Source organism: Allobosea sp. CCNWLY174 (assembly GCF_037120455.1).
Lineage (GTDB): Bacteria > Pseudomonadota > Alphaproteobacteria > Rhizobiales > Beijerinckiaceae > Allobosea > Allobosea lupini.
Window position 1 is genome coordinate 222,126 of record NZ_JBBBBQ010000006.1, and the last position, 107,846, is coordinate 329,971.

The 107,846-nt window shown below is 68.7% G+C and carries 101 protein-coding genes, 1 other RNA gene and 1 riboswitch (1 of these 103 only partly in view); of the genes, 41 read left to right on the forward strand and 61 right to left on the reverse strand.

All coding sequences use genetic code 11. From position 1 onward, the window contains the following. Together V7S63_RS18910 and ffs are read right to left on the reverse strand one after the other, a co-directional pair. Positions 1-1,656: the 5' portion of a DNA polymerase III subunit gamma/tau gene (locus V7S63_RS18910; RefSeq protein WP_336531323.1), read on the reverse strand. The gene continues 201 nt to the left of window position 1, outside the view; 1,656 of the gene's 1,857 nt are visible here — the first part of the coding sequence; it begins with the start codon at positions 1,654-1,656; its stop codon lies beyond the left edge, outside the window. Between the two features lie 139 nt (positions 1,657-1,795). Beyond that, an RNA gene (gene ffs / locus V7S63_RS18915) (signal recognition particle sRNA small type) lies at positions 1,796-1,892 on the reverse strand. 247 nt (positions 1,893-2,139) lie between these two features. On the opposite strand from ffs, the gene rpmH reads away from it, so the two are divergent. The 7 genes from rpmH to V7S63_RS18950 all read left to right on the forward strand — a co-directional run bounded on the left by rpmH (position 2,140) and on the right by V7S63_RS18950 (position 7,507). After that, a complete protein-coding gene (gene rpmH, locus V7S63_RS18920; protein WP_057189143.1) occupies positions 2,140-2,274 on the forward strand; it encodes a 50S ribosomal protein L34 in 135 nt (44 codons plus the stop codon). A gap of 56 nt (positions 2,275-2,330) precedes the next feature. Then, entirely contained in the window at positions 2,331-2,705 is a 375-nt protein-coding gene (gene rnpA, locus V7S63_RS18925) for a ribonuclease P protein component (RefSeq protein ID WP_091834741.1), read from the forward strand. A gap of 40 nt (positions 2,706-2,745) precedes the next feature. Next, positions 2,746-4,647 (forward strand): membrane protein insertase YidC, encoded by a 1,902-nt coding sequence (yidC, locus tag V7S63_RS18930; protein WP_336531324.1) that lies wholly within the window; start codon positions 2,746-2,748, stop codon positions 4,645-4,647. A gap of 129 nt (positions 4,648-4,776) precedes the next feature. Continuing rightward, positions 4,777-5,409, forward strand: a complete 633-nt coding sequence (locus tag V7S63_RS18935; protein WP_336531325.1) for a CatB-related O-acetyltransferase — start codon at positions 4,777-4,779, stop codon at positions 5,407-5,409. Between the two features lie 9 nt (positions 5,410-5,418). After that, the gene (locus V7S63_RS18940; RefSeq protein WP_336531326.1) at positions 5,419-6,198 is read left to right on the forward strand and encodes a GTP-binding protein; all 780 of its coding nucleotides are present in this window, start codon (positions 5,419-5,421) and stop codon (positions 6,196-6,198) included. A gap of 24 nt (positions 6,199-6,222) precedes the next feature. Next, complete coding sequence (locus V7S63_RS18945) at positions 6,223-6,498, forward strand: hypothetical protein (protein WP_336531327.1); 276 nt, start codon at positions 6,223-6,225, stop codon at positions 6,496-6,498. Positions 6,499-6,655: 157 nt separating this feature from the next. Beyond that, the gene (locus tag V7S63_RS18950; protein WP_336531328.1) at positions 6,656-7,507 is read left to right on the forward strand and encodes a VOC family protein; all 852 of its coding nucleotides are present in this window, start codon (positions 6,656-6,658) and stop codon (positions 7,505-7,507) included. A gap of 5 nt (positions 7,508-7,512) precedes the next feature. Here V7S63_RS18950 and V7S63_RS18955 read toward each other — a convergent pair whose 3' ends face one another. The 5 genes from V7S63_RS18955 to V7S63_RS18975 all read right to left on the reverse strand — a co-directional run bounded on the left by V7S63_RS18955 (position 7,513) and on the right by V7S63_RS18975 (position 11,248). Beyond that, positions 7,513-7,965, reverse strand: a complete 453-nt coding sequence (locus V7S63_RS18955; protein WP_336531329.1) for a GNAT family N-acetyltransferase — start codon at positions 7,963-7,965, stop codon at positions 7,513-7,515. Beyond that, a complete protein-coding gene (gene cysK / locus V7S63_RS18960) occupies positions 7,962-8,936 on the reverse strand; it encodes a cysteine synthase A (RefSeq protein ID WP_336531330.1) in 975 nt (324 codons plus the stop codon). The genes V7S63_RS18955 and cysK overlap by 4 nt, the downstream gene beginning before the upstream one ends. A 103-nt stretch (positions 8,937-9,039) precedes the next feature. Further along, on the reverse strand, positions 9,040-9,492 hold the full coding sequence (locus V7S63_RS18965) for an RrF2 family transcriptional regulator (RefSeq protein ID WP_091834704.1): 453 nt from the start codon (positions 9,490-9,492) through the stop codon (positions 9,040-9,042). Then, on the reverse strand, positions 9,489-9,974 hold the full coding sequence (gene dut, locus V7S63_RS18970) for a dUTP diphosphatase (RefSeq protein WP_336531331.1): 486 nt from the start codon (positions 9,972-9,974) through the stop codon (positions 9,489-9,491). Before dut ends, V7S63_RS18965 begins: the two co-directional genes overlap by 4 nt. 5 nt (positions 9,975-9,979) lie before the next feature. After that, on the reverse strand, positions 9,980-11,248 hold the full coding sequence (locus tag V7S63_RS18975; RefSeq protein WP_336531332.1) for a phosphopantothenoylcysteine decarboxylase domain-containing protein: 1,269 nt from the start codon (positions 11,246-11,248) through the stop codon (positions 9,980-9,982). Between the two features lie 198 nt (positions 11,249-11,446). Between V7S63_RS18975 and V7S63_RS18980 the strand changes: the two genes are divergently transcribed. Next, complete coding sequence (locus tag V7S63_RS18980; protein ID WP_091834690.1) at positions 11,447-12,154, forward strand: CoA transferase subunit A; 708 nt, start codon at positions 11,447-11,449, stop codon at positions 12,152-12,154. 15 nt (positions 12,155-12,169) lie between these two features. After that, on the forward strand, positions 12,170-12,823 hold the full coding sequence (locus V7S63_RS18985; RefSeq protein ID WP_091834679.1) for a CoA transferase subunit B: 654 nt from the start codon (positions 12,170-12,172) through the stop codon (positions 12,821-12,823). On the opposite strand, the gene V7S63_RS18990 is transcribed toward V7S63_RS18985, so the two are convergent. Beyond that, positions 12,807-13,727, reverse strand: coding sequence for a LysR family transcriptional regulator (locus V7S63_RS18990; RefSeq protein WP_336531333.1), 921 nt, complete (start codon positions 13,725-13,727; stop codon positions 12,807-12,809). The two genes, V7S63_RS18985 and V7S63_RS18990, sit on opposite strands and share 17 nt — an antisense overlap. Positions 13,728-13,874: 147 nt before the next feature. Between V7S63_RS18990 and V7S63_RS18995 the strand changes: the two genes are divergently transcribed. After that, positions 13,875-15,071, forward strand: coding sequence for an MFS transporter (locus V7S63_RS18995; RefSeq protein WP_336531334.1), 1,197 nt, complete (start codon positions 13,875-13,877; stop codon positions 15,069-15,071). Here V7S63_RS18995 and bluB read toward each other — a convergent pair. Genes bluB through cbiE form a run of 5 tightly spaced genes read right to left on the reverse strand, consistent with a single transcriptional unit; the run spans position 15,068 to position 19,416 of the window. After that, positions 15,068-15,700 (reverse strand): 5,6-dimethylbenzimidazole synthase, encoded by a 633-nt coding sequence (gene bluB, locus V7S63_RS19000; protein WP_336531335.1) that lies wholly within the window; start codon positions 15,698-15,700, stop codon positions 15,068-15,070. The genes V7S63_RS18995 and bluB overlap by 4 nt on opposite strands. Beyond that, positions 15,697-17,022, reverse strand: a complete 1,326-nt coding sequence (locus tag V7S63_RS19005) for a cobyrinate a,c-diamide synthase (RefSeq protein ID WP_336531336.1) — start codon at positions 17,020-17,022, stop codon at positions 15,697-15,699. The genes bluB and V7S63_RS19005 overlap by 4 nt, the downstream gene beginning before the upstream one ends. Further along, the gene (gene cobM / locus V7S63_RS19010; RefSeq protein WP_336531337.1) at positions 17,019-17,786 is read right to left on the reverse strand and encodes a precorrin-4 C(11)-methyltransferase; all 768 of its coding nucleotides are present in this window, start codon (positions 17,784-17,786) and stop codon (positions 17,019-17,021) included. Before cobM ends, V7S63_RS19005 begins: the two co-directional genes overlap by 4 nt. Further along, the gene (locus V7S63_RS19015; protein WP_336531338.1) at positions 17,783-18,169 is read right to left on the reverse strand and encodes a cobalamin biosynthesis protein; all 387 of its coding nucleotides are present in this window, start codon (positions 18,167-18,169) and stop codon (positions 17,783-17,785) included. Before V7S63_RS19015 ends, cobM begins: the two co-directional genes overlap by 4 nt. Next, the gene (gene cbiE / locus V7S63_RS19020; RefSeq protein ID WP_336531339.1) at positions 18,166-19,416 is read right to left on the reverse strand and encodes a precorrin-6y C5,15-methyltransferase (decarboxylating) subunit CbiE; all 1,251 of its coding nucleotides are present in this window, start codon (positions 19,414-19,416) and stop codon (positions 18,166-18,168) included. Before cbiE ends, V7S63_RS19015 begins: the two co-directional genes overlap by 4 nt. On the opposite strand from cbiE, the gene V7S63_RS19025 reads away from it, so the two are divergent. After that, the gene (locus tag V7S63_RS19025) at positions 19,415-20,176 is read left to right on the forward strand and encodes a cobalt-precorrin-6A reductase (protein WP_100964566.1); all 762 of its coding nucleotides are present in this window, start codon (positions 19,415-19,417) and stop codon (positions 20,174-20,176) included. The genes cbiE and V7S63_RS19025 overlap by 2 nt on opposite strands. Here the strand turns inward: V7S63_RS19025 and cobJ are convergent. The 9 genes from cobJ to V7S63_RS19070 are packed head-to-tail and all read right to left on the reverse strand — an operon-like array spanning position 20,119 to position 29,415. After that, positions 20,119-20,910, reverse strand: a complete 792-nt coding sequence (cobJ, locus tag V7S63_RS19030; RefSeq protein ID WP_336531340.1) for a precorrin-3B C(17)-methyltransferase — start codon at positions 20,908-20,910, stop codon at positions 20,119-20,121. The genes V7S63_RS19025 and cobJ overlap by 58 nt on opposite strands. Further along, on the reverse strand, positions 20,907-21,659 hold the full coding sequence (locus V7S63_RS19035; RefSeq protein ID WP_336531341.1) for a precorrin-2 C(20)-methyltransferase: 753 nt from the start codon (positions 21,657-21,659) through the stop codon (positions 20,907-20,909). Before V7S63_RS19035 ends, cobJ begins: the two co-directional genes overlap by 4 nt. After that, positions 21,656-22,288, reverse strand: coding sequence for a precorrin-8X methylmutase (locus V7S63_RS19040; RefSeq protein ID WP_336531342.1), 633 nt, complete (start codon positions 22,286-22,288; stop codon positions 21,656-21,658). Before V7S63_RS19040 ends, V7S63_RS19035 begins: the two co-directional genes overlap by 4 nt. Then, on the reverse strand, positions 22,285-23,589 hold the full coding sequence (cobG, locus tag V7S63_RS19045; RefSeq protein WP_336531343.1) for a precorrin-3B synthase: 1,305 nt from the start codon (positions 23,587-23,589) through the stop codon (positions 22,285-22,287). The genes V7S63_RS19040 and cobG overlap by 4 nt, the downstream gene beginning before the upstream one ends. Beyond that, positions 23,586-26,951: a cobaltochelatase subunit CobN gene (gene cobN, locus V7S63_RS19050; RefSeq protein ID WP_336531344.1), complete on the reverse strand. Its 3,366-nt coding sequence runs from the start codon at positions 26,949-26,951 to the stop codon at positions 23,586-23,588. The genes cobG and cobN overlap by 4 nt, the downstream gene beginning before the upstream one ends. Positions 26,952-26,955: 4 nt before the next feature. Beyond that, the gene (gene cobW, locus V7S63_RS19055) at positions 26,956-28,005 is read right to left on the reverse strand and encodes a cobalamin biosynthesis protein CobW (RefSeq protein WP_336531345.1); all 1,050 of its coding nucleotides are present in this window, start codon (positions 28,003-28,005) and stop codon (positions 26,956-26,958) included. Further along, the gene (locus V7S63_RS19060) at positions 28,002-28,427 is read right to left on the reverse strand and encodes a DUF1636 domain-containing protein (RefSeq protein WP_336531346.1); all 426 of its coding nucleotides are present in this window, start codon (positions 28,425-28,427) and stop codon (positions 28,002-28,004) included. Before V7S63_RS19060 ends, cobW begins: the two co-directional genes overlap by 4 nt. Positions 28,428-28,475: 48 nt before the next feature. Beyond that, entirely contained in the window at positions 28,476-29,231 is a 756-nt protein-coding gene (locus V7S63_RS19065) for a CbtA family protein (RefSeq protein WP_336531347.1), read from the reverse strand. Between the two features lie 10 nt (positions 29,232-29,241). Next, positions 29,242-29,415 (reverse strand): CbtB domain-containing protein, encoded by a 174-nt coding sequence (locus tag V7S63_RS19070; protein ID WP_336531348.1) that lies wholly within the window; start codon positions 29,413-29,415, stop codon positions 29,242-29,244. Between the two features lie 35 nt (positions 29,416-29,450). After that, a riboswitch (cobalamin riboswitch) is annotated at positions 29,451-29,630 on the reverse strand. A 47-nt stretch (positions 29,631-29,677) separates the two neighbouring features. Between V7S63_RS19070 and cobU the strand changes: the two genes are divergently transcribed. Both cobU and cobO read left to right on the forward strand, forming a co-directional pair. Continuing rightward, positions 29,678-30,199 (forward strand): bifunctional adenosylcobinamide kinase/adenosylcobinamide-phosphate guanylyltransferase, encoded by a 522-nt coding sequence (gene cobU / locus V7S63_RS19075; protein WP_100964549.1) that lies wholly within the window; start codon positions 29,678-29,680, stop codon positions 30,197-30,199. 15 nt (positions 30,200-30,214) lie between these two features. Next, positions 30,215-30,826 carry a cob(I)yrinic acid a,c-diamide adenosyltransferase gene (gene cobO / locus V7S63_RS19080; RefSeq protein ID WP_336531349.1) on the forward strand — a complete coding sequence of 204 codons (612 nt, stop codon included), beginning with the start codon at positions 30,215-30,217 and terminating at the stop codon, positions 30,824-30,826. Here the strand turns inward: cobO and cbiB are convergent. Continuing rightward, a complete protein-coding gene (gene cbiB / locus V7S63_RS19085; RefSeq protein ID WP_336531350.1) occupies positions 30,823-31,803 on the reverse strand; it encodes an adenosylcobinamide-phosphate synthase CbiB in 981 nt (326 codons plus the stop codon). The two genes, cobO and cbiB, sit on opposite strands and share 4 nt — an antisense overlap. Between cbiB and cobD the strand changes: the two genes are divergently transcribed. Further along, positions 31,802-32,806: a threonine-phosphate decarboxylase CobD gene (gene cobD / locus V7S63_RS19090; RefSeq protein ID WP_336531351.1), complete on the forward strand. Its 1,005-nt coding sequence runs from the start codon at positions 31,802-31,804 to the stop codon at positions 32,804-32,806. The two genes, cbiB and cobD, sit on opposite strands and share 2 nt — an antisense overlap. 105 nt (positions 32,807-32,911) lie before the next feature. After that, complete coding sequence (locus tag V7S63_RS19095) at positions 32,912-33,883, forward strand: D-2-hydroxyacid dehydrogenase (RefSeq protein WP_336531352.1); 972 nt, start codon at positions 32,912-32,914, stop codon at positions 33,881-33,883. A gap of 114 nt (positions 33,884-33,997) precedes the next feature. On the opposite strand, the gene V7S63_RS19100 is transcribed toward V7S63_RS19095, so the two are convergent. Next, a complete protein-coding gene (locus tag V7S63_RS19100; protein ID WP_336531353.1) occupies positions 33,998-34,951 on the reverse strand; it encodes a hypothetical protein in 954 nt (317 codons plus the stop codon). Positions 34,952-35,244: 293 nt separating this feature from the next. On the opposite strand from V7S63_RS19100, the gene V7S63_RS19105 reads away from it, so the two are divergent. From V7S63_RS19105 to V7S63_RS19125, 5 genes are all read left to right on the forward strand, one after another. Continuing rightward, a complete protein-coding gene (locus tag V7S63_RS19105; protein WP_100963825.1) occupies positions 35,245-35,880 on the forward strand; it encodes an OmpA family protein in 636 nt (211 codons plus the stop codon). 49 nt (positions 35,881-35,929) lie between these two features. Further along, positions 35,930-36,883 carry a hypothetical protein gene (locus V7S63_RS19110; RefSeq protein ID WP_091834606.1) on the forward strand — a complete coding sequence of 318 codons (954 nt, stop codon included), beginning with the start codon at positions 35,930-35,932 and terminating at the stop codon, positions 36,881-36,883. Positions 36,884-37,066: 183 nt separating this feature from the next. After that, positions 37,067-38,623, forward strand: coding sequence for a hypothetical protein (locus V7S63_RS19115; RefSeq protein ID WP_091834603.1), 1,557 nt, complete (start codon positions 37,067-37,069; stop codon positions 38,621-38,623). Beyond that, on the forward strand, positions 38,620-39,177 hold the full coding sequence (locus tag V7S63_RS19120) for a hypothetical protein (protein ID WP_336531354.1): 558 nt from the start codon (positions 38,620-38,622) through the stop codon (positions 39,175-39,177). Before V7S63_RS19115 ends, V7S63_RS19120 begins: the two co-directional genes overlap by 4 nt. A gap of 70 nt (positions 39,178-39,247) precedes the next feature. Next, positions 39,248-40,783 carry a flagellar basal body-associated FliL family protein gene (locus V7S63_RS19125; protein ID WP_336531355.1) on the forward strand — a complete coding sequence of 512 codons (1,536 nt, stop codon included), beginning with the start codon at positions 39,248-39,250 and terminating at the stop codon, positions 40,781-40,783. 167 nt (positions 40,784-40,950) lie between these two features. On the opposite strand, the gene V7S63_RS19130 is transcribed toward V7S63_RS19125, so the two are convergent. The 5 genes from V7S63_RS19130 to V7S63_RS19150 form a co-directional block, all read right to left on the reverse strand. Next, positions 40,951-43,983, reverse strand: a complete 3,033-nt coding sequence (locus V7S63_RS19130; protein WP_336531356.1) for a hypothetical protein — start codon at positions 43,981-43,983, stop codon at positions 40,951-40,953. Then, positions 43,980-46,637 (reverse strand): penicillin-binding transpeptidase domain-containing protein, encoded by a 2,658-nt coding sequence (locus V7S63_RS19135; protein WP_336531357.1) that lies wholly within the window; start codon positions 46,635-46,637, stop codon positions 43,980-43,982. The genes V7S63_RS19130 and V7S63_RS19135 overlap by 4 nt, the downstream gene beginning before the upstream one ends. Further along, entirely contained in the window at positions 46,634-48,121 is a 1,488-nt protein-coding gene (locus V7S63_RS19140; RefSeq protein ID WP_336531358.1) for a hypothetical protein, read from the reverse strand. Before V7S63_RS19140 ends, V7S63_RS19135 begins: the two co-directional genes overlap by 4 nt. A 240-nt stretch (positions 48,122-48,361) precedes the next feature. Continuing rightward, positions 48,362-51,901 carry a hypothetical protein gene (locus tag V7S63_RS19145; RefSeq protein WP_336531359.1) on the reverse strand — a complete coding sequence of 1,180 codons (3,540 nt, stop codon included), beginning with the start codon at positions 51,899-51,901 and terminating at the stop codon, positions 48,362-48,364. Further along, on the reverse strand, positions 51,898-54,267 hold the full coding sequence (locus tag V7S63_RS19150) for a hypothetical protein (protein ID WP_336531360.1): 2,370 nt from the start codon (positions 54,265-54,267) through the stop codon (positions 51,898-51,900). The genes V7S63_RS19145 and V7S63_RS19150 overlap by 4 nt, the downstream gene beginning before the upstream one ends. A gap of 233 nt (positions 54,268-54,500) precedes the next feature. On the opposite strand from V7S63_RS19150, the gene V7S63_RS19155 reads away from it, so the two are divergent. Further along, on the forward strand, positions 54,501-55,043 hold the full coding sequence (locus tag V7S63_RS19155; RefSeq protein ID WP_336531361.1) for a hypothetical protein: 543 nt from the start codon (positions 54,501-54,503) through the stop codon (positions 55,041-55,043). A gap of 16 nt (positions 55,044-55,059) precedes the next feature. On the opposite strand, the gene V7S63_RS19160 is transcribed toward V7S63_RS19155, so the two are convergent. The 4 genes from V7S63_RS19160 to V7S63_RS19175 form a co-directional block, all read right to left on the reverse strand. After that, positions 55,060-56,802 carry a hypothetical protein gene (locus tag V7S63_RS19160; protein ID WP_091834575.1) on the reverse strand — a complete coding sequence of 581 codons (1,743 nt, stop codon included), beginning with the start codon at positions 56,800-56,802 and terminating at the stop codon, positions 55,060-55,062. Between the two features lie 160 nt (positions 56,803-56,962). Beyond that, positions 56,963-57,418, reverse strand: coding sequence for a glycine zipper domain-containing protein (locus V7S63_RS19165; RefSeq protein WP_091834572.1), 456 nt, complete (start codon positions 57,416-57,418; stop codon positions 56,963-56,965). 4 nt (positions 57,419-57,422) lie between these two features. Beyond that, positions 57,423-57,698, reverse strand: a complete 276-nt coding sequence (locus tag V7S63_RS19170; RefSeq protein WP_336531362.1) for a hypothetical protein — start codon at positions 57,696-57,698, stop codon at positions 57,423-57,425. Between the two features lie 88 nt (positions 57,699-57,786). After that, entirely contained in the window at positions 57,787-59,205 is a 1,419-nt protein-coding gene (locus V7S63_RS19175) for a cytochrome P450 (protein WP_336531363.1), read from the reverse strand. 202 nt (positions 59,206-59,407) lie between these two features. Between V7S63_RS19175 and V7S63_RS19180 the strand changes: the two genes are divergently transcribed. Next, on the forward strand, positions 59,408-59,689 hold the full coding sequence (locus V7S63_RS19180) for a hypothetical protein (protein WP_091834565.1): 282 nt from the start codon (positions 59,408-59,410) through the stop codon (positions 59,687-59,689). Between the two features lie 84 nt (positions 59,690-59,773). Here the strand turns inward: V7S63_RS19180 and cueR are convergent, their stop codons facing one another. Beyond that, positions 59,774-60,166 (reverse strand): Cu(I)-responsive transcriptional regulator, encoded by a 393-nt coding sequence (gene cueR, locus V7S63_RS19185; RefSeq protein ID WP_091834562.1) that lies wholly within the window; start codon positions 60,164-60,166, stop codon positions 59,774-59,776. Beyond that, the gene (locus V7S63_RS19190; RefSeq protein WP_336531364.1) at positions 60,163-62,703 is read right to left on the reverse strand and encodes a heavy metal translocating P-type ATPase; all 2,541 of its coding nucleotides are present in this window, start codon (positions 62,701-62,703) and stop codon (positions 60,163-60,165) included. The genes cueR and V7S63_RS19190 overlap by 4 nt, the downstream gene beginning before the upstream one ends. A 184-nt stretch (positions 62,704-62,887) precedes the next feature. Between V7S63_RS19190 and V7S63_RS19195 the strand changes: the two genes are divergently transcribed. Then, the gene (locus tag V7S63_RS19195) at positions 62,888-63,628 is read left to right on the forward strand and encodes a 2OG-Fe(II) oxygenase (protein WP_336531365.1); all 741 of its coding nucleotides are present in this window, start codon (positions 62,888-62,890) and stop codon (positions 63,626-63,628) included. A 9-nt stretch (positions 63,629-63,637) separates the two neighbouring features. Here V7S63_RS19195 and V7S63_RS19200 read toward each other — a convergent pair whose 3' ends face one another. From V7S63_RS19200 to V7S63_RS19215, 4 genes are all read right to left on the reverse strand, one after another. Beyond that, the gene (locus V7S63_RS19200) at positions 63,638-64,102 is read right to left on the reverse strand and encodes an NUDIX hydrolase (RefSeq protein WP_336531366.1); all 465 of its coding nucleotides are present in this window, start codon (positions 64,100-64,102) and stop codon (positions 63,638-63,640) included. Positions 64,103-64,334: 232 nt separating this feature from the next. Next, positions 64,335-64,724, reverse strand: coding sequence for a c-type cytochrome (locus V7S63_RS19205; RefSeq protein ID WP_091834556.1), 390 nt, complete (start codon positions 64,722-64,724; stop codon positions 64,335-64,337). A gap of 83 nt (positions 64,725-64,807) precedes the next feature. After that, a complete protein-coding gene (locus V7S63_RS19210; protein ID WP_336531367.1) occupies positions 64,808-65,680 on the reverse strand; it encodes an alpha/beta fold hydrolase in 873 nt (290 codons plus the stop codon). A gap of 318 nt (positions 65,681-65,998) precedes the next feature. Next, positions 65,999-66,586, reverse strand: coding sequence for a helix-turn-helix domain-containing protein (locus V7S63_RS19215; RefSeq protein ID WP_091834554.1), 588 nt, complete (start codon positions 66,584-66,586; stop codon positions 65,999-66,001). A 136-nt stretch (positions 66,587-66,722) separates the two neighbouring features. Here V7S63_RS19215 and V7S63_RS19220 point away from each other — a divergent pair, with 136 nt between their 5' ends. The 12 genes from V7S63_RS19220 (at position 66,723) to V7S63_RS19275 (ending at position 77,940) form a co-directional block, all read left to right on the forward strand. Further along, a complete protein-coding gene (locus V7S63_RS19220) occupies positions 66,723-67,478 on the forward strand; it encodes a substrate-binding periplasmic protein (protein WP_336531368.1) in 756 nt (251 codons plus the stop codon). 93 nt (positions 67,479-67,571) lie between these two features. Further along, on the forward strand, positions 67,572-68,234 hold the full coding sequence (locus V7S63_RS19225) for an amino acid ABC transporter permease (protein WP_336531369.1): 663 nt from the start codon (positions 67,572-67,574) through the stop codon (positions 68,232-68,234). After that, positions 68,231-68,962, forward strand: coding sequence for an amino acid ABC transporter ATP-binding protein (locus V7S63_RS19230; RefSeq protein ID WP_091834544.1), 732 nt, complete (start codon positions 68,231-68,233; stop codon positions 68,960-68,962). Before V7S63_RS19225 ends, V7S63_RS19230 begins: the two co-directional genes overlap by 4 nt. A gap of 11 nt (positions 68,963-68,973) precedes the next feature. Further along, positions 68,974-70,275, forward strand: a complete 1,302-nt coding sequence (locus V7S63_RS19235) for an NAD(P)/FAD-dependent oxidoreductase (protein ID WP_336531370.1) — start codon at positions 68,974-68,976, stop codon at positions 70,273-70,275. Positions 70,276-70,306: 31 nt separating this feature from the next. Beyond that, on the forward strand, positions 70,307-71,851 hold the full coding sequence (locus tag V7S63_RS19240; protein WP_336531371.1) for a xylulokinase: 1,545 nt from the start codon (positions 70,307-70,309) through the stop codon (positions 71,849-71,851). Positions 71,852-71,972: 121 nt separating this feature from the next. Beyond that, the gene (locus V7S63_RS19245; protein WP_336531372.1) at positions 71,973-72,752 is read left to right on the forward strand and encodes an SDR family NAD(P)-dependent oxidoreductase; all 780 of its coding nucleotides are present in this window, start codon (positions 71,973-71,975) and stop codon (positions 72,750-72,752) included. Between the two features lie 2 nt (positions 72,753-72,754). Beyond that, on the forward strand, positions 72,755-73,696 hold the full coding sequence (locus tag V7S63_RS19250; protein WP_100963139.1) for an ABC transporter permease: 942 nt from the start codon (positions 72,755-72,757) through the stop codon (positions 73,694-73,696). A 33-nt stretch (positions 73,697-73,729) separates the two neighbouring features. Then, complete coding sequence (locus tag V7S63_RS19255; protein ID WP_336531373.1) at positions 73,730-74,671, forward strand: sugar ABC transporter substrate-binding protein; 942 nt, start codon at positions 73,730-73,732, stop codon at positions 74,669-74,671. A 183-nt stretch (positions 74,672-74,854) separates the two neighbouring features. Then, positions 74,855-75,616 carry an ATP-binding cassette domain-containing protein gene (locus tag V7S63_RS19260; protein WP_336531374.1) on the forward strand — a complete coding sequence of 254 codons (762 nt, stop codon included), beginning with the start codon at positions 74,855-74,857 and terminating at the stop codon, positions 75,614-75,616. 1 nt (position 75,617) lies between these two features. Further along, entirely contained in the window at positions 75,618-76,547 is a 930-nt protein-coding gene (locus V7S63_RS19265; RefSeq protein WP_336531375.1) for a nucleoside hydrolase, read from the forward strand. 12 nt (positions 76,548-76,559) lie between these two features. After that, positions 76,560-77,081, forward strand: a complete 522-nt coding sequence (locus V7S63_RS19270; protein WP_336531376.1) for a hypothetical protein — start codon at positions 76,560-76,562, stop codon at positions 77,079-77,081. Between the two features lie 10 nt (positions 77,082-77,091). Beyond that, positions 77,092-77,940 (forward strand): GNAT family N-acetyltransferase, encoded by an 849-nt coding sequence (locus tag V7S63_RS19275; protein ID WP_336531377.1) that lies wholly within the window; start codon positions 77,092-77,094, stop codon positions 77,938-77,940. Here the strand turns inward: V7S63_RS19275 and V7S63_RS19280 are convergent. Then, entirely contained in the window at positions 77,921-78,202 is a 282-nt protein-coding gene (locus tag V7S63_RS19280) for a sulfite exporter TauE/SafE family protein (RefSeq protein WP_336531378.1), read from the reverse strand. The genes V7S63_RS19275 and V7S63_RS19280 overlap by 20 nt on opposite strands. A 202-nt stretch (positions 78,203-78,404) precedes the next feature. Here V7S63_RS19280 and V7S63_RS19285 point away from each other — a divergent pair, with 202 nt between their 5' ends. Both V7S63_RS19285 and V7S63_RS19290 read left to right on the forward strand, forming a co-directional pair. After that, complete coding sequence (locus V7S63_RS19285) at positions 78,405-79,172, forward strand: SDR family NAD(P)-dependent oxidoreductase (RefSeq protein ID WP_336531379.1); 768 nt, start codon at positions 78,405-78,407, stop codon at positions 79,170-79,172. Positions 79,173-79,257: 85 nt separating this feature from the next. Then, positions 79,258-80,556: an alpha/beta hydrolase gene (locus tag V7S63_RS19290; RefSeq protein WP_100962374.1), complete on the forward strand. Its 1,299-nt coding sequence runs from the start codon at positions 79,258-79,260 to the stop codon at positions 80,554-80,556. Between the two features lie 9 nt (positions 80,557-80,565). On the opposite strand, the gene V7S63_RS19295 is transcribed toward V7S63_RS19290, so the two are convergent. The 18 genes from V7S63_RS19295 to V7S63_RS19380 form a co-directional block, all read right to left on the reverse strand. Continuing rightward, positions 80,566-81,426: an energy transducer TonB gene (locus tag V7S63_RS19295; protein WP_336531380.1), complete on the reverse strand. Its 861-nt coding sequence runs from the start codon at positions 81,424-81,426 to the stop codon at positions 80,566-80,568. Continuing rightward, on the reverse strand, positions 81,423-81,875 hold the full coding sequence (gene exbD, locus V7S63_RS19300) for a TonB system transport protein ExbD (RefSeq protein ID WP_100962376.1): 453 nt from the start codon (positions 81,873-81,875) through the stop codon (positions 81,423-81,425). Before exbD ends, V7S63_RS19295 begins: the two co-directional genes overlap by 4 nt. A gap of 3 nt (positions 81,876-81,878) precedes the next feature. Further along, positions 81,879-82,928: a tonB-system energizer ExbB gene (gene exbB, locus V7S63_RS19305; RefSeq protein ID WP_336531381.1), complete on the reverse strand. Its 1,050-nt coding sequence runs from the start codon at positions 82,926-82,928 to the stop codon at positions 81,879-81,881. A gap of 260 nt (positions 82,929-83,188) precedes the next feature. Next, entirely contained in the window at positions 83,189-84,601 is a 1,413-nt protein-coding gene (locus V7S63_RS19310; RefSeq protein WP_336531382.1) for an FAD-binding oxidoreductase, read from the reverse strand. Between the two features lie 4 nt (positions 84,602-84,605). Then, complete coding sequence (locus tag V7S63_RS19315; protein ID WP_336531383.1) at positions 84,606-85,370, reverse strand: SDR family NAD(P)-dependent oxidoreductase; 765 nt, start codon at positions 85,368-85,370, stop codon at positions 84,606-84,608. After that, positions 85,367-87,106 (reverse strand): SMP-30/gluconolactonase/LRE family protein, encoded by a 1,740-nt coding sequence (locus tag V7S63_RS19320; protein WP_336531384.1) that lies wholly within the window; start codon positions 87,104-87,106, stop codon positions 85,367-85,369. The genes V7S63_RS19315 and V7S63_RS19320 overlap by 4 nt, the downstream gene beginning before the upstream one ends. Beyond that, on the reverse strand, positions 87,046-88,029 hold the full coding sequence (locus V7S63_RS19325; RefSeq protein ID WP_336531385.1) for an NAD-dependent epimerase/dehydratase family protein: 984 nt from the start codon (positions 88,027-88,029) through the stop codon (positions 87,046-87,048). The genes V7S63_RS19320 and V7S63_RS19325 overlap by 61 nt, the downstream gene beginning before the upstream one ends. Beyond that, positions 88,026-89,147 (reverse strand): ABC transporter ATP-binding protein, encoded by a 1,122-nt coding sequence (locus V7S63_RS19330; RefSeq protein WP_336531386.1) that lies wholly within the window; start codon positions 89,145-89,147, stop codon positions 88,026-88,028. Before V7S63_RS19330 ends, V7S63_RS19325 begins: the two co-directional genes overlap by 4 nt. A 10-nt stretch (positions 89,148-89,157) precedes the next feature. Further along, complete coding sequence (locus V7S63_RS19335; RefSeq protein ID WP_336531387.1) at positions 89,158-89,988, reverse strand: carbohydrate ABC transporter permease; 831 nt, start codon at positions 89,986-89,988, stop codon at positions 89,158-89,160. Between the two features lie 10 nt (positions 89,989-89,998). Next, positions 89,999-90,901, reverse strand: a complete 903-nt coding sequence (locus V7S63_RS19340) for a carbohydrate ABC transporter permease (RefSeq protein WP_336531388.1) — start codon at positions 90,899-90,901, stop codon at positions 89,999-90,001. Positions 90,902-91,063: 162 nt separating this feature from the next. Beyond that, positions 91,064-92,335 carry an ABC transporter substrate-binding protein gene (locus tag V7S63_RS19345; RefSeq protein WP_336531389.1) on the reverse strand — a complete coding sequence of 424 codons (1,272 nt, stop codon included), beginning with the start codon at positions 92,333-92,335 and terminating at the stop codon, positions 91,064-91,066. Between the two features lie 30 nt (positions 92,336-92,365). After that, positions 92,366-93,535 (reverse strand): mandelate racemase/muconate lactonizing enzyme family protein, encoded by a 1,170-nt coding sequence (locus V7S63_RS19350; RefSeq protein WP_336531390.1) that lies wholly within the window; start codon positions 93,533-93,535, stop codon positions 92,366-92,368. Further along, positions 93,535-94,449, reverse strand: a complete 915-nt coding sequence (locus tag V7S63_RS19355; protein WP_336531403.1) for a dihydrodipicolinate synthase family protein — start codon at positions 94,447-94,449, stop codon at positions 93,535-93,537. The genes V7S63_RS19350 and V7S63_RS19355 overlap by 1 nt, the downstream gene beginning before the upstream one ends. Positions 94,450-94,610: 161 nt before the next feature. Beyond that, positions 94,611-95,087, reverse strand: coding sequence for a copper chaperone PCu(A)C (locus V7S63_RS19360; protein WP_091834476.1), 477 nt, complete (start codon positions 95,085-95,087; stop codon positions 94,611-94,613). A 35-nt stretch (positions 95,088-95,122) separates the two neighbouring features. Further along, the gene (locus V7S63_RS19365; RefSeq protein ID WP_336531391.1) at positions 95,123-96,712 is read right to left on the reverse strand and encodes a copper resistance CopC/CopD family protein; all 1,590 of its coding nucleotides are present in this window, start codon (positions 96,710-96,712) and stop codon (positions 95,123-95,125) included. A 41-nt stretch (positions 96,713-96,753) separates the two neighbouring features. Beyond that, positions 96,754-97,272, reverse strand: a complete 519-nt coding sequence (locus V7S63_RS19370; RefSeq protein WP_336531392.1) for a YcnI family copper-binding membrane protein — start codon at positions 97,270-97,272, stop codon at positions 96,754-96,756. Between the two features lie 182 nt (positions 97,273-97,454). Next, positions 97,455-97,820 carry a hypothetical protein gene (locus V7S63_RS19375; RefSeq protein ID WP_336531393.1) on the reverse strand — a complete coding sequence of 122 codons (366 nt, stop codon included), beginning with the start codon at positions 97,818-97,820 and terminating at the stop codon, positions 97,455-97,457. An 88-nt stretch (positions 97,821-97,908) separates the two neighbouring features. Beyond that, positions 97,909-98,355 carry a MerR family transcriptional regulator gene (locus V7S63_RS19380; protein ID WP_442896483.1) on the reverse strand — a complete coding sequence of 149 codons (447 nt, stop codon included), beginning with the start codon at positions 98,353-98,355 and terminating at the stop codon, positions 97,909-97,911. Positions 98,356-98,432: 77 nt separating this feature from the next. Here V7S63_RS19380 and V7S63_RS19385 point away from each other — a divergent pair, with 77 nt between their 5' ends. From V7S63_RS19385 to V7S63_RS19400, 4 genes are all read left to right on the forward strand, one after another. Next, a complete protein-coding gene (locus V7S63_RS19385) occupies positions 98,433-100,742 on the forward strand; it encodes a heavy metal translocating P-type ATPase (protein ID WP_336531394.1) in 2,310 nt (769 codons plus the stop codon). A gap of 64 nt (positions 100,743-100,806) precedes the next feature. Further along, positions 100,807-101,340: a signal peptidase II gene (gene lspA / locus V7S63_RS19390; protein ID WP_336531395.1), complete on the forward strand. Its 534-nt coding sequence runs from the start codon at positions 100,807-100,809 to the stop codon at positions 101,338-101,340. Between the two features lie 8 nt (positions 101,341-101,348). Next, a complete protein-coding gene (locus V7S63_RS19395; protein WP_336531396.1) occupies positions 101,349-102,410 on the forward strand; it encodes a murein L,D-transpeptidase family protein in 1,062 nt (353 codons plus the stop codon). 32 nt (positions 102,411-102,442) lie between these two features. Further along, positions 102,443-103,066, forward strand: coding sequence for an SCO family protein (locus V7S63_RS19400; RefSeq protein WP_336531397.1), 624 nt, complete (start codon positions 102,443-102,445; stop codon positions 103,064-103,066). A gap of 168 nt (positions 103,067-103,234) precedes the next feature. On the opposite strand, the gene V7S63_RS19405 is transcribed toward V7S63_RS19400, so the two are convergent. The 3 genes from V7S63_RS19405 to V7S63_RS19415 all read right to left on the reverse strand — a co-directional run bounded on the left by V7S63_RS19405 (position 103,235) and on the right by V7S63_RS19415 (position 107,530). Next, on the reverse strand, positions 103,235-104,617 hold the full coding sequence (locus V7S63_RS19405; protein ID WP_336531398.1) for an aldehyde dehydrogenase family protein: 1,383 nt from the start codon (positions 104,615-104,617) through the stop codon (positions 103,235-103,237). Between the two features lie 205 nt (positions 104,618-104,822). Further along, a complete protein-coding gene (locus tag V7S63_RS19410; protein WP_336531399.1) occupies positions 104,823-106,478 on the reverse strand; it encodes an acetolactate synthase large subunit in 1,656 nt (551 codons plus the stop codon). Positions 106,479-106,561: 83 nt separating this feature from the next. After that, positions 106,562-107,530, reverse strand: coding sequence for an ornithine cyclodeaminase family protein (locus tag V7S63_RS19415; protein WP_336531400.1), 969 nt, complete (start codon positions 107,528-107,530; stop codon positions 106,562-106,564). Positions 107,531-107,846 lie beyond the last annotated feature (316 nt).

Consider the following 107,846-nt stretch of genomic DNA (forward strand, 5'->3'; position numbering starts at 1 on the left):
ATCGTTCTCGCGCTTGTCGCGGGCCGCCACCGCCTGCTCGCGCAGGGTCGCCGAACCCTCGGCATTGACGATGGCCACCAGCCAGGTCTGGCCGGTCCATTCCTTCAGCCGCTTCGACAGATCGTTGGCGAGCAGGCGGTTGCCGTGGTCCGCCAGTGCGAACTCGATCCGGCCCTGCTCGAAGCGCACCAGGCGGACATCGCGCTCCAGCGCCAGCTTCATGGTGATGTCGCGATGGCGGGAGGCGAGCGCGACGACCTCCTCGAAGCTCTGCGGTTGCGGCAGGGCGCTGGCCCGAACCTGGGCCGCCGGCGCCGCGGCGGGCATCGGGTTGGCGCTGGCCAGCACCGGCCGGGCCGCGAGCGCGGTCGCGCCGCCGCCCGAAGGGGGGCGCGGGGCAGGAGAACCGTTTCCGCCTATGGCTCCGCTGCCGTCGCGCAGCATTCTGAGCGCTTCGTCCGGCGTCGGTAGATCGGCGGCATGGGCGAGGCGCACCAGCGCCATCTCGGCCGCCATCACCGGCCGGTCGGCCTGGCGGACCTCGCCGACGGCCTTCAGCAGCATCTGCCAGGCCCGCGCCAGCACGCGGATCGACAAGCGCTGGGCGAAATCGGCGCCGCGCACCCGCTCGGCCTGGGACAGGCTGTTATCCTTGGCCGCCTCCGGCACCAGCTTGAGGCGGGTGACGAGATGGCTGAACTCGGCGAGGTCGGAGAGCACCACCGCCGGATCGGCGCCGGCGTCGTATTGTGCCCTGAGCTCGGTCAGGGCGCCGGCGATGTCGCCCTTCATCGTGAGCTCGAACAGGTCGATCACGCGTGCCCGGTCGGAGAGGCCGAGCATGCTGCGGACCTCGTCCAGCGTGATCTTGCCGCCGGCATGGGCGATCGCCTGGTCGAGGATCGAGAGCGAATCGCGCACCGAGCCCTCGGCGGCGCGCGCCACGGCGGCGAGAGCCTCCTCCTCGGCTTCGATCCCTTCCGCCCGGCAGATCTTGTCGAGATGGCCGACCAGCAGCGCCGCATCGACGCGGCGCAGGTCGAAGCGCTGGCAGCGCGACAGCACCGTGACCGGCACCTTGCGGATCTCGGTGGTGGCGAAGATGAACTTGGCGTGCGGCGGCGGCTCCTCCAGCGTCTTCAGGAAGGCGTTGAAGGCGCCTCCCGAGAGCATGTGGACCTCGTCGATGATGTAGACCTTATAGCGCGCCGAGACCGGGGCATAGCGCACCGCGTCGTTGATCTGGCGGACATTGTCGACACCGTTGTTCGAGGCGGCGTCGATCTCCATCACGTCGATATGCCGGCCCTCGACGATCGCCTGGCAATGCACGCCGAATTGCGAGAGGTCGGTGGTCGGGGCGCCGCTGCCGTCGGCGTTCTGGTAGTTCAGGGCGCGCGCCAGGATGCGCGCCGTCGTGGTCTTGCCGACACCGCGCACGCCGGTCAGCATCCAGGCCTGCGGGATGCGGCCCGCGGCAAAGGCGTTGGTCAGCGTCCGGACCATGGCGTCCTGGCCGATCAGGTCGCCGAAATGCGCCGGCCGGTACTTGCGCGCCAGGACGCGATAACCCGCCGGCGCTGCGGCGGCCGGAGCTGGCACCGGGGCCATGCCGGGGAAACCCGGCTCGTCGGCGGGGACGGTCTCGTCGGTCATGCCCCTGCTTTCGCCAATCGCAACGTCCCGGTCAACGCCGCTCTGCCATAGCAGCGCGCGAACGCGTCAGGAATGTGAGGGAAGCCAAGGCTCGCGCATTCGCACGCAGCCAGATTCGCGTCGAAGGATTCGCGCGCAAAGTAGGAGGTTGGACGAAGACCCGTTCGGTCTCGTTACGGCTGCTTCCTTCCGGACCTGACCGGGTTGGCGAGTGAGACGTCCCTCGCCAACCTCCCGGGCGCTATATCGGCGCTTCGGCGCGCGAGCGCAAGTCCGAGGCAAACGAACCGAGGCAAAAAGCGCCGCTGCGACGGCACGGCGCAGCCGTTTCGGCATTGACTCAGGTCTCCCCATCCGCCATAAGCCCGCGACCTGCGCTGCCTACCGGGCGGCGCGGCCCTTTTTGCATGACAGGCCTGGCTGGCATTGGCTTTCCCCCGAAAGCTGCGCCCGCCCTGCCGAACAAGGCCCCGGAGACGGACCGTGAAGAGAACCTATCAACCCAGCAAGCTGGTGCGTAAGCGCCGTCACGGCTACCGCGCCCGCATGGCGACCACGGGTGGCCGCAAGGTCATTGCCGCTCGTCGCGCCCACGGCCGCAAGCGCCTGTCGGCCTGATGAGCCCAAAGGCGCGCGTTGCAGGCGCGCCTGTTCCGGAAGACTGGCCAACCGCCATGCGCCTCGCCCGTCTGACGCAACGCAAGGACTTTCTCGCGGCGGCCGAGCACGGCCGCCGTTTTCGTTCGTCCGCCTTCACCGTGCAGGTGCTCGACAAGCCGGGCCAGGATGATCTGCGTCTCGGCTTGACCGCTTCACGCAAGACCGGCAACGCCGTGGTGCGTAACCGCATCCGCCGCCGCCTGCGCGCTGCTGCTGCACTTGCGCTCGCAGAGCAGATCGGCAAGCCCTGCGATCTCGTGATCGTCGCCCGGCCCGAGACCGTCCAGGCCGATTTTACCGCGATGGTCGCCGACCTTTCGGTCGCGTTCGACCGCGCCCGCCCAGCCAGTGGCGGCAAGCGCCGCTCCGCCCCCCGCAAAGCCTCTTAGGGCCCCTTCCGGGCCCGCGAGACTGCCTCCGAGACGGATGATGAAAGAAGACAACCGCAATCTGTTGCTGGCGATCACGCTCTCGGTCGTCGTGCTGCTCGGCTGGCAGTATTTCTACGGCCTGCCGCAGGCGGAAAAGCAGAAGCAGATCGCCCTGCAGAATCAGCAGACGCAGAGCCAGCAGGCGACGCAGCCCGCCGGCGCGCCGACCGCCTCCGGCACCGTTCCGGCTCCGGCCCAGGGCAGCGCCCCGGCGCAGCCCGGCCAGGCTCCGGTCACCGCTGCCCCAGCAGCGACCCGCGAGGCAGCGCTCGCCGCCGGGCCACGCATCAGGATCGACACGCCCAAGATCGCCGGCTCGCTCTCGCTGACCGGTGCGCGCATCGATGACGTCTCGCTCAAGGCCTATCACGAGACGGTCGATCCGAAGAGCCCGATCATCGTGCTGCTCTCGCCGGCGGGCGGGCCGAATGCCTATTACTCCGATTTCGGCTGGGTCGCCGGGCCGAGCGCCAATGTCGCGCTGCCGAACGCCAATACCGTGTGGACCGCCGACAGCCAGGTCCTGACCTCGGCCAAGCCGGTGGTGCTGACCTGGGACAACGGCCAGGGCCTGACCTTCAAGCGCACCATTGCGGTCGACGACAACGCCATGTTCTCGATCCGCGACGAGGTCGAGAACAAGGGCACGAGCGCCGTTTCGCTCTACCCCTATGGTCAGGTCGTGCGCGTCGGCAAGCCGGCGACGCTCGGCTACTACGTGCTGCACGAGGGCATGATCGGCTCGCTCGGCGAGCAGGGCCTGCAGGAATACACCTACGACGCCATCGACAAGGAACCGGCGCTCGGCTCGGCGGCGCATGGCAAGGTCTGGAAGGACGTGCTCGGCGGCTTCGTCGGCATCACCGACAAGTACTGGGCTGCGGCCGCGATCCCTGACCAGGGCAAGAAATACGAGGGCCGCTACTCCTCGGTCCAGACCGGTTCGGTCCGCACCTACCAGGCCGACTTCCTCGGCGAAGCCGTCAATGTCGCGCCCGGCGCCTCCGCCAGCGCCTCCTCGCGCCTGTTCGCCGGCGCCAAGGAAGTGGCGGCGATCGACGGCTACGAGAAGAACCAGGGGATCAAGCGCTTCGAGCTGATGATCGACTGGGGCTGGTTCTATTTTATCACGAAGCCGATGTTCTACGTGATGGACTGGGTCTACAAGCATGTCGGCAATTTCGGCATCGCCATCCTGGTCGTGACCGTCCTGCTGAAAGCCCTGTTCTTCCCGCTCGCCAGCAAGTCCTACGCCTCGATGGCGAAGATGAAGGCGGTTCAGCCCGAGATGATGGCGATCCGCGAGCGCTATGCTGACGACAAGATGAAGCAGCAGCAGGCGCTGATGGAGCTGTACAAGACGCAGAAGATCAATCCGCTCGCCGGCTGCTGGCCGGTGCTGGTGCAGATCCCGGTCTTCTTCGCGCTCTACAAGATCCTGTTCATCACCATCGAGATGCGGCACGCGCCGTTCTACGGCTGGATCAAGGACCTCGCCGCGCCCGATCCGACAAACCTCTTCAACCTGTTCGGCCTGCTGCCGTTCACGCCGCCGGCCATGCTCCATCTCGGCATCTGGCCGATCCTGATGGGGATCACGATGTTCGTGCAGATGAAGATGAACCCGGAGCCGCCGGATCCGGTCCAGAAGATGATGTTCACCTGGATGCCGGTGTTCTTCACCTTCCTGCTCGGCTCGTTCCCGGCCGGCCTGGTGATCTACTGGACCTGGAACAACCTGCTCTCGGTGACGCAGCAAGGCTTCATCATGAAGAAGCACGGCGTTAAGATCGAGCTCTGGGACAACATCAAGGCCATGTTCGGCAAGAAGCCGGCTGCCGCGGCTGCGACCCCGGCCGTGCCCGCGCCCGGCAAGCCGGCAAACAGCAACAAGAAGTGAAGTAGCCGGGCGAGAGCCTTGCATGTGAGAAAAATCGAACGCCGGACGCCTCTTGGGGCTCCGGCGTTTTGCTTTTTGCACCGCTTCGCGGCTTGTCCCCGATCATGGCGATGTGCTTAGTGCCGCGCCATGCCTCTTCCCGATCCGAAAACCCGCCATCCGATCGCCGGCTGGAAGGGCACCGCCTTCCTCAAGGCCATCGTCGATCATCCGCTCGTCGAGGTCGGCGACTACAGCTACTATGACGACTCGCGCGGGCCCGAGCATTTCCTCGCCCGCTGCGTGCGCTATCATTTCGACTTCATCGGCGACCGGCTGATCATCGGCAAATTCGTCGCGATCGCCCAGGCGGCCCAGTTCATCATGAATGGCGCCAACCATCCGATGGGCGGCTTCTCGACCTATCCGTTCGGCATGTTCGGCTTCGAGACCGTGCCGGACTTCACCCGCGACGGCCTCGGACTGCGCGGCGACACCGTGATCGGCAACGATGTCTGGATCGGCCGCGAGGCGGTGATCATGCCGGGCGTCACGGTCGGCGACGGCGCCATCATCGGCACGCGGGCCCAGGTCTCCCGCGACGTGCCGCCTTACGCCGTCGTGGTCGGCAATCCCGGCCGTGTCGTGAAGACGCGCTTCCCGCCCGAGGTGGTCGCGGCGCTGCTCGAGATCCGCTGGTGGGATTGGGGGCCGGACAAGATCGCGCGCAACCTGCCCCTGATCGCCGGCGCGGACATCGACGCGCTGCGCTCGGCCGTGTAGGCAAGGACCATGACCGCCAGCACAACAACGCCCTTTACCGCCGACGAGCTCGAATCCGCCCGGAAACTGTTCGAGGGTCCTTGGGATTTCGTCTGGGCCTCGACCAAGATCGACGACCTTCCGCCCATGGTCGGGCAGGAGATCGCCTTCGCCGGCCGCTCCAATGTCGGCAAGTCGAGTCTGATCAACGCGCTGACCCGCCGGAACGCCCTGGCGCGGACCTCGCATACGCCGGGCCGCACCCAGCAGCTCAACTTCTTCCGCCAGGTCGGCCATGATGAGCGCATCGATCACGTCGCAGTCGGGCGAGATCGCCCGACTGCGAAGAACGTGATCGACACTCAAAGTTCGGAGCATGGCTTCGGCGAAAAACCGGTTCCCACTTTTTCGCGCCATGCTCTGACCATCGTCGACATGCCCGGCTATGGCTATGCCGCCGTCGGCAAGGAGAAGGTCGCGGCCTGGACGAAGCTGATCCACGATTATCTGCGAGGGCGCGCCAATCTGATGCGCGTCTATGTGCTGATCGACGCCCGCCACGGTATCAAGGATGTTGACGGCGCCGTGCTGGAGACGCTCGACAAGGCCGCCGTCAGCTATCAGGTCGTGCTGACCAAGGGCGATGCGCTGAAGCAGGCCGACCAGACCTTCATGGCCGAGGCGACCTATGACGAGATCAAGCGCCGCCCGGCCGCCTTCCCCGAGGTGCTGCTGACCTCCAGCGAGAAGGGCCTTGGCATTCCCGAGTTCCGGGCAGCGATCGCGCGGGCCCTGGCGGAGCGGGCGTAGCACGCAGCGATTCCCGGAGGGCGAATGTTCAAGGCTGTGACGGACAGCGCCGCGGCGGCCGATGGCGGCTCGCTCGCCCTCTTCGTCGAGCGCCTGGACGGGACGATCGAGACCTTCGTGGTCGATCGCTCGCTCGCAAGCCGCGGAACGTCGTCCTACAACAAGGTTTCGTCCAGCTTGCGTGCGCTGACGCCGGCGGGCTGTGCTGATATCGCCGAGGCGCTCGATGCCTTGGCGGCCGAGACCCCGGGCATCCACCCAGTCGCCGAATTCGTCTGGGCGCTGAGGCAGCAGCGCTGACATCACCGCTCGCCGAAGCCATGTCGCATCGCTCCCGGGCGCCCCTTCATTGCGTCAATGCAATATCCGGCTTGTCCTGCCCTGGGGCGACAAGCGCCGCTGAAAACCCCATCTTGTGGCCAGGCGGCGATGCCGCCCGCAAGTTTGGAGCAGCCCCATGTCCGCAGCCACAGAGACCTTGGCCCATCGCAACGAGGCACTCGACGCGCCCGTCCATATCGGCGCGGTAAGCTTGCGTGTGCGCGATCTTGCCGGGCTGACGGCGTTCTACCGCGATGCGATCGGGCTGTCGGTCCTCGAGCAGGATGCCGACCACGCCGTGCTCGGCGCCGGCGGCGAGCCGCTGGTCAAGCTGGAAGCCGGCGCGCAGCACCCGTCCTCGGCCGCCGGCCTGTTCCATATGGCGATCCTGCTGCCCTCGCGCCGCGACCTCGGCAACTGGCTGCGGCACGCCGCCGAGACGCGCACCGGGCTGGAAGGTGCCTCGAACCACCTCGTCAGCGAGGCGCTCTATCTGTCTGATCCCGAGGGCAATGGCATCGAGGTCTATCGCGACCGCAGCCGTCCGGAATGGCCGCGGCTCGATGGCGGCCGGATCAAGATGGCGACCGAGCGGCTCGATCTCGACGCGCTCCTGCGCGATGCCGAGCCGCAAGCCTATGCCGGCATGCCGGACGGTACCGTGATGGGCCATGTCCATCTGCGCGTCGGTGACGTCCAGCAGGCCGAGGGCTTCTATCGCGATGCACTCGGCTTCGAGGTGATGGTGCACTATCCCGGCGCGAGCTTCATGGCGACCGGCGGCTATCACCACCACATCGCCGCCAATACCTGGCATAGCCGCGGCGCCGGCCCTCGCCGGGACAATGAGGCGGGCTTGTCGAGTTTCGAGCTGGTCGCGCGCGATGCGGAAGCTCATGCCGCGCTGAGCCGGCGCATGGCGGCCGCTGGTGGCGATGATGGGTCGGTCGTCGATCCCTGGGGCAGCCGGATCACGCTCCGGCGCTGAGAGGCTCAGCGCATCAGCAGATGGGTCCGGCGCGTCCCGCCGGCATCCGGCTGGAAGCCCATCGCTTCCCAGAAGGCAGAAGCGCCGGCATCGGCGGCGTTGAGCGAAAGCCGCGGCGCCGGCGCGAGCCCTTGCTGGATCAAGGCGCTCGCGAGGAGACGGCCGACGCCTTCACGTCGATTCGCCGGCCGGACATAGACATGGCGGATGCGCAGCAGATCGGGCGCCGGGTCATAAGGATCTGGCGTCACCGCTCCGATCGCCGCCAGCACGCCTTCGCGATACACCGCGAGCAGTGTGTTGCGCTCGTCGCCGGTCTGGTAGAGGCCGGCACCCCATTCCTCCAGGATGCCCTCGACGAAGCGGTAGCCTTCGGCCGCCGCCTCGTCCTGCAAGGCAGGCAGGTCGTCCGGCAGGGCTTCGCCGACCCGGACAATCTGCAGGTTCGTTGGGATCAAAGGCCTTCGAACAGGGCGCTGGAGATGTAGCGCTCGGCGAAGGACGGGATGATCACCACGATCGTCTTGCCGGCGTTCTCCGGCCGGGCGCCGACCTCCAGCGCCGCGGCAATCGCCGCGCCCGAGGAGATGCCGGCCGGTATGCCCTCGGCCTTGGCGAGCGCCCGCGACGTCTCGAACGCCGTCTGGTTGCCGACGGTGACGACCTCGTCGATGACGCTCCGGTCGAGGATGCCCGGCACGAAGCCGGCGCCGATGCCCTGGATCTTGTGCGGGCCGGCCTGGCCGCCCGACAGGACCGGTGAATCTTCCGGCTCGACCGCGACCATCTTCACCGAAGGCTTCTTGGCCTTCAGCACCTGGCCGACGCCGGTGATGGTGCCGCCGGTGCCGACGCCGGAGATGACGATGTCGACCGCGCCATTGGTGTCGTTCCAGATTTCCTCGGCGGTGGTCTTGCGGTGGATCGCCGGATTGGCCGGATTCTCGAACTGCTGCGGGATGATCGCGCCGGGAATCTCGTTCTTGAGCTCCTCGGCCTTGGTGATGGCGCCGCGCATGCCGCCAGGGCCGGGAGTCAGCACCAGCTCGGCGCCGAGGAAGGACAGCATCTTGCGGCGCTCGAGCGACATCGTCTCGGGCATCACCAGGATCAGGCGGTAGCCGCGGGCGGCGGCGGCGAAGGCGAGCGCGATGCCGGTATTGCCCGAGGTCGGCTCGATCAGCGTGCCGCCGGGCTTGAGCGCGCCGGAAGCTTCGAGCGCGTCGATCATGGCGACGCCGATGCGGTCCTTCACGCTGGAGATCGGGTTGAAGAATTCGAGCTTGGCCAGGATCGTCGCCTTGACGCCGCGCTCGGCCGGCAGGCGGTTCAGGCGCACCAGCGGGGTATCGCCGATCGTGTCGGTGATCGAATCGTAGACGCGGCCGCGGCCGGGGACATGGGCGGGCTTCTGGGCTGCATCGGCCATGGCGGCCTCCTTGCTGGTGACGAGCGGGTGATCTGAAACGAGAACCTTTGGTGAGCGTAGCATCAAATCACAGAATCTGTCGAGAAATGGCAGATTAAACAGATCAGATTGTGAAATCCGTATCGATCGCCGGCTTCCCCGTCGCTGCGCGCCCTTCCGCCTCGCGGCAGAGATCGGCGACGGTGACGGCGTCGAGCTTGGCGAGCCAGGCTTCCATGGCCTGCTGCATCATCGGGTCGATGACCACGTCGACCAGCGCGGATTGCGGCAGCGGCGGCAGGGCTTCGTCGGCATTGGCCTGCATGGCGGCGCGCACGATCTCGCCGGCGGTGATGCGGCGGCGCTCCTTGGCGAGCTCATAGCCGCCGCGTGGGCCGCGCACGCCCTTGAGGATGCCGACCCTGACCAGCGCCTGCAGGACGGTCTCCAGATGGCGCGGCGGCAGTTCGTGCCGGGCCGCCAGCGCCTTGGCCGCGACCGGGGTCGGGCGGGCGTGCAGGGCGATGTCGACGACCGCGGTGACGGCGAGCAGGCTGCGGCGCGAGAGCTGGATCATGCCTTGTCTCCGGCCGCTTGCCGCAGCGCGGCATCGCTTATCCCGGTCGAGCCGAAGCCGCCGGCGCCGCGTTCGGTCTCGCTGAGTTCCCCGACCTCGGCGATGTCCGCCTGCAGCACGGCAGCGATGACGAGCTGTGCGATACGGTCGCCGTGCTGGATGGTGAAGGCCTCCCGGCCATGATTGATCAGGATGATCCCGACCTCGCCGCGATAGTCCGCGTCGATCGTGCCCGGTGTATTGAGCAGGGTGACGCCATGGCGCAGCGCTAGACCGGAGCGCGGCCTGACTTGCCCTTCCGTTCCGTCAGGCAGTTCGAGCACGAGGCCGGTCGGCACGAGCAGCCGCGCCCCCGGCTCCAGCCGCAGCGGCCCGTCCGGCAGGGCGGCACGCAGGTCGAGCCCGGCGGCTCCCGGCGTCTCATACGCCGGCAGCGGCAGGCCCTGGGCGTGCGGCAGGCGCCTGATGCGGAGCGTCGCCATCGATCTCAGCCCTTATGCGCCAGCAGGTCGGCGAAATGCGCGACGAGACGCGTCGCCACATCCGCCTTGGGCAAGGTCGGCCAGGTCTCGACGCTGTCCGTTGTGACGAGGTGAACGGTATTGGCGTCGCCGCCCATCACCCCGGTGCCGCCGACATCGTTGGCGACGATCAGGTCGCAGCCCTTCTTCGCCAGCTTGGCGCGGGCGTAGTCGACGACGTTCTGCGTCTCCGCCGCGAAGCCGACGACGAGCGCCGGCCGGTCGATCTCGCGCGCGGCGATGGTGGCGAGGATGTCGGGATTCTCGACCAGCGCGAGGCTGGGCGGGCTCTTGCCGTCCTTCTTCATCTTCTGGCCGGCGGCATCGGCGGTCCGCCAGTCGGCGACGGCCGCGGCGAAGATCGCGATATCGGCTGGCAGCGCGCTTTCAGTCGCCGCCAGCATGTCGCGCGCGCTCTCGACATGGACGGTGTTGACACCGACGGGGTCGGGAATCGTCACCGGCCCGGAGATCAGCGTCACCTGCGCGCCCGCGGCCGCCGCGGCTGCCGCGATGGCGTGGCCCTGCTTGCCGGAGGAGCGGTTGGCGATATAGCGCACCGGGTCGATCGGCTCGTGCGTCGGGCCGGAGGTGACGAGCACGCGCCTGCCCGCAAGCGGCTTCGGCCCGGATGGCGCCCCGCCGGGCAGGCGGCCTAGGAAGCCGATCGACGGCGTCTGCCTGCTGTCGCCGGCGAGCGCCATCTCGATTGCGGCCAGAAGTTCGTGCGGCTCGGCCATGCGGCCGGGGCCGCTCTCGCCGCGCTCGGCCATGGCGCCGGAGTTGGGGCCGACGACGAGGACGCCGTCCTTCTGCAGCGTCGCCATGTTGCGCCGCGTCGCCGGATGCTGCCACATCCGCGGGTTCATCGCCGGTGCGATCAGGACGCGCTTGTCCGTTGCCAATAACGCGGTGGAGGCGAGATCGTCGGCATGGCCGTTCGCCATCTTGGCGATCAGGTCGGCGGTGGCGGGCGCGACGACCAGGAGATCGGTCGAGCGCGACAGGGCGATATGGCCGATATCGGCCTCGTCGGTCAGCGAGAACAGGTCGGTGAAGCATTTCTCGCCCGCGAGCGAGGACACCGCCAGTGGCGTGACGAACCGCTCGCCCGCCTTGGTCAGGATGCAGCGGCAGGCGATGCCGTGATCCTTCAGGCGCCGGATCAGCTCCAGGCACTTATAGGCGGCGATGCCGCCGCCGATGATCAGCAGGATGGAGCGGGAAGCGGACAAGGGCGTGGCTCCGGAAGGCAGGGCGCGCCGTTTGGTAGCATCGGCCGGGCCGGGCTGTCATGTCTCGCCGTTCGAGGCCCCTGGCTGCGCATGGCCGCGGGACGGGCGCGTCGGCGACTGATGTTGCAACCGCACCATGCGCTCGGCTAGTTGTTTTTCGAGGCTCCCTTACGATCATCCAGCGACGAAGGCATCCCGATGAAGAAGGTTTTTCCTGACGCCAAGGCGGCGCTCGCCGGCGTCGTCAAGGACGGCATGACCATCATGGCCGGCGGTTTCGGCCTCTGCGGCATTCCCGATACGCTGATCGAGGCGATCCGCGACTCCGGCGCCAAGGACCTGACCTTCATCTCCAACAATGCCGGCGTCGATGGCGCCGGCCTCGGCATCCTGCTCGAGACCAAGCAGATCAGGAAGATGATCAGCTCTTACGTCGGCGAGAACAAGCTCTTTGCCGAGCAGTATCTTTCCGGCCAGCTCGAGCTCGAATTCAACCCGCAGGGCACGCTGGCCGAACGCATCCGGGCCGGCGGCGCCGGCATCCCGGCCTTCTTCACCAAGACCGGCGTCGGCACGCTGATCGCCGAGGGCAAGGAGGAGCGCGAGTTCGACGGCGAGCGCTACATCATGGAGCGCGGCCTCTTCGCCGACATCTCGATCGTCCACGCCTGGAAGGGCGATACCGAGGGCAACCTCGTCTACCGGAAGACGGCGCGCAACTTCAATCCGATGATGGCCAGCGCCTCGCGCATGACGATCGCCCAGGTCGAGCATCTTGTCCCGGCCGGCGAGATCGATCCCGACCAGATCCATACCCCCGGCATCTTCGTGAAGCGCATCGTGCACGTCGCCAATCCGGTGAAGCGCATCGAGCAGCGCACCGTGCGCAAGCGCGAAACGGCTTGAGAAGGAGATCAGCACATGGCCTGGACCCGTGAACAGATCGCCGCTCGCGCCGCCAAGGAGCTGAAGGACGGCTTCTACGTCAATCTCGGCATCGGCATTCCGACGCTCGTCTCGAACTACATACCCGATGGCATGAGCGTGCAGCTTCAGTCGGAGAACGGCATGCTCGGCATGGGCCCCTTTCCGTATGAGGGCGAGGAGGACCCGGACCTGATCAATGCCGGCAAGCAGACCATCACCGAGCTGCCGACGACGAGCTATTTCTCGTCGTCGGATTCCTTCGGAATGATCCGCGGCGGCCATATCGACCTCTCCATTCTCGGCGCCATGCAGGTCGCCGAGAACGGCGACCTCGCCAACTGGATGATTCCCGGCAAGATGGTGAAGGGCATGGGCGGCGCCATGGACCTCGTCGCCGGCGTCAAGAAGGTCGTCGTGGTGATGGAGCACGTCGCCAAGAACAAGGACGGCTCGGAATCGCCGAAGCTGCTCAAGGCCTGCGACCTGCCGCTGACCGGCGCCGGCGTCGTCGACATGGTGATTACCGATCTCGGCGTCTTCACGATCGACGAGAATGGCGGCGGCATGACCCTGATCGAGCTCGCCGAGGGCGTTTCGCTCGACGAGATCAAGGCCAAGACGGAAGCGCCGTTCAAGGTCGCGCTCTGACCTCGCAAAGCCGCGCCAGCGCCTGCGCGAAGGCGCGGGCGGCCGGGCCCATCGCCTCGTCGAGGCGGTGGGCGAGATAGGCTTCGGCCGGGAGCTGCGCGTTTCGGCCGAGCGCCCTTGTCGCGACCCTGACCAGCCTGCCTTCGGCAAGGTCTCGCTCGATCAGCCAGCTCGGCAGCCGGCCCCAGCCGAGCCCGGCCAGGATCATCGCATGCTTGGTATCCTGCCCGGTGACGCGGCAGGTCTGCGGCGAGAGCACGCCGAAATCCTGCGCGCCCGAGATCGGCGTCGGGTCGATCTGCACGATCTGGAGATGTCCGGCGAGTTCGGAGCGCGACAGGATGCGCCCGTCGCCCGCCCGGGCGAGCGGATGTGTCGCCGCGACGACCGCAATCGCCTCGATGCTGGTCAGGGCCTCGATCGCGATGCGCGGGTCGCGGAAATTCTCGCCGACCGTGATGGCGAGAGCGCTGCGGCGCTCCAGAAGCGCCGCGATCGGCCCGCCGAGCGGTTCGATGGCGAGCCTGATGGAGACGGAGGGGTACTGCTCGCGCAGGCCGGCGAGGGCGGCGCCGATGAGGGGAATAGGGAACAGCACGTCGATCGTCAGCGACAGCTCGATCTCGACGCCCCGGCTCAGCCCATGGGCGCGGGCCTTCAAGGCGCCGACGCGCAGCAGGACCTCCCTGATGTCGGCGAGCAGGGCTTTGCCTTCCGCCGTCAGGGCCGGGCGATGGCCCGAGCGGTCGAACAGTTGCAGGCCGAGCTGCCCCTCCAGATTGGCGATGGCATGGCTGATGGCGGACTGGGCCCGCGACAGCCGCGTCGCGGCCGAACGGAAGCTGCCGGCTTCGGCTACGGTCACGAAGGTGCGCATCTGGTCGAGGGTGAGTGCATCCAGCATGATCGATTTCCTTGATCGACTCGATGCCAATTATCTCACTTTTCGAGATCGACTGAAAACGACATCTCCGGGCGACGCCGTAATGCCATCCAAGGAACCGAGCATGGCCGACCATCCCGCAGAGATCATCGTCGCGAGATCGCGCTCATGACGGCTGCCGTCGCAACAGAGGACGCCAGGACCGACTGGCTCGCTGTTTCCGTGGTCGTCGCCAGCGGTATCGTCGCGGCGCTGCAGGTCGGCAAGGCGGCGATCGCGATGCCGCTGGTCCAGGCCGAGTTCGGGCTCGATCTCGGCACGCTCGGCTGGCTTGCCTCGATCTTCGCCGTGCTTGGCATGGTCGGCGGCATCCCGGTCGGCACGCTCGCCATCGCGCTCGGCGCTCGGCGCGTTCTGCTGCTCGGCCTGCTGGCGATCGCGCTCGGCGCCTTCCTGGGAGCGGCGGCGCCACGCTTTCCGATGCTGCTCGCCTCACGCGTCGTCGAAGGGCTCGGCTTCCTGCTGATCACCATTGCCGCCCCCGCAATCCTCCAGCGCGTTGCCAGCCCTGCCCAGCGCGACATCGCCATGGCGCTGTGGAGCTGCTTCATGCCGACCGGCATCGCGCTCGCCATGCTCGCGGGGCTCTGGCTCACCGACTGGCGGATGATATGGCAGGTTACCGGTGCGCTCGCGGTCGCCGCGATGGTCCTGACCGTGCTGACGGTGCCGAACACCAGCGGCGGCAGGCGGCCATCCTGGACGGCTCTTGCCGGCGATGCCGGCGCGGTGCTGAGCGCGCGCGGGCCAGTGCTCCTTGGCTTCATCTTCGCGCTCTACGCGCTGATGTTCTTCGCCCTGTTCAATTTCCTGCCGGTGCTGCTGATGCAGCGCATGCAGGTCTCGCTAGCGACGGCGGGCCTGCTCGGCGCCCTCGCCAGCGCCGTCAACATCATCGGCAACCTCGCTGCCGGCCTGTTGCTCGCGCGCGGCGTCTCGCGCGTCAGCCTGATCGTGGCCGCAAGCCTCGTCATGGGTCTGTCTGCCATTGGCATCTTTCTCGCCCTGCTGCCGGATTCCGCGACCTTCCTCCTTTGCGTCCTGTTCTCGATGGTCGGCGGGATCATCCCTGCGACCCTGCTGTCGTCTGCGCCGGTGCTGGCGCCGGCGGCCGGATTGACACCTGTCGTCATCGGCCTGCTGATGCAGGGCAGCAACCTTGGCCAGGTCGTCGGGCCCGTCGCCATCGGCAGTGTCATCGAAGCGTTCGGTTGGCCTTCGGCGGCCGGGCTCGTCGGCGGTGCGGCGGTGATGGCCGTCCTGACCGCGCTCGGCCTGCGCGGCGCGCCCGGGCGGAAGGTCTAATCGCGTCCGGTGAGTCGCTGGTCGCGTTCCCAGCCGGCGCGGACGAGTTCGGGCACCTCGTGTTCCTCCTCGGGATAGCCGAGACAGAGATAGCCGATCAGCTTCCAGTCAGGCGGCGCGCCGACGATTGCTGCGATCTCGGCGGGGTCGAGGATCGAGACCCAGCCGAGGCCGAGCCCATGGGCGCGGGCGGCGAGCCAGAACTGCGTGATCGCCGCCACGACCGAATAGTCCAGCATCTCCGGCATGGTCCGGCGGCCGAGGCCATGACCCTGCGCCGTGGCGTGGTCGCAGAACACCGCGAACTGCACCGGCGCCTCGCGCAGGCCTTCGAGCTTCAGGCGGGCATAGAGCGCGGCGCGCTCGCCCTCATAGTCGGCCAGCGCATCGGCATTGCAGCGGGAGAAGCTGGCCCGCACCGCGGCACGCTGCTCGGCATCTGCGACCGTCAGCCAGCGCCAGGGCTGCGAATGGCCGACCGAGGGCGAAAGCTGCATCAGCTCGAACAGCCTGGTCAGAAGCTCCTCCGACACCGGCTCGCGGCGGAAACGCCTGACATCGCGGCGCCAGGCGAAGAGCTCGCCGAGCTTGTCGCGGAAGCCGTCGTCGAAAACGGGCGGCGCGCTCACGCGCCCTCCCGCACCGCGATGGCGTGGAAGAACGAGCCCGAGACGAGGCCACGACGGCTGCCGGCGGGCGCTGGCGGCGAGCCGTGTGGGTCGGTGACCTCCGCAAAGGGCGGGTCCTCGCCCTGCGAGATCACGGTCGCGTAATGGAATTCGTGGCCGCTGAGGCGATCGCCGGCGCGGCCGAGCTGTCCGTCAGTGGCGAGCACCGCATTGCGATAGCCGAGGTTCATCTTCCGTTTGGCGAAGCTGGTCTCGACCGAAAGCAGCCCGGCCATGGCGTGGCTGACCCCATCGGCGTCGATCAGGCTCTTGCCCAGCACCATGTAGCCGCCGCACTCGCCATGGACCGGACGGGCGCGGGCGAAATCGCGCAGGCCATCGAGAAAGCGCGAGGCGCCGGCGAGCCGGCCGGCATGCAGTTCGGGATAGCCGCCCGGCAGCCAGCACGCGTCGCAGCCCTCCGGTGGCGGTTCGTCCGCGAGCGGCGAGAACGGCACGAGCTCGGCGCCCTGCGCCCGCCAGCCGGCCTCGACATGCGGGTAGACAAAGCTGAAGGCGGCGTCGCGGGCGATGGCGAGGCGCTTGCCCGGGACCGGCAGCGGCGACACCTGCCGCCCGGAAGTCGGCAAAACGGTCGCACCCGCAGCCGCGGCCACCTCATCGAGATCGACCGCCGCCGCGACAGCTTCGGCCAGCGCATCGAGCCGCTGGCGCAGGTCCTCGGTCTCGCCGGCCTGGACCAGGCCGAGATGACGCTCGGGCAGGATCAGGCTCGCCTCGCGCGGCAAGGCGCCGAGAACCGGCAAGCCGATACGCGCCATGCCGGCCGCAGCCAGCCTTCGGTGGCGATCGCTGGCAACCTTGTTGAGGATCACCCCGGCGACGCGAATGCGCTTGTCGTAGAGCATGCAGCCGAGCGCAACCGCTCCGGCCGATTGCGCCTGTCCGGAGACGTCGATGACCAGCACGACCGGCCAGCCGAGGAGCGCCGCGATGTCGGCGCCGGTGCCGGTATGCCCGTCAGGGCCGGGCACGCCGTCGAACAGTCCCATCGAGCCTTCGGCGACGATAATGTCGGCCGCCCCGGCTGCCTCGTTGGCGATCTGGCCGAGCAGGGCATCCGGCATCGCATAGCTGTCGAGATTGGCGCTGGGGGCGCCCGTCGCGGCGGCGTGGAAGGCTGGATCGATGTAATCCGGCCCGCATTTCAGCCCACGGACCTTGAGGCCGCGCTGGGACAGTGCTCGCTGCAGGCCGAGCGTGATCGTGGTCTTGCCGGAGCCGGAACGCGGCGCGGCGATGAGCAGGCCCCGCGCGGTCATTCCTGGCCTCCACGCGGCCTGAAGCGGCGGTCATAGCCGGTCGAGTACAGTGCGCTCTCGGAAAAATCCTCGGCAGCCAGCGCCGGGCCAACCAGGATCAGCGCGGTCCGCTCCAGCTCGGCTGCCCGCACCTTGTCGGCGATTTCCGCGAGCCGCCCGCGCAGGATGCGCTCCTCCGGCCAGGAGGCGCGGAAGACGATCGCGACCGGGCAGTCCGCGCCGTAGAAGGGTATGAGTTCCGCGACGACCTGCTCGATCACATGGATCGAGAGGTGGATTGCCAGCGTCGTGCCGGAGGCTGCAAAAGTCGCCAGCTTCTCCTTCTCCGGCATCGCCGAGGCGCGGCCGGAGGTGCGGGTCAGCACCAGCGATTGCGCGACGCCCGGCAGCGTCAATTCGCGCTTGAGTGCCGCCGCCGCGGCGGCGAAGGCCGGTACGCCCGGCGTGATCTCGTAGGGGATGCCGAGCTGATCGAGCCGGCGCATCTGCTCGCCCGTCGCGCTCCAGATCGAGATGTCGCCGGAATGCAGACGGGCGACGTCCTTGCCTTCGTGATGGGCGGCCTCGATCTCGGCGATGATCGCGTCGAGGTCGAGCGAGGCGGTGTCCACGATCCGCGCGCCCGGCGGGCACCAGCCAAGCATCGCCTTGGGGATCAGCGAGCCCGCATAGAGGCAGACCGGGCAGGCGCCGATCAGCTCGCGTCCGCGGAGGGTGATGAGGTCGACCGCGCCGGGGCCGGCGCCGATGAAATGGACGGTCACGCAGCGCCCCTAGCCAGAGCGCAGGTGACGCGGGCGGTGGCGATGCGCGGCTGGATCAGGGTCGCGCCTGGTCCTGCCGCGGCCAGCGCAGCCGCCTCCGCCACCGAGCCGACGCCGTAGAGCCCGGAAATCCGGGTCGAGCGCGTCGCGCAGGCGGCCTCGAAGCCGGCGAGCGCTTCGTCGGGGATGGCGACGAGGGAGAGGTCATGCGCCTGTGCCACTGCCGCCAGCCCCGGCTCGTCCCGGCGCGAGGCAAGGGTAGCGAGGCGCTTGAGCGCATCCGCCGGCAGGTTGGCGGCGGCCAGCGTCTGCGTCAGGCAGGCCTCGATATCGGCCTCCGATGTGCCCGGGCGCAGGCCGATGCCGGCGGTGACGTCGCTCACGGCTTCACCACCCGCCATTGCGTCACCGCCATCGCGGCGCGCCAGCCATGCATCGTCCCGATCGGATCGAGATGCGAGACGCCGATGCGGCGCAGATTCCCGCCATGAACCGCGAACAGCCCGGCGAGCCTGGCTTCGCCCTCGATTGTCACGGCATTGGCGACCAGTCGCCCGCGCGGCTTCAGCGCCGCGAAGGCGGCCTCGAACACGCCGGGATCGGTCAGCCCGCCGCCGATGAAGACGGCGTCAGGCGAGGCTTTTCCGGCAAAGCTCTCCGGTGCCTTGCCCTCGACGACCTCGAGCGGCGGCGCGCCGAGCGCGAGCCGGTTGCGGGCGATGCGGGCGGCGCGCTCCGGCCGCTCCTCGAAGGCGATGGCACGGTTGTGTCGATGGCGCAGGCTCCATTCGATGCCGATCGAGCCTGAGCCGGCGCCGATGTCCCAGAGCAGTTCGCCGGCGCGCGGGGCCAGCGCCGAGAGCGTGATCGCCCGGATATCGGCCTTGGTCAGCTGGCCGTCATGCTCGAACCAGTCGTCGGAGAGACCGGTTGCCAGCGGCAGGATGCGGGCGTCCCGGCTGGCGACCACCTCGATCGCCAGCAGGTTGAGCGGCACGATGCCATCCAGAGCGAAGGCGTCGGCGCGAGTCTGCCGGATGCGTTCGTTCGGTCCGCCGATCGTTTCCAGCACGGTGATCGTGCTTTCGCCGAAGCCGCGAGCGCTCATGAGCTGCGCGACGGCGAGCGGCGTCGAATCGTCCCAGGACAGGGCCAGGACCCGCGCGCCCGGCTGGAGAAAAGGGATGATCCTCTGAAGGGCACGGCCATGCAGCGAGACCAGCCCGCATTCCTCCTGCGGCCAGCGCATCCGCGTGCAGGCCAGCGAGAAGGAGGAGAGCTGCGGGATGACGCGCATCTCCGCCGCCGGCACCGCCTTGGTCAGCCCGGCGCCGATGCCGTAATGGAACGGATCGCTGGTCGCGAGCACGCAGACATTCCGGCCCTTTTCGGCCAGAATCGCCGGCAGCGCATTGCGGAAAGGCTGTGGCCAGGGCCTGGCTTCACCGGGCACGTCGCCGATCAGCTTGAGGTGGCGCTCGCCGCCGAAGACGATCTCGGCGCTCTCCAGCGCCGCCAGCGCCTCGGCGCAGAGGCCGGCACGGCCATCCTCGCCGAGCCCGACCAGCGAAAGCCAGGGGCCGGGCGGTACGCTCGACAGTCTGGTCGTTTCAGGCGAAAACTGTTCCATGACGGTCCTCATCCTCGGCGGCACCAGCGAAGCGGCTGCGCTCGATCAGCTCCTGGCTGAACAGGCACCCGAGATTCGCGCCGTGATCTCGCTCGCGGGCCATACCGCCGACCCGCGCCCTCTGTCCTTGCCGACCCGCACCGGCGGCTTTGGCGGCATTGCCGGTCTCCGGCAGTATCTTCTCGACGAGGGCGTCGTCGCCGTCATCGACGCGACCCACCCCTTCGCCGCGATCATGCCTTATCATGCCGAGGCAGCCTGCAAGGCGGAAGGCGTGCCGCTGCTGGCGATCAGGCGGGAATCCTGGAAGCCGCAGAACGGCGATCGTTGGAAATGCGTGCCCGACATCGACGCTGCGGTCGAAGCGCTGGGCGATGAGCCGCGCCGCGTCTTCCTGACCATTGGCCGGCTCGAACTGCCTCACTTTTTCGCCGCTCCGCAGCATGAATATCTGATCCGCGTAATCGAGCCGGTGGGCGATCTGCCTTTGCCGCATGCCAAGGTGCTGCAGCAGCGCGGGCCGTTCGAGGCCGATGCCGAAGAAAAGCTGATGCGGGAGGAGGGCATCGAGATCCTCGTCAGCAAGAATGCTGGCGGGCCGATGACGCTGGGCAAGCTCGTCGCGGCGCGGCGGCTCGGACTTCCCGTGGTGATGGTCGAGCGGCCGCCCAAGCCCGATGTCGAGACCGTCGAGCATATCGATCAGGTCCTGCCCTGGCTGGTGACGCAGGGACTCTTCGTCACCGAGCGCGGCGTATAGACGATCGGGTTCTCGCCCTCGCGGGCGATCAGCCGCGTCGCGCTGGCGCCGATCATCACCAGGGTCGCCATGTCGGCTGTCCCGGCTGCGGCAATCGCCTCCGCCAGCGTCAGGATGCGCAGGCTTTCGTCGGGCCGTCCGACGGCGCGGGCGAAGATCACCGGCGTCTCCGCCGCGCGGATCGTCGCCGCCAGCTCCAGCGCCTTGCCGAGCTGCCAGGGCCGCGCTTTCGAGATCGGATTGTAGAGGGCGATCACGAAATCGGCCGACAGCGCCGCCGTGAGCCGCGCCGTGACGACCTCCCAGGGCTTGAGATTGTCGGAGAGCGAGATCGCACAGAAATCGCCGCCGAGTGGCGCGCCGGCCTTGGCCGCGGCCGCGAGCATCGCGGTGATGCCGGGCTCGACCGTGATCTGGAGCTTGCGCCAGTCCGGCCTGCCCGCTTCAAGCGCCTCGAACACCGCCGCCGCCATGGCGAAGACGCCGGGATCGCCGCCGGAGACGACCGCGACGGCCTTCCCCTCTGCGGCCAGCGCCAGCGCATGCCGGGCACGCTCGACCTCGACGCGGTTGTCGGAGGCGTGCTTGGTCTGGCGGGCGTGAGCCGGAACGCGGTCGAGATAGGGCCCGTAGCCGACGAGATCGCTGGCGGACTCGAGCGCCGCCAGCGCCGAGGGCGTGAGGTAGCGCGCCTCGCCTGGCCCGAGGCCGATGATGGCGAGCGAGCCGCTCATAACCGCCGTCCTTCGCCGGGCACGAGGATCATCGAGAAATAGGGGGCTTCGTCGTCGGGCTTCTCGGCGAGCCGTGTCACCACCTGTCCGGCCATGGTGGCCCGCTCGACATAGATGGCGCGGTTGATCAGACCGGCCGCCTGCAGCGCGCGGCGCACTTTTGGCAGGTTGCGGCCGAGCTTCATGATCACGGCGGCATCCGTATCGGCCAGGCGGCGGGTCAGTTCGCCCTCGGCGAGGGTGCCCGGCACCACTGTCATCACGTCGTCGCCCCAGCTGATCGGCGCGTCGGCGCGGGACCAGGCACCGGCCATGCCGGTGACGCCCGGCACCACCTCGGTCGGAAAGCGATGGGCGAGGCGCCGCCACAGATGCATGAAGGAGCCGTAGAAGAAAGGGTCGCCGTCGCAGAGCACGGCGACGCTGCGGCCATCAGCCATCTCTCCGGCGAGCTGCTCGGCCGCTTGGTCGTAGAAGGCGGCGATCGGGCCGGTATAACCCTCGTCCTCGACCGGCACCTCGATCGTCACCGGGAAGGCGAGTTCGATCTCGCGGGCCGGATCGGGCGCGATGATGGCATCCGCAGTGACCCGGGCATTGCCGCGCCGGCCGCGCTTGCAGAAATGCACGAGACGGTCGGCCTTCAGAATGATGTCGCGGGCGCGCACCGTCATGTAGTCGGGATCGCCGGGGCCGAGGCCGACGCCGAAGAGGAGGGTGCGGGGTGCCTCGACGCTCACGCCGCTCATTCCTTCACCTGTGCCAGCGCGTTGACGGCCGCCGCCGCCATGGCCGAGCCGCCGCGACGCCCATGCACCACGAGAAAGGGCACACGCCCGTCCTGCGCCAGCGCCTCCTTCGATTCCGCCGCGCCGACGAAGCCGACCGGAATGCCGATCACCGCCGCCGGCCTCGGCGCGCCCTCGTCGAGCATGTCGAGCAGGCGGAACAGCGAGGTCGGCGCGTTGCCGATCACGACGACGGAGCCTGCGAGATGCGGACGCCACAGCTCCATCGCCGCGGCGGAGCGTGTCGTGCCCATCGCCTCGGCCAGTTTCGGCACGGAAGCGTCGGGCAGCGTACAGATCACCTCGTTCCTGGCCGGCAGGCGGGCGCGGGTGACGCCGTCGGCGACCATTCGGGCATCGCACAGGACCGGCGCGCCCTTCGCCAGCGCAGCCTCGGCCGCCTCGGCGAAATCAGGCGACATCGCCACGTCCTGGGGCAGGTCGGTCATGCCGCAGGCATGGATCATGCGGACGACGACGCGCTCGGCCGTGCCGGAAAAGCGCGACAGGTCGGATTCGGCCCGGATGATGGCGAAGGAGCGCTCGTAGATCGCGGCTCCGTCGCGGATATAGGCGTGACGCGTGCTCAAACTCGAAAGACCTGCTTCTGATGGCGCGCCGCTTCCAGGCGCGCGCGGATGTCCTGACCCGGTTCGAGCCGGCGCACAAGTTCCCCAAGCGAAAGATGAGCGATGGCGATGCCGTCAGTGCCGCTTGCGACGATCACGTCATAGCGCCCGTCGCGTCCGACCAGTGTGAGGTCGGCGCTGCCGGGATGGGCGCAGGACTTGGCGCAGCCGGAGACATGGAGGCCGAGGCCGTCGGTGAGGAGCGGCGCGATCGCTTGTGCGAGGACCGCGGCATCGGCCAGCGCAGGTGCTTCGCCGCGGGCGCAGGCAGGGGACCCGATGCAGGCTGAGACCGCAAGGCGCGGATCGTCCGCTTGGACGATCAGGCCCTCATTGTGCAAGGACGCTCGCAGGTTGGTCGCTGCGTCAGCCGAGAGGCCGCAGAAGGCGAAGCCGCGCCAGGGCGATGGTCTGATCTCGTGGATGCCAGTGTCGCGGGCGAGCTTGCCCATACGGTGCAAGCCCGCGAGGTCGGTCCGGCCGAAGGGCAATCCCGCAAGCACGGCGACCCTGTCGTTCCGCTCGGCCACGAGGCCGACCGGTGATGGCTTCGGCCGGGTCGCAGGGGCCCGCATCGATTCGAGTCCGGACGAGGTCGCCAGCATGTTCACCGCGTCTGCCGCAAGATCGCGCATGCGGCGGATTCGCCCCGCGCTCTGCCCGCTGACGGCGGCGAAAGCACCGAGTAAACGGGTCACCAGTGCCGGCGCCTTATCCATTGCAACCGGACCGCACCAATGCCCGCCCGGCAGCCCGAACGCGACTGCGTCGGTCGAAACCGCCCGCAGCCTGAGATCGGCGGCGAAGGCATCGAGCGCCAGCGCGCCGCCGCCATCGACGATGATCGAAAACTTTGCCGGCAGGCCCGAAACGCTGCGCCCGGCACGCTCGACCGCCGCAGCCAGCGCGGCCGCGTCGAGCAGTTCGTCGGCCGCCCGGCCGGCGAGCGGCGAGGTGAGCACCAACCGGTTCGGGCCATCGCCCTCGGCCTCGTCGACGAGGCCCGCCGTCAGCAGGTCGTCGACCAGCGCCGGATGCGCCTCCTCGCGGATGCCGCGCAGTTGCAGGTTGCCACGGCCGGAAATCTCGATCTGGCCGTTGCCATGCCGGCTCGCCAGCTCGGCGAAGTATGCGAGCTGGTCCGGCGTCAGCGCATTGCGCGGCGGATGCAGGCGCACCAGCAACCCGTCGCCGGTCAGCATCGGCCGCAAGGTGCCGGGGCACCAGCCGCGCCGCATCGTCTCGCGGGCCGGGGCGCTCATTCAGCCGCCTCCCGGCCTGAGAGCATCGCCGCCGAGTTCGAGCGGCTTGTCCAGAGTCCGCGCTCCTGCGCCTCGGCGAGACGCGAGCGGATCGAGGCGGCGGCCGGCGCATTCGCCTGCTCCAGCGCCTGCCAGATGGCGGGATCGCCGCAATAGGCCTGGAAGACCGCGTCGAACAGGCCGTTGGAGACCGCGTCGGTAGCGGCCGCATAGACGAAGAGCGCGTCGACCGCCTCGGCCAATTCGGCCACGCCGCGCCAGCCATGGGCGAGATGGCTCGCGATCCAGCGGGGATGGCAGAGCCGGCCATGGACGATGCGCGAGACGTCCTCGGCCAGCGTGCGCGCCCTCGGCATGTCGGGGTTGGAGGTGTCGAGGCTGTAGAGCGCCGCCTTGCCGCCTTCAGCTTGCATGGCCGCGACGAAACCGCCGATCACGTCGGCGGCGCTGGTCGCTTCCAGGATGTCGCGCCCGGCCGTGTCGCTGACATGGATGAAGGCCTGCGCCTCTGCGACCCGGCTCGCAAACCGGGCGTCGGGCGACGCTGCGCCGTCCGGCCCGCCATAGGCGTGGCTCGTCGCGGCAAGATAGGCCTCGCCGAGTTCCGCACGCGTTTGCCAGTCGCCGTCGAGCGCGCGGTCGGCCATGGCGGCACCATAGCGGCCGGGCGCGGCGCCGAAGATGCGCGCGCCTGCCTCGCCGCGGCGGTGGGCGGCGGCCGGCTCGTTCCACTCGTCCGGTTCGTCAAGGGATGCGACGGCGCGTGCTGCCGCCTCGAGCAAGGCGATCTGCGCCGGAAAGGTGTCGCGGAAGGCGCCGGAGATGCGGATGGTGACGTCGGCGCGCGGCGCGGCGAGCTTGGCCTGCGGGGTGATCGAGAAGCCGGTGACCCGGGTCGAACCATGGTCCCAGAGCGGTTCGACACCCATCAGGTGCAGGGCATGGGCGATGTCCTCGCCGCCTGAGCGAAGCGTCGGCGAGGCCCAGAGATCCATCACGATCCGGCGGGGATAGTCGCCCTCGTCCTGGAGATGGCGGGCGATCACGGCCTCGGCCGCCTTCGCCCCGAGCCTGGCGGCCGAGCGGGTCGGCAAGGCGCGCGGGTCGAGCGTCGAGAGGTTGCGCCCGCTCGGCAGCACGTCGGGCCGGCCGCGATGCGGCGCGCCGGCAGGTCCCGGCGGCACGAAGCCGGCATCGAGCGCCTTCAGCAGGTTGCGACGCTCATTCTCCGCCGATGCTGGATCGGCTTCGGAGGAACCGAAGACATGCAAGCCGTCGCGGAAGGCGGTCTCGGCGAGGTCGCAGAGATGGGCGTCGAGTGCCGCGAGCGCGCTCGCCATGTCCTGACCCTGTGTGACGCCGCTCGCGGTGGCGAGGCCGGTGCGCTTGGCGCGGTCGAGGATCTCGCGCGCGACCAATTCGGCCCGGCGCGGATCGAGCACTTGCGCCTGCGAGTATTCCTCCACGAGGTCGCGCAGCAGCGCGGCCTCGCTGGCCGTGTCATGGCTCGCCAGTGGCGGCGGCAGATGGCCCAGCGTCAGAGCCGAGAGCCGGCGCTTGGCCGGCGCCGCCTCGCCGGGATCGTCGACGACATAGGGGTAGATCACGGGCAGCGGGCCGACCGCGAGCCGCGGCCAGCAGGCAGCCGAGAGCGCCACCGCCTTGCCGGGCAGCCACTCGGTCGTGCCATGCGTGCCGAGATGGACCAGTGCGTCGGCGCGGAAGACCCCGCGCAGGCCGAGATAGAAGGCGAGATAGGCGTGGCCCGGCGGCGCATCGGGGTCGTGATAGCGCGCCTTGCGGTCGGGCGAGGCGTCGCGCGCCGGCTGCAACGCGATGGCGAGCTTGCCGAAGCGGACGAGCCGGAAGCGGAAGGCCTCGCCGTCGCAGGCTGGGTCGGTCTCGGGCTGGCCGTGGCTGGCGAGCAAAGTCTCGCGCGCGGCGGCCGGGATGGTCGCGAGCCAGGCGCGGTAGCTGGCGAGCGGAACGGCGAAGTCGGCTGGGCCCTCGGTGAGGGCCTGCATGAGATTCGAGCCGTGATGGCAATTCGCGAGGTCATCCCGGGTCTCCCTCCGATCGCCCGGGATGACCGCGTCTAGGGAGGGATCAACGTCGTATCCAGCTCCATCCAGCAACTCCCGGATCGCCAGGGCGCTCGCCGGCGTGTCGAGGCCGACGGCGAAGCCGGCGCGGCCGCCACGGGCGGGATAGTCAGACATCACCAGCGCAAGCTGTCGCTCGCCCCGCGGCTTGCGGCCGAGTGCCACCCAGCTGGCCGCGAGGTCGGCCAGCGCTGCGATGCCCTCGGCATCCGGTGTGAGCCGCCGCAGCATCAGGCCGGTCGCCGGATCGGCGATTTCTTCCTTGAAGGCGACGGGGATGGCACCGAGCCGTCCGTCGAACTCCGGCAGCGCCGCCTGCATCGCGAGGTCGGCGGCGGAGAGGCCGCGGGGCGACGCTTCCCAGGCCTCGCGGGCACTGCCGACCGGCACGGCCTGCAGGATCGGACAGTCGGCGGTGTCTAGCACGAAGCCGCCGCCATCGCGGGCCGAGAAGGCGGTAGTGGTGACAATCAGCGCTGGCTTGCGGGTGGCGATCAGCGTGGCGAGCTCGCCGGCGACGCTCGCGTCCTTGAGGCTGGTCAAGGCGAGCGGGAGCGGGCCGAGCCCGCGCTCGGCGAGGGCTGCAGCGATCGCCTCGACCATCGCCGTGTCGCCGGCGGCAACGCCGGAGCGGTAGACGAGGATCGGGACGAGCGGGGCGTCTGTCGGGATAGTCGCGAGCGCCTCCCGCCAGGGAAGAGGCGTGGCGTTGGGGCCGAGGGCGAAGAGCGTGGGGAGCGGGACGGGGCTGAGGTTGAGCTCGGGCGAGGGCGGCAGCGCGGCGAGATAGTCATCTATCCGCCCCAGCAGCCGCCGCATGTTCTCGGCGCCGCCGCCGGCATGAAAATAGCCGAGCAGGCCTGCCGCGAACTCCGGCGGCACCGTGCCATATCCGGCCAGCCGCTCATCCTCGCGATCATCGCCAGGCAGCACCGCCAGCGCGACGCCATGCTGCCGGCAGGCAGCGGCGATCTGCTCGACGCCGTAGCGGAGATAGTCGAGCCCGCCGAGGCAGCGCAGCAGCACGAAACGCGAGCCGGCGAGGGTCTTCTCGATCAGCAGGTCGATCGAGAGCGGATGCTTGAAGCGCCGCAGCGGCACCAGACGGAGGCCCAGCCAGCTACCGGGGGCGGCCGCCGCCAGCGCCGAGAGGTCGCTGTCGCTGAAGGAGAGGACGATGAGGTCTCCCGGCGGCAAGGCGAGGTCGACGGCGTCTTCGCCGTCGTCGAGCCTCACCTCGCTGGTCGGGAGGAGATGCATGGCATCAGCCGGCGAGCGCGGCCTCGACTGCGGCGCGATCGAAGCCCTTGAGGCCGATCACCACGAGCCGGCCGTCGCGCGCTTCACCGGCGCCCCAGGCCCGGTCGTAATGGTGGCCGACGCGTCGGCCGACGCCCTGCACGACGAGCCGCATCGGCTTGCCGGGAATGCCGGCAAAACCCTTGAGGCGTAGTACGCCCTCGGCCTCGGCCGCCTTGGCGACGCGGGCGACGAGCTCTTCCGGCGAACCGGCCTGCGGCAGCGGCAGTGCGACGCTGTCGAAATCGTCATGGTCATGATCCTCACCCTCGCCGTGATGCGAGGGCCGGGCGGCGAGGTCGGACTCGGCCGCAGCGCCGAGACCGATGATCAGCGCCGGCTCGACCTTGCCATGGGCGGTTTCGACCACCTTGATCGCCTTGGGCAAATGCTGGGCGATCTCGGCCTTGACCCGTTCGCGCCCTGCGGCGTCGACGAGGTCGCTCTTGTTGAGCAGGATCAGGTCGGCGCAGAGGATCTGATCCTCGAACACCTCTTCCAGCGGGTTGTCATGGTCGACGGCCTGGTCCCGCGCCGCCTGCGCCTTCAGCGCCTCGGGATCGTCGGCGAACTGGCCGTCGGCCACCGCCGGCCCGTCGACCACGGCGATGACGCCGTCGACGGTGACGCGGGAACGGATCGCCGGCCAGTTGAAGGCCTTGACCAGCGGCTTGGGCAGGGCAAGGCCCGAGGTCTCGATCAGGATGTGCTGCGGCGGGTTTTCCCGGTTCAGCAGCTTTTCCAGCGCCGGCACGAAATCATCGGCGACCGTGCAGCAGATGCAGCCATTGGGCAATTCGACGATGTCGTCCTGCGTGCAGCCCTCGATGCCGCAGCCGGCGATGAAGGAGCCGTCGAAGCCGAGATCGCCAAACTCGTTGACGAGAACGGCGAGGCGCTTGCCGCCGGCATTCTCCAGGAGATGGCGGACCAGGGTGGTCTTACCGGCGCCGAGGAAGCCGGTGATGATCGTGCACGGCACCTTGCCGAGCGTCGTGGTCTGAGGAGCGTTCATTCGTTTGATCCTTGTGTGCGCGGCAGCGGAGGCACGCGCGCGACCACGCCCTTGCGGAACGAGGCGGGTCTTTCCTTCCAGGGAACGATGCCGTTGGCGCTGGCGGCAAATTTCTCCGCCCCGCTGACGATCTCGTCGAGATGAAGACCGACGTCGAGATCGCCGATCAGATAGGTCCATTTGCCCTCCGCCGCGAGCGCGATCGTGCAGGGCCGCTTGCAGACCGAGAGGCATTCGACCGGCACGACGGCGATGCCGCTGCCCGCCAGGCGCTCGTCCAGCACGGCCGCGAGCGCGATGCCGGGCTGGTCATAACCCTCCGGCAGGTCCTCGCGTTGGCGCCGGCAGGTGGTGCAGACATGGATGGTGCAGCCCGGCTGCTGCCGAACTTGCGTCGCGAGGGCGAGATCGCCTTCGAGCATGACAACGCCTCCTTGGGCTGGCGCGGCCGTCGCCGGCCGCACGAGGCGTCACGCCGCTACGGGAGCGGCGTTGCGTCGCGCGGCCCAGGGCCAGAGCACGCCGACGGCAAAGCCGGTGACGAGCCAGAGCGCGGCCTGGATGGCGAGCGAGAGCGCGGCGAAATGTGCGGCGATCTCGGCCGGCACCTTGCTTTCCGGCGCGGCCGGATGCGGGGCACCGATCAGATGCGGCAGCAGCAAGGCGAGGACGGCGAGTGCTCGGGCCCAGGAAGCCTCGACGCGCAGGAAGACGAAGAGCGCGCCGGCGGTGACCATCGCCGTCAGCAGCCACCAGAGCTGGCGCTGCTGCAGTTCGGCTGCGGCGGAGCCCGGCAGTTCCGGCGCCAGCCCCATTGCCGGGGCGAGCCCGAAAGCGAAGAAGCCGCACACCGCCCAGGCCAATGCGCGGCGCTGGTCGATCTGCTCGTTCGCCGCGATCATCCCGGCGATAAGCAGCGCCGCGAAGCCGATCGCGGTGCCGATCGTCACCAGGCTGGTGAAGGCCGTGCGCTGCAAGCCGTCCTGCGGCCTCCAGTCATGCTCGCCGGCATGGTCTGGGCCTGCCTTTGGGTCGTTGTGAGCGAGCTGGATGCGGGCTTCGCCTGAGAAGGCGGCCTGCATCGGTGCGCCCTGCGCGCGCAACGCCGCCTCGTAGGTCTCGGCCTTGAGGATCAGCGGGGTGGTGGTGACGTGCTGGAGCGCCGAGATCAGCAGCCCAGCCAGAAGCCCGGCCAGGATGCTGACCGTGAGAACACGCGTGATCATGTGGTTCCCCTCAATGACAGGGGAAGGCGAGGCCGTGACGGGTGTCGTGCGCCGCGTTGTGGACAGTGGACGAGGCGGCGAAGCCGACGGTGTAGATCATCACGAAGCCGAGGATCAGCGCGGCGGCGACGGCTTTCGCCCGCTCCGAAACGCTGGTTTGGCTGGTGACGGTAGCCGTATTCATCTGGTTCTCCTTGGCCACCCCACCGGCAGCCTGCTGGACGACATCGAATGACGGCAGGTCTCCTGGCTCACGGCTTGGTGTCCTGCTCCGCCTTCCCGGGAAACCCAGTGGCCGATGGCGCAGGACGCGCCGCTTACAGTTGCGGGGGCAGCCGCGGCCTTTCACCGCGTTCCCTTTTCACCTCGTCGTCGAGGCACCGTCACGGATGATCATTAGCCACAGGCGCGGTGCTGTGCAATGCACGACGTCTCTCCGAAAGCGAATGCCAGACATGACCCTTCCCCTGCTCACCCTCGTTCTAGGCGGCGCCCGTTCTGGCAAGAGCCGTCATGCCGAGGCGCTGATCGAGGCGCTGCCGGCACCCTGGACCTACATCGCGACCGCGCAGGCCTATGACGACGAGATGCGCGCCCGCATCGCCGAGCACCGCGCCAGGCGCTCGCGCGACTGGCAGACGGTCGATGCGCCTGTCGCGCTACCCGAGGCGATTCGCAATGCGCGGGCCGGACAGCCCATCCTGGTCGATTGCCTGACGCTCTGGCTGACCAATCTGCTGCTCGCCGAGCGCGATATCGCGATCGCCACCGGCGAGCTCGTTGCGGCCTGCCGCGAGGCGAGCGCACCAGTGGTGCTTGTCTCGAACGAGGTCGGCCTCGGCATCGTGCCGGACAATGCGCTCGCCCGCCGCTTCCGCGACGAGGCCGGCCGGCTGCATCAGCGGCTTGCGGCGCAGGCCGCGCGCGTGGTCTTCATGGTCGCCGGATTGCCGATGCAGGTGAAGTAGAAGCGCGACGTGACGATGACCAACGAAGCTGAGGACGCTGCCCGCCACAAGGCGAAGATGGCAAAGCGCAAGGCGGTGCAGGACGCCGAGGTCGCCGGCAAGACGCTGGAAAAGGGCCTGCTGATCGTTAACACCGGCCCGGGCAAGGGCAAGTCGACCGCCGCCTTCGGCCTGATCCTGCGGGCGCTCGGCCATGGCTGGCGCATCGGTGTCGTCCAGTTCATCAAGGGCGCCTGGTCGACCGGGGAACGCAAGGCGCTGGACGCCTTTGGCGATCAGGTCTCCTGGCATTCGATGGGCGAGGGCTTCACCTGGGAGACGCAGGACAAGGCCCGCGACATCGCCGCCGCGACGCGCGCTTTCGACAAGGCCAGGGAGCTGCTGGCGGATGAAAGCATCAGGCTGCTGGTGCTGGACGAGCTCAACATCGCCCTACGGTACGATTACCTGCCGCTCGCCGAGGTCGTGGCGGTGCTGCGGGCTCGCCGGTCCGACCTTCACATCGTCGTCACCGGCCGCAACGCCAAGCCGGAGCTGATCGAGGCCGCCGATCTGGTGACGGAGATGACGCTGGTAAAGCATCATTTCGCCGCCGGGGTGAAGGCGCAGGAGGGGATCGAGTTCTAGAGGGCGAGCGCGGCCACGCTTGCAACTGCCGCCAACCCCCAGAGCAGCAGGCAGGAGCGTCGGTAGAGGGCGAGCGCCCGCCTTATGTCCGCCGCCGTCGCTTCCGCCCTGCCATCGCCCATCCAGCCATCCTCGACCCTGACCGCCCCGTAGACGCGCGGGCCGGCGAGACGAAGCCCGAGCGCACCTGCCATCGCCGCCTCCGGCCAGCCGGCATTGGGCGAGCGGTGGCGGCGGGCATCGCGACGCACGGCGCGCCAGGCGGCGCCGGCTTCGGCCTGCCGGTCGAGCGCCGCGGCGGCGATCAGCAGCAAAGCAGTCAGCCTAGAAGCTGGTAAATTTACGAGATCGTCCAGCCGGGCGGCAGCCCAGCCGAAGGCGAGATGTCGCGGCGATTTGTGGCCGATCATCGAATCGGCGGTGTTGATCGCTTTGTAGAGCACTCCACCAGGCAGGCCGCCGAGGCCGAGCCAGAAGGCCGGCGCGACGATCCCGTCGGAAAAATTCTCGGAGAGGCTCTCGATCGCGGCGCGCGCGACGCCGGCCTCGTCGAGGCTCTCCGGATCGCGGCCGACGATCATCGCGACCGCCTTGCGCCCCCCGGTGAGGCCGCCTTGCTCCAATCCTTGGGCGACGCGGGCGACATGCTCGTGCAGGCTTCGCTGCGCCAGCAGGCTGGAAGCCAGCAATGCCAGCGGCAGCAAAGCGAGCGGCTCGGCGAGGCGGCCGAGCGCGACGAGGGCCAGCGAGGCGGCAAGTGTCACACCCAGCAGGATCAGGAGCGCGGCCACACCGGCCAGACGCCGTATCGCGAAACTCATGCTCTCGCGATTGAGGCTGCGATCCAGCGCGCCGATCAGCGCGCCGATCCAGGTGACGGGATGGCCGATCCATGCGAACAGGCGCGCCGGATAGCCGATCGCCGCCTCGGTCAGGAGGGCGGCGAGGAGGAGCGGCAGGCTGGCGGAGAGCGACATGGCGGCCGTGGATACGAAGGAAGCGATCTGGCATGGCGGCGATCTCGCCACGGCCAAGGCGCTGTTTCCGCAGGCGCCAGAACCCTGGATCGATCTCTCGACCGGTATCAACCCGATCCCCTATCCGCTTCCGGAGCTGCAGTTAAGCCTGTGGCAGCGCCTGCCCGGCAAGTCGGACGAGGCCGCGCTGCTGGCGGCGGCCCGTAAGGCCTACCGCATTCCTCCGCAAAGCGGCCTCGTCGCCGCGCCCGGCACGCAGATCCTGATCGAGTTGCTGCCGCGTCTCATACCGGCAGCGAATGTCGCCGTGCTCGGCCCGACCTATGGCGAGCACGCGCCGGCCTGGCGCAAGGCGGGCGCGATTGTGCGCGAAATCGCGGACCTCGCGGAGATCGGTGACGCCAATGTCGTCGTGCTGGTCAATCCGAACAATCCGGACGGGCGCGTCGTCGCGCAGGAGACGCTGGTCGCGCTGGCCGGATTGCTTGGCGCGCGAGGCGGCCTGCTGGTGGTCGACGAGGCCTTTGCCGATTTCGCGCCTGAGACGAGCCTGCTGCCGATCCTGCCGGAGGGGGCTCTCGTTCTGCGCTCCTTCGGCAAGGCCTATGGGCTTGCCGGTTTGAGACTCGGCTTCGCCGTTGGCGAAGAGCGCTTCACCGACGCCCTTCAGGCCATGCTCGGCCCCTGGGCGGTGGCCGGGCCGGCGCTGCATGTCGGAGCCGTCGCGCTCGGCGATGCGCAGTGGCTGTCCGCGGCCGGCGAAGCGCGCGCCGCCGACAGCAAGCGCCTCGACGCTATCCTTGCCGGACACGGCCGGGTCGTCGGCGGCACCGTGCTTTATCGCCTGATCGAGACGCCGCAGGCGCGATCCCTGTTCGAGAGGCTCGGCCGCGCCGGCATCTATGTCCGCCGGTTTCAGCACGATCCTTGCCGCCTGCGCTTCGGCCTGCCGGGCGACGAGGCGGGCTGGGCCCGGTTGGCGCAGGCCCTAAAGCCGGCCTGAGCCTCGCTGCGCGGTCATCGCAGCCGGCGCATGCGGGTGCGAATGGGACGAAGCTGCGTATCGTCGCTATCGTCAGGTGATTCCAGCGATCCGGAGACAAGTCGCATGCAGCCCTGGCCGAAGCAGTCCGCCCTCACCATCGGCTTCGCCCATGCGGCCTATCAGCTGCGCGACGAGTATCTGGCGCGTAACGGCGCGGCGGCGAGCTTCGAGGTCCGAACCGTCGACGATCTCAAGGCTCGGGCAGCGGAGGCCGATGTCCTCGTCGTTTCCGGCCTCTGGCGCAACGAGATCCTGGACGGGTTAGGCAAGCTGCGCTTCATCCAGTCGATCAGCGCCGGCACCGACCAGTTCGACAAGCCGAAGCTGGCCACAGCAGGCGTCCGGCTCGCCAGCGCCCAGGGCGCTAACGAGCGCGCCGTCGCCGAACATGCGATCGCGCTGATCCTGGCGCTGGCGCGCCAGCTCCATCTCGCCCGCGACAACCAGGCAAAGGCCCATTGGCGGCCGATGATCGGCGATCGCTCCCGCCGCGAGGACGAGCTTGGCGGCCGGACCCTGGTCATCGTCGGTCTCGGCCGTATCGGCCTGCGGCTCGCCGCAATCGCTTCCGCCTTCGGCATGCGCGTCATCGGCGTGCGCCGCCGGCCGGGCTCGGAGCCAAATGTCGAGGCGATCGTGCCGCCGGCGGAGCTGCACGCCGCGCTCGCGCAGGCTGATTTCGTCGCCTTGACCTGCCCGCTGACGCAGGAGACGGAAGGGCTGATCGATGCCGCCGCGCTCGCGGCGATGAAGCCCTCGGCCTATCTGATCAATGTCGCGCGGGGCCGTGTCGTCGACGAGCCTGCGCTGATCGCCGCGCTCGAAGCGGGCCGTATCGCGGGCGCCGGCATCGACTGCGTGTACGAGGAGCCTCTGCCGGCAAGCTCGCCGCTCTGGGCGATGCCGCAGGTGCTGCTGACGCCGCACAGCGCCGGCGAGACCCGCGCCTATGAGAGCAATGTCGTCGATATCCTCTTGGACAATCTCGGCCGACTGGAGCGCGGCGAGGCCGCGCTGCTCAACCAGATCGTCTGAACAGCGCCGATACGAGTCCGAAGCGTTTGCGGCGCCACTGTTGCGCGGAGTCATAAAGGCAAAGCCTCCCCGGCGGCTCTGCGCTCGCCCGGGAGGCTTTGATCCGGTCCGAACTCACCAGCGCGGGCGCGGGCCGTAGCTGCCGTCGCAGCCGACCAGCGGGCCACCCGGATAGTAGTCGTCGATGATGATGTCCGGCATGGCGCAGCCGCGGTTGGTGCTGCGGCTGATGCGGCGGCGCTGCTGCCCGTAATCATCGGGCTCGACCATGACGGTGCGGCCGTCATAGCGCGGTTCCGCCTGCCGCGCGGTCGCCAGTTTCGGGGCGGGGCGCGGAGCCTGGGCGCGTTCGACAGTCTTCTCGGTCGCCTGCTGGCGCACCGGCGGCAGCGGCGCCGCGGTGACGTCGGTGTCCTTGCCGTCCTTGCCGGCGACCTGCGAGGCCGGAACGACCGCGTCCTCGGCGCTGGCGCGCACCAGCTTCTGGACGCCGGTGTCGAGGACGAGCGTGCGGAAGGGAGCATCGCCGCAGCCGCCGCAGCGGGCCGGGTCGAGCGGGACGAGATCGACGCGTGCCTTGCCGTCGTCGGTGGCCTGGCCTTCGCCGGTGGCGCGGGCGGCGATCACCACCTTGCCGGCATCCTCGAGCTGCATCTCGATCAGCTGGGTGCGGAGCGCACGGGCCCGGCGATAATTGACGACCTCGTCGCCGCCCGAGACCAGGATGGCGAAGGGTGCGCCCTTGGGAGCATTGCCACGGAAGATGTCGCGCAGCTGGGTGATGGCGCGGCGGGCATCGGAGGAAACCTCCCAGCTGCCGGGTGCGAAGGCGATCTGGCGCGTCGTCATGATCTCGCGGGCCGACTGGGCGACGCCGAGCGAGACGGTGCGCGAGGAGAATTCCAGCTTCAGCGACTGCGGCCGCTCGGCGACCTTGGGTGCATCCGGGTTGCCGCCTTCGGCCTGCGCGAAACCGGCGCCAGCCGAGACGATGACGGCGAGGGCGGCGACGGCGAGGCGCAGGCGGCTGGTGCGCTGGCGGGCGGTCTGGTCGAGCTGGAAGCCCATGGCGGGTCTCCTCATGAACGGGTGTGCGCTGGGCACGTTGCCAGACCCTTGGCGATCCCTGAGCCGGTTTCGCAGATGCCCGGGGAACCCTGTGCGGGAATTTGAACGTGCGCGCGTGAGAGGGCGCTCATTCACTCGCTGTTCAGGAAAAAATGCGGTCTGCCGCGAAAATCAGGCAAACCGTGGCAAAGCTCGGGCAACGCCACTGCTACGACCCGCCTTCACCCGAGCCGGCCGTCGCATTGTCGAGGCTACAGGACTATGCGAAGAGAGGGTAAACAGGGGATCTGGCTATGAAGAACGCAGATGAGCGCAAGGACAACGGCGAGCTTCCCCAGATGATGTCCCGCCGGGCGCTCGGTGGATTCGTCCTTTCGCTGCCGCTGCTGAGCGCTCTTCCTGCGCTGGCACAGACCGACCAGGGTGCGACCAATATCCTGCGCTCGCTGGCGCCGCATGATCGCGTGCCGGGTCGCTCGGGCGGTGGCGCAAGTGGTGGCGGCAGGGTCGTGGTGCGCCGCGTCGCGCCGGTGCCCCGCCGGGTCCATCCGCGCGGTTACGGTTCGGATGTCGTGATCGACCTGACCCGCCGCGTCGAAGTCACTGTCTTCTTCGACAACGACTCGGCGACGCTGCGCCGCGGCGCAGAAGCCACGCTGATGCGGCTGGCCCTGGCACTGCGCGATCCGATCTTGCTCGATCAGCGCTTCCTGATCGCCGGCCACACCAGCGCCGAAGGCGGCTACGACTACAATGTCGAGCTCTCGCAGGAGCGGGCTGCCGCGGTCCGTGACTGGCTGGTTTCTTACGGCGAGATCGGCCCTGGCCGCCTCGTCGCCCACGGCTTCGGTCCTGATATGCTGCGCAATCCGCGCAGCCCCTATTCACCCGTCAATCGCCGCGTTGAAGTCATCGCCATCACCGGCTGAGTTCTCTACCGTCTTCCCGAAACAACCATTTGCCTCAGGGGGCATCGTCATGGCTTTGTTCAAGCGCCTCATGCTCGGTCTCGCGCTGCTGATGTCCTTCAGCGTCGTCGCCAGCGCCCAATCGCCGAATTCCCGCATCAACCTCCTGGTGATGTCGGACGACGCCGATCCGGATACGGTTCCGCGCAACAACCGCATCTTCAATCGGGTGCAGCTCCAGCTTTCGGAGTATCTCAACACCCGTGGCTTCCAGGTCTATGACGAGACCAGCCTGGCGCTGGGCATCACCCAGACCGCCCGGGTCCGCCGCCGCGACGCCGAGCTGATCGAGATCGCCCGCGCTGTCTCGACCCCGGTCGACGCCATGGTCGTCTACCAGATCTACGCCTCGGCCCGCCGCGCCGTCGCTGCCGACATCCGCTTCCCCGAGATCCGCATCGCCGGCCGCGTGCTCAATGTCCGCTCCGGCCAGTTCATCGCGGCCTTCGAGGTCGGCGGCTTCCAGCTGCCCGCCTTGCCGAACCCCTGCAGCGCCGAGTGCCTGCTTGAGACGGTCGGCACCCACTCGCGCCTCCTCGCCGCCGATCTCGGCGCGGCGATCGCCCAGAAGCTTGAGGGCTTTGCCCGCCCGAGCGGTGGTGCGGCCGCTGTCGGCAAGGACGGTATCGTCCTCGGCGGTGGCGCCGGTGCGGGTGGTGCGGCTCCGGTCGCTGCTGGCGGCGACGGCTGCAACAGCCTGCCGACCGACTTCGTGATCCAGCTGCGCGACTTCACCGCCACGGAAGTCGACCGGGTCGAGAGCGAGTTCGTTCGCTGGGGTTGCTATCGCGCCCATCGCGCCACGCAGATGACGTCGACCTCGGCCGACTTCTTCTACACCACCTCGGCCGACTCCGCTCGCCTGACCCGCAATTTCCGCCTGATGCTGGAGCTGGTCGGTCTGAACGGTCAGGTCACCTTCTCCGGCAACCGCCTGGTTGTCAGCAAGGTCGCCACCCGCTGATCGGATTGGGTGGCCGGGTAACCATGAATCCCGGCCTTCCCTTACGAAAAAGCCGCCCGGTCGACATGGACCGGGCGGCTTGTTACTTTAATTATGGCAGCAATATGTGCCGGCTGGGCGCGAGCGGGGCAGGGGGGTCCGTTTGCCGCAACCGAGCCGGTGGTCGATGCGGATATTTGACACATGGATTGGGGTATTGACCCTGCAAGGGTCGCGGAGATCAGCACGATCGCGTCTTCGCGGCGGTTTTCCGCCCGGGACACGGAGAAGTTCGTTCTCGCGATCACGGGTGGCGGTTCGGAGAATGCCGATCTGCCCCTCTGGGACATGCTGCAGGTCTTGTTCTCGCTGGGAGCGCTGACCGCAAATCCGCGCATGCCCGCCCGCGACGCCGCCATCGGCTGCATGCTCGACGAGAGCGGCATCCTGTTGCGGCCGCTGCGCCAGGACGGGCCGGTGCGCGTGAGCTTCGCCGGGGCGACCATCGAGGCCTCCGCGGCCGAGATCGTGCTCTCCTATGGCGACAAGGGCGAGGCGAAGACCCGCTCCTTCTCCTGGAGCCGGATCAGGCGCGCGCTCGGCCTCGCCGACTTCCTCTTCGCGGCCGAAGCGGATGAGCGCTCGGAAGGCGGGCTGGTCGCCTTGCGCACCGCGCTCGATGCGGTCTTCGCCCTGTCCTCCTTCGACGAGGACGGCATGAAGCGTGCGGTGCAGGAGCCGGCCCGTTTCATGCGGGCCTGGCGCCGGCGCCATCTGCCGCTGCTCGCCTTCGCCGACCTGATCCGCCAGCGCGAGGCCTTCCTCAACGCCTCCGGCCGGCGTGAGCGCCAGCGCGAATTCGATCCGGACGATCTGATCGCGCTCTGGAGCTTCGCGTTGCTGCATGGCGAGACCTGGAGCTTCGCCCGCTTCGCCGAGCGTTTCAGCGCCCTGATCCGCGAGGAGCGCTCCAGCGTCGGCCGCCGCGACTTCATGGCACCGGCTTCGATGGAGACGCTGATGGCGCGCCAGCCTTCGGAGAATCCGGAGGAGGCGCTGATCGCCTGGCTCGATCATCAGGCGATCCTCGGCGAGCTCGAGGTCGACGAACCGGACGAAGACGAGGAGCCGGACGAGGAGGACGAGGACGGCGTGGTGCGCGAGCGCGTGTACGCCGCGCTAATGCGCCTGCCGGCCGAGCCGAAATTCCTCAACAAGGAGGAGCGCGAGGCCATCGGCCGGGCGCTCGCCATCCTGCCGCTCGCCCACGAGCAGCCGCTGACGCTGGCGCGCTCGCGCGCCGTCGCGCCCTGGGAGAACCGGCTGGTCGAGGCCAGCCGCCGTATCGCCGGCTCCAATCGCGGCCAGGTTGACCAGAGCCCGGAGCCGTTCGACTATGCCGGCATCGCCGCGAGTCTCGCCGCTCTGGGCCGGCGGCTCGACGAACTGTTGCTGATCGGCAATGCGCTCGAGGCGATCGAGGGGCCGGAAAGTGCGGCGGCGACGGCCGAGGGGCAGAAGCTGCTGCGGCGCTGGCGCCATGATCGTGCGAGCTTCCGGATCGACGATGCGAAACTGGCGCTGACCTTCGCAAGGCATGGGGGAGCACTGAGAACGGTCGCAGCAGCCCTGCACCGGATCAACAGGCAACAGAAGCGCTTCGGAGAAACGACGGACCTGGTCGCCCAGGCCGCCAGCGACGAGGCGCGGTTCACCGACGTCTTCTCGCAGCGCTATCAAGGGCGATCGAAACGGCCATGACAGACTTCGCTAACCAGGGTCCGCTCGAAGACGACCTCCGCGCCGGCCGCGCTACGGCCAGGCTGGTTCTGGCGGCGCTTGCGAGCACCGAGCCGGAAGAGGCCGTCGTCGCAAGCATCAGCCGCGCCGATCTTTGGGCGCATGCCCGCCGCGTCCGCGGCGAGCCCGTCAACTTCGCCGCAGAGCGTGCTATCCGCACCGATCCGGAGGCGGCACGGCTCTATCGCCGCTTGCTCTCCTTCCAGGCCGTGGCGCGTAGCGAACTCGCCGCCGCGGCCTATGACAGCAGCGCGACCCACCGCCGCATCGGCTCGTTCGAGCTCGATGTGATCGAGGAGGACGATGCGCCGCCGGCCCTGGTCATCCAGTGCCTGTCGGAGACAGATCCGGCCCCGACCATGATCGAGGTCGTCTCGATCGAGGGCGTGGTCCGCCTGCCGCTGCCGGCGCCGGTCGACAAGCACATCGTCATCGACCTGCCGCGGCAGGACGCCGAGCGTGACCTGCTGCGATTGATGCTCGCCAACCCGCTCGCGGGCGTTTATCTGCTGTAACGCCGGGAGCGCTGCCGAAGGCAGCGCTTTTACCCGGCATGAAGGGACGGCAGGGCCTGCGGGAGAGATGATGGCCGGAGATCAGAACGCCAGGCGCTCCGGCGTCTTCGTCGTCGTGCCGACGACCGACCAGCCGATCATCCTGAAGAAGCTCGCCTGGTCGGCCCGCGTGCCGGTTTCGCGCGTCGTGCTGGCGACCGAGAGCTCCGAGGTCTGCGAGCCCTGGAGCACGCAGTACAGCAACCTGCTGCGCCCCGGCGAACCCTTGCGCCAGATCCTCGGCCTGCCCGATGGCGGCAGCTATCGTCTCGCCGCCTCAGGCTCGATCGACCAGGGCAAGAGCTGGATGGTGCCGACGCTCGCCGCTCATTGCGCGCTCACCCATGGCGAGGCGGTGACGCACAAGGCCTCCGAGGCCAAGCTCGTGATCTGGGGCACTGGCGCGATCGACCTCTCGGTCGCCGATACGGCGAGCGAGGCGCGCGTCACCCAGCAGGAATACCACCTCACCACCAAGATCGACCGCTGCCGCCATCTCTTCGCCGATGCCGAGCATGGCGCCACCCCGGTGCTGGCCTTGGTGCCGCGTGGCGAGGAGGCCGAGCGCGCCGTCGCGATCCTCGGCAAGATTCTCGGTGGCCAGCCGCATCATATCGTGGTGGTCTCGTCTCTCGCGGACATCGCTGCGCCGATCGACCTCTTCCTGCGCAGCGGTGCTTTCGAACCGCAGGCCGTGGCGTCCGCGCCGGATCGGCCGGCAGCACCGGGATCGTCTTCGATGGCCCTGAGACCGTTCGAATCCAGGAGCGCCGAGCAACCCGCTCAGCCGCAGCCTGCGCAAACAGCCGCTGCGCAGCCGCAGCAGACCCTCGTCCAGCCGCGTCCTGCCGGGGATGAACCCTCCATCGCCGACGTGCTGAAGAGCCCCCAGGCCCCGCGCTCACGCCGCCAGGTCCTGGGCGACAAGCCGGCATCGACCGGCTCTTCGTCGCGCCTGCCTCTGATCGCGGCTGCGGGCCTGGTGCTCGTAGCAGGCGCAGCGGGCGCGGGCTGGTACCTGACCCGTGGTGGCTCGGCTGAGGATCCTTATCAGGCTCCGCCGACGCTGACCCAGCCGGGGACCAGTGGAGGGACGCAGCCGACTTCTGGTCAGCAGATCGGCGGGCAGCAAGGCGCGACAGCACCCTCTCTGGGGCAGCAGACAGCGCCTTCGCTGAACCAGCAGAGTGCCAGCGCCCAAAGTGGGCCTGTCGCGATGTCTGGCTCCGCTCTGGCGCGGCTGGTGACCTTGTCCGCACCTGCCGGCAGCACCTGTGAGGCTCAGATCTACGAGATCCGCCCGCGCTATAGCGAGGCGTCGGTCGATATCGGCGAGGTGGCGAGCGTTGCGATCGAAGGCCAGGACATTTGCGGGCTGGCGCTCGATCCGGTCGCGCCGGCCAAGGCGAAGTTCCAGAACGGGACAGGCCCGGCCGTCGTCGCCTCCAAGTCGACGCCTACCCGCGTGGTCTTCAATCCCAATGCGATCCGCGGCGGCATCACCGCTTTCCCGGTGATCCAGGTCGAAGAGCCCAGGGCCCTCGCGATCCAGATCACGCGGCGCTGAGACGGCGGCGCCGTCATGCTCGGGCTTGACCTGCGCCTCTCAGTCCGGATGAGGCTCCCGTCGGCGCTTGCCCGTCACCCGATTCTCGGCTCTGCGGAGTTTATCCTTGGGCCGGCCGAAAGTCGGACCCGAGGGCTTCGCCCGAGAATGACGGCGAGCTGACCCCGCTACAGCCCCGCACGCGTCAGCCCGCGCCACAGGCCCCAGGGCGGCGGATCGCTGGTCGGCGAGAGCTGGCGGATCGCGGCGAGGCGGCCGGCGATCAGCGCGATCGCGATCGAGGGCAGCGCCATCAGCATGTGATGCGAGGTCGCCGCGGCGATGAAGGTCATCGGCTGGCCCATCACCGGCAGGAGGCCGAGCGCGTTGCCCCAGGAAATGCTCCAATGCAGCGAAAAGATCGTGGCGATGCCGACCAGGATGATCGCCATGCCCTTGTTCGCGCCTTCCTGGGCCGAGCCCATGGCGCGCTCGCGCATCAGGCTGACTGCCAGCGCCAGCAGGCCGAAGACGGTGATGACCTGCGCCGCCAATAGCGCCAGCCCTGCCGGCAGGCCGAAGCGCACCATCAGGAAGGTGGCGATGAAATCGTTCTGCACCACCGGCAGGCGGACGAGGTCGCTGACGGTGAAGCGGCTGACGGTTTCGTCCTGCTCCTCGCCCTTGCGCTCGGCGATTGGCGTGACGCGGGCGCCAGGCAGCATGGCGCAGAGCGAGACCGGCGAGGGCGGCAATTCGTCGAGCGCACGGCGCACCTCGACCGGCGTCTTGTCGAGGCCGAGATCGAGCCGGGCCAACGTGCATGGCATCTCGGCGAGCGCGACCTTGGACTGCAGCAGCTGGAAGCCGAGATCGCGATGGATCACGTCCGGGCTGCGATCCTGGGCGGCGGTCTGCGTCCGTTTGGTCGCGTGGTCGAGGTCGTACCAGGTCAGGAGCCGCTCGGCCGGGACGCGGAACAGCCCGCCGCGGGCTTTCTCGAGCGTGTCGATGGCGGCGAGCCGCTCCTTGGGCAGGCTCCACTGGCCCGAGATCGCATAGGTGACGAGCCCCGGGAAGACGTAGATCAGCGCGGCATTGATACCGAGCAGGATCACGAGGACGAGCGCCAATACGCCGCCGCGGGGCCAGCCGAGCCTGCGGACCTTGCGCTGCGGCGCGTCGGCCCGGCGCAGGAAGACACGCATGATCTCGACCAAGCGCTTCAGCGTGCTCGGCAGCAGGAAGGCGAAGGCGAGCACGACGGTGGTAATGATGATGATCAGCGCCGGCGAATAGTCGCTCTTCAGGAACGGCACCGCGGTCAGGAACAGGATGAAGACCAGCACGGTCGCGAGACTGACCGTCAGCCAGGAGATGTAGTGGCGCTGGTTGTAGAAATAGTCGATCCGCGAGAAACCGAGGAAGATGTGCGCCAGCACCAGCACGAGCGCGATCTTGCCGAGCTCGACCGGCTGGAAGCCGGCGACGCCGGTCTCGGTGCCTAGCACGCCCCAGGCGACGAAGGCGGCGAGGATCAGGATGGCGGGCACGGCACGCAGCAGCTGGTCCTTGAAGCCGACGCCCATGAAGAAGGAGCGCGGCAGCGCCGCGATCGAGCGCTGCGGCTGGAAGGCGATCACCACCGCAACGACCGGGATCAGGTCGAAGAACAGGAGCTTGTTCTTCTCGGCATGGATGGTGAAGTCGGTCTTTTCCGCGTCGAGGCCGAGGGCCAGCAGCGTCAGACTGCCGAGGCAGCAGAGCATGACGAGGCCGAGCCAGGTCACGCGCAGCGGCGTGGTGAAGCGTGGCCCGATCATGATCGCGATGCAGGCGATCGCATAGGCGAGGATGGTGGCGTGCACCGCTGCCTCATAGGAGATCGGGGCGCCCCCGAGCCGCGACAGTTCCGGCGCGAGCACCAGCATGGTTGCGGCCCCGATGAAGGCTGTGGAGCCGAGCGCGCCGACCAGCCGGACCAGGATGGCGCTGCGCCGGAACAGGGTGGCGTGGTGCATCGCCGCGAGCACGCCGAACACGGCAATGCCGAGAGTCAGCAGCAGGCGCACGATGCGCTCGACGCCATTGAGCGATGAGAGCGGGTTGCCGAGCTCGGCGGCCGACATCGGCTGGCGCGGCGGCGTCACCACCGGCCTGACGCTGTCGGTCGTCGCGGTCGCGCGCAGGGCTTCGGCGTCGTCTGGGGCGAAGCGGTGGGTCTTGCTCAGCGGTGTCAGGCGCATCGGCAGGCGCCCGTTCGCTTCCTCGCCGATGTCGACGGCATAGCGGGTGCGGCCGATGATCATGTGGCTGAGCCGCGCGGGCCCGTCGGGATCGAGCTCCCAGGCGATGTCGGTGAAGTCGGTGATGCGCTGGTTGCCGCGCGCGAACAGCACCGGCGGGCGCGGCGCGTCGACGGCATCGCCGGGAGCGAGGAAATAGCTGCCGCCGCGCGCGACGATGGTCAGCGCCTTGAAGGGCAGTGCGCTGGCGCCGACATGGGCTTCCTCGCGCACCGAGCAGGTCAGGCGGCCGCCGAGCGAGACGATACGGTCCTCGCCGCGCTCGTCGGTGGCGATGAGGCCGGTGACGATCTCGCGGATGCGGTCGGCGCCGCTGCGCGGCTGGCAGACGGAGAGCGCGTTGCCGTCGAGCCGGAGCGTCGAGAGCGGTCCGGTCGAGTCGATGGTGAGCTTGCGGGCCGGCTTGCCGGCTTCGGTCAGGGTCAGTGCCAGCCGTCCGGGCCGGGCCTCGTCGACCGCGATGGCGAGCGCACCGGCGGCGATGCGGTCGCCCGGCTGGAAACGCCAGCGCGCCGAGAAACTGCCGGCGCCGTTGAGATAGTCGAGCCAGAGCCGGCGCGTATTGGCGACGTTGCGGATGGTGACGCGCCCATCCGGCTGACGGGTGAGGGCGACATGGCGCGCCTCTGCCGCATCGAAGCGCTGCGGCTGCAGCAATTCGCGCCGGCCGATCGTCACGGTCTCGCCGCGGGCGAGGGCGAGATCGAGCCGCTCCAGGCTGACCACGGGGCGGGCGCTCTCGATCAGATGGGTGGTATTGTGCCACCAGAAGCCGAGCACGGCGAGGCAGAGCGCCAGCAGGACGAGGCCGGTCACGGCCCCGCCGGCACCGCCGATGCGGATGCGCGGCAGGCGGAACGGCCGCAAGGTCAGCCAGCGCCCCATCAATTGGCGCAGCGCGGTGGTCTCGCTCACTTCTTGTCTCCGAGCGCGGCGACCTTGCCGAGCAGGCCGGCCATCAGCCGGCCGCAGGCGCGTCCGCCGGTTTCCCGCGTATGCGAGACCAGGCAGGTGAAGGCGACGCGCTTGCGCCCCGCGACATTGTCCATCCAGCCGGCGAACCAGGCCGAGTTCATGCCGTCGGTGGTGTCGGCGGTACCGGTCTTGCCGTAGATGCGCTTGCGGATATCGGGCGGCAGCGAGGCCATCACGCCGGCGGCGGTGCCGCCGGGCGAGTTGACGACGCCATGCAGGCCGCGCTGCGCATCGTCGAGGAAGGGCTCGGCCTGACGCGGGTCCATGCCGGGGATGACCGGCTTGCCCTCGTTCGGCATCGGCGTCTCGGCGACGTCGGAGACCGGCTTCAGCACGCGCGGCAGGATGACCTTGCGGGCGCCGACCGAACCGTAGATCGAGGCCATGGCGATCGGCGTCGCGCGCACGCCCTGGCCGTAGGAGTTGGTGGCGAGGTCGATGCGCCTTGCATTGCGCTTGTCCTCGACCGCGAGGTCGAGCGCCTCGCCGGTCAGCCGCTGCGCGCCCGGGACGATGCCGCGGGTCAGGTCGACGCCGGGCTGGGCCAGCGTGCCCGGCTGGGTGATCGGGTAGAGATGCTCGGTCATCTGCGCCAGGATCGTGCCGGTACGCCCTGGCACGGTCGTCGGCCGGCCGCCGACCTTGCGCCCGTCCATGGTCAGCGCCATGCCGGCGAACCACAGGTTCGACGACTTGATCAGCGCCTCGCAGAAACCGATCTGCGCCCCGCGGCCGGCATCCGGGCAGCCGCTCTGCGCCGGTGAGAGGATGCCGACATTGAAGCCGGCGCCGCCATAATTGGCGATCGCGACGCCGTCGACATTGAGGATGCCGCCGCCCGGGATGCCGAAGACCTGCGCCTGCTGCCCCGGCGGCATCCGGCCCATGATCATGTCTGCGAAACGGGGCTGCTCGCGGATGCCGAGGATGCTGGCGAGGCCGGTGACCAGCTTGAAGGTCGAGCCCGGCATGGTGTGGACATCGCCGGCGCGCCAGCCATGTCCGGCGAGCGGCGAGTCGCTGTCGCGGCCGGTCGAGAGCGCCTGGATGTCCCAGCTATGCATGCCGGGCACGAAATCGGGCCAGCTCGCCAGGCCGAGCAGCGCGCCCGGCTCGTCGCCCGCATCCATCAGCAGCACGACCGCGCGGCCGTCGCCCTGATCCGGCGGCTCCTGCTCGGGGGCGAGATTGACCGGCAGCGGGCCGGGCTTGCGCGGACGCTTCCCACGGCCGAGGCGCTCGCCCATGTGCTCGTAGACGGCGTCCTGCACCAGCTTCTGCAGGCGCGGCTCGATGGTGAGCGTCAGGTTCTCGCGGGTGCGGGCCCGGCCGAGCGCGGCCGAGAGCGAGCCGACATCGCCAGCACCATAGCCGATCAGCGCGGTCAGGCCGAGCTCGTCGACGATCGGCAGCGGCACGCCGTTATTGTCGAGCGCCGGCGTGCCGTCGGCGAAGTAGAGCGCCCGGGCCGCGCCGCTGCGGCGCTGCGTGACTGCGCCGCGCCAGCCGAGTTCGCAGACCAGCTTGGTCTTGGCCCGCTCGCAATCGGCCTCGATATGCGAGGAGCGCCAGAGCTTGACCTTGCCGTCCTCGCTCTGGACGCCCGGCCCGCCGAGGATCTCGCGGGCGCGCGGCGGCACCGCCCGGACCGGCTGCCCCTCGAAGCCGATCTCGACGTCGCGGCGGCGGGCGCCGGTGATGGTGAAGCGCCAGCCATGCGGCAGGCCCTGCTGGGCCTCCTCGGCGCAGGTCGCGAATTCGTCGCTGTCGGAGCAGACGCGCTCGGCTGCGATCGCGAGGCCGGCGAGGCGCACGGTCTGCTCGTCGCGCTTCGGGTCGAGATTGACGCGCTCATTGCCGACGACGATGCGCGCCGGCTCCAAGATCATGTCGACGGTGATACGGCGATTGCCGGCCGGCAGTCGCGTCGAGAGAACGAGCCTGTCCTCGGGCGCGCGCAAGGGGCCGAACAGGGCCCAGTCGGAGAGCTGGTTGCCCCGGCGCTTGGCGAAATCGGCGAAGTCGCGCGGCGGCGGCACCGCATTGGGCATCACATTGAGCGGCGCGGCGAGATCGGTGGTCTGGGCGACGCGCGCGGTCCAGCTCGACGGGCGGCAGCCGGCCGGCACCACCGGCAGCGTCAGCGCCGTGCCGTCGGCGCAGCGCCGATCCGGGGCGCGGTCGTCACGCGCGCCGGCGATCAGGAAGGAGTTGTTCCAGGCCAGCATTTCCGAGCGGATCTGCGCGCCGGCCGGCAGGTTGCAGAGCCGGTCGAGCAAGGTCCGCGAGAACTCCTTGGTGCCTTGCGGCGTCGGCACGGTCAGCGAGGCGTCGTAGAGCGCTTCGCAAGGCTGCGAACGGATGACCGGGCCGGCGGCATCGAGCCAGATCAGCCCGGTCGCGACGCCCTGCTGGAACAGGTCCTCGTTCGAGCGGCTGGTCTCGGTGAAATCCGGCTGCTTGATCCAGGCACGGCTGGCGGCGAGCTCGCCGATCAGCCCGCCCGACAGCCAAAGGAAACCGGCGATGGTGACGGCGCCGACCGCGACGGCGGTGAGGCTGCGCTTCAGGCTGCGGAGGAGCGGATGGCTCATGGCGTCGCCTCCCGGAGCTCGACCACCAGCGGCCCGAGCACGAAGGGGCCGTTCGGCGGGATGATGCAGGTCCCGGCCGCCTGCGGCTTGCGCCCGCCGAGGAGCCAGATGTCGCCGGCCGATTGCACGGCGACGCCATCGGGCGCAGCCGCGATGAAGCCGACCGGGTTGTGATCATAGAGATCGTCGAGCCGCTCGACCACGCCCGAGCCGAACTGGACGCGCACGGCTTCGCCGAGCCAGTCGAAGGTGCCGTAGCCACGCGAGGACTGGTCCGGGCCGAAGGCGATCGGCGTCTGCTCGCGCGGCAGGCCGATATAGCCGAACTCGCCGTCCTCCAGCCTCAGCAGCGAGCGGCGGCGACCGTCGAAGTTCATGCTCTCGGCGCGGAACTCGCCGCCGACGCGGCTGTAGCGCAGCTCGCGCCGGTCGTAGCGGCGGGCGTCGCGGCCCTGCACGACGATGCTGTCGCGCTGGGCCAGCATGGCCGAGGACAACAATCGCCCGCCATGGCTGCGCTCGACCCAGTAGCGCGCCATGCGCCTCCCGCCGAAATTCTCGGGGATGGCGAGGCCGGTGACGGCGAGATGCGGGCCCTTGGGCGGCTGCGCCTGCAGCCGGCTCGGCCTGCGGTCGAGCGTGACGTCGACAAGCCCCAGCGAGACGCGGCCGACCTGCGGGCGCACGCCCAAAATCTCGAAGCGGGCATCGACATTGCCGCCGGGCAAAGCCAGCGTCTCGACTTGGATCGCCTGGGCGCGCGCCTCGGGCGTCTGCGGCAAAGCGGTGAGCAGCGGCAGGCCGCCGGCATCGCGGGCGGAGGCATCGACGGGGTAGCGGCCGAGAAAGAAGATCGTGCCGCCCGGCAGATCGGGATGCACCGCCGGCGTCAGCATCTCGCTGCGCGAGAAGGCGAAGCGCGCCTGGCCGGAATAGAGCCCGCCCGGCGTGTTGACGCCGATGATCGGCTGGCCGATCGCGGTCTGCGCATCCTGCCGGATCACCACCTCGCCATGCGGCAATCGGCTGTCGGCCGGTGGGGCATGGACGCCATGGCCGAGATAGACCGCGACCGGTGCGGTTGCGTGCAGGCTCTGCTCGACATGGACGGTGACGCCGATATCGGGATCGATCACGTCGCGGAAGCGCTGCTCGATCCGGTCGGCGAGGAAGCGCCCGAGCTCCTGCGCGCCCGGCAGCGCCTCGGCGGTCAGCACCACCAGCGAGGTGAAGGGGACGTCGATCGGCTGCGGGCCGCTGCCGCCATCGGTCAGCGCGATGCTGCGATAGCGGTCGATCAGGTCCTCCAGCGAGGCCTTGCCGTCCTTGGTCGGCTGGCCGCCGGCGGTCAGGCTGAAGACCGGCTTGCGCCAAAGGTTCTCGATGCCGGGCATGGCCTCGCCCGGCTCGCCGGCGACTGCGCGCAACGACGTCAGCCGCCGCGGGTCGTGCATCACCAGGTCCATGAGATCGGGCAGGGCCATGGCGTCAGCTCACTCGGGCGGGGAGAAGGGTTTGCAGGGCGCAATCGCTCTTGTGCGCTCCGGGGCAATTTTCGGAACCGGACGTCATCAAATACGCGAGTCGTCCCGGGCGACCGGAGGGAGACCCGGGACGCATCCCGGAACCTTTATCTGATTGGCTCCGGAATGGATTCCGGATCGGCGCCGCTTCGCGGCTTGTCCGGAATGACCTCGAATGGCGAGCGGGGCACATCTCGATTCTCAATAGATCCGCGAGACGCGGTCGTGCTCGATCCGCCAGCAGGCTTCCCAGCCTTCGTTGGCGGCGACCACCGTGACCTTGCGGCTCACCGGCGACAGCACCTCGCTGATGATCTCACAGACGCCGAAGCCGTCGAGCCCTTCGCGATGGGCCTCCACGATCGAATCGCCTTCGAGCAGCACCATCGGGTCCTGGCCATCCAGCAGCGGACGCAGGCGCGCCAGCGCCTTGCCCTGCGGGTCTAGGCCCGGAATCGTACGCACGAACTGGAAGCGGCGGCCGAGATTGGCACGCCCGCCCAGGCTCGGCGCCGCCTCGTCATGCTCGGCATGGACGCGTGCGCCCGAGCCGATGTCGTAGCCGAGATAATGGATGCGCTCGGCCGCGAATTCGGTGCGCAGGCCGGTGGCGCCGAGATCGCGCATCTGCACCGCCATGGCGGCGATGCCGAGCGGGTTCTTGTACTGTACGGCGCTGCCGGCCATGTCGCCCTCGATGCCGAGGATAGCGGCGCCCGCGATCACCGCCTTCTTCATCGCAGCTGGCGAGAATGGCCGCTCGAATGGGAACGCGGCGCGGCTGGCGTCGGCTTCCATGGCGATCGCCTCGAAGATCGGCGGCCAGAGCGCGGCGCGCCCGGTCGGCACCATGATCACGGTCGGCCGGCGCGCTGGGTTCGGGCCGGCGGCGCGGGCGAGGCGCGGCAGCAGGCCGCCGAGCACGGCGCCGATCTCGGCAAGGCGTTGCGAGGCCTCGCCCGCGCCCTTCTCCAGGGCGCTGCGCGAGAGCTTCAGCACCAGCCGGCGCGTCCCGGCCCTGTCGGGCCCGTCGATTGCGAGTTGCAGGCCCGGCCGCTGCGTGACATCAGCCAGTGCCGGTTCGTTCTGGGCGACATAGAGGCCCGCTGGATCGCCGTCCGGCTTCAGCTCGGCAAGGACGATGTCGAAGGTCTCGTCGGCCGCTTCGACATCCCAGCGGTAACGCGTGCCGGCACCTTGCGCCTTCTCGCTCAGGCGGGTGGCGAGGCCTGTCTTGGCCCGCTTCACCGCATTGCGGAGCCAGCTGCGCGCCGCCAGCGCGCCAGCGTCCTCGCGCTGGATGGCGCGGGCGAGAGACGCTTCGGCGAAGGCCGGCTGCCAATGAGCGTCCTGCCCGTCCATCGCGCGGTCGATCAGGGTGGCAGCGATACCGGTCAACTCCTCGTCGATCAGATCGCCGCCGACGGGCAGGCCGAAGGTCACGAGCGTCTGATGGCTCAGCCGGTCGCCGTCTCGGCGCAAAGTGGCGAGGGCGACGTCGCTGGTGCCGCCGCCGATGTCGAGCGTGACCAGCAGCGCCTCGCTTTGATCCGGGACAGCGGCGCGCACCTCCGGCAGGCTGGAGACATAGCGCGCCGCGGCGACCGCCTCGGGCACGGTGACCGCGGCATCCGGGAAGCTGGTCGCGCCCGGAAAGAGCCGCTCGAGGCGCTGGGCGAAGAGTTCGAGCGCGGCACGGTAGCGCGAGGCGATCTCGTCGCCGATGCCGCTCGGGCAGGAGACCAGGATGCGCGGCACCACCGGCGGCGGCGCATGGTCCTCGACGCGCAGGCGGTCTTCGCCAAGGCGCAGCACGTAGAGATCGACCAGCTCGTCGAGCACATCGGCGACCAGAGGCGCGATCTCGACCGTGTTGGTGGCGACGACGCGGTCGGTGGCGGCGTCGTAGCGATGGACCTGCTCGTTGAGCGTCAGCGAGACCGCGCCGGAGGTCAGCGCGTGCTTGAGCGAGTCGATCCGCTTGCCGCTTTCGGGCAGGCCGGATTGCGGCGGCGGGGCCGGTGCCGAGACGTCATAGCGCCGCGCGAACGCCTTGAGACGGCGCGCCACGCTGGCGCGGTCGGAGCCGATCAAGGCGAGGTCGGGCAGGCTGTGCGGTGCATGGTCGGCGCGCAGATTATTGCTGGAATCGAGCCCGACATGGCTCGGGATCAGCGGCGCGGCGCCGGCATCCTGCAGGGCTGCCTCGCCATGGCGCGGGTCGACATGGGCGGAAAGCCAGGTGCCCAGCGCCAGCGGCTTGATCTCGGTCGCCCGGCCGGCAGCACGCGGTGCGCCCGACCATATCGAGGTCGCGGACGCGCCAAGATCGATGCAGATCGGCAGGCGGTGGACGCGGCGGCTATAGCGCAGCGGCAGGCTCGCCTGCGCGAAGGCACGGCCGCCCTCGTCGGCGGCCTTGATCGCCAGCGAGACGGTGATCTCGCCGCGCAGCACATTGGCACCGCTGGTGCGCACGGCGCGCGACAAGGTCGTCGTCAGGTTCTGCATCGGCACGACGGCGCGGCCGCGCCGGCCGAAATCACCCTCGCGCACGATCTCGAGCGGGAAGGGCGTCGGCGGCTCGGCGATCTCGCTCTCGCCCATCTTGCTGGTGACCTCGACCGTCAATGGCGCGGTCCGGGTCAGCGGCCAGCGGCGCAGGTCGATCACCAGCCCGTCGCAGCGCACGATCGAGGTCTCGTCGTCCGGATCGACCTCGGCGTTGAGTCCGCCTGTGATCTCGAACTGCGCGCTGCCGCCCAGCGGGCAGGCGAAGTGCTGTCCGGCGATGGTGAGCGCCACCTCGCCGCGGTTCTGGCTGAGGATCGGCACCGAGCGGGATTCGAGCGCGCTCGACCAGGGCTTGGCCGGGCCGTCGGGATCATGGCCGGCGCCGTCCTGGCCGACCCAGCCGCCGAGCTTGGCGGTGAGCCTGACCTGCAGCGGCGCCTTCGGATTGGCCTGGATCGTCTCGTCGACGAAGTCGAGCACGGCGTCGCGCGTCAGCGTCACGTCGAGGCGTACCTCCTGGCCGGCGAGCGCCGGCGCGTCGGCGAGCCAGATCAGGTGCCGGCTGGTCGCGGTGCCGGCATCCGGAAAGCGCCTGAGCGAGACCGAATGGTCCATGGGAGCCGCGACGCCGAGCGAAAGATGCTGGGCCTTGATGCCGAAGCAACTGGCCTCGATGGTCAACCCACGCCGGCCTTCGAGCACGATGTCCCTGGGAATGCCGACCGCGATCTGGCCGATCGCGATCTGCTTGCCGGCCTGCAGCGAGTCGAGGTCGATCTCGACCGGCTCGATCCGCCATTCCGGCTGCGAGGCGCCGGCGAGCGCGGCGATCTTGAGGAGGCGCCGCGGCGAGGCGCGGGTGCCAGCCGCGGTCTCGACGATGGTGGAGAAGGCGATCTCGAGGCTGGCGTCACTGTCGATGTCGGCCTGCGCGCGGTGGTTCGCCACGGCGCGCATCACGGCGTCGCGCTTCAACCCCAGCACCAGCCGCTCGCCCGCCCTGACTGCGGCCTTGTCGAGGAGGGTATTGCCTTGCAGCCAGCCGATGTCGATGCCGCTGGCGAGGCTCGGCGCATGCGAGACCAGCGAGACCGTCACGGCCTTGACCATGTCCTCGGGCGCCTCGAAGGCGATGAGGTCGATCAGCTCGCCGCTGCGGTCGAGCGCGATGGTCGCGGAAAAGCTCCCGAGGCGGGTCTCGAGATTGTAGCAGGGCAGGGTTGTCATGCGTCCTGCCTCGAAGCGGCGGACCCGGATTTGCCGCCGAGCGTGCTGCCCCAGTGGTGATCCAGCCCGGTCAGCGCGGCGGCGGCGGCGAGATAGCGCGGCAGCATGTCGCCGGAGCCGGCCCTGAGCCGGCGATAAGCCGCGCCGAAGCCGGTATCCTGCGGATCGGCCAGCGCCTTCCCGGCGAAGGGCACGCTGGCGAAGGCGCCGTCGGCCTCGTGCCGGACCAGCTGCGCGAGAAGCAGGCGGCCATAGCCGTCGAGCGTCTCGTGCAGGGCCCGGTTGCGCGCCGTGCCTTCGCCGGCCGGGCCGAGCAGCCCGTCGATCGCGCTCCCGAGCTCGGTCAGCGCCGGGGTCAGGCTTTCGATCTGCGAGAGAGAGCCTGCGAAATTGCGGCTGGCCGCCGCGAGCCGCTGCGCGCCACGCACGGGATCGCCGGACCGATGCGCGCGAGCCGCGAGGCCGGGACACCCGGCCGCGTCTTCCCACTCGCGGATGAGCTCGGCTGCGGCCGCAGCCTGCTCGACCTCGCGTTTCAGGGACGCGAAATGGCCGTGCAGCAGGACGATCTCGCCCGGGGTCAGCTCGCCGAGCCGCCGCCCAAGCTCGTCGGTGATCGCGGCGGGCTGATTCGCCTGCCGTGCGGCATCGCCGAGCTCGCTGCGCATGCGAGCGATCGCCTCGAGGCCCGGTGTCGGCTGCCGCAGCGGCTGCCGGCGCAACTCCAGAAGCAAGGCATCGAGCGGCGAGAGCCGGCGCTGTCCGCGTTGCGTCGCGGCCGCCGCCATCGCCTGCTCGACTTCGGCGGCAAGCCCGGTGTCGATCCAGCTTTGATGGACGCTGGCGGCGACGTCGTGGAGCAGCCGCATCGCGCGCCGGTCGTGTCCCGCCAGCGCCATGGCCTCGCGGGCGAGCGCCTGCGGGAGATTGGGGTCTTCGTACCAGGCGAGCAGCCGTTCCAGCCCGGCCTCGTCCTGTGCCGATCCGGGCAAGGGCAGGACGAGGCGCGCGGCGCAGGCCCGCGCCGCGAATTGCGGCTGAGCCAGGGCGCGCAGGAGCATGGCGAGCTGTTCGGTGAGCGTGCGCTCGCCGAGCTCGTCAATCCGGTCCGGGTCGATTCCGGTCGTCGTCGCCAGCGCTTCCAGCAGGCTTTCAGGTGCCTCGGGGGCCTTGCTGCGCGCGTCGAGACCGGCAAGAGCGCCGGTCGGCGTCTGGGCCATGCGCAGGCCGATTTCGCCGAGGATGGCGCCGAGTCGTGGCGGCCTGGCCGCGCTCGTCGCTCGCCAGAGTCCCTCGGCCAGCCGCCTTGCCGCGAGGGCGAGGTCGTCATGGAAGGGCGCGGTGCTCCCGGCGGTCGCGACAACCAGCGCGTTGCCGCCGCTTTGGCCGAGCGTCAGTCCGGTTGCGGCCGAGGCCGCGTAGCGCGCGCCATGCGAGAGCGCCGCGAAGGCGCCCTCCTGCCACAGCAGCGTCAACGGGCTGCCGCCAACGGCTTCGCCATCACCCGCCCAGACGAGCTGGCGCCGCGGTTCGGCGAAGACGATGATCTCGTCCGCCTCGACCCAGTCGGGGAGCGTGAGCACGCCACCTCCGGCCTCGACGCGGGGCCGGAGCAGGCGAAAGCCGCGGCGCAGCGCAGCGACGCGGCCAAGCCCGGTCGCATCGACGTCGCGCTGGTCTGCCGGAGAGGCTGCCAGCGTGTCGAGCTCAGCCTCGATGGCGTGCCGCATGTCCTGGTCGATCTGCGCCAGGCTCTGCCGTGCCTCGCGCATCGCTGCCGGCAGATGAGCCACCAGCAATCCTTCTGCCGCGGTTTCGGCCTCGTCGGCGGCGAAGACGAGCGTCACACCGCCGGCCTCACCGCGGCGCACCGTCAGCATGGTCGTCGCGGCCCGTTCGTCGTCCGGATGCAGGAAGGGGCCAGCCAAGAGCCGCCAGCCTTCGGCGTCCGAGCCGCTGGCCCGGTTGAGCCCGGCGGCCAGCATTGCCGCCGGCGCCGATGGGAGCGAGCCGGCGGGGCCGGTCTGCTGGGCCAGCCGGCCTTGATCGTCGAGATAGGTCTGCACCACTGTCAGGCCGGCGGCGTTGCGATCGGCCTCGGCCAACGTCAGCTTGTCGTCGAGCTGAACCGGAATCGTGGTCAGTCCGCCATCGGGCTCGACCGTCACGGCATGGAGCGCATGGCTGCCGGGGGGCAGGGTCGCGAACAGCGGCGCCGTCCCGGCGTCGGCGGCGGCGATCAGGCTGATGCGGCCGCTTGTCTCTTCGGCTGCCAGGAAACGGGCCGGTGCGCTGTCCCGCCAGATCGCGGCGACATGACGCGAGCCGTCCCAGATGATGGCGACCGGCGCCACGGAAAGAGTCACGGAAACAGGCTCCGGGGAAGACGAATTGGGCGGGGCAACGTGAGCGGACCTTGCGCGATGGCCCGCCGTCTTGCAAGACATGCGCTCGGTTCGACCTTGTCGGTGCGGGCCTGATCTTGCGGCCAGCTGGCTGCACTTGCGGAAACCTGCCGCCTCGAGCTGTCGGGGAAGGTCGGTCGCAGGCCGAGACGGAGCGGGATGTGATGACGGCAGAATCGGTTTGCTTCGCCGCCTTGCCGGCCGCGCTGCCGGCCGCGCTCGCTCAATCGAGTGCCGGCGAGGACGTCACGCAGCGTCGCCTGGCGCTCTCCGAAGCGTCTGGCTTGGACGCGCGCGAGGTCGATGCGAGCTTCCTGGCGCCGCGTCTGCTGCCGCGCCTGTTCCGCGATCCCGGCCAGGTGGCTTCGCAGGCTCAGGCCGCCTTGCTGGATGCCGCGCGGCTGGTCGTCCTCCTGCCGGTGGGGCGTTATGACGACGGCGTTTGGGCCCCGATCATCGAGCGCATTCTGTCGGGGCTGGAGGCCGCGGCAGTGCGTCCGCGCGAGATTATTCTGGCCTGGAGCGGGGTCGAGCCTTTCCTGGCGCCATTCGGTCGCCGGGCGCAGGAGGTCTGGAACGATCCCCGGCTCGTGCCGGCCATGCTCGGCGTGCTCGAGCGGTCCGCGCGCTCGCTTCCCGCGGTGCTCGACGCGGCCGCCAATGTCCGTCGTGGCTTGATCCGGTTCGAGCCGGCGCAAGATACGGGACCGGCGCGGGCCGCGCTGGCGCTGGCCTGAATCCATAGGCTGGCGACTACTTCCAGACGAGCGCGTTGGCGAGGTCGCGGCGGCCGCATTCCAGCGACATGGCGTTGACGGCGGCGCGGTAGCCCTGCAGCGAGTAGATCACATGCGCCGGCCGGCCATCGGTCGCCGTACCCTGGATCTCGAGCGTGGTGCCCCTGTTGTAGCCGGCGACGGCATCCATATCGAGGATAGGCTGGCCGTTCGAGCCCTGCTTCGTCGGGCGGATGAAGTTGCCCGCGGCAGTCGGGACAGCGTTGAGCCGGCGCACCATGCCGCCACCTTCCCGGATGACCGCCTCGAACGGTGTGTTGGGCTTGTAATAGCGCTTGTCCTCGATCAGGTGCTGGAGATCGCCGTTGCCGACTCCGGCGCTGCTCGCCTGCAGCAGGATGAACGGGGCCTGCTCGCGCCAGTAGCGCGGCCCCGCTTCCTGCGCTGCCGTATAGGCATAGCAGGTGCGCTGGCCGGTGCGCGGGTCCTCGGAGACGCTGGCATACCAGTCCTGGAACCGCCGCAGCAGCCGGCCAGGCGCCTCCGGCATCAGCATGTCCCTGGTGTCGATGGCGCGCGCGCGCAGCTGGAAGTCCTGCGCGACGGGACCGGCGCTGGCGACCCGGATCGTGTATTCGCCAGGGCCTAGCTTGTAGCGCCGCAGATTCGGCCGGCTCGGATTGACGATGTGGATGGTCTTCAACACGGCGTTGTTGCGGCCGAGCACGTCGACGGGCACGGCGGGGTGCGGTCCGCGGACGCTGGCGGTCGGGATGTCGACCTCGACATAGGATTCCTGCGCGACCAGGAACGGATACTGCTGCAGGGCGCGGCCGCCCTCGATCCGGGCATTGACCCGCATCGGCGTCTGGTCGAGCCGGGGCGTCTGGGTCTCCGGACCGAGCGCTGCCCATTGCTGCATCGTCGGCAATTCGTCGAGCGCGACCAGCCCATCCTCCGAGACCGGCGTCGTGTTCCGGCGATTGACGCTGACCGAGATGCGGTAGCCGAGCGGGCGCGGATCGACCGTGACCATGCCCTCCCAGCGCTTGTCCTCGGCGCTTGCCGGGTCGTGTGCGATGACCAGGGAAACGTGGCGCTCGGCCCGGATCTTGGTTTCCTTCTCCTCGGCGTTCTGCTTGCTCAGCGCACGCCGCAGCTTGTCGGAGAAGAACTCCTGCCAGCCGGGGCTGACCGGCAGCCCGCTCAGCATCCTGACCGACAAGGTCATCGGATTGCCGGTGTCGACCGAAGCCGCCCAGACCCCGGCGGCGACCTTGTTGAAGAGCTCGTCGGTCGAGCTGTATTCCTCGCCGATGAAGTCCTGGGAGACAGGGAACGGGTCGAGGCTCGGCGAGCAGCTCTCATAGCCGTTCCAGCCATGCGCCGACAGGTTGAAGCGCGTCGCCGCGCCGGCCTTGTAGCCGGAAGCCCGGACCTCGAGCTGGATCTTGCTGAGCTGTTCCTTGTTGTCGCCGGCCAGCGGATTGTCGAGGACGCCAGTGTCGACGATGCCCTTGATCGGGTCGATGTCGAGCCAGGGCGCCATCGTGATGCCCGGGATGTTCGAGAATGCAGCCCGGATCTGCTGCATGATGTTGTTGCCCTGGTCGGTCGTGAAGGCGTCGCGTGTCGCGGGCCGCGAGGCGATGCCGATGGTGACCGGCAGCTTGAGCTGCGGGCATTGCTGCTGGATGCGCTGCCAGAGGATCTGGGCGGCCGAGCCGAACGGGTTGTACGGATCGAAGCCCGCCATCATCTGAGTCTGCGCCGTAGCCCCCATCGGCGCCGCCGCCACGAGGCAGGCAACCGTCAGGCAAAGGGCTCGTTTTCTCAGCGCTCGCGCAGTCATCTCGGTTCGATACTCATGGGGTCCTCCCTCGCAGGCGAGGGAGGACCGGTTCTCGTTTCGCCGCGGCTCAGATGCCGGACGCTTCGTTCGTCGCCAAGTTGACCTCGACCGTGTCGGTACCGGCGGCCTTGCCCTCGCGCGTCACGCTGCGCTCGACGACGCGGATGCGCTGGCCCTGGCTGTTGTTGTAAGTGCGCACTGTGCGGGCGCGGACCGTCACGGCCTGGCCGCTCGAGTTGCGGAAGCTCTGGACGTTCGAGCCGCCCGAGCGCGCAGCGATGTAGGCGGCCTCGCGGGCGCGCTCCTTCTCGATCGCGTCGGCGATGACGAGACCGGCGACACCGCCGATCAGGGCGCCGATCGCCGCGCCGCGCCAGCCACCGGCCGCGCCGCCGATCAGGGCGCCAGCGCCGGCGCCGAGCGCGCCACCGGCCGCGACGCGTTCCTGGGATCCCGTGCAGCCGCCGAGCGCGAGCGCGCCCGCGACGAGGATGGTTCCGGCCTTCAAGGTCTTGGCATGCATTACGTCACCCCAGTAAAAAGTTGCGTCCAAAATTGATGGTGCCAGCAATCTGGTAGCCCTTGCCCCCGGCAGAGCCGGTTTCGCAGAACCGGACAGGACCACGCGGCACCACACCTGGCATCTCTTCCATATTGGCCTTTTCTGGGCAAGAGCCGCCGCACTTTGTCACGATTCTGCCAAGTTTTAAATTGTTCGCGGTCCAGTCATGGGTCGAAGAGCCAAGAATGACAGGGCTCCGCGGTGCTTCGCATTGCGGCTGTTGCGCCGCACCCAACGCCATCGGCGCGACATCTTTAAAAACATTGGGTTCATCTTTAACGCTTTTCCGGCTCCTGTGGTTAATTCGCCGCGGTCGGCTGCAGCCGTTGTTATCCCCGCCGCGCGGTGATGCGCATCGGCATGCCTTGCGCCGGACGCAGCGTGATACGCTGGACCGGCATCGGTGCCTCCGCTCCTGCATACACGAAGCGCAGCCGCCGCAGCAGCGTGGCCAGGACGATCACCGCCTCGATCATGGCGAATTGCTGGCCGATGCACACCCGCGGGCCGGCGCCGAAGGGCAGATAGGCATAGCGCGGGATGCCTTCGCGGGCGCCGGGCAGGAAGCGCTCGGGTCGGAACTGCTCCGGAGCGTGCCAGAGCGTCTCGTGCCGGTGCAGCAGATAGGGCGAGATCACCACCAGCGCACCTTTCGGGATGACGCACGCGCCGGCCATGTCGTCGGCCAGCGCCGTGCGCGACAGCGACGGCACCGGCGGGTAGAGCCGCATCGCCTCCTCGATCACGGCGCGGGTGAGCGCCAGCCGCTCCCCCGTCAGGGCGGCAGCGGCGAGATCCTCGCCGGCGGCGTCGATCTCTGCCTCCAGTGCGTCGCGCACATCCGGTGCGAGCGATGTGAGATAGAGCGACCAGGTCAGGGCGTTGGCGGTCGTCTCATGGCCGGCGCCGATGAAGGTGACGATGTTGGCGCCGACCTCTGCGTCGCTGAGGCCCGTCCCGGTCTCGGGATCGCGGGCGGCGAGGAGGGCGTCGAGCAGGTCCGGCTTCTCCGGATGCCAGCTCCCACCGGCATGCAGCGCCTGCCGCTCGGCGATGATCGCCTTGACCTGCGCCTCGAAGAACGAGATCGCCGGGCGCGCCATCCAGCGGCCGATCCGCGGCAGCCAGGAGGGTGCGCCGAGCACGTCGAGCGGGTCGATCCGCCCCTGCGTCTCGAAATAACGGGTCAGGGCCTTGCCGAAGGCATCGGCGCCGCCGGCGATCGCGTTCGAGAACATCGTCTCGGCGAGGATGTCGTAGGTGACGCGGGTCATGTCGGCCGATATGTCGACGATGCGGCCGCTGCGCCGGCGCGCCATGCGCATGACGGTCCGCTCGGTCGGCGCCGTCATGCGTTCGGCCAGCGCCGCGACCCTGCGCGGCGTGAACAGCGGCGCCAGCGTCCGCCGCGCCCGCTTCCAGGCCTCGCCCTCCGCTGTCAGCAATCCTTCGCCGAGACCAGGGGCGAGGACGGCGCGCTGCAGGTCGTCCTTGCGGTAGTTCGCTGCGTTCTCGACCAGGACATGCCGGACGGCGTCCGGATCGGAGATGACGACGCCGTAGCCGAAGAGGCCTTCGCCGGCGACGATCGGCTCGCGAAAATGGCGCGTGCGCCAGATCGTCAGCGGGTTGCGGCGTAGGCGCAGCAGCAATTCGAGCCGGCCGAACTCGCGCTCTTCCGGCACGGGGGCGGGCGGCCGGCGTCGACGGGTCTGCGCGGCCGGCATGGCCGCATCGGCTGCGCTCATGAGATCTCTCCTTATGCAGACGAGTCGAACTGGCCGATCGGAACCGGCTCTGGGGCGGACAATCTCCTGCCGGTTTCAGGCATTCCGAAGGCGCAAGCCCCGTGCCAGTCCGATCTGCGATTGTTGCAATGCAGAGAATAATCCAGGTAATCTTGTGCAGTGCACAATAAGTGCTATTTTAGGCATCCAAGGAGCCATCGAGATGCCCGAATACAAGAATCCCCCGCCGCGCATCCTGCGCCCGCGCAAAGAGCTGCCGACCCTCGAAGAGGCGGTGACGGCGGCCCAGTGCATGAGCGATTCGCCGGAGCAGCAGGCCGAGCTCGCCGCTCAGCTGATGGGCGTTACCGTCGCCGAGGTCGTGCCGCTGATCCGCAAGGCCGCGCACCGCACCACGGTGATGACGCCGAACCGGTCCGTCGTGGTCGTCCGCCGGCCGACCCGCACCTTCTCGCCGCGCCTCGCCGAGGCGATGCGGCGCTGAACGACGCTGTCGACGACACGTTCTTCCCGTATCGGCGAATGCCGGGGGCCCGGAAAGGCTTCCGGCATTTTGCTTTGCGGCGTCTCAGTTCGGCGAGCCGATGGTGTCGAGGATCGGGCAGTCCGGCCGCTTGTCGCCATGGCAATGGCTGGCGAGATGGCGCAGCGTCGCCGCCATCGCCTGCAGGGCGGCTGCCTTCTCCTCGAGCTCGGCGACATGCTTCAGCGCCAGCGTCTTGACGTCGGCGCTCGCCCGCGAGCGGTCGCGCCAGAGCGCCAGCAGCGCCGCGGTCTCCTCGACCGAGAAGCCGAGGCTGCGGGCACGGCGCACGAAGCGCAGCGTATGGACGTTCGGCTCGGCATAGACGCGGTAGCCAGATTGCGAGCGCGCCGGCGGCTCGATCAGTCCGATCTGCTCGTAATAGCGGATCATCTTGGCGCTGACGCCGGAGGCTTCGGCTGCTTGTCCGATGTTCATCCCATCCTCCCGTAAGCCGAAGCCGGGGCCGGGGTCGGCGCTGCGGCGATGTCCTGCCGCGCCGAAAAGCGGCGCAGCCTCAGTGCGTTGGCCAGCACGCTGACGCTGGAGAAGGCCATGGCGAAGCTGGCGAAGACCGGAGACATCAGCACGCCCCAGAGCGGGTAGAGAGCGCCGGCCGCGACCGGGATCAGCAGCAAGTTGTAGCCGAAGGCCCAACCGAGGTTCTGGCGGATATTGGTCATCGTCGCCTTGGACAGGCCGATCGCTTCCGGCACGTGACGCAGGTCGCCGGAGATCAGCACGATATCGGCGCTCTCGATGGCGATGTCGGTGCCGGCGCCCATGGCGATGCCGATATCGGCCTGCGCCAGCGCCGGCGCGTCGTTGATGCCGTCGCCGACGAAGGCGACCTTGCCGCCCTCTGCCTGCAGGCGCTTGACGATCGCCGCCTTGTCGGTCGGCAGCACCTCGGCCTCGACCGCGTCGATGCCGAGCCGGGTTGCGATCGCCTCGGCGGTGGCGCGGTTGTCTCCGGTCACCATGACGATGCGCAGGCCGAGCGCCCTGAGTGCCTCGATCGCCGCCGAACTCCCCGGCTTGACCTGGTCGGCCACGGCGACAAGGCCGGCGATGCTCCCGTCGACCGCGACATAGAGCGGGCTTTCGCCGTCGCGAGCCGAGGCTGCAGCCTTCTCGGCGAAAATCCCGGTGGCGACGCCGCGCTCCGCCATCAGCCGGGCCGAGCCGACCAGGACCTCGCGCCCGTCGACCCGGGCGGAGATGCCGAGACCGGGCTCGGCCGTGAAGTCCACCGCCGGGGCGAGCTCGAGGCCGCGCCGTTTCGTCTCGGCGACGATCGCCTCGGCGGAGGGATGCTCGGAAGCACTCTCTGCGGAGGCAGCGAGGCGCAGCGCCTCGTCCTCGACGAAGCCTTCAGCCGGGGTGAAGCGCGTCACCTCGGGCCGGCCCTTGGTCAGCGTGCCCGTCTTGTCGAAGGCGATGGTCGAAACCTCGCTCAGTCCCTGCAGTGCTGCGCCCTGGCGGAACAGGATGCCGAGCTCGGCGGCGCGCCCGGTGCCGACCATGATCGAGGTCGGGGTCGCCAGGCCCATGGCGCAGGGGCAGGCGACAATCAGCACCGCCACACCGTTGACCAGTGCATAGGTCAAGGCAGGCGAGGGGCCGAAGGCGAGCCAGGCCGCGAATGTCAGCAAGGCGACGGCAATCACCGCCGGCACGAACCAGTTGGTGACGCGGTCGACCAGCGCCTGGATCGGCAGCTTGGCGCCCTGCGCCTGCTCGACCATGCGCAGGATCTGGGCGAGCAAGGTATCGGCGCCGACCTTCTGCGCCCGAAAGCGCAACGCGCCGTTGCGGTTGATCGTGCCGCCGATCACAGCCGAACCGACGCTCTTATGAGCGGGAGCCGGCTCGCCGGTCACCATGGCTTCGTCGACATAGGAGGCGCCTTCGACGACCTCGCCATCGACCGGGATCTTCTCGCCCGGCCGCACCAGCATGAGATCGCCGACCCGGACATGCTCGATTGCGACCTCGCTCTCGACGCCGTCGCGCAGCACGCGGGCCGAACGCGCCTGCAATTGCACCAGCCGCTTGATCGCCTCGCTGGTCCGACCCTTGGCGCGGGCTTCGAACCAGCGCCCGAGCAGGATCAAGGTGACGATCACTGCGCCTGTCTCGAAATAGGTGTAGTCGGTGCCATCGGGCAGCCAGTCCGGCGCGAAGGTCGCGACGACCGAATAGGCATAGGCCGCGCCGGCTCCGAGCATGACCAGCGCGTTCATGTCGGGCGCAGCCCGCAGCAGCGCCGGCCAGCCCTTCAGGAAGAAGCGCAGGCCCGGCCCGAACAGCACGATGGTGGTGAGGCCGAAGGCGATCAGCTTCAGCACGAAGGCGTCGATGCGGGCATAGAGCCAGTGATGAAAGGCTTCGCTCAGATGCGGCCCCATCTCGAGCACCAGCAGTGGAAGCGTCCCCAGTGCCGCCACGACGACGGCGCGGAACAGGGCGGTCTGCTCGGCCTCGCGGCGGGTAGCGGCGGCATCGCTCTCGTCGCGGCGGCCCTCGTCGCGCGGCCTGGCCTCGTAGCCGGCTGCCGCGACGGCGGCGACGAGCGCCGGCGTGATGGCGCCGTCTGCGGCCCGGACGGTCGCCTGTTCGGTCGCGAGATTGACGTCGGCGCTCAGGACGCCCGGCACGGCACGCAGCGCCTTCTCGACCCGGCCGACGCAGGAGGCGCAGGTCATGCCGGAAATCGCCAGCGCGATCGTCGTCGCGCCCGGCTCGTAGCCGGCGCCGCGGATCGCATCGGCCACCGCGCCGGTGTCGGCCCTGGCGAGCGTTACGCGCGCCTTGCCTGTCGCCAGGTTGACCTCGGCGCCGTTCACGCCGGGGACCGCGGTGATCGCCTTCTCCACCCGCCCGACGCAGGAGGCGCAGGTCATGCCGTCGACCGGGATATCGATCACGCTGAGCCCGCTTGCTGGCGCTTCATGCTTCGCATGCATCGTCATGACGCATCACCTTCCTTCTCTCGTTGGAAGATGGCTACACCTTCCCATCATGGGAAGGTCAAGCGGTTGCTTTTTTGATGGCCGCGATGGCTCGGTCGGCTTCCTGTCAGGCAGAAACCGGGTGTCGCAAGTCGCTGCCGATGCGTTCCATCATCGCCAGCAGAACCGGTGAAGGACGCGGAACATGGCGATGGCGGCACTCCGCAAGACGGATAGGCAGGCGATGAATGAGGTCGCGGCTGCCCTCGACTGGCCGCGGATCGAGAGCGAGCTCGACGAGCACGGTGTCGGCCTGACCGGACCGCTGCTCGATGCCGGCGCCTGTGCTGCGCTACGCGCACTCTATGCCGAGCCCCAGCGTTTCCGCAGTCGCATCGTCATGGCCCGCCACGGCTTCGGCCGCGGCGAATACCAATACTTCGCCCAGCCATTGCCCGAGGTGATCGCGGCATTGCGCCCGCTGATCTACGGCCGGCTCGCCCCGATCGCCAATCGCTGGAATGCGGCGCTCGGTATTGCCCAGCGCTATCCGGACGCGCTCGACGACTTCCTGGCGCTCTGTCATGCGCAAGGCCAGGAGCGGCCGACGCCGCTGCTGCTGAAATATGGCGCCGGTGACTACAACTGCCTGCACCAGGACCTTTATGGCGACCTGTTCTTCCCCTTCCAGATGGTGATCCTGCTCTCCGAGCCGGGGAAGGATTTCACCGGCGGCGAGTTCACTCTGGTCGAGCAGCGCCCGCGTATGCAGTCGCGGCCCGAGGTCGTCCCGCTCCGGCAGGGCGAGGCGGCGATCTTTGCTGTGCAGCACCGGCCGGTTCAGGGCACGCGCGGAACCTATCGCGTCAATCTGCGCCACGGCGTCAGTCGGGTGCGCTCGGGCCAGCGCTACACCACCGGGCTGATCTTCCACGATGCGCGCTGATTCAGGCCGTCAGGGCGTCTTGAACCTCAGATCCCGGATGATCGCGCCGAGCGCCGGCTCGTCGACGAGATCGGCCGCATCGGCCTGGGTGAACCACTGGTTCCGCCGCTGGTCCTGCTCGGGCCAGCTCGCGAGCTGATCCTTCACCGCGAGCGGGTAGAGCCTGACCTTGCACAAGACGAAGTCGCGGGTGCGCCGTTTCCAGTAGGTGTAGCGGCCGACGGGCTTCTTGCCGATCTCGCCGATGAGGCCGGCCTCTTCCATGGCTTCGCGCGCCGCCGCCTCATGGCCCTTCAGCCCACGGATCGGCCAGCCCTTGGGCACGATCCAGCGCTGCGTCTCGCGGGTCGTCACCAGCATGATCTCGACAGCACCGTCCTGCCGGTGACGATACGGGATCGCACCGATCTGAACTTTTGGCTCGCCCGCCTTCTTTCCGACGCTCGCCTTTGCTGCCCTTGCCGACTTCCCCATGCGCCCTCCGGCGGCAGCATATGGTGATTCGGGGGGGCGCTTGCCAGTCAAATTTGTAGCCGGCAATGCTTTCAGGCTCAGCGCGCCGTCGGCGAGGCTTTGCGGAGGCTTCTGCCGGGCCGATATTTTCCTGTCCTGGACGGGGTGATGCCGGCGCCGTAACGGGCGGCGCCGGTGGCCTTGAGCCGGCACCGCCCGTCGCAGACCGGAGCGGCCGGGCTCGCGTGGTCTCTCAGAGCTTCTTGCCGTCCTTGTCGAACTGCTTGAGGAAGGCGGTGAGATCGGCGATCTCCTTGTCGTTCTTGATGCCGGCGAAGACCATCTTGGTGCCGGGGATCTTGGCCTTCGGGTCCTTGATGTATTCGGCGAAGACGGCCTCGTCCCAGGTGATGTTCGCACCCTTGTTGGCTGTCGAATAGCTGTAGCCCTCGACTGCGCCGGTATGGCGCCCGAACAGCCCGTTGAGCTGCGGGCCGACCAGGTTCTTGGCGCCTTCGCCGACCTGGTGGCAGGCCCGGCACTTGTTCCACGAACGCTCGCCGGCCGAGACGTCCTGGGCCCGGGCGGGGGAGGCAGCCATCGCGGCAAGGGCGAGCAGGGTAGCGCTGGCGATCAGTCTCATAGGGCAGTCTCTCCTCAGCTTAGACTCCTTCTGAGATAGCGCAGCCCGCTCCTTTGGATACAGGGGCAGTTCGTCGCGGTGCGCTACAGCGCCCCGATCCACTCGGCGACGTTGGCGGTGAAGGCGTCGGGCCGGGAGATCGGGAAGAAGTGCCCGCCGGTATCGAGCAGCGTCTTGCGCGCTCCGGGCATGGCGGCGGCGAGCTCCTCCTGCAGGAAGGCGGGCACGATCATGTCGTCGCGCGTGCCGAGGATCAGGGTCGGCGGGGAAAGCTCCCCGGCCCAGGCCGAGGCGTCGAAGGCACGCAGCGCATCGATGCGTTCGCGCACCACCTGCTTCGCTTCGGGGGTGTCGGGCGCGGTCGCGACGGCGGTCTCGTAGACGTTCCAATGCGCCTCGAGCCAGGTCGGAGGATAGGCCATCAGCGCGGCGGTCGCCGCATAGGCGCGCGGGTGCTGATCGAGAATGGCGAGGCGGGTCTCGAACAGCGCGGTCATGTAGCGGTTCTGCTTCAGCCAGCTGCCGCTGAGGATCAGCCCGTCGAGCCGCTCCGGCGCCTGGCGTGCCAGCGCAAGACCGATGCAGCCGCCGGTCGAGTGTCCGAGCACGGTGGCGCGTTCGACGCCGGCCGCATCGAGCACGGCGAGGCAATCTCTCGCCAGCTGGTCGATCGTGCAGGGCGCACTGCCGCGATCGCTGGCACCGATGCCGCGCTGGTCGAAGCGCAGGACCTGGAAGGAGCGGGCGAGCGTCGCGGCATTGTCGTCCCAGAAGGCGGCGCTGCCGGCGAGCCCGCTGACGAGCAGCACGGGGCGGCCCTGACCCTGCGAAACAGCCCGCAGCACGGCGTTATCGGGCAGCATCACCTTGAATTCGCCGTTGACCGCGACCCCATCGGCTGCGTTGGTCGGGGCAACATCGGAAGGGTCGTTCTGGTGCCGTCGCGCTGGTGTCATGGCAATCTGTCCTCTTGCGCGGGAAGGCCGGCTGATTGTCGAGGGATGAACGCGGGATCATTCGGCGCGCATGCGAACGGCGCCTTGATCTGGATCATGGACGTCGTCCGCCGCTGCGGACCGGATACGGTGCCGAACAGGACGGTCCTGCTGGCGGCTTGCCCTGCCATGCCGACCTCCCTTGCGTTTCCCCATGCGATTGATCGTGCCGAGGAGGCAGCGTTGTCCAGCTGCCTTTGTTCATGGCAGTATTGGCTTAGACGCAGATCGGGCTACCGGGAAAGAGCGTTGCTATGCGTTTTGTGCATGGTGATGCGGCTACAGGCAGTTGACCCAGAGCACGCGGGTGATGCCGTCGTGCTGGTTGGCGAAGCGATGCGGCCGGGAGGAGAGGAAGCGGAAGCTGTCGCCCTCGCGCATGACCCAGCTCTCGTTCTCGACATTCAGCAGCATGGCGCCGCTCAGCACGAGGCCGGCTTCCTCGCCGTGATGAATGTAGTGCTCGTCGCCGGTGCTGGCGCCGGGCTCCATCTCGACGATGAAGAGGTTGAGCTTGGCGCCTTCCGCCTGCGGGGTCAGCAACTGCTTGCGGATGCCGGAGCGCCAGAGCTGCAGTTCGCCGCGGTCCGGCTGGCGCACGATGGTGGCCGTCGGGTCGGCCTGCCGCTGATCGGTCGGGAAGAGCTCGGAGATTGCGGTGCCGAGCGCGTCGGCGACGGCGGCGAGCACGCGCAGCGTCGGCGAGGACAGGCCGCGCTCGATCTGGCTGAGGAAGCCGATCGACAGTCCGGTGCGGCTCGCAAGCTCTTCCAGCGAAAGCCGGCGCGCACGCCGGAGCTGGCGCAGCCGCGCCCCGATCTCACGGTCGACATGCAGATGCGGCAGGTCGGCGGCAGGCAGGCTCATCGCGATTCCTTCTCGGCTTATTTCATGTGCATGAAAATCGCTTGCCGGCAAGATCGTCCTATGCTCGTATCTTCATACTCATGAAAATATGAGCCGGCGCCTGCCCGGGCGTACGGACAAATGAGGGGACATTGCCATGGAACGCCGGACCTTCCTGACCCTGTTGGCTGGAGGCGCTGCCGCTGCGGCCGTTTCGCCGGCCGCCGCCCAGTCCGTCCTCAAGGTCGGCTCGACGCCGACCGGCATGCCGTTCACCTTTCTCGACACCAAGACCAACACGATCGAAGGCGTGATGGTCGACCTGGTCAAGGCGATCGCCGCTGCTTCGGACTTGAAGGTCGAGGTCGAGGGCATGCAGTTCTCGACGCTGGTCGCCTCGCTCACCGCGAACAAGATCGATCTGATCTCGGCGGCGATGTACATCACCCCGGCCCGCAAGGAGGTAATCGACTTCTCCGACCCGATCTATACGTATGGCGAGGGTCTGCTGGTCCCGGCTTCGGACAAGAAGGACTATGTCGAGCTCGCCGACATGAAGGGCTACACGGTCGGTGCCCAGATCGGCACGGCCTATGTCGATGCGCTGCAGAAGACCGGCCTGTTCCCCGAGGTGAAGCTCTACAAGACCTCGCCGGACATCCTCGCCGACGTCAATGCCGGCCGCGTCCAGGCCGCTTTCGCCGACGCGCCGATCATGGCCTACACGCTGAAGCAGGGGCAGTTCCCGAACGTCCGGCTCGTCAAGTCCTACAAGCCGATCATAACCGGCTCGGTCGGCATCGGTGTGCGCAAGAGCGACGGCGAGTTGCTGAAGAAGGTCAATGCCGGTCTCGCCAAGGTCAAGGCCGACGGCACGGTCGACAAGATCCTGGCGAAGTGGGGCCTGGAATAAGCCTTCCCGCGGCGCTCTGGCTTCGCCCGCCGCCAGGCGGCGGAGCGAAGCCTGCAGCGTCTTCGCGACCACCCCGTCGAAGCTGACCTTGTGATGCAATCCTTCCTGCGCGATGCCGCCCAGTTTCTGCCGCTGCTGCTGCAGGGACTGAAGTTCACTGTCCTCGTGACGCTCGGCTCGCTGGCGCTATCGACCGTGCTCGGCCTGGTCTGGGCCCTGATGCGCGTCTCGGGCGTGGCGTCGCTGGTGCTGGTCGCCAAGCTCGTCGTCAACACGCTGCGCGGCATCCCGATCCTGGTGCAGCTCTTCTACATCTACTTCGTCTTCCCGGAGTTTGGCCTCGCGCTGAGCGCGCTGCAGGCGGCGATCCTCGGCCTCGGCATCGCCTATTCCGCCTATCAGGCCGAGAATTTCCGTGCCGGCATCGAGGCGATCGACCATGGCCAGGTCGAGGCGGCGCAGTCGATCGGGATGGGCTGGTTCCTGATGATGCGCCGGGTGATCCTGCCGCAGGCGGTCAAGGTCGTGCTGCCGCCCTATGGCAACATCATGATCATGATGCTGAAGGATTCCTCGCAGGCCTCGACCATCACCGTCGCGGAGCTGACGTTGCAGGGTTCGCTGCTTGCGTCCTCGACCTTCAAGAACATGACGGTCTACACGCTGGTGGCGCTGCTCTATCTCTCGATGAGCCTGCCGCTGATCGCTTTCGTCGGCTGGCTCGAACGCCGCTTCGGCAAGGGAGCCAGGCGATGATCGAGCTCTCCGGCGTCACCAAGAGCTTTGGCTCCCATCAGGTGCTGAAAGGCATCACCGGCAGCGTCCAGCGTGGCGAGGTCGTCTGCCTGATCGGCCCCTCCGGCTCGGGCAAGTCGACGATCCTGCGCTGCATCAATGGGCTCGAATCCTATGACGGCGGCGCGATCACGGTCGATGGTGCCAAGGTCGACCGCGCCGATCGCTCGATCGTCGGCATCCGCACCGCCATGGCGATGGTGTTCCAGCGCTTCAACCTGTTCCCGCACCGGACCGCGCTCGAGAACGTCGTCGAGGGTCCGATCCATGTGAAGAAGGAGCCGGCGGCGCAGGCGCTGGCGCGCGGCCGCGACCTGCTCGCCCGCGTCGGTCTCGCCGACAAGTTCGAGGCGTATCCAGCCCAGCTTTCGGGCGGCCAGATGCAGCGTGTCGCCATCGCCCGGGCGCTCGCCATGCAGCCCAAGGCGATCCTGTTCGACGAGCCGACCTCGGCGCTCGATCCGGAGCTGGTCGGCGAGGTCCTCGGCGTGATGAAGAGCCTCGCCGAGGAGGGCATGACCATGCTGGTCGTCACCCACGAGATGGGTTTTGCCCGCGAAGTCGCCGATCGCGTCCTCTTCCTCGATGGCGGCGTCATCGTCGAGGAAGGCGCAGCCCGCGAGGTGCTGAGCGCGCCACGCAATCCGCGCACGCAGGATTTTTTGCGCCGCGTGCTCAAGCCGATCTAGGGGATATCGAGATGGCCGAGCCTTTTCCGCTGCAGCCTTCGCTCTGGCATGCGACGGCTCCGGCAGCGCCGCAGACGCCGCCGCTCGCGAGCGATGCCCGCGCCGATGTCTGCATCGTCGGCGCCGGCTATGCCGGCCTCTCGACCGCGCTGCATCTCGCCGAAGCCGGCGTCTCCGTCGTCGTGCTGGAGGCGCGCGAGCCGGGCTGGGGCGCGTCTGGCCGCAACGGCGGCCAGGTCATCCCCGGCATCAAATACGACCCCAGCGAGATCGTCTCGAAATATGGGACCGAAGCGGGCGCGGCCCTGGTCTCCTTCGTCGGCTCGACCGCCGATCTCGTCTTCGGGCTGATCGAGAAGCACGGCATGGAGGTGCCGCATCGCCGCGCCGGCTGGATCCAGGGCGCGCATACGCCGGCCATGGTCGAGACAGTGAAACGCCGGGCCGACGAATGGGCGATGCGCGGCGTCGGCGCGCGCTTCCTCGACGCCGATGCGGTCGGCCGCCTGATCGGTACGGACCGCTATCTCGGCGGCTGGCTCGACCCGCGCGGCGGCGGCGTCCAGCCGCTCGCCTATGCCCGCGGCCTCGCCCGTGCGGCGCAGAAGGCGGGGGCCGCGATCCATGGCCAGAGCCCGGTGACCGACTTGCGCCGCAATGGCGGCAACTGGGTCGTGCGCACCGCGCAGGGCGCCAGCGTCACTGCGCCGCGCGTGGTGATCGCGACCAACGGCTATACCGGCGACCTGATCCCAAAGCTGCGCCAGACGGTGATCCGGCCGAACTCCTTCATCGTCGCGACGGAGCCGCTCTCCGACAATCTCGCTGGCACGATCCTGCCGGAGGGGCAGGTCACCTCCGACACCCGCCAGCTCCTGCTCTATTTCCGCAAGGACCACACCAACCGCCTGCTGATGGGCGGGCGCGGTCCCTTCCGCGAGCCGCGGGACGCCGCCGACTGGGCTCATCTGGAGCGAGTCATCGGCAAGATGTACCCGCAGGCCAAGGGCCTAAGCTTCGACTATCGCTGGTGCGGCCGCGTCGCGCTGACCCGCGATTTTCTGCCGCATCTGCACGAGCCGGAGCCCGGCCTGCTCGTCGACATCGGCTGCATGGGCCGGGGCGTCGGCCTGCAGACGGCGATGGGCCGGGCGATGGCGCTCTATCTCTCGACCGGCGACAAAGCGAGCCTGCCGTTCCCGGTCGTGCCGATCACGCCGCTGCCACTGCACGCGCTGAACGAGCTCTATGTCTCCGCCATCATCGCCTGGTATCGCCTGACCGATGGCGGCATGAAGGACCGCGCCGCTTGACCTGCGCTGGTTCCTGACGCAGGGCGGGGACATGAGCATCGTCCTCGCCTGCGATCTCGGCGGCACCTCCTTTCGCGCCGCCCTCGTCGATGACACCGGCGCCATCCGCGCCCAGCACGCCATTGCCGGGCCGGCGAGCCGCGATGATCTCTCAGGCGCCTCGGAAATCGACGCCGAAGCCTGGTGGGAACTTCTCGTAGAAGCCTGCATCGCATTGACGGCCGAAGCGCCGGCGCTTTTCGAGGCGATCGGCGCCGTCGCAATCTGCGGGGTCACCCGTACGCAGATTTTTCTCGACAAGGACGGCCGGTCGCTGCGCCCGGCGATGACTTGGAAGGATACGCGCTCCGACGCGCTTGCGGGGCGCTTGCGTGAGGCGCTCGACGCAGCCCATCCGGAGAGCGCCGGGGTCAACGCGTTCCATCCGCTGGCGCGCCTCGCCTGGCTGCGCGAGCAGGAGCCGGAGGTTTTTGGCAAACTCGCCTGCCTGCTCGAGCCGAAGGACTACCTGAACTTCCGCCTGACCGGCCGGCAGGCGAGCGACCCCGTCTCGATGGCGCGATTGCTGGCCGCGGCAGCTTGGCATGAAGGCAGCCATCTCCTGGCGGCTGTGGGCATCCCGGCTGCGATCCTGCCGGCGATGCTGGAGCCCTGGGAGCAGGTCGGCCCGGTCCAGCACGGCCTGCCCGCGCCGCTCGATCGTCTCGCCGGCAAGCCGGTGTTCTGCGCCTCGAACGACACCTGGGCGGCGGTGGTCGGCCTCGGCGCCATGCGCGACGGCTTCGCCTACAACATCTCCGGCACCACCGAGGTGCTCGGGGTGGTCGGCCGCAAACCGGCACGGGCGGAAGGCCTCCTCACCGTCGACTGGCGCGGGCTGTTCCAGCTCGGCGGCCCCAGCCAGACCGGCGCCGATACCGTCTCCTGGCTGCTGGCGCTGCTCGGCCGCGATGGCGCAGCCGTCGGACAGGAGATCGACGCGCTGCTCTCAGGGTCGCGCCAGCCGCAGCCGCTGCTCTTTCTGCCCTATCTCCAGGGCGAGCGCGTGCCCTATTGGGACCCGTCCTTGCGTGGCGCGCTCGTCGGCTTGAATCGCCGGCATGGACCGACCGACCTGGCCTTCGCGGTGCTGGAGGGCGTCGCCTGCCTCAACCGGATCGTGCTGGAACGGGCCGAAGCCGCGCTCGGCAGCGCTGCGAGCGAAATCCGTTTCGGCGGTGGGGCCGCCGCCAATCCCGTCTGGAGCCAGATCAAGGCCGACCTCTGCGGTCGCCCGGTCGTCGTGGCAGCCTCGAAGGAACCCGGTCTGCTCGGCGCAGCGATCATCGCCTTCGCGGGGCTCGGCCGTTTCGGCTCGCTTGCTGAAGCCCAGCAGGCGCTCGTTACGGTCGCCCGCCGCTTCGAGCCCGATCCCGCTCGCAAGCCGGCCTATGATGCGCTTTTCGCCCTGTTCCGCCGGGCCGAGATGGCGCTGGCGCCGATCTCCCGCGATCTCGTCGGTGCTGCGCAGGATGGTGAGCCGCTCGCTTGTCTGGCGCGCCATGCGTCTGCGGCCGCAGACCTGCACGCCGATTGACGTTGCGGCTGGGGCGCTTGCGCCTTACCCAGATGGAACCAATCTCCCGAGAGAGGTCCATGCCGCGTTCCTGCCGCGCCGTCGCGTTTCGTCTCTCCCCGGTCGTCGGCAGGGCCGGCTGATGCCCAAGCCCGTCACCCTGATCACCGGCGCTTCCGGTGGCATCGGCAGCGCACTCGCGATGACGCTGGCACCGGCGCACAGGCTCGTCCTCTCCGGGCTGGAGGGAGGCCCGCTGGTCGAGCTGGCGGAGCGTCTCCAGGCCGAGGGCGCGGACGTCGCCGCCATGACCGGCGATGTCCGGGACCGTGATCTCGCCGGTGCGCTGGTCGAGCTGGCCGTGGAGCGCTTCGGTCGCCTCGACAATCTCGTGACCGGCGCCGGCGCCTCGCGGCCGGTGCCGCTGGTCGAGATGGAGGACGAGGAATGGGACAAGCTCGTCGACATCAACCTGTCGGCCGTCTTCCGCATCTCAAAGGCTGCCGCCCGGCGCATGATCGAGCAGGGCGAGGGCGGGGCGATCGTCCACATCTCGTCGATCGCGCATAGCAATGGCGGCGCCAACCTCGCCTATGGCTCGGCCAAGGGTGGCGTGGCGACGCTGACCTACGGCATGGCCCAGCAGCTCGGCCGCCATGCCATCCGCGTCAATGCGGTCGCGCCGGGGATCATCGACACGCCGATGGTGCGCCGCGGCTTCGCCAGTCAGTTCAATGCGCTGGTCGAGGGCGCCTCGCAGCGCACCCCGCTCGGGCGGCTTGGCCGGCCGGAGGATGTCGCCGGGGTCATCGCCTTCCTGCTTTCGCCGGCGGCCGCTTTCGTCACCGGCGCGCTGATCCCGGTCACCGGCGGCATCGAGATCCTCTCGCCGATCTCGGCGATCGCCAAGGGAAACGCCTGACGATGCGCGAGATCATCGGCCGCTACGGCACCGCGCTCGCCGGCCTCGTCCTGATCGTCTTCTTCGTCGCCTTCGCGCCGAACTTCGCGACGACGATGAACGTCATCAACGTGCTGAAGGATACGAGCTTCCTCGCCATCCTGGCGCTCGGCTTCACGCTCGCCCTGATCGTCTCCGAACTCGACCTCTCGATCGCCGAGGTCGCGAGCCTGTCGGCCGTCGTCACCGGCTGGCTCATCCAGGGACAGCAGCATCCCGCGCTCGCCGTCACAGCGGGGCTGCTGGTCGGGCTCCTCTGCGGCGCGGCCAATGGCTATGGCGTCACGGTGCTGCGCGTCCCCTCGCTGATCATGACGCTCGGCATCGCGGCGATCGCCAAGGGCTTCGCCTTCATGATCACGCAGGGCGTCGCCTTCGTCGGGCGCTGGCCGACCGGCTTTACCGGGCTGGCGCGCGGCTACAGCTTCGGCATCCCCAATCTCGTGCTCTGGCTCACCGCGGTCACGCTCCTGACCTATGGCCTGATCAAATGGACCCGCACCGGCGCCCATATGGTCGCGACCGGCGAGGCTGACGAGGCGGCCCGGCTTTCCGGCATCGCCACCAACAGGATGAAGCGCATCGGCCTGTTGCTGACCGGGCTCTGCGCCGGCATCACCGCCGTGCTGCTTGCCGCAAACCTGTCCTCCGCCGCGCCGAACATGGCCGGCGACTACCTGCTCTACGCCATCGCCGCCGTGCTGCTGGGGATGACCATGTTCGAGCCCGGCAAGCCCAACATTCCCGGCACGGTCTTTGCCGCTCTGGTGCTCAAGGTGCTCGGCAACGGCTTGGTGCTGATGGGCGCAGCCTATTACGTTCAGGACATCGTTCTCGGCGTCATCATCATCGGTTCGGTCGCCTTCTCGGCCAGCGCGTTGAAGAAGGCGGCGTTCAAGGTCTGACAGTTCACAACGACAACGAGGGGAGAGGTCGTCATGGTCGGTTTGAGGAAGGTTCTGCTGGCGGCGGCCGCCGTCGTCGCGATGGTTCAGGGGGCTCGGGCCTTCGAGCTCGGCGTGATCGGCTTCCAGTTCTCATCGGAGACGCATGCCCGCGTCGCCAATGCCGCCGCCGCGGCAGCCAAGGCCAAGGGCTGGAACGTCACGCTGCTGAACTCGGAAGGGGCGCTGCCCAAGCATGCCGAGCAGTTCGACGCGCTGATCGCCAAGAAGGTCGATGCGATCATCATCGCCATGGGCAAGCCGGTCGAGGCCGACGCCCAGTTCAAGGCCGCCAAGGACGCCAAGATCCCCGTCATCACAGTGCAGTCGGGTTCAAGCCCGCATGCGCTTTTCGATATCCAGACCAACGAGTACAAGGTCGGTGCCGAGGCCGCGCTCTATCTGCTCGGCCAGCTCGGCTACCAGGGCAACATCGTCACCGCCCGCTTCGACCTCAACGTCGCCTCGCGCATCCGCGGCAAGCTGCTCGACGTCGTGCTCTCGGAGAACCAGGGCGTGAAGGAGCTCGGCAAGTTCTCGATGGCCCGCACCCAGAGCTGGCGCGACGATGTCCGCGCCGGCATGCAGGCGCTGCTGCTGCAGAACCAGGGCAAGATCAACGGCATCTGGGCCTCGTTCGACGGCCAGGCCTACATCATCGACGACCTGCTGCAGGCTCAAGGGATCAAGAAGGGCCAGATCCCGCTGGTCTCGGTCGATGGCGGCAAGGAGACCTATGCCCGCATCGCCGACCCGGCCTCGACCTTCACCGCCACCGTCTCGATCCCGTTCGACGAGATGGGCAAGCAGGCGGTCGACGCGATCCAGGCGATCGTAGTCGACAAGAAGCCGAAGGAGACGATCACTTCGGGCCCGTATCTCTTCACCGACGCGGTCCTGGTGGACAAGAACAACGTCCAGCAGTTCCTGAAGTGAAACCGTCGCTCCGCCCAAGCGCGCATCCCTTCTCCCTTGGGGGAGAAGGTGTCTGCGAAGCAGACGGATGAGGGCGGTACGACTGGGTACGATGGTAGTCGGCTCGCGCCTAACTTCCCTCATCCGTCAGCGCTGCGCGCTGCCACCTTCTCCCCCGAGGGGAGAAGGAAGGAGAGCTTCCCGATGACCGCCACACCCCTCCTCTCCCTCCGCGGCATCGGCAAGGCCTACGGCCCGGTCGTGGCGGTGCGCGAGGTCGATCTCGACATCTTTGCCGGCGAGGTCGTCGCCATCTGCGGCGACAACGGCGCCGGCAAGTCGAGCCTGATCAAGGTGATCTCCGGCGCCGAGGAGGCGACCTCGGGGACGCTCCAGATGCGTGGGAAGACCGTCGTCTTCGCCTCGCCGCATGATGCGCTGAGCCATGGCGTCGCGACGATCTACCAGGACCTCGCTCTGGCGCCGCGGCTCTCGATTGCCCAGAACGTCTTCATGGGCTCGGAGCTGACGCGGCCGCTGCTGCTGCCCTTCCTGCGCGTCCTCGACAAGAAGCGGATGGCGCAGGAGGCGCGCGGCTTCCTCAAGCAGCTCTCGGTCACGGTCGAGGACATGGACCGGCCGGTCGAACGGCTCTCGGGCGGCCAGCGCCAGGCGGTCGCGATCTCGCGCGCTTTGCGCTGGAAGGCCGAGATCATCATCATGGACGAGCCGACGGCGGCGCTCGGCGTGAAGGAGACTGCCCTCGTCCTCGACCTAATCCGCAAGCTCAAGGCCGACGGCAGGACGGTGCTGCTGATCAGCCACAATATGCGCGATGTCGTCGCGCTCGCCGACCGGGTGGTGATCATGGGCGCTGGCCGCAAATATGTCGACCAGCCGCTCGGCGACCTCTCCGCCGACGATCTCAGCCGCATGATCATGGCCGGCAACGCCAGGGCGGCCTGAGATGGCCGGCGAAACGATCGTCATCGACACCGATCCCGGCCAGGACGACGCGGTCGCCCTGCTGCTCGCCTTCGCCAGCCCGGAGCTCGACCTCAAGGCGGTCACCACCGTCGCCGGCAATGTCCCGCTGGGGCTGACCACGGCGAACGCGCTGCGCATCCGCGAGCTCGCCGGCCGTGAGAACGTGCCGGTCCATGCCGGGGCCGACCGGCCGCTGCTCTTCCCGCTTTCGACCGCCGAATTCGTCTGCGGACCCGATGGGCTGGCGGGCGCCGACCTGCCGCCGGCTCGCGGCAAAGCTAGCTCAATCCATGCCGTCGACGCACTGATCGCGATCTTACGCGCCGCGCCCGACGACAGCGTCACGCTCTGCCCGCTCGGCCCGCTGACCAATCTCGCTTTGGCCTTCCGGCTGGCGCCGGACGTGCTGCCCAAGGTGAAGCGCATCGTGCTGATGGGCGGGGCGCTGGCGCTCGGCAACATCACCCCGGCGGCCGAGTTCAACGTGCATGTCGATCCGCACGCCGCCGCGATCGTCTTCGGCTGCGGCCGGCCGATCGTGATGTTCGGGCTCGGCGTCACCCATCAGGCGGTCGCCTCACATGCACAGGTCGCGCGCCTGCTCACGTTCGGCAACGCGGTCGGCAGGGTCGTCCACGGCATGCTGACCCGTCCGCGACCCGGCGGGCTCGGCACCGCCGGCCATCCGATGCACGACCCTTGCGTGATCGCCTTCCTGCTCTGGCCGGAACTCTTTACGGGGCGCGACTGTTTCGTCGAGGTCGAGACCGGCGATGGCCCCTTGCGTGGCCGCACCACGATCGACTGGAACGGCCGTCTCAAGCGGCCGGCCAATGCCCATGTCGTCGCGAGCGTCGAGGCGGACGCGCTGTTCCAGCGCCTGTTCGACCGGCTCGCGACGTTGCCCTGACTGGAGGTGGAAATGGCCAATTTCGTCGAGGAGCTGCAGCTCGAAGCCGAGCGTGCGATTCTGGCGATGCAGACGGCCGCGCTCGCCGCCCGCCAGCTCCACGCCCGCGCCGAACTGATGCGCCACATGCTGACCACGGCCCGCAAGGTCGCCGGCAAGCCCAAGGCCGAGGCGGTCGAGACGGTGGTGCGCGAATGGATGGACGCCTGGAATCTCGGCCGTCAGGACTGGCCGCATATCGCCCGCGAGATGGAAGCCTTCACCGCCGCTTTCCACGATTATGCGAACGAGCCCGGTGACGGGAACGACGCCGCGCTCCGCCGCGCCTGCGACGCGCTCGATGCGGTGCTGGCGCGCGAGAACACCTCGATCAGCGACCAGATGGCCTTCCGCTCGCAATGTGCCCATCGCTGGTGGGAGCTGGTCGTGCCGGTGCCCACCGATCTCCCGGGTGCCAAGCCGCGCCCCTCGATGCCGGAGCTCGCTGGGCAGGCGCCGTTCTGGCAGTCCGGCTGCGCCGGGTTCTGCCGCTGAGGGCTGGCCGATGCAGCCGCTCCAGCTGACGCTCCGCCTGGCCAGCCTCGCCGATGCCGAGGCCTGCCGGCGGCTCTCGGACGCGGTCGGGTGGCCGCATCGGCGCGAGGATTGGGAGTTCGCGCTGTCGCTGGGGCAGGGCTTCACCTTGTCGATCAAGGACGAGGTCGTCGCTGTCGGGCTCTGGTGGGGCTTCGGTGCGAGCCATGCGACGCTCGGCACGATCATCGTCGCCCCGGACCAACAAGGCCAGGGCATCGGCAAGCTCTTGGTCGAGCGGCTGATCGGGGCGACGGAGGGGCGCGCGCTCGGTCTCGTCGCCACGCCGCAGGGCGAGCCGCTCTATGCCCGCTACGGCTTCATCGCCATCGACGAGGTCCGCCAGCATCAGGGCGACTGGCCGGAACTTGCGGCTCCCGTTCTCGCGGCGAACGAGATCATGCGCCCGGCCGCCGCTGCCGATCTGCCGCTGCTGGCGCAGCTCGACGGCGAGGCGACCGGCCTGCCGCGTGCACCCGTCCTCGAGGCGCTGCTGACGCGGGGCCATGCGATCCTGATCGAGCGCAATGGCGCGCCGGCCGGCTTCGGCTTTCTGCGCCGCCATGGCCGTGGCTGGCTGATCGGCCCGGTCGCGGCGGTCGATGACGCCGCCGCCTGCAGTTTGATCGCGGCGCTGCTGACGGCGCGCCGCGGCGATTTCGTCCGCATTGACGTACCCGCCCGCAGCGGCCTCGGCGCCTGGCTGAGCGAATGCGGCCTACCGCTCGTCGCCTCCGGCGTGGTGATGGCGCGCGGCGCCGCGCCGGCCGCGCCGGGTCCGGCGCATCGTTTCGCGCTGGTCAACCAGGCGATGGGCTGAGCAGCATCGCCGCGGCGCGCGGCAGCTGCGCCTGCAGCCCGCTCCAGCCGTACCAGGCCGTATAGAGGCCGACCAGCACGATCAGCACGCCGGAGAAATAGGGCGCCCGCGCTGCGACCGTCGACAGCCATGTCGAGCGCTTCTCGACGGCGCGCAGGCTGAGCGAGGCGGCCACGCCGACCGCGACCAGCGTGATCGCCAAACCGATCGAGAAGCACAGCACCAGAACGGCGCCGCTCGCAAGATCCTGATCCAGGAGCATATCGGCCATTGCCTGGAGGAAGCGGCCGGCAGTCTTCCGGACGAGGCGCGCGGGCTGCTCGCCGAGTTCAAGGCGATGACCAAGTTCCTCTGAACGATCGTTCGGGAATGGCGGGGTTGCCGAACTGGCGCTGGTGGACCGGCTCCGGGTCGCGCAAGATCGGCCCTGAAACGATTTAGACCTGAATCCAAAGGGAGGAATGATGCTCGAGGATCTCAAGGGGCTGCGCGCCCTGGTCACCGGCTCCAGCACCGGCATCGGCGCCGCTGTCGCCAAAGCCTATGCCGCCAACGGCATGCGGGTCGTGGTGCACTACAAGTCGAGCGAGGCCGAAGCGAACGCCGTCGCAGCCGAGATTCGGGCGGCTGGCGGCGAGGCGCATGTGCTGCAGGCCGATGTCGCCGACAGCAAGCAGGCGGTCGCTCTCGTCGACAAGGCGGCCGACAAGCTGGGTGGGCTCGACGTGCTCGTCAACAATGCCGGCGCGCTGGTGAAGCGCACGCCGATCGCCGAGATCGAGGACGAGTTCTTCGACAGCGTCGTCGACCTCAATGTCCGCTCTGTGGTGATGGCCTCGAAGGCGGCATTTCCCTACCTGAAGAAGTCCGGCAGCAGGGCGAGCGTCATCAATCTGAGCTCGATCGCGGCGCGCAATGGCGGCGGGCCCGGTTCCTCGCTCTATGCCAGCTCGAAGGCCTTCGTGCTCAACCTGACCCGCGGCATGGCCAAGGAGTTCGTGCCCTTCGGCATCCGCGTCAACGGCGTCTCGCCGGGCGTGATCATGACGCCGTTTCATGAGCGCTATTCGACGGCCGAGCAGGTCGAGGCGATGCGCAAGACGGTCCCGATGGAGCGCGTCGGCACGCCGCAGGACAATGTCGGCGTCTTCCTCTTCCTCGCCAGCCCCGCGATGAGCGGCTACATCACCGGCCAGACCATCGAGGTCAATGGCGGCCAGTACATGGTCTGACCGAAACTGTGGCTTCGGCGTCCTTGACGTAGCGGGCGGCGCGCCAGCATGGTCTGGGCGCCGTGCCGCAGCTGGGTAGCCCGTGATGCCGATCCGCCGCAAAGACTTGCCCACGCCGGCTATCCGCCGCGTCCTCGCGGCCGCGGCCACGACAATTTTCCTCGCCGGTTGCGCCGGCGACGTGAAGGGCGTGCTGATGCCGGTCGCCTCCACCGTGCCGGGCGCCAGCAAGGTCACCATGCTGGTCGCGACGACGCGCGCGGCCGATCCCGATGCCGGCGTGCTCTACTCCGGCGAGCGCGGCAAGCCGTCCTTCGTCGAGATGACGATCTCGCTGCCGCCCGACAGTCGCCGCAAGATCGGCGAAGTCCAGTGGCCGAGCCGGCTGCCGGGCAACCCCGAGACCGATTTCGTCACCCTCAAGGTCGACAAGCTCGACGCCAAGACGGGTCTGGCGCGTTTGCATGAGCGGGTCTCGCGCGTGCCGAAGCGCCGGGTGATGGTCTTCGTCCACGGCTTCAACAACCGCTTCGAGGATGCGGTCTACCGCTTCGCCCAGATCGTCCATGATTCCGGCGCTGATGTCGTGCCGGTATTGTTTACCTGGCCTTCGCGCGGTTCGCTCTTCGCCTATGGCTATGACCGCGAGAGCGCGACCTATTCGCGTAATGCGCTGGAAAACCTGCTGCAGAACCTCGCACGCGATCCGGCCATCGGCGAGGTCTCGCTGCTCGCCCACTCCATGGGCAACTGGGTCGCGCTGGAATCGCTGACCCAGATGGCAGTGCGCAATCGCGGCATCCCGCCGAAGATCGCCAATGTCATGCTCGCCTCGCCTGATGTCGATGCCGACGTCTTCCGCACGCAGATCGCGGAAATGACGGGGCGGCGGCCGAAATTCACCCTCTTCGTCTCGCAGGACGACCGCGCACTCGCGGTCTCGCGCCGGGTCTGGGGCAACAAGGATCGTCTGGGCGCCGTCGATCCCGATGTCGAGCCCTACAAGAGCGAGTTCGAGAAGGACAAGATCACGGTCCTCAACCTCACCAAGTTGCGCACCGGCGACAAGCTCAACCATGGCAAATTCGCCGAGAGCCCGGAGGTGGTGAAGTTGATCGGCACGCGCCTGGTCGACGGCCAACCGATCACCGATTCCCGTGTTGGCCTAGGCGATCGGCTGATCGAGGTCACCGGCAGCGCTGCAGCCGCGGTCGGTACCGCCGCCGGCATCGTCGTCTCCGCCCCGGTCGCGGTGGTCGATTCGCAGGCTCGCCGCAATCTCGGCGACAGGTTCGAGCATCTCGGTAACAATATCCAGGACACCGGAGCCGCTGTCGGCGACACGGTTACCTCGCCGTTCCAGAATCCAGGCGCCCCGCGCTGAGCCGAAGCCTTACCGGCTGAAGCGCACCGGCACCGAGAGCGAGATCGCTCCGCCACCGCCGACGCCCGCAGGTGGGGCAGGAACCGGGCTGGCGCGACGGATCATCGCCGCGGCCTCGGCGTCGAGCGCCGAATCCCCGGACGAGCCGACGACGCGCGAGGATAGGACATTGCCGCTGCGGTCGATCGCGAAGGCGACCTGGACCGTGCCCGGGCTCGCGCCGCCTGGGAAGCGCTTGTAGCGGTTGAGATGGGCGATCAGCGAACCGCGCCAGGATGCCGTCGAGACCGTCGGCTGACTGGCGGTGCCCTGCGCAGCGCTGGTCGGCGCCGAGGCGCGCTGCTCCGACGGCTTAGGCGCCACAGCCTCCTTAGCCCGCTGCTCGACCGGTTTGCGCTCGACGATCTTGGGCTTGGGCTTCGGCTTCTCCTTCTTCTCGACGAGCTTCGGTTTCGGCTCGGGCTTCTTCTCCACCGGCTTCAGTTCGGGTGGAGGCGGCAGCAGCACGGCGTCGAGCTTCGGGACCTGCGGCAGCTCCGGCAGCTTGATCTCCGGCTGCTCGACCGGCGTCGGTTCGGGCACCGGCTCAGGCTCCGGAGGCGGCGTCTCCTTGACCGGCTCGGGCGGCGGCGGTTCCGGCTCGGCCCGCTGTTCTGCGACCGGCAGGTCCTCCGGCGGCGCCTCGGGCGCGACCGAGAGCGCGGCGAGCTCGATCATCACCGCCGGCTCGGGCGCGCCAGCGGCGGCTTCCGTCGGGCGCCAGTTCACGCCGACCCAGGCGGCGCCGCCATGGGCGGCGGCGACGGCAATCGCAGCCACGCCCCAGCGCAGCACGGCGAGCCAGCGGCGATCCGGCGCGGGCGAGATCATGGCCTGCCTGCCCCTTGCGCGGCGCCTTGGCCGGTATCCTCCAGCCCGACCAGCGCGATCTTCAGATAGCCGGCCTGACGCAGCTTGTTCATCACCTCCATCAGCTCGCGATAGGCCACAGCCCCGTCGGCACGCAGGAAGACGCGCTGCTCGCGGTCATTGTTGGTCTGGCGGTCGAGGGTGGCCTGCAGCAACTCGCGCGGCACGGTGTCGTTGCCGAGCGCGAGCGAGAGGTCCTGCTTCACGGTCAGGAAGACCGGCTTGTCCGGCCGCGGCTGCGGCTGGGCGTTCGAGACCGGCAGATCGACCGCGACGTCGACGGTCGAGAGCGGCGCTGCGACCATGAAGATGATCAGCAGCACCAGGATCACGTCGATGAACGGCGTGACGTTGATCTCGCTGACCTCGCCGAGATCGCCGTCCTGGGCTTCCTTGAGCGAAACCGCCATGGCTTACTCCGCCGGGACGCGCGGCATGGCGGCGGGCTGGACCGGCACGGCATGCAGATTGGCGCGAACTTGCTGGGCTGCCTGGCGGCGCGCCCGCTCGAGATCGCGCGAGAGATGGCGCAGCACCTCGCCCGAGGCGTCGGATAGCGTGGCGCGGTAGCCGGAGATGGCGCGGGCGAAGACGTTGTAGATGATCACGGCCGGTATCGCCGCGACAAGGCCGATCGCGGTCGCCAGCAGCGCCTCGGCGATTCCTGGCGCGACCACGGCGAGATTCGTCGTCTTCGACTGGCTGATGCCGATGAACGAGTTCATGATGCCCCAGACCGTGCCGAACAGGCCGACGAACGGGGCGGTCGAGCCTATGGTGGCGAGCAGGCCTGTGCCGCGCGCCATCGAGCGGCCCGCCCTGGCCTCGATCCGCGACAGCGCAATCGCGGCGCGCTCCTTGATGCCGTCCTCGCCGAGATCGTCGGAGCGCTGGCGCTCGCTCTGGGCGGCACCGACCAGCTCCGCGACCGTGCCGCGGGCCGGTCCCTTGCGGCCGGCGATCGCGCGCGCGGCTTCGTCGAGACTGACGGCCTCTTCCAGCCGGCGCACGGCCCGCTGCGCCCGCGTCTTGGCGGCGGCGAGCTCGAGCGCCTTGGCGAGCCAGATCGTCCAGGTCACCAGCGAGGCGAAGGCGAGGCCGAGCATGACCGCCTTTACGACGATATCGGCCGCCATGAACATGCCCCAGGGCGACAGGTCGTGCGGCAGCGTGGCCTGCCCTGCGACGGGGACAGGGGCCGGAGCAGGGGCGCCCTGGCCAGGCGCAGCAGCGGTTGGCGCAGCGGTGTTCGGAGACATAGGCGCGCCCTGACCACTCGGAGCAGCAGCTGGTGCGGGGTTCGAGTTTGCGGGAGCGGGCAGCCCGCCGCCATGAGCGCCGGATGGGCTCTGCTGCACCGGCGCGGTCTCGGCGGGGCTGGTCTGAGCCAGGACGACGAAGCCCGCCATGGGGGTGGCGGCAATGGCCGTCGCGAGCAGGACTGTGCCGATCAAACGCTGCATCGAATTGGGTCCGTGGTCTTGTGGCGCCCCTCCTTGACGGGAGCGCTGTCCGAACGGAGCCGCGTCCGTCGAAGCGGTTCCGGGCGATCGAGCGACGAGGCCGACTAAGCACTTCGTCCCGCGATCGTCCCAAGCAGTTAAACCAGAGCGAATTGTTTAGCAAATACAATAGTTTATATGTCTTCTAAAGTAACTCTCCCGCTGCTCTTGGTCGCGAACGGTTCGAGTATTCCCGGCGCTTCGCTGGGCCGCGGGCGGGGTCACCTCTGCGCGAGGACCGCGCCGGGATTGAGGATGCCGAGCGGGTCGAAGGCCTGCTTGACCGCCCGCATCAGCACCAGCGCCTCGGGCTGCGCCTGCCGTATCAGCGCGCCGGTCAGGCTACGCCCGATGCCGTGCTCGGCGGTGATGCTGCCGCCGAAACGGCTGACGATCGCGAAGACCTCCGCATTCACGGCATGGCCGATATCAGCAAGCTGCTCCGCCGGCGTCTGCCTGGGAAGACGCAGGACGACATGGATGTTGCCGTCGCCGACATGGCCGACGAAGAGCGCGCGCGCCTCCGGAAAGCGCTCGGCAGCCATCGCCTCGATCGCCGCGATGAAGGCCGGGACGTCGGCGACCGCGACGCTGGTGTCGTGCGAGACGATCGGGCCGGCGCGGCGGTTGGCTTCCGCGACGGCGAAGCGCAGATGCCAGATCGCTTTGGCTTGCGCCTCGCTCTGCGCGATCGCTGCGTCGCGGAGCACGCCTTGTTCAAGCGCGGTGGCCAGAACGCGCGTCAGCAGCTCATCGAGAGGGCTGTTCGGATCGCTGCCGCCGAGCTCGATGAAGACGTACCAGGTATGGCGCTCGTCGAGCGGCAGGGTCGTTCCAGGCACGAGGTCGAGGGTGAGGCCCATCTCGGCATCGCACATCAGTTCGAAGCTGGAGATGCGCTCGCCTGCGCTCTGCCTCAGCAAAGCGAGCAGCCGCAATGCGTCCGCCGGGCTGGCGAGGCCGCAGAGTGCCGTTGCGCTCGCCCGGGGCCTTGGAAACAGTCTGAAGGTCGCCGCGGTCACGACCGCGAGCGTGCCTTCCGAGCCGATCACCAGCTCCTTGAGCGCATAGCCGGCATTGTCCTTGCGCAGTGGCTTGAGGCCGTGGATCACGGCGCCATCGGCGCGAACGTATTCGAGGCCGAGCACGAGATCGCGCACCGTACCGTAACGGATGACGTTGATGCCGCCGGCATTGGTCGCGACCACGCCGCCGATCTGGCAGGAGCCCTCGCTGCCGAGGCTGAGCGGAAAGAGCCGGTCATGAGCGGCGGCGGCCTGCTGGACGTCGGCAAGGATACAGCCGGCTTCGGCAGTGAGCGTGTCGCCTTCAAGCTCGATCGTCCTGATCCGGTTGAGGCGCGCCAGGGAAAGCAGGACGGCTCTGCCCGAGACGTCCGGCGTCGCCCCGCCCGACAGCCCCGTGTTGCCGCCCTGCGGCACGACCGGCGTGCGCGTCGCGCTGGCCCAGCGCAGGATGGTCGAGACTTCCTCCACGCTGCGCGGGCGCAGCAGCGCGAGCGCTTGGCCGCGATGCTTGCCGCGCCAGTCGGTGAGATGCGGCGCCATCGCCTGCGGATCGGTGACGATGGCGGCCGGATCGAGCAGGGCGCGCAGGTCGTCGAGGGAACTCATCGCCTCAGACCGTGCCGGCATCGACGATGAAGTTCTGCCCGGCGCACATGCGCGAGACGTCGGAGCACAGGAACAGCACCATCTGAGCGATGTCCTCCGGCAGGATCTCGCCCTTCAGCGCCTGCGCGGCCTGATTGGCTGCAGCCTTCTCGGGCGTCCACCACTGCGTGCGCTGGCGCTCGGTCATCACCCAGCCGGGCGTGACGCAGTTGACCCTGATGCCATCGGGCCCGAGTGCCCGCGCCAGCGAGCGGGTAAAGCCGATCACCGCCGATTTCGCCGTGGTGTAGGCGATCATGTGCGGCGAGCCCTTCATCCACGAGGTCGAGGACAGGTTGACCAGCGCCCCGCCGCCGAGGCCGCGCATGTCCGGCGCCAGCGCCTGAGCAACGAACATCATCGGCCGGAGATTCACGGACAAACGGTCGTCCCAGTATGCCTCGGTGACCGCCTCGAAATCATGCCGCTCGTCATGGCCGGCATTGTTGACGCCGATCGCAAAGGGCCCGTGCAGGGCGCGGGCCGCCGCGATCGCCGCTTGCGTCCCCGGGATGTCGCGTAGGTCGACCTGATGGAACGAGACAGCACCGCCGGCTGCCGAAAGTTCGGCCGCCAATCGCTCGCCACACGCGGCGTCGATATCGAGGAAGGCGACCTTCGCGCCCTGCCGCGCCAGCGCCTCGACGATGGCGCGGCCGATACCGTCGGCCCCGCCGGTGACCAGTGCGGCCTTGCCGGCGAGATCGGGATAGCTGGCTTCGACCCTCACCCGCCGAACTCCGCTGCGGCTAGGCCGGGCACGTCGACCGGCAAGGTGAAGAGCCCGCCGGAGAACGGCGCTTCGGCGAGCACCCGCGACGGCAGGCGGATGCGCGCCGTAGTGATGAACAGCGTCTTCAGGTCGGGGCCTCCGAAAGCGAGGCTGGTCGGGCGCGGCACCGGCAGCCAGACTTCGCGATCGAGCTTGCCATCCGGTGCATAGCGGTGCAGGCACCAGCCATCCCAGATCGCGCACCAGACGAAGCCCTCGGCATCGACGGCGAGCCCGTCCGGGCGGCCGGCGACCTCGGTGAAGATGCGGCGATTGGCGAGCGTGCCCGCCCTGGCGTCGAAGTCGTAGGCATAGATGCAGCCATGGGCGGAATCGACGAAGTAAAAGCTCCGGCCGTCCGGGCTCCAGTCGAGCCCGTTGGCGACGGTGAGCCCGCTTTCCTGTCGGTGCCAGCTGAGGTCCGGCGCGATCGCGTAGAGCGAGCCGGAAGCGCGGCTGGCGTCGAGCCGCATCGTCCCAGCCCAGAGCCGGCCCTGCCGGTCGCATTTGCCGTCGTTGAAGCGGTTGTCGGGGATATCGGCTTCGGGATCGGCGAGCGGCGTCAGCCGGCCGCTGGCGAAGTCGAAGGCCTCCAGGCCTTCCTGCGTCAGCACCACGAGCCCGCCGCCACGGCGGCCGAGCACGGCGCTGACCAGGCGCGGCAGGGTGACCTCCTCGTTGTTGCCGGTCGCCGGGTCGAAGCGGTTGACCGAGGGCGCGAGGATATCGACCCAGTAGAGCCGCTGCTCCCCGGCAGACCAGTAAGGGCCTTCGGCGAGATGGGCGCCCCAGGGCAGTACGCATTGCACGTTCGGATCGACCGGGCGTGCCGAGCGCGGCGCCGGGGAAATGTTCATCTGCGTTGCCCCGACATTGCCGGAGATCTGTCGTGCGGCCGCCATCAGGTCGCGGCCGGTGGTGTGCAATCGCTCCCGCGTCAGCCGCGAGGACGGGCCGAATACGCCGATCGCGGCGACGGCCCGGCCGGTATGGTCGAAGATCGGCGCGGCGACCGAGGCGACGCCGGCGACGTGCTCCTCCTGCGAGACGGCGTAGCCGCGCGCCCGGGTCAGCGCGAGGTCGGCGGCGAGCGCCTCCTCCTCGGTAATGGTGGTCTCGGTGAAGCGCTCGAGCTTCAGCCTATCGACGAGCGCGCGCTGCTCATGCGGCTGGACGAAGGCGAGCAGGGCTTTGCCGCCGGCGGTGCAATGCAGCGGGGCGCGTCGGCCGATCTCGATGCGGAAGCCATAGGGGCCGCCGCGACTGCGCTGGTCGATATAAAGCACCTCGCCATTGTCGATAGCGCAGAGCGCGGCAGTCTCGCGCGTCTCCTCGGCCAGCCGGTCAAGCGCCGGCGCGCCGGCGCCGCGCAGGTCGAAGGATTCCCAGACGCGATGGGCGAGCTCGAACAGGCGGTGGCCGAGCCGATAGGTATTGTCGCTTTCCTCATGGCGGATCAGGCGGAAGGTCAGGAGCGTGTTGAGCATGCGCGCCAGCGTGCCCTTGGGCAGGCCGGTCGCGGCCTGCAGGTCGCGAAAGCGCGGCGGCGCCGGCGCCTCGCCGATCACGTCGAGGAGGTAGAGGCCCTTGGCGAGGGCGGCTGCGCCGGTCGGGACGTCGCGCTCGTCCGGCGTCAGGACGCGCGCTTCGCCCGCGCCTGCGCCGCCTCGCCGATCATGCGCTCGAAGGTCCATTGCGGCTCAAATCCCAGTTCGGTCCGGATCCTGGCGTTCGACGTCTCGTAGAAGACGCCGGCGCCCGGCAGGTCGATGGTCTTCAACGGCAGTCCCGTCAACTGCGCCATCATCGGCAGCGCGACGGCGAAGTCGACCGGCTCGGTCGCGCCGAGATTAAAGGTGCGCCCGGCGGCGCGTTCGTCCGACAGCGCGAGCAGGATGCCGGCGACCATGTCGCGTGTGTCGGTGATGTGCATGCGGAAGGGCCGGCCGGCCTCGTTGCGCGACAGCACCAAGGCCTCGCTCCCGTCATCGATCGCCCGTAGCGCCACGACGGCGGCGGCATTGCCGAAACCCTCCTGCTGCCGGATCTTCGGCTGCAGGAAGAAGCGCGGGCCGGAGAAGAAGCTGCCGGGGTCGAGCAGTTCGCCCGCATCCTGGGTGTGCGAAAACCGCAGGATCGTGGCCGGGGTGCCGCTGGTCCGCTCGAAGAAGCGCACGATCTCCTCGCCGAGCAGCTTGGTCAACCCGTAGGGCGAGCGCGGATTCAGCGGATGGTCCTCGTCGATCGGCTGATAATCCGGCACGTTCTCGGGATAGACCTCGCCGGAGGAGGCGAAGACGAGCCGCTTCGGCCTTACAGCCGCGGCCTCTTCCAGCAGCACACGCGTGCCCTCGACATTCGCCGAGAACAGCTTGTCCCGATCGGCCGGCAGCCAGGACATGAAGGCGCCGAGATGCAGGATCGCGTCAGTGCCCTGCACGGCCTCCCTCGCCGCAGCACGATCGTCGAAGCCGCCGAGCACCTCGCGTAAAGCGGGGTGATCGATGCCGCTGGCGCGCAGGTCGAAGCCGGTGACGCGGTGGCCCGCTGCGAGCAGTTCGCGGGCGACACGCGAGCCGACGCGCCCGGCGCTGCCGGTGACCAGGATCGTGCTCATCGGATCGCCTCGCCGCTGGCGGCATCGAACACATGCAGTCGCGCCGGGTCGAATGACAGCGTCAGCGTTGCCTCGGGTGGCCGCGGCTCGGGATTGATCAGGCGCGCGATCAGCGAGGTCCGCCGCGCCTCGTCCTCGCCGCCGGAACTCGCCTCGCGGCGATGCTCCTCGGGCAGGTCGACATAGACATATTGCTCGCTGCCGAGGCTCTCGATCAGCCGCGGGCTCACCGGGAACGAGACCTGCCCAGGCCCCGCGGCGATGTGCTCAGGCCGCAGGCCGACGACGATCTCCTTGCCGGCGAGCGCGGCAGCGTTCGCGACAGGCAGCGTCACGTCGTGGCCGAACAGCTTTGCGGTGATGCTGCCGCCTGTCGCCAGCGCCTTTGCCTTCAAGAAATTCATGCCGGGCGAGCCGATGAAGCCGGCGACGAAGAGATTGGCCGGCTCGCGGAACATCACCTCGGGCGCGGCGATCTGCTGGATCACGCCGTCCTTCATGATGACGATGCGGTCGGCCATCGTCATCGCCTCGGTCTGGTCGTGGGTGACGTAGATCGTGGTGACGCGCAGCCTCTTGTGCAGGGCGCTGATCTCGGCGCGGGTGTGCACGCGCAATTTGGCGTCGAGATTGGAGAGTGGCTCGTCCATCAGGAAGGCCTGCGGCTCGCGCACGATCGCGCGGCCGAGCGCGACGCGCTGGCGCTGACCGCCAGAGAGGGCACGCGGCCGCCGCTCGAGCAGATGATCGATGCCGAGGATTTTTGCGGCCTCGTTGACCCGCCGCTCGATCTCGGCCGCATCGGTGCCGCGCATCTTAAGGCCGAAGCCCATATTCTTGCGCACGGTGAGGTGGGGGTAGAGCGCGTAGTTCTGGAAGACCATGGCGATGTCGCGGTCGCCCGGTGCGAGGTCGGTGACATCGCGCTCGCCGATCGCGATCGTGCCGGAGGAGGCTTCCTCCAGCCCCGCGAGGATCTTCAGCATGGTCGACTTGCCGCAGCCGGAGGGGCCGACGAGGACGACGAATTCGCCATCGGCGATGTCGAGCGAGAACGCCTTGAGGACGGTGAGCCCGCCATAGGTTTTGGTGACGCTGTCGATGCGGATTCCAGCCATGCGGATTCTCTTATTTCTCGGCCCCGGCGGTCAGGCCGCCGACGAGATAGCGTTCGAGGAAGAGGTAGATGAGCAGGATCGGCAGGGCGACGAGGATGGAGGCGGCGGAGATGTCGCTCCAGTTCGAGATGTACTCGCCCTTCATCGTGGTGATGCCGAGATTGGCGGTCCAGTTGCCCTGGGCGTTGGTCAGGAAGGTGCGGGCATAGGCATAGTCCGACCAGGACAGCACGAAGCCGTAGAGCGCGGTCGCGGCGAGCCCCGGCGCGGACACCGGCAGGATCACCCGGACCATCGCGCCGAGCGGCGAGCAGCCATCGACCATCGCCGCCTGTTCGAGCTCGCGCGGGATCGTGTCGAAATAGCCCTTCAGCATCCAGGTGGTGAACGGGATGATCAGCGTGGCGTGGGCGAGAATGATCGACCACAGGCTGCCGATCAGCTCGAGATTGCGGAAGATGCCGAAGAGCGGGATGACCAGCAGCGTCGCCGGCAGCATCTTGGCGGTCAGGATGAACAGCCCGAGCGACTGGCCGCCGCGCACCCGGAAGCGCGACAGGCTGTAGCCGGCGAGCACCGAGACGACCATTGAGATCGCGACCGCGCCGATGGCGGCGAGTGCCGAATTGCCGAGCCAGAGCAGGATCGGCCGCTCGGCCATGATCTGCTGGAACACACCCCAGCGCGGCTCGGCCGGCCAGAAGCTCGGCGGCAATTGCCGAAGCTGGCTCGGCTCGGAGAGCGCGGTCACGACGAGCCAGTAGATCGGAAAGACCAGGATGGCGCAGGTCAGGACGACGAGCGCGTAGAGCAGGGCGTGATGTGTGGTTTTTCGTCTCATCCCCGCCTCCTCAGATATTGTCCGGAGCGCGGGCGATCATCAGCCGGCTCGCGATCACGCAGACGATCAGGGTGATGACGCCGATGGCGGAGGCGTAGCCCATCTTGAAGAAGCCGAAGGCCTGCTCGTAGGTCATGATCGAGAGCGACTGCGTCGCCTTCAGCGGGCCGCCGCCGGTCAGCACGTAGATGATCGAGAAGTCGCGGAAGACCCAGAGCATCACCAGCACCAGCGTGACGCCGATCACCGGCATCAGCGAGGGGATGGTGATGTGGATCAGCCGCTGCCAGGCGCGGGCGCCGTCGACCTTGGCGGCGTTGTAGAAATCCTCGGGGATCGACTGCAGCCCGGCAAGCATCATGATCGAGACGAAGGGATAGCCCTTCCAGACCATCACCGTGCAGACCACGGCGAAGGCGGCGTCGGGCGAGGAGAACCAGTTGATCGTCTGATCGACCAGGCCGAGCCTGATGAAGAGCCAGTTCATCAGGCCGAAGGAGGAATCGAACAGCCAGGCGAAGATCACGACTGCGATCACTTCCGGGATCGCCCAGGGCAGGGCGACCAGCAGCCGCGCCAGCGCCTGGCCCTTGAAGCGGTTGTTGACCAACAGCGCCGTGCCGAGCCCGAGCAGGAAGCAGAAGAAGGAGACGATGGTGACGAGCTTGAACGTCACCCAGCAGGCGTTCCAGAAATCCTCGGAGGCGAAGAGCCGTTCGTAATTGGCGGTCGTGAACGGCCGGCGCGGCTGGTCGAGCCGGGCGATGTTGACGTTCTGGAAGGAGAGATCGACCGAGACGAACAGCGGATAGACGATGATCAGCGCGATCAGCAGCACTGCCGGCGCCAGCAAGAGATAGCCGAGCCAGTGCCGCCGGCTCGGGCGGGCGAGGTCGAGGCCAAAACCGGGCATGACCAGTCGTCTCCTTTTTTGTTTGAAGGAGAGGCGCGGGGAACCCTTCTCCCGAGTGGGTATCCGTTGAAGGCGCAACGGTGCCGTCGCGTTCAGGTAATCAGCGGCGGTCCCTCACCCCTGCCCCTCTCCCATCCGGGAGAGGGGTTCTCGCGCTGTGCCTCACTGCTTCTGCAGCGCCTCGGCCTTGGCCTGCATCGTCGCCGCGACCGTCTTCGGGTCGAGGTCCTGGATGATCATGCGCTGCGATTCTTCCATGACCATCTTGGCGAATTCGTTGAACTGCAGCTCGAGCCCCTTCGGGATGCGGTCGACCTTGGCGTCGGCTGCCGCTTTCGTCGCCTGCACCAAGAGGTCGAAATGCGGCGTGTCCTTGATCGCAGCCGAGGTGTCGGCGCGCGGGGAGGGCGACGGCGAGGCGCCCAGCGTCGCATAGCTCGACTGGAACTTGTCGGAGGTCGCGATGGCGATGAAGTCCCAGACCAGCTTCTTGTTCTCCTTGGGTGCATCGGCGGCGATGCCGAGCACGTTGGAGGAGCCGCCGACCGGCGGCTTGAACGGCACCATGCCGAGCTTGATCTGATCCTTGGCCTTGCCTTTCTGGATGATCGGGTAGAGCCAGGGCCCGTCCGTCTTCATCGCGATCTTGCCGTCGGCGAACATCTGGCGGACCTCGCCTGCGGCCAGGTCGCGCGGGGTCAGGCTGGTCTTGACGATGGTCTTCCAGCGCGACAGGCCCTCGATCATCTGAGGCGTGTTGATCGTCACCTTGCCGGCATCGTTGGTCCAGCGCCCGCCGGCATCGAGCGTGTAGTTCATCATCTCACTCATGTACTGGCCGCCGCCGCCCTTGGTCTCGTGGCCGGTGCCGAACTGGTCGGTGATGCCGTCGCCGTTGAGGTCCTTGGTCAGCTTCTGCGCGGCGGCGAGGAATTCCGCATAGGTCGTGGGGACGGAAAGACCTTCCTTCTTCAGCAATTCCTCGTTGTAGGCGAAGATGTAGCCGAAATAGAGCATCATCGTGCAGACGGTCTGCTTGTTCCAGGTGCAGGTGTCCTGCCCCGCCCAGCCCTTGAGATCGAGCTTGGCATCCTTGATGTAGGGATCAAGCGGCTCCAGCCAGCCATTATCGGCGAACTTCTGGAACTCGAAGGAGGCGAGGTGGACGATGTCGGGCGGCTTGCCGCCGGCGAACAGCGTCGTCATCGTGTCGGCATAGGCGCCGCGCTCGACCTTGGTCCATTCGATCTTGACGCCGGGATGGGTCGCCTCGAACTCCTTGATCACCGAGCCCCACCAGTCGCCGACGCCGCGCTCGTCCTTCTGCCAGGAGACGAACTTCAGCACCTTGCCCTGCGCCCAGGCGGCGCCGGGGAGAAAGCTGGCGGCGAGCGCGAGCGCAGCCGCGGAGAATGCTAGCCTTGTCCTCGTCATGGTCTCCTCCTCCCTTGGTTTTTCTAGTCGCTAGAGCCGCTTCAGCAGCTTGAGCGCTTCCTTCGATGGCTCGACCCCGAGGCCTGGACCGCTCGGCAAACGATAGAAGCCGTCGATGCAGTCCATGTCGCCCAAGAGCAATCGCCGGTTCGGCTCGAAGATCGAGTGCTGGAATTCATGGCACTCGACCGCCGCCAGCGCCGAGGACGCATGCAGGCTCGCCGCCAGGAACAGGCCAATGCCGATCGTGGCATGCGGGATGACCCTGAGGTGGTGCGCCTGCGCATAGAGGCCGATGCGCATGAACTCGGTCACGCCCTTATGGCCCATCTCCGGCTGCACGATCGCGCAGGCCCGCCGGGCGACACGCGGCACGAGATCGTAGACCGTGCGCCATTCCTCGCCGGCCGCGACCGGCGTCGAGACCTTCGAGGCGACATGCGCGAGCCCGTCGAGATCCTCCGGCTTGACCGGCGCCTCGGCGAACCAGAGATCGTGCGGCTCCATCGCCCGGATCGCCGCGACGGCCTCCTCGCCGGTATGGACCCAGTGCATGTCGCAGGCGATGCGCGCTTTCGGCCCGAGCCGCTCGCGCAGCGTCGCGATCTCCGCGACATTGCCGTCATCGGCAACGGGGGCGGCGAACTTGAAGCTGTCGAAGCCCTTCGCTTGCCATTCGGCGGCGAACTCGGCCCGCTCCGCCCGCGCAGGCTTCGGCAGGCCGGAAATGTAAGCCGGCAAACGCTCATGCTTCTGCCCGCCGAGCAGCTTGACCAGCGGCAGGCTGGAAAGCTTGCCGCAGAGGTCCCAGAGCGCGATGTCGATCGCGGCGAGCGCGTCGAGATAGAAGCCGCCGGTATAGCCGCGCACCCGCATCAAATCGTAGAGATCGTCATGGATGACGCTGACGTCGCGCGGGTCGCGTCCGACGACGAAGGGGCCGAGCAGGTCGTCGATGATCGCCATCGCCGCGCCCGGCGCGACGATGCCATAGGTCTCGCCCCAGCCGATCGCGCCGCTTGCCGTCTCGATCCTGACCACTACGGTGCGGTCGACGGTCGGATAGACCGTGCGGTTGCCCCTGCGGACGATATAGCCGTGATCGTTGATGCGTTCGCCTTCGCGTAGCGCGCCGAGATAGGGCGTCTCGCGCGGAATGGTGATCGAGAAGACTTCGACGCGGGCGACACGCTCGGCCATCACGCGCCTCCGCCGAGCGCGGGCTCGCGCGGCCCAGACGTCATGAGGTCGGTGCACGCCTCCAGCCAGGCGTCGATTTCGGCGACATCGAGCGCGTCCATCGGCGGCACCTTCGCCCGCACCACCTGATTGGTCAGCACGCCGCGCCGCGTCAGCACATGCTTGGTGAAGGCCATGCGGAAATTGAACTGGATCACCAGCAGCGGCAGCGTCCGCATATAGAGATCGCGCGCGCGAGCGATGTCGCCGCTGCGATAGGCGCGGTCCATCGCGACATGGATGTCGGCGAGCTCGACCGCCGGCATCGCGCCGCAGGCGCCGCGATTATACTCGTCGATCAGGTAGCGCGCCCCACCGCCGCCGATCACGCCCTTCAGATGCGCCGGCTTGCCGGCGGCGATCGCCGAGATGGCGAGGCCGGACGGCAGCGTCTCTTCCTTGACATAGGTGATCGCCGGGTTGTCACGGACGATCGCCAGGATCGCCTCGGGCTTGAGGTCGGAGCCGCGCGGCGCCGGCGCGTTCTGCAATACGATCTCAATGCCGGGCACGGCCGCGGCGATCTCGCCATAAAAAGCCGAGACCGCTTCCGTCGTCGTGCCGACGCTCTTCGGCGCCTGGATCATCACATGGCCGATGCCGTTGGCGAGCGCCTCGCGGCAATGCGAGATCGCCTCAACCGCAGTCGGCGCGCTCGCGCCGGCGACGATCGGCACGCGCTTGCCAACCTTGGCGACCACGACCTTCAGCAGCGCCGCCCGCTCCGCCGCAGCGAGCTCGTCGACCTCGCTGGCGAAGCCCGGAAACACCACGCCGTCGACGCCGCTCGCGAGCGCGAAGGCAACGATCGCCGCCATCGCCTCGGGATCGACAGCGCCAGCCTCGGTGAACGGCGTTGGCAAGACCGGGAGCATGCCCTGCAACACTGCGTTCCTCCAATCGATCCATATTATGGATCATTTGTTTTCTAATATGGACCGTACTTCTCGCGCTGGAAATCGTCAAGCGCGCATGGAAAAGGCCGCCGGGGTTTGCACCCGGCGGCCTCGATGATTACGCAGCTTGTTGGCGGCGATCAGTGCGTGTGCGCTGCGGCCGGGGCACGCGCACCGACCGATTGCACGGAGAACTCGACGGGGACCGCTCCGGCCTTCTCGAAGGTCAGCGTGCCTTTGACCTTTTCGCCTTCCTTGAGCTGGCGCTTCAGATCCATGAACATGATGTGGTAGCCGCCGGGCTTGAGCTCGAGCTTGGCGCCGGGCTTGAGCTCGACGCCCTCAGGCAGGCCACGCATGGTCATCACGCCGTTGTTGACCGCCATTTCGTGGATCTCGACCTTGCCGGCGATCTCGCTGCTGCCGCCGAGCAGGCGGTCGGACGCGCTGCCGGTATTGGTCACGGCGACATAGCCGCCGGCGACCTTGGCGCCGGCCGGGGTCGCGCGCGTCCAGGGCTGCTCGATCTTGAGCGGGCCGGCGCTGTAGTCCTGGGCGACGGCGGCGCTGCCGAGCGCCAGGATGGCAATGGCTGCGCAAGCGAGGCGAGAGATCATCGGAAACTCCTTCTGTTGTGAAAGTTGGATCGGGTTCAGGGGCGGATGTCGAGCGTGTCCTTGAGACGGGTCATCTCGAAATCCGAGACCAGGATCTCGAGCTCGACGGTCCAGCGGCCGGCCACCGGAAGTGTCAGGTCGCCGACCTGCCAGCTGCCGTCCGCCTGCTTGATTGCCTGCCGCTCGATCGGCTCGATGCCGGCTTCCGGCCGTGACAAGGCAAGCCGCAATTCCTTCGCCGCGAGCGGGCCGAACGCGCCGTCGAGCAGCGAGACGGTGATGGTCACAGGGCCGGTGCGGCCCGGCGTCACGCTGATGTCGGCCATCGCCTTGTCGGTGTGGATATGGACGCTGGCCGGCTGCGCTGCCGCGGCGGCGAGGGCGCGGGGCGGCGGCGTGAAGCGCCAGAGCGCGACGACAGCGAGGATGGCGACGATGATCACGATCTCAGCCGCGATGATCCGGGTCAGCAGCGCGCGGGCACCCGCGAGTCCAGAGACGACCGTTTCCGTCAGCCGGTAGCGGTTGAAGGCGCCGAGCCCGATCAACGCCGCGACCAGCACGAGCTTGCCGGTGAGCACGAGGCCATACGGTGTTGTCAGCAAAGCCTGCGGGCGCTCGACCTGGACGATGGCGAGCGCGCCGCCGCTGAGCAGGATGACGAGCAGCAGCGCGGGAATGCGCTGCGAGAACCGTTGCAGCGCCTGCGCTCCATCGGCTTGGCGCAGCGCGAAGGCGAGGGGCAGCAGCGCGCCGGCCCAGCCGGCCATGCCGATCGCATGCAGGAACACTGTCGGGCGGGTCAGCAATTGCGGCTCGGCGGCGCTGGCATGGCCGCTCGCGGCGAGAGCCGCGCCGAGGCCGAGCCAGGCGAGGGCAGCGAGCAGGCGTCCGCTTCGGCTGGGGACGAAAAGCGCGATCAGTGCGGTCAGCAGAGCGAGTGTCGCGATCAGCGCAGTGCGGCCAAAGCTGCTCGCGGCGGCTGTCTGCCAGGTGGCTGACTGCAGAGCTTCAGAAAGGGGCAAGGCCAGAGAATCGAGCCCCTGTGCCGCAAAGGCGACCGGCAGCGCCAGCAGCCCGAGGACGAGGAAGCCTGCGATTGGTCGGCGGGCGGCCACAGGCAAGGGAGCGACCCACGCCATGAAGGCGACGCCGCCAATGCCGAGCGCGAGTCCGAGATAGAGCCCGAGCTTGCCGAGCCAGAGGACTACGCGCACGGTTGGCTCGGTCTGGCTTGCGGCAAGATCGGGCGCCGCGCTCGGTGCACCGACAGAGAACAGCACCGAGCCGCCGACCGGATGGCCGTCCTCGGAGACAACGCGCCAGCTCAGCACATGCGTGCCATCGGCGAGGGCGGAGGGGGCCGCGATCGCGAGCGTCCGGTCCGTGAGCGTGAAGTGCGTCAGGGGTCGGCTCGTCCCGTCGGGGCCGATCAGCCTCAGCACCAAGGGCGAGACCGGCTCGCTGAAGCTGAGGCTGAACGCGCTGGGCGCACTGGCGATGACCGCACCGTCGGCCGGAACGGTCTTGGTCAAGGCGGCGTGCGCCAGGGCCTGCCCCGTCGTCGCCAGCGAGGCGACGGCGAGACCGAGCAGAATGAGAAGGAGATGAAGCTGCCGGGTCATGGCGTGACGGCGGCCGGGCGGGAAAGCCCGGCCGCGCTCGCTCACTTCTTCGGCGTCAGCTTCACGCCCGGCGCCGGGAACTTGTAGTCGTCAGCGGACTTGCCGGCCGCCGGGATCTCGATCCAGCGCTCGACCGCGCCGCCCTCGCATTCCTGCACCACCGGAACGTAGAGCGTCGTCTCGGGCTTGAGGTCGGCGGTGAGATAGGCGCGCAGGACGAACTCGTCATAGTGCTCGTCGAGCAGCTTGCCGCCGCTCCAGCTGACTTCGGTGACGCCCTCGACCGTCGGCGTGCCGTAGTAGTCATAGGACTTCTCGTACTTGCCCTTGGTCGTCTCCAGCGTCCAGCCGGGCTTGGGCATCGGTTTGACCGCAATGACGCCCTCGGGAATGCGGACGCGGACCCTGGTCGTGGCCGCGCCCTTGCAGCCATGCGGCACCCGCAGCACGGCCTTGTAGGTCGAGCCGACCGGGGCCTGCTGGGTCTCCAGCGTGACATGAGCGAGAGCCGGGCCGGCGGTGAAAGCCGCGACGAGGGCGGCCAGCGAAAGCGATTTCATCGTGAGGAATCCCTGCGGAAAGGACGCCGGCATGGCCGGCGCAGCCGCACTTGGCGGCCTGGATCTGGAAGGTGCGCGCGAGCCGGCAGGGTGCCGTCGCGAGCGAATGGGATGGGAGAAAGGCCGCTGGCGGCTGTCAGATGATGCTGGTCGCGGCGCAGCGGTGCGCCGGAACATCCAGCTCAGAGAGCGGCGGGCGGTGCGCGCGGATTGGCCGGGGAGCGGCCGGCGATGAAGCCGGACGGCAGATCGAGCCGGCGCTGGAAGGCGACGAGATCGACGGCGCGATGGACGATCGGCAGGAAATCGGTGGGCGCGGCCGGCGCGCCGGCGCCGGTGAAGGCGCAGCCGAGCATGCAGCAGCTCATCAGCTCATGCGTCGCGGCGCCATCGCTTTGGCTCATCGGCTGATCGCCGCCGGCGCAGAGCGTCATCGCCAGGGAACGGTCAAGGCTGAAGTTCGCGGCATTGGCGCCGGAGGCTAGGCCCGCGAAGATCGCCTGCAGCACGACGAGATAGGCCGCGGCCAGCGCGACCCAGCGTCTCATCCCTGCATTGTGGCGCCCTGCGGACAAAACCGACCCTCCTGCGGCTTCGATAGCATGGCTGCCGGCAGGGTCAATTTGCGTCAGTGTCTCAGTGCCTATGGTGCTCGCAATGGCTGTGGTCGGCCAGCGCCTCGATCACGGCGCAGTCGCTGGCGGCGACCCCGCCCGAGCAAACCGTTGCGATCCGGGCGAGTTCCGCCTCCAGCGAGCGCAAACGCGCGATCTTGTCGCGCACTTCGTCGAGATGTTCGGCCGCGATCGCATGCGCTTCGTCGCAGGCCATGCCGGGTGTGTCTGAAAGCCGCAGCAGGGTACGGATGCTCTCGACCGCGAAGCCGAGGTCGCGTCCATGCTTGATGAAGGCGAGCCGCTCGACATGGGCGCGGCCATAGCGCCGCTGGTTGCCCTCGGACCGCTCCGGCTCCGGCAGCAGGCCGACCTGCTCGTAATAGCGGATGGTCTCGACCTTGACTCCGGTCCGCTCGGCCAAAGTCCCGATCGGCACCACGCGCTCCAGGGTTTTCGCCGGCGGCATGATTTTCCTCTTGAAGCTGTAGTGGCTAGAGGTTGTAGGTAGGTGGTCCCGCAACGCTGTCAAGCGGAGACGAGAGCATGGCGACCGCCGCAAAAGCCGAAACGGAAACGCTGTCCTGGACGATCGGCGGCATGGATTGCGCCAGCTGCGCGGCGAAGATTCGCGGCGCGGTCGAGCGGCTGCCCGGCGTCTCCGACGTGCGTCTCTCGGTGATGTCGGAGACGCTGACGCTCTCCCTCGACGAGAGTCGGACGCGGCGCGATGCGATCGAGAAGCGCGTCGTCAGCCTGGGCTACACGGCGATGCCGGCGAGCGCGCCGCGCACACCTGCGCCTGAGCCCGCTTCGAACTGCGGCTGCGGTCATGATCACGTGCCGACCGACAAGGCGCAGGTCTGCGGCGGGCACGAGCATGCCCATGACCACGATCGCGACCATAGCCACGGCAAGGCCGGCAAGGGCGCCGACCATGGCCACGGCCTGCCCGGCCATGTCCATGAGCCGACGCCAGACGGGGTCTCCTGGTACCAGACCGGCAAGGGCAGGCTCGTCCTGCTGACCGGCGCGCTGCTCGGCGCCGCCTGGCTCGCCAAGTTCACGGTCTCCGAGACGGCCGCCTACTGGGCCTTTGTCATCGCCTGCGTGATCGGCGTCGTGCCGGTGGCGCGGCGCGCTTTCGCCGCGGCAAGGGTGGGCCAGCCCTTCACCATCGAGATGCTGATGACGATCGCCGCGACCGGCGCACTCGTCATCGGTGCGGCCGAGGAGGCGGCGCTGGTCGTCTTCCTCTTCGCCGTCGGCGAGGTGCTGGAGGGCGTCGCCGCCGATCGCGCCCGCGCCTCGATCAGGGCGCTCGGCGATCTCGTGCCCAAGACGGCCATCGTCGAGGAGAACGGCGAGACCCGCCAGGTCGACGCTGCCGCGCTGACCGTCGGTCAGATCGTGCTGGTGCGTCCGGGCGACCGCATCCCCGCCGACGGCGCGATCAGCGACGGCGTCTCCGGCATCGACGAGAGCCCGATCACCGGCGAATCCGTACCGAAGACCAAGGGTGTCGGCGATCCCGTCTATGCCGGCTCCGTCAATCGCGAGGCGGCGCTGCGCGTGCGCGTCGAGAAGGCGACTGAGGACAACACCATCGCCAGGATCATCCGCCTGGTCGAGGAAGCCCAGGAGGCGCGCGCGCCGACTGAGCGCTTCATCGACCGCTTCTCGCGCATCTACATGCCCGCGATCGTCGGCCTCGCCATTCTGGTCGCGCTGGTCCCGCCGCTGGCGTTTGGCGGCGAGTGGTCGGTCTGGATCTACCGGGCGCTGGCGCTGTTGCTGATCGGCTGTCCCTGCGCGCTGGTCATCTCGGTGCCGGCCTCGATCGCGGCGGCGCTCTCGACCGGCGCGCGCCAGGGCCTGCTGCTCAAGGGCGGCGTGGTGATCGAGGCCGCCGCGCGTACCGGCGTCGTTGCCTTCGACAAGACGGGAACGCTGACCGCGGGTGAGCCGCGCGTCACCGAGGTCGTCGCGCTCGGCCGCGAGGAGCGCAAGGTCGTCGAGCTCGCCGCAGCCGTCGAGACCGGCTCCAGCCATCCGCTGGCACTCGCCATCCTCGCCCGCGCCAGGGCGGATGGTGTTCCGGTGCGGCCTGCAGCCAACGCTGCGGCATTGGCCGGTAAGGGCGTCACCGGCGAACTCGACGGGGCTGCCGTCTTCGTTGGCGCGCCGCGCCATGCCAGGGAGCGCGCCAGCTTCGACACAGCGGCGCTCGAGACGGTCGAACGGCTCGAAACCGCGGGCAAGACCGTCGCTGCCGTCATCGCCGACGGCGCGCTCGCCGGCCTCATCGCCCTGCGCGATGAGCCCCGCGAGGATGCCGCCGCCGCGATCGCCGAACTCAAGGCGCTCGGCGTCCGCTCGGTGATGCTCACCGGCGACAATGCCCGCACCGGCACCGCCATCGCCGGCTCGCTCGGGCTGGAGCACCAGGCCGAACTGATGCCGGACGACAAGGTCACCGCCATCAAGGAACTCGCGCGCGAAGCGCCGGTGATGATGGTCGGCGACGGCATCAACGATGCCCCGGCGCTGGCCGCCGCCAATATCGGCGTCGCGATGGGCTCGGGCACCGATGTCGCGCTCGAGACCGCAGACGGCGCCGTGCTGAAGAGCCGGGTGCGCGACATCGCCGCGATGATCCGGCTGGCCCGGGCGGCGATGGGCAACATCCGCACCAATATCGCGCTCGCGCTCGGCCTGAAGGCAGTGTTCCTGGTCACCAGCGTGCTTGGTTATACGGGTCTCTGGGTCGCGATCCTCGCCGATACCGGCGCGACCGTGCTCGTCACCGCGAACGCGCTGCGCCTGCTGCGCTTCGACGCCGGCAAGGCCGGCTGAAGGAGCGATCCATGTCCGGCATGGAGAGCGTGCTCTTCCGCCTCGTCGCGGCCGAAGGTGCCACATGACCTGGCCAAGCAGATTTGCCTTTGTTGCTGCAATCGCTCTCGCCGCCGCCGGGCTCGATCAGGCCAGCAAATGGCTGATGCTGGAGATCGTCCTCAATCCACCGGAGCCGATCGCGCTGACGCCCTTCCTCAACCTGCGCCTCGGCTTCAATACCGGCGTCAGCTTCGGCCTGTTCCGCGAGACGCTCGAAGCCTGGCCCGGCCTGCTCGGACTGTTCAAGTTCGCGGCCGTCTTCGGCCTGCTGGCCTGGGCGGCGCTCGCCGGGCATCGGCTCGAACGCATCGGCCTCTCGCTGATGGCGGGCGGGGCCTTCGGCAATGCGATCGATCGCTGGCGCCAGGGTGCGGTCACCGATTTCCTCGATCTGCATTGGGGCGACTGGCACTGGCCGACCTTCAACGGTGCCGACATCGCATTGACCTTGGGCGTGGTGCTGATGCTGCTGGCGGCGTTGCCGAGCAGGGAGCGACCCCGCGCCGCGCGTAAGAATCGGTCTTGTTCACGAGTCGTTAGCGCCAGACGCCGATAATTTTAGCCATGTCCGATCGCTCTATAGTCCAGCGTCTCCGGCGCTTCGCACTGCTCGGTGCCGCCGCCATCGCCCTCTCGTCCTGCGTCGGGGTGGACGGCGACGGCCGCGGCAACCAGCCGCTGCCGGCGGCGCTTGTCTCGCAGATGTCGGCGAAGGGCATGAGCCAGGCCGACCCGATCGTCGTGCGTCTCTACAAGAAGGAGAGCGAGCTCGAGGTCTGGAAGCGCGATCGCTCCGGCCAATATGCCCTGCTCAAGACCTATCCGATGTGCCGCTGGTCCGGCCAGCTCGGGCCGAAGAAGCGCGAGGGCGACCGGCAGGCGCCGGAGGGCTTCTATACGGTGACGCCCGAGCTGATGAATCCGAAATCGGCGTATTACCTCTCCTATAATCTCGGCTACCCGAACGCGCTGGAGAAGGCGCAGGGCTATACCGGCTCGGCCCTGATGATCCACGGCGCCTGCACCTCGGCCGGCTGCTACGCCATGACCGATGACGGCGTGACGGAACTCTATGGTCTCGCGCGCGAGGCTTTTGCCGGCGGGCAGCGCAGCTTCCAGGTCCAGGCCTTCCCCTTCCGGATGACGCCGGAGAACCTGGCCCGCCATCGCGGCAATCCGAACATCGCCTTCTGGCGCAATCTCAAGGAAGGCTCGGATCATTTCGAGGCGACGCGGCAGCCACCGAAGCTCGCGACCTGCGGCGGCCGCTATGTCTTCAATCCGGCGGGCGATGCCTCCGCCTTCGTCCCCGGCGCGCCGTGCCCGGCCTATGAGACCGATCCGGAGGTCGCCTCGCTGGTCTCCGCGCGCAGCGCCCGCGACGAGGCGCGCCTCGCCGAGCTCACCGGCAGCCTGCCGGCGATGAGCTATGCGCTGATGGATGGCGGCATGCATCAGAGCTTCCGCAAGCTCCTGCGCACCATCGGGCCGGAGCGGATGCAGACCATGGTCGCCGGCAAGGTCGAGATCAGCGCGCCGCAGGCGGCGCTGGCCGATCCTTATGGTGGTAGCGGCGGCGATGAGCCGCAGCAGGCAACGGCGACCGGGTCGATTTCGCCGCGTTGACGCCGGCAAGGCTGGCGGCCAGACAAAGGCGCATGCCGATCCTCAAGATCATTCGTTATGGCGCCTGGGGCGCTGTCGTCATCGTCGCCTTCGCCGCCGCGGCGATCACGCTCGGCTGGTGGCGTGTCGACGGACCCGGCCGGCCGAGCTCGGGCGGGTCCGTATCGACCCCGCTGGCCGATGTCGGCGGTCCCTTCACCTCGACCGACCATACCGGCCGCAAGGTCTCGCAGGCCGATTATCTCGGCAAGCCGACGCTGGTCTTCTTCGGCTTCACTCATTGTCCCGAAGTCTGCCCGACCACGCTCTTCGAGCTCACAACTCTGCTCGGCAAGCTCGGCGCCGATGCCGACAGGCTCAACGTGCTCTTCGTCTCGGTCGATCCCAAGCGCGACACGCCGGCGCAGCTTTCGCTCTATCTGCAATCCTTCGATCCGCGCATCGTCGGGCTCTCGGGCACGCAGGCCGAGGTCGATGCGGCGCTGAAGGCCTACAAGGCCTATGCCAGGCGCATCCCGACGCAGGACGGCTACACCATGGACCACACCGCCTCGGTCTATCTGATGGACGCGGAGGGGCGCTTCCGCAGCCTGATCGATTATCACGAGGAACAGGACTCGGCGCTGGCGAAGGTCAGGCTGCTGCTGAAGCGCTGAAACTCCACTTCAAACCACCTCAGCCGGCATACTGAGGAGGCCGCATCGCGGCCGTCTCGAAGAATGCTTCAGGAGACTCCGGAACTATCTGGAGCATCCTTCGAGACCCAGCCTGTGGCTGCTCCTCAGGACGAGGGCTGAGGGAAAGGCGGCAGGAAGAATGCCGCCTCAGCGCCGGTTCAGCAGGATCATCTTCTCCTGCGTCATGTCGCGCATGGTGTAGGGGATGCCGCCGGTGCCGTAGCCGGATTCCTTGCGGCCGGCGAAGGGCATCCAGTCGGTGCGGAAGGCCGTGGGATCGTTGACCATCACCGCCGAGGCGTCGAGCCGCTCGGCGGCGTGCAGCGCAACGTCGATGTCTTGTGCGAAGACGCTGGCCTGGAAGGCGACGTTGAGCGAATTGGCCCGAGCAATGGCCTCGTCGAGCTTGCTGTAGCGGTAGACGCAGACCAGCGGGCCGAAGACCTCGAGCTGCGAGACCTTGGCGTCGGCGGCCGGGTCGAGCAGCACCGCCGGTTGCAGCGTCGTCTCCGACAGCCGTTTGCCGCCGAGCGCAAGCTTCGCTCCACCCTTGACGGCCTCGTCGATCCAGCTTGCGACCCGATCTGCCTCCCTGGGCAGGATCAGCGGACCGACCTCGGTCTCCTTCAGCACAGGATCGCCGGTGCGCAATTTGGCGACGCGTGCCACCAGCTGCTCGGTGAAGGCGTCGGCGATTTCCTCATGCACGTAGATGCGCTGCGTCGACACGCAGACCTGGCCGGCATGGTAGTAGCCGCCCTTGACCAGCGGCTCGATGATCCGCTCGAGATCGGCGCTGCGGTCGACGATCGCCGGCGCCGCCCCGCCATGCTCCAGAGCCGAGCGCGCGCCATGCGCCAGCTTGGCATGCAGCGACCAGCCGACCTTGGCCGAGCCGATGAAGCTGAGGAAGGCGATGCGCCTGTCGGTCACGAGCTTCTCGGCGAGCTCGTTGCTCTCCGGCAGGAACATCTGGCACCAGGCCTCCGGCAGGCCGGCCTCGTGCACCAGCGCGACGAAATCGCGGCAGCAGAGCGGCGTCGTGCTCGCCGGCTTGATGATCACCGGGCAACCGGTGGCGATCGCCGGTGCGACCTGGTGGACGATCAGGTTGAGCGGGTGGTTGAAGGCCGAGACTGCCGCGACGATCCCGATCGGCTCCTTGGTGGTGAAGGCCCAGCGCCCGGCAGCGGCCGGCGTCAGCCCCATCGGGATCTCTCGCCCGGCGAAGTTGCGCAGTTCGTCGGCGGCGTTGTGGACGCCGTCGATGGCGCGGGTCGTCTCGATGATCGCGTCTGTCAGCGGCTTGCCGCCTTCGCGCGCGATCTGGCGGGCGAAATGGTCGCGCTTGGCCGACAGGAGCTCGGCGAGCTTGCGCAGGATCGCGATCCGCTCATGCGGTTTCAGCCAGTTGTCGCGATCGCGGAAGACCGTCTCGGCCGCCTGCAATTTGGCTTCGAGCGCCGCCGCATCGTCGGTGGCGATCTCCTCGATCGGCGCACGATCATAGGCCTGAACCACTGTCAGCATCGTCGTCTCCTCGGTGGTTTCCATACCGGCGGCCTGGACGGGACGCCCAAAGCTAGAAACAAGTGCGGGTCGTCTCGGGCGACCGGAGGGAGATCCGGGACCCCTGCCTGAACCTCATTCGGAAAGGCTCAGGCATGGATCCCGGATTTCCGCTGCGCTCCGTCCGGGATGACCCGAGTCTTTCCTGCGAGCGCAGCAGATTGGCTCAGGCAAGCTCGATATCCGGCGTCTTGTTGCGCAGCTCCTCGACGAGCACACGGGTGTTCTCGGAATAGTCGATCGGCACCTCGACGAGATGGACGCCGCCGCCCTCGAAGGCCGCCTCCAGCGTCGGCACCAGCTCGGCGGCCGAGCCAACGCGCGAGCCCTTGGCGCCATAGGCCTTGGCATAGGCGACGAAATCGGGATTGCCGAAGCTCATCCCGTAGTCGGCGAAGCCGTCGACCGCCTGCTTCCAGCGGATCATGCCGTAGGCGCTGTCGTTGAGGATGACGACGACGAGGTTGAGGCCGAGCCGGACGGCGGTCTCCATCTCCTGGCTGTTCATCATGAAGCCGCCGTCGCCGCAGACCGCCATGACCCGGCGCTTGGGATGCAGCATCGCCGCCATCATCGCCGAGGGCAGGCCGGCGCCCATCGTCGCCAGCGCATTGTCGAGCAGCAGCGTGTTGGCGACATGGGTGCGGTAATTGCGCGCGAACCAGATCTTGTACATGCCGTTGTCGAGGCAGACCATGCCGTCCTCCGGCATCACGGCGCGGATGTCATGCACGATGCGCTGCGGCGTGATCGGGAAGCGATCCTCCTCGGAGCGGTCGTTGAGATGCGCGAGGATCTTCTGGCGCAGCTCCAGCATGATCGGATCGGCTTCGACCTGGCCGCCCAGCCGCTCCGCCAGCGCCGTGACGGTCGCGCCGATATCGCCGATCACCTCGGCATCGGGGTGGTAGACCTGCTCGACCGTCGCCGACTGGTAGCCGACATGGATCACCTTCGGCCCGCCGGCGCTCTTCATCAGGAAGGGCGGCTTCTCGACCGTGTCGTGGCCGATCGCGATGATCAGGTCGGCGCGGTCGACCGCCTGGTGGACATAGTCGCCCTCGGACAGGGCGGCGGTGCCGACATAGAGGTTCGAGCCGCCGGTGACGGCGCCCTTGCCCATCTGGGTGTTGAAGAAGGGCAGCTTCACCCGCCGCACGAAATCGGAGAGCGGCTCGACCAGCCGCGGCCGGTTGCCGGCGGCGCCGATCATCACCAGAGGCCGCTTGGCAGCGAGGATCATCTCGGCCGCGCGGGCGATCGCCTTGGGATCAGCCACCGGCTGCTCCAGCGGATGCACCGGGATCAGCGGCACGTCGGCGACCTCCTCGCCGGCAATGTCTTCCGGCAGTTCGAGATGCACCGGGCCGGGCCGTTCCTCCATCGCGACCCGGAAGGCGTCTCGCACCACCGCCGGGATGCTGGCAGCGCTGACGATCTGCCGGGTCATCTTGGTCAGCGGCTTCATCGAGGCGACGACATCGACGATCTGGAAGCGCGCCTGCTTGGCGCTCATGATCGCCTTCTGGCCGGTGATCAGGATCATCGGCATGGCGCCGAGATGGGCATAGGCCGCCCCGGTCGAGAAGTTGAGCGCGCCGGGCCCCAATGTCGCGATGCAGACGCCGGGACGCCCGGTCAGCCGGCCATGCGTCGCCGCCATGAAGGCGGCGGCCTGCTCGTGCCGGGTCAGGACCAGCTCGATCTTCGAGGTCCGGAGCGACTCGACGACGTCGAGGTTCTCCTCGCCGGGAACGCCGAAGATGCGATCGACGCCCTCGTTCTCGAGCGCGGCCACCAGGAGATCGGAACCCTTCGTCATTGCCATCGCCTATCCGGAACACCTCGATACCGGGAAGGTAGGCTTCCCGCACGAGAAGGGAAAGCCGGCGCATGGCAGGGTTGCTAGCGCGGCAGGAGCATCCCGATGCCGCCGGCGCGCGCCTTCTCCAGCACGAGATGCGCGAGCGCCAGATCCGCGAGCGCGAAGCCGCGGAAGCAGAACAGCGAGCGCTTCGTCCCGGCATCGGCCAGTGGCATCTGCGAGAGCGCGGCAAGGTCATGGCCGAAGCGGACGCTGGCCACCGGCTGCCCGTCGACGTCATAGGGCGCCTGCGACTGGGCGAGGCTGTCGGTTGCCAGCAGGTCGAAGGCGGGCAGCGCCTCCGGCAGCCAGCTGCGGCCGGTATCGACCGCCGCAGCAAAGGACGCAGGCTTCATCCGGCTGGCATCGAGGAAGGGGCGCAGGCCCGGCGTCGCCGGAACCATCGAGATGACGATGTCGCTGCGGGCGAGCAGCCTGTCGGCATCGTCGACGATCTCCGTGGTGAGGCTCTGCGCTGCTGCAGCTTCCGCCAGGCGCTCGGCCGAGCTGCGGCTGCGGCTCAGCATCAGCGTGGCCGTGAGGCCGGGATAGAGATCGTGGAAGGCCGCGAGATGGGCATGGGCCTGCAGGCCGCAGCCGACGAAACCGATTGTGCGTGCATCGGGCGGGGCGAGCAGCGAGGCGGCAGCCGCCGACATCGCCGCGGTCCGCACCAGCGTGATCTCGTCGCCGTCGAGGATCGCAAGCGGGGTACCCGTCACATAATCGCTGACGCAGATCAGTGCGCTCACGCTCGGTACGGAGCTGCCTTCCTGCGATGGCGCCGAGGCGACCCATTTCACCGTGGCGATCGCTTGCGCCTGCGAGGCTGCGGTCATCGCCTGAAAGGCGTGGCCGGGGCCGAGCGCGAGCGCGCTCTTCGGCAGGCTGCGGTTTCGTCCGGCGGCATGGTCACGGAAGGCGGCGAGCACGGCCTCTCGCGCCTCGCGCGGAGTGACGGAACAAGCCCGCACGTCCTTGTGCGAGAGATAGAGGAGGTCATTGCTCATCGCTTGAACCGCTTCGCGACGGGAGGGGCATGGGCCGGCCGGTCCATCAGGATCGGGTATGAGCACAGGAGAAGCGGCGGGCAAGGCCGAGGCGAGCTGATCGTACGGAGTGGCTCCCTCATGGAGCGGGGGGGCTGCGGGGTGATTTGCCTGGCGACAGGGCCGATTTGCCGGGCTCCATTTGCCGATTAAAATGTAAATCATTGAAAACGCAGGGATTATCGACCGAGATCCACTTTTGTCGAAAAACTTTCATCTGGTGTGTTGACAGCGGAACTGGGGTCCCCCTATAAAGCGGCCATCGAGACGGCGCCGC

Bases quoted from the DNA above. Each gene is read 5' to 3' on its own strand.
- V7S63_RS19320 (WP_336531384.1), bottom strand. From the start codon at position 87,106: ATGGACCTTCGAGCGCATGATCGGCGAGGCGGCGCAGGCGCGGGCGAA.
- V7S63_RS18965 (WP_091834704.1), bottom strand. From the start codon at position 9,492: ATGATCCAGCTCTCGCGCCGCAGCCTGCTCGCCGTCACCGCGGTCGTC.
- V7S63_RS19410 (WP_336531399.1), bottom strand. From the start codon at position 106,478: ATGACGAAGGGTTCCGATCTCCTGGTGGCCGCGCTCGAGAACGAGGGC.
- V7S63_RS18980 (WP_091834690.1), top strand. From the start codon at position 11,447: ATGAAGAAGGTTTTTCCTGACGCCAAGGCGGCGCTCGCCGGCGTCGTC.
- V7S63_RS19345 (WP_336531389.1), bottom strand. From the start codon at position 92,335: ATGACGAGGACAAGGCTAGCATTCTCCGCGGCTGCGCTCGCGCTCGCC.
- V7S63_RS19100 (WP_336531353.1), bottom strand. From the start codon at position 34,951: ATGGGCTTCCAGCTCGACCAGACCGCCCGCCAGCGCACCAGCCGCCTG.
- V7S63_RS19225 (WP_336531369.1), top strand. From the start codon at position 67,572: ATGCAATCCTTCCTGCGCGATGCCGCCCAGTTTCTGCCGCTGCTGCTG.
- V7S63_RS19165 (WP_091834572.1), bottom strand. From the start codon at position 57,418: ATGCATGCCAAGACCTTGAAGGCCGGAACCATCCTCGTCGCGGGCGCG.
- V7S63_RS19415 (WP_336531400.1), bottom strand. From the start codon at position 107,530: ATGAGCAATGACCTCCTCTATCTCTCGCACAAGGACGTGCGGGCTTGT.
- V7S63_RS18935 (WP_336531325.1), top strand. From the start codon at position 4,777: ATGCCTCTTCCCGATCCGAAAACCCGCCATCCGATCGCCGGCTGGAAG.
- yidC (WP_336531324.1), top strand. From the start codon at position 2,746: ATGAAAGAAGACAACCGCAATCTGTTGCTGGCGATCACGCTCTCGGTC.
- V7S63_RS19400 (WP_336531397.1), top strand. From the start codon at position 102,443: ATGCCGATCCTCAAGATCATTCGTTATGGCGCCTGGGGCGCTGTCGTC.
- V7S63_RS18990 (WP_336531333.1), bottom strand. From the start codon at position 13,727: ATGCTGGATGCACTCACCCTCGACCAGATGCGCACCTTCGTGACCGTA.
- V7S63_RS19065 (WP_336531347.1), bottom strand. From the start codon at position 29,231: ATGATCACGCGTGTTCTCACGGTCAGCATCCTGGCCGGGCTTCTGGCT.
- cbiB (WP_336531350.1), bottom strand. From the start codon at position 31,803: ATGTCGCTCTCCGCCAGCCTGCCGCTCCTCCTCGCCGCCCTCCTGACC.
- V7S63_RS19145 (WP_336531359.1), bottom strand. From the start codon at position 51,901: ATGACAACCCTGCCCTGCTACAATCTCGAGACCCGCCTCGGGAGCTTT.
- dut (WP_336531331.1), bottom strand. From the start codon at position 9,974: ATGGCGACGCTCCGCATCAGGCGCCTGCCGCACGCCCAGGGCCTGCCG.
- V7S63_RS19405 (WP_336531398.1), bottom strand. From the start codon at position 104,617: ATGCTGACAGTGGTTCAGGCCTATGATCGTGCGCCGATCGAGGAGATC.
- exbD (WP_100962376.1), bottom strand. From the start codon at position 81,875: ATGGCGGTTTCGCTCAAGGAAGCCCAGGACGGCGATCTCGGCGAGGTC.
- V7S63_RS19370 (WP_336531392.1), bottom strand. From the start codon at position 97,272: ATGAAATCGCTTTCGCTGGCCGCCCTCGTCGCGGCTTTCACCGCCGGC.
- V7S63_RS19365 (WP_336531391.1), bottom strand. From the start codon at position 96,712: ATGACCCGGCAGCTTCATCTCCTTCTCATTCTGCTCGGTCTCGCCGTC.
- V7S63_RS19160 (WP_091834575.1), bottom strand. From the start codon at position 56,802: ATGATGGCGGGCTTCGATCCGTACAACCCGTTCGGCTCGGCCGCCCAG.
- cobU (WP_100964549.1), top strand. From the start codon at position 29,678: ATGCCAGACATGACCCTTCCCCTGCTCACCCTCGTTCTAGGCGGCGCC.
- V7S63_RS19180 (WP_091834565.1), top strand. From the start codon at position 59,408: ATGCCCGAATACAAGAATCCCCCGCCGCGCATCCTGCGCCCGCGCAAA.
- V7S63_RS19330 (WP_336531386.1), bottom strand. From the start codon at position 89,147: ATGGCTGGAATCCGCATCGACAGCGTCACCAAAACCTATGGCGGGCTC.
- V7S63_RS19350 (WP_336531390.1), bottom strand. From the start codon at position 93,535: ATGGCCGAGCGTGTCGCCCGCGTCGAAGTCTTCTCGATCACCATTCCG.
- V7S63_RS19325 (WP_336531385.1), bottom strand. From the start codon at position 88,029: ATGAGCACGATCCTGGTCACCGGCAGCGCCGGGCGCGTCGGCTCGCGT.
- V7S63_RS19340 (WP_336531388.1), bottom strand. From the start codon at position 90,901: ATGCCCGGTTTTGGCCTCGACCTCGCCCGCCCGAGCCGGCGGCACTGG.
- cobD (WP_336531351.1), top strand. From the start codon at position 31,802: ATGGCGGCCGTGGATACGAAGGAAGCGATCTGGCATGGCGGCGATCTC.
- cysK (WP_336531330.1), bottom strand. From the start codon at position 8,936: ATGGCCGATGCAGCCCAGAAGCCCGCCCATGTCCCCGGCCGCGGCCGC.
- V7S63_RS19125 (WP_336531355.1), top strand. From the start codon at position 39,248: ATGGCCGGAGATCAGAACGCCAGGCGCTCCGGCGTCTTCGTCGTCGTG.
- V7S63_RS19170 (WP_336531362.1), bottom strand. From the start codon at position 57,698: ATGGCGTTGGGTGCGGCGCAACAGCCGCAATGCGAAGCACCGCGGAGC.
- V7S63_RS19240 (WP_336531371.1), top strand. From the start codon at position 70,307: ATGAGCATCGTCCTCGCCTGCGATCTCGGCGGCACCTCCTTTCGCGCC.
- V7S63_RS19035 (WP_336531341.1), bottom strand. From the start codon at position 21,659: ATGAGCGGCGTGAGCGTCGAGGCACCCCGCACCCTCCTCTTCGGCGTC.
- V7S63_RS19210 (WP_336531367.1), bottom strand. From the start codon at position 65,680: ATGACACCAGCGCGACGGCACCAGAACGACCCTTCCGATGTTGCCCCG.
- cueR (WP_091834562.1), bottom strand. From the start codon at position 60,166: ATGAACATCGGACAAGCAGCCGAAGCCTCCGGCGTCAGCGCCAAGATG.
- V7S63_RS18985 (WP_091834679.1), top strand. From the start codon at position 12,170: ATGGCCTGGACCCGTGAACAGATCGCCGCTCGCGCCGCCAAGGAGCTG.
- cobN (WP_336531344.1), bottom strand. From the start codon at position 26,951: ATGCATCTCCTCCCGACCAGCGAGGTGAGGCTCGACGACGGCGAAGAC.
- V7S63_RS19175 (WP_336531363.1), bottom strand. From the start codon at position 59,205: ATGAGCGCAGCCGATGCGGCCATGCCGGCCGCGCAGACCCGTCGACGC.
- cobO (WP_336531349.1), top strand. From the start codon at position 30,215: ATGACCAACGAAGCTGAGGACGCTGCCCGCCACAAGGCGAAGATGGCA.
- V7S63_RS19280 (WP_336531378.1), bottom strand. From the start codon at position 78,202: ATGCTCCTGGATCAGGATCTTGCGAGCGGCGCCGTTCTGGTGCTGTGC.
- V7S63_RS19395 (WP_336531396.1), top strand. From the start codon at position 101,349: ATGTCCGATCGCTCTATAGTCCAGCGTCTCCGGCGCTTCGCACTGCTC.
- V7S63_RS19285 (WP_336531379.1), top strand. From the start codon at position 78,405: ATGCTCGAGGATCTCAAGGGGCTGCGCGCCCTGGTCACCGGCTCCAGC.
- V7S63_RS19110 (WP_091834606.1), top strand. From the start codon at position 35,930: ATGGCTTTGTTCAAGCGCCTCATGCTCGGTCTCGCGCTGCTGATGTCC.
- V7S63_RS19135 (WP_336531357.1), bottom strand. From the start codon at position 46,637: ATGAGCCATCCGCTCCTCCGCAGCCTGAAGCGCAGCCTCACCGCCGTC.
- V7S63_RS19190 (WP_336531364.1), bottom strand. From the start codon at position 62,703: ATGACGATGCATGCGAAGCATGAAGCGCCAGCAAGCGGGCTCAGCGTG.
- V7S63_RS19105 (WP_100963825.1), top strand. From the start codon at position 35,245: ATGAAGAACGCAGATGAGCGCAAGGACAACGGCGAGCTTCCCCAGATG.
- V7S63_RS19220 (WP_336531368.1), top strand. From the start codon at position 66,723: ATGGAACGCCGGACCTTCCTGACCCTGTTGGCTGGAGGCGCTGCCGCT.
- V7S63_RS19060 (WP_336531346.1), bottom strand. From the start codon at position 28,427: ATGCTCGAAGGCGATCTCGCCCTCGCGACGCAAGTTCGGCAGCAGCCG.
- V7S63_RS19385 (WP_336531394.1), top strand. From the start codon at position 98,433: ATGGCGACCGCCGCAAAAGCCGAAACGGAAACGCTGTCCTGGACGATC.
- V7S63_RS19215 (WP_091834554.1), bottom strand. From the start codon at position 66,586: ATGAGCCTGCCTGCCGCCGACCTGCCGCATCTGCATGTCGACCGTGAG.
- cobJ (WP_336531340.1), bottom strand. From the start codon at position 20,910: ATGAGCGGCTCGCTCGCCATCATCGGCCTCGGGCCAGGCGAGGCGCGC.
- V7S63_RS19115 (WP_091834603.1), top strand. From the start codon at position 37,067: ATGGATTGGGGTATTGACCCTGCAAGGGTCGCGGAGATCAGCACGATC.
- V7S63_RS19275 (WP_336531377.1), top strand. From the start codon at position 77,092: ATGCAGCCGCTCCAGCTGACGCTCCGCCTGGCCAGCCTCGCCGATGCC.
- V7S63_RS19270 (WP_336531376.1), top strand. From the start codon at position 76,560: ATGGCCAATTTCGTCGAGGAGCTGCAGCTCGAAGCCGAGCGTGCGATT.
- V7S63_RS18940 (WP_336531326.1), top strand. From the start codon at position 5,419: ATGACCGCCAGCACAACAACGCCCTTTACCGCCGACGAGCTCGAATCC.
- V7S63_RS18950 (WP_336531328.1), top strand. From the start codon at position 6,656: ATGTCCGCAGCCACAGAGACCTTGGCCCATCGCAACGAGGCACTCGAC.
- V7S63_RS19230 (WP_091834544.1), top strand. From the start codon at position 68,231: ATGATCGAGCTCTCCGGCGTCACCAAGAGCTTTGGCTCCCATCAGGTG.
- V7S63_RS19025 (WP_100964566.1), top strand. From the start codon at position 19,415: ATGACGGTCCTCATCCTCGGCGGCACCAGCGAAGCGGCTGCGCTCGAT.
- V7S63_RS19250 (WP_100963139.1), top strand. From the start codon at position 72,755: ATGCGCGAGATCATCGGCCGCTACGGCACCGCGCTCGCCGGCCTCGTC.
- V7S63_RS19095 (WP_336531352.1), top strand. From the start codon at position 32,912: ATGCAGCCCTGGCCGAAGCAGTCCGCCCTCACCATCGGCTTCGCCCAT.
- rnpA (WP_091834741.1), top strand. From the start codon at position 2,331: ATGCGCCTCGCCCGTCTGACGCAACGCAAGGACTTTCTCGCGGCGGCC.
- V7S63_RS19255 (WP_336531373.1), top strand. From the start codon at position 73,730: ATGGTCGGTTTGAGGAAGGTTCTGCTGGCGGCGGCCGCCGTCGTCGCG.
- V7S63_RS19245 (WP_336531372.1), top strand. From the start codon at position 71,973: ATGCCCAAGCCCGTCACCCTGATCACCGGCGCTTCCGGTGGCATCGGC.
- V7S63_RS18995 (WP_336531334.1), top strand. From the start codon at position 13,875: ATGACGGCTGCCGTCGCAACAGAGGACGCCAGGACCGACTGGCTCGCT.
- V7S63_RS19260 (WP_336531374.1), top strand. From the start codon at position 74,855: ATGACCGCCACACCCCTCCTCTCCCTCCGCGGCATCGGCAAGGCCTAC.
- V7S63_RS18945 (WP_336531327.1), top strand. From the start codon at position 6,223: ATGTTCAAGGCTGTGACGGACAGCGCCGCGGCGGCCGATGGCGGCTCG.
- V7S63_RS19195 (WP_336531365.1), top strand. From the start codon at position 62,888: ATGGCGATGGCGGCACTCCGCAAGACGGATAGGCAGGCGATGAATGAG.
- V7S63_RS19375 (WP_336531393.1), bottom strand. From the start codon at position 97,820: ATGAGACGCTGGGTCGCGCTGGCCGCGGCCTATCTCGTCGTGCTGCAG.
- exbB (WP_336531381.1), bottom strand. From the start codon at position 82,928: ATGCAGCGTTTGATCGGCACAGTCCTGCTCGCGACGGCCATTGCCGCC.
- V7S63_RS19335 (WP_336531387.1), bottom strand. From the start codon at position 89,988: ATGAGACGAAAAACCACACATCACGCCCTGCTCTACGCGCTCGTCGTC.
- V7S63_RS19005 (WP_336531336.1), bottom strand. From the start codon at position 17,022: ATGACCGCGCGGGGCCTGCTCATCGCCGCGCCGCGTTCCGGCTCCGGC.
- cbiE (WP_336531339.1), bottom strand. From the start codon at position 19,416: ATGGAACAGTTTTCGCCTGAAACGACCAGACTGTCGAGCGTACCGCCC.
- V7S63_RS19235 (WP_336531370.1), top strand. From the start codon at position 68,974: ATGGCCGAGCCTTTTCCGCTGCAGCCTTCGCTCTGGCATGCGACGGCT.
- V7S63_RS19200 (WP_336531366.1), bottom strand. From the start codon at position 64,102: ATGGGGAAGTCGGCAAGGGCAGCAAAGGCGAGCGTCGGAAAGAAGGCG.
- lspA (WP_336531395.1), top strand. From the start codon at position 100,807: ATGACCTGGCCAAGCAGATTTGCCTTTGTTGCTGCAATCGCTCTCGCC.
- V7S63_RS19295 (WP_336531380.1), bottom strand. From the start codon at position 81,426: ATGATCTCGCCCGCGCCGGATCGCCGCTGGCTCGCCGTGCTGCGCTGG.
- V7S63_RS19360 (WP_091834476.1), bottom strand. From the start codon at position 95,087: ATGATCTCTCGCCTCGCTTGCGCAGCCATTGCCATCCTGGCGCTCGGC.
- V7S63_RS19310 (WP_336531382.1), bottom strand. From the start codon at position 84,601: ATGAGTTCCCTCGACGACCTGCGCGCCCTGCTCGATCCGGCCGCCATC.
- V7S63_RS19140 (WP_336531358.1), bottom strand. From the start codon at position 48,121: ATGGCCCTGCCCGATCTCATGGACCTGGTGATGCACGACCCGCGGCGG.
- cobW (WP_336531345.1), bottom strand. From the start codon at position 28,005: ATGAACGCTCCTCAGACCACGACGCTCGGCAAGGTGCCGTGCACGATC.
- V7S63_RS19290 (WP_100962374.1), top strand. From the start codon at position 79,258: ATGCCGATCCGCCGCAAAGACTTGCCCACGCCGGCTATCCGCCGCGTC.
- V7S63_RS19265 (WP_336531375.1), top strand. From the start codon at position 75,618: ATGGCCGGCGAAACGATCGTCATCGACACCGATCCCGGCCAGGACGAC.
- V7S63_RS19205 (WP_091834556.1), bottom strand. From the start codon at position 64,724: ATGAGACTGATCGCCAGCGCTACCCTGCTCGCCCTTGCCGCGATGGCT.
- V7S63_RS19120 (WP_336531354.1), top strand. From the start codon at position 38,620: ATGACAGACTTCGCTAACCAGGGTCCGCTCGAAGACGACCTCCGCGCC.
- cobG (WP_336531343.1), bottom strand. From the start codon at position 23,589: ATGAGCGCCCCGGCCCGCGAGACGATGCGGCGCGGCTGGTGCCCCGGC.
- V7S63_RS19070 (WP_336531348.1), bottom strand. From the start codon at position 29,415: ATGAATACGGCTACCGTCACCAGCCAAACCAGCGTTTCGGAGCGGGCG.
- V7S63_RS19355 (WP_336531403.1), bottom strand. From the start codon at position 94,449: ATGCTCCCGGTCTTGCCAACGCCGTTCACCGAGGCTGGCGCTGTCGAT.
- V7S63_RS19380 (WP_442896483.1), bottom strand. From the start codon at position 98,355: ATGCCGCCGGCGAAAACCCTGGAGCGCGTGGTGCCGATCGGGACTTTG.